Below are 113,985 nucleotides of genomic sequence, written 5' to 3' on the forward strand. Positions count from 1 at the left end.
AGGTCAGCGGCTGTTCCACCCCGGTGTTCCCTTCGGTCTGCGGCGGCGGGCTCCGCGACATCTCCCGCGGGTAGGCTTCGCCTGATCAGGCAAAGTCGGCGGGGACGGGGCATGGGCAGGGTCGAGAAGACGCGGGGTGGCGGGGCCGAGAGGGCGACCTCGCGGGATGTCGCCCGGCTTGCCGGGGTGTCGCACACGGCCGTGTCCTTCGTCTTCAACGGGCGTGCCCAGGGCAACCTCTCCGCCGAGACACAGGAGAAGATCCGCAAGGCGGCCGAACAGCTCGGCTACCGGCCGAACGCGGTCGCCCGTGGCCTGCGCCGGAGTCGTACCGCCGTGATCGGTCTGGTCACGGACGAGATCGCCACCTCGCCGTTCGCCGGGCTGCTGCTGCGCGGGGCCATGGACATGGCGTGGAGCAGTGAGCACCTGGTGCTCACCGTCGACTCCGGGCAGGACCCGGTCGCCGAGGACGCGGCCGTCGCCGAACTGCTCGACCGGAGGGTCGACGGGATCATCTACGCCGCGCTGTCCTTGCGCCGCGCCCGAGTCCCGGAAGGGCTGCACCGCACGTTCGCCGTGTTCGCCAACTGCCTCCCCGAGGACGGCTCCCTCCCGGCCGTCATCCCCGCCGAGCGGGCCGGCGGCCGCAGCGCCGCGCGCGTCCTTCTCGACGCGGGCCACCGCCGTGTCGCCCTGGTGGGCGGTCTGGACGACATCGCGACCGCGGAACGGCTGCGCGGCTTCCGGGACGCGCTGCGGACGGTGGGGCTGACGGCTGGGAAGGACTGGATCGTGCGGACGGGAGGGGAGATCTCCGCCGGGTACGAGGGAGCGTTGCGGCTGCTGGACGGTGTCCCCGCCCACCGGCGGCCCACGGGGATCGTCTGCTACAACGACCGGGTCGCCGCGGGCGTCCTCCACGCCGCCGCGCGCCTGGGCCTCGACGTGCCCGCCGACCTGTCCGTCGTCGGCTATGACGACCAAGAACACATGGCGGCTTTCCTCAGCCCGCCCCTCACCACGGTCGCTCTGCCCCATCGCGCGATGGGAGAGACGGCCGTCCGCCTGCTCCTGGACGCCATCGACAGCGGGACCGCGCCGCCGGTCACCACCCGGCGGCTGGAGTGCCCCGTCGTCACGCGGGGTTCGGTGGGACCAGCTCCCAGCCCGTGACCTCGACGTCCGTCCCCGTCACGGTCAGCTCCGCGATGTCGTCGCCGCGTCGGTACACCCGTTCCGTGGCCGTCGCCCGGTCACCCGCGAACAGTTCCAGCAGGGAGCCGTCCACGAGGATCCGTACGGTGAGGGTCTCGCCCGGCGAGGTCGGCAGGACCAGGGGGGCCGTGCCGTCCGGGCGGGAGCGTGGCCAGGCCGTGCGGTCCAGGGTCACCGTGCCGGACGCCGGGTCGAGTCGCACGGTCAGTTCGGCCCCGGACGTGGCCCGCAGCAGACTCACGGTCGCCGCCGAACGGGCGGTCACCAGCAGGTCGTACGCGAGGGGGAGTGGCCGGTGCGGTCCTGGTGCGGCCGTGAACGGGACGGCCGCTCGCAGGAGTTCGAGCTCCGGAGCCGGTACGACCCGTAGCGTGCCGTCCTCGTGGGTGTCCATCACCCGGGGTGCCGTGAGGACGCCGGACCAGCCCGCGCGGTCCACCTCCTTGGGTGGGCGTGACTCCCAGGACCAGCCCCAGAGCAGGGCGCGGCCGGCCTGCGTGTCCTGGAGGACGGAGGGGGCGTAGAAGTCGCGGCCGTGGTCCAGCGGGGCGCCGCCCGTACCGGCCGCGAACCTCGGTCCACCGTCCGCCCGCTCCACCAGACGGCCCGTGACATACGCGGTGCTCAGCGGGTCGCCGTCCCACAGGGCCACCGCCAGCACCCAGTCGCCCCCGGGGGTCGCCCACAACTGCGGGCACTCCCAGCCGATCGCCCGCTTGCCGAAGGCGCGGGCCGCCGCCGGGTCCCGGCCGTCCAGCAGGACCCCGGCGAACCGCCAGTCGTACAGGTCCTCACAGTCGTACACCAGGACGGACGGGGTGCCGTCGGCGTGGCCGGCGCCCATCAGCGCCCAGCGGCGTCCGGCGAAGCGGAAGACGAAAGGGTCCCGGAACATCGTCACGTCCAGGCCGGGTGGTGGGCCGGCGACCACCGGCACCGGCAGTTGCTTCCACTTCTGGAGGCCGTCGTCCTCGGTCACGGCGAGACAGATCGCGCTCAGGCCCTGGTGGTCGTGGTCGATCCCGGAGTACACCGCTGTCGGTACACCACCGTCGTCCACCACGCAGCCGGACCAGCAGCCCGCCTCGTCCGGGCCGTCGGGCGTGGGGCGCAGGGCGATCCCGTGGTCGTCCCAGTGGGCGAGGTCGGGGCTGGAGGCGTGGCCCCAGTGGACGTTCGTGTGCACGGGTGCGTCGGGATTGTGCTGGTAGAAGAGGTGGTATCGACCGCCCCAGCGGAACGGGCCGTTCGGGTCGTTCATCCAGTTGGCCGGCGGGCGGACCCGGAAACGCGGGCTGTTGGCGTCGGTCGACCGGCTGACGGGACTACCTGCGGCGGAACTCAACGATTGACTCCTGCGGATGTGATGCCCTCGCGCAGAGGGCGCTGGCCGACGACGAACACGGCGACGGCGGGGATCATGGAGAGGACGACTCCGGCGAGGACGACGGAGATCGAGCCGGTGCCGAGGTTGCCCTGGAGGGAGACCAGGCCCAGGGGCAGCGTGAGGTTCTCGGTGGAGGTTTCGAGGATCAGCGGCCGGAAGAACTCGTTCCAGTGGTAGTTGAAGGCCAGCACGCCGACGATGGCGAGACCGGGGGCCGCCAAGGGGGCGTACACCGACCGGAAGACGCGCCACGGACCCGCGCCGTCGATCATCGCCGCCTCGCCCAGGTCCTTCGGCATGCCCAGGAAGTACTGGCGCATCAGAAAGGTGCCGAAAGCCGTCGGGAAGGCCGGGACGATGAGGCCGAGCAGGGTGTCGGTCAGACCCATCGTCTTCAGTTCCAGGAAGACCGGGACCATCGTGACCTGCAACGGCACCATCATCGTGGCCAGGACCAGCGCGAACAGCGGCTTCTTGAAGCGGAATTCGAGGCGGGCGAAGGCATAGCCCGCCAGGCCCGCGGTGATCATCTGGCCGACCGCGATCAGCGCGGTCACCAGGGTGGAGTTCAGCGCGTACAGCCAGACGTCGATCTGGTCGAAGACCCCGCGGTAGGCGTCGACGGTGGGGTCCGTGGGGATGATCTTCGGCGGCAGGTCGAAGGACTCCGCCGGCGTGCGCAGTGACGTCGACACCGTCCAGACGACCGGGCCGAGCGTCAACAGGGCGCACAGTGCCAGGCCTGCGACCCGGCCCCAGGGCGCCAGGCCGTGCCGTACGCGTGACGCGGTGGGGCTCGTGCGGGGACCCGGCATCGAGCCCGATACCGAACCCGATACCGAACCCGATACCGAACCCGATACCGAACCCGATGTCGTACCCGAGAGGGAACTCGTACTCATCTGACTCACCCGGCTCACTGGTAGTGGACGTAACGCCGGCTGAGCCGGAACTGGAGTGCGGTGACCGCCATGATCAGGGCGAAGAGCAGGACGCCCACGGCGGACGCCTCGCCGAAGCGGAGCTGCTCGAAGGCCGTCTCGTAGATGACCATCACGACCGTGCGCGTCGAGTCGCCGGGACCGCCCGCCGTGAGGACGTACGGCTGCTCGAAGACCTGGAGGGCGTTGATGATGCCGACCACGGACGCCACCAGCAGCGTGGGCGACAGCAGCGGCAGGGTGATGGCGAGGTGTTTGCGCACCCCGCTCGCGCCGTCCAGCGCAGCCGCCTCGTGCACCTCTTTCGGGATGTTGTTCAGGCCGCCGACGAACAGCAGGAACGAGAAGCCGAACTGCTGCCAGACGTACGCCAGGACCACGGCCGCCATCGCCCCGTTCTCCGAGGTCAGCCAGGGGACCGAGGGAATTCCGACTGTGCCGAGGAGCCAGTTCACGGGGCCGAAGTCCTGGTTGAACAGGTACTTCATCACCACCGAGATGGACGCGGCGGACAGCACCAGCGGGAAGAAGAACGCCGAACGGAAAACGGACCGCAGCCACTTGGGCATCCGGCCGTTCACCGCGATCGCCAGCACGAGCGCGATCAGCAACTGGAGTGCGACCGCGAGCACCATGAAGACGAGCGTGTTGCGGAAGGAGACGAGGACCGTCGAATCGGTCAGGATCTCCCGGTAGTTGGCCGCTCCGGCCCACCGCGGGTCGTCGATCACGTCCCACTGGAAGAGGCTGAGGACGACCGAGCCGACGATCGGTACGACCGTGAAGACGACGATGCCGACGACGGTGGGCGCGAGGAACAGTACGGCGAGGAGGCGGGTGCCCCGGGTGCGGATGGTTGTGGCGGACGTGGACTCGGATGCCTTGCGGGTCTGACCGGTCCTGCGGCTCCCTCGGCTCTTGCGACTCTTGCGGGTGTGGGCGGGCTCCGGCCCTACGGGCCTGATCTCGGTGTTCGTCACACTTCACGCTCCATGGCCTTCTCCAGGTCCCCCTGCAGCCGGCGCAGCGCGGGACGCACCGCGCCGGGGCTCGCGAGGGCGGTTCCGGTGTGCTTGATCAGCAGCTGCTCGACCTCGTTGACCTGCGGCGGGGCCGGGATCGGGCCGGTGGTGGGGATCTTGTCGAGGGTGTCGTAGAAGACCTGCCAGTGGGCCGGGCCGGTCTCCCGGTAGCGGGCCTCGTCGACCATGGAGCGGCGGGCCGGAGTGGTCTGGTTGGCCGCGAAGAGCTGGGTCATCACGTCCTTGCGGGCGGTGTACTTGATGAACTCCCAGGCCTCGTCCCGCATCGTCGACGTGCGCAGCATCGCGTACCCGGCGGCGCCGAACTGGTGACGCCGGGTACGCCGGCGCGGGAAGTACCGCACGTCGTAGTCGGCCGGTTTCATGCCCGCCTCATGCAGGCCGCCCGCCCAGAAGCCGCCCGCGGGCGTGACACCGACGCGGCCGGTGGAGAAGACGCCGACGAGGTTGCGGCCGTCGCCGCCCTCCGGCCGGGTGCACAGGTCCTCCTGGACGAGGGAGGAGAGGTAGTCGTAGACCTCCGCGACGCGGTCGGAGTCGGCCAGGGGTGTCGTCCACCGGTAGCCGCCGCCCCGGCCGCGCCGCAGTGCCTCGGGATAGAAGGAGTTCCAGAGCCAGTCGCCGCCGGGGGCCTTGGACTCGGTGAGGAGGTTGGTGTCGTTGGCGAAGAGCCAGGGGACCACTCCGCCCCACAGCCGGTTGGTCCAGAAGTACGGGGTGAACCGGTCGCCGTTGCTGCGTTTCATCGCTCGCAGCAGCGTGGTGAAGTCGTCGTGGGTCCAGTCGTCGTCGGGCAGGTCGGCACCCGCGCGTTCGAGGACCCGGTTGTTGAGGTACATGTCGGCCGCGTTGAACTCGACCGGCAGCTGGTAGAGGCTCCCCTCGTACATCATCGACTCGACCAGCGAAGGATGGACGTCGGCGAAGTACGTGCGCAGCTCGGCCGCGTCCCGCTTCGCCCACCTGTCCAGCGGTACACCGAGCCGCTGGGCGAAGAGCTGCACGCCCTCGGTGGCGACGTACACGAGGTCGGGTGCCGTGCCCGCGGCGATCTGGGTGAGGATCTTGGAGAAGAAGTCCGACCAGTCATATGCCTGTACGGGGTTGATGCGGATCCTGATGTCGGGGTGGGCCTCGCGGAATCCGTCGCGCAGGGCGCGCTGCGCCTCGGGGTTGAAGGCGGAGCCCAGGGTGGCGATGACGAGCGAGCCGTCGTCGCGGCCGGGGATGTCGGCGGCGGTGAGGCGGTCCCAGCCGGCCGCGACACCGGCGAGAGCGGCGGCTCCGGCGCCGTACGCGCCGTAGCGCATCAGGGCCCGTCGGGAGAGGAGCGAGTCGGTCATCGGCATGCCTAACTCGTGTTAGCCGAAATTGATTTCATGATGATGAGAACCCGGCTGCGGCTCTGTCAAGGGATATGCGCGGATGGGAAGTTGGGGAACGGCCGGTGCGCGAGGGCTTGACCTTTAACGAGTTAGGTATACGGTTCCGGACCACATGAGCCGTGTCCCTACGACGACGTCGGGGAAGGGAGCCGCATGATGCCTGGCATGAAGAGGAGTTCGCTCGGCCAAAGGGAGACAGGGGAGACCCTGTCCAGGCGGTCGCTGCTGACGGCCTCGGCCGTCGGCGCCGCCGGTGTTCTGCTGCCGGACCTCGTGAGACCGGCGGCGGCGGCGGGCCGCGAGGCGACGGCCGCGTGCACGGGCAGCTACCGCGCCGAGTACCACTTCACGGTCCCCGACCAGTGGATGAACGACCCGCAGCGCCCGATCTGGATCGACGGCGAGTACCACTACTACTACCTCTACAACCCCGACTACTCGACGGGCGGCACGACGGCCGGCACCACCTGGCGCCTGGCCACCAGCACCGACCTCGTCTCCTTCACCGACCGGGGCATCGCCGTGCCGAAAAACACGACGCCCAATGGCGATGTCTGGTCCGGCTCCGCGGTGGTCGACACGGACGACACGGCGGGCTTCGGCGCGGGCGCGGTGATCGTCATCGCCACCATGGCGCCCGACGATGCCACCCAGGCCCAGTACCTGTACTACTCGACGGACGATGGCCGCACCTTCACGAACCACGGCACCGCCCCGGTCCTCCCCAACCCCGGCGTACGGGACTTCCGCGACCCCAAGGTGATCCGCGACGAGGAGCGCGGGCGGTGGGTGATGCTGCTCGCCGAGAACGACAAAGTGGGCTTCTACCACTCCGCCGACCTCAAGGCGTGGACGTACGTCGGCGGCTTCATCAAGGGCGGCATCGGCGTCCTGGAGTGCCCCGACCTGTTCCGGATCAGGGCGGACGACGGGACCTGGAAGTGGGTGCTGGGCGTCAGCGCCAACGGCAAGGGCTCCGGGCTGCCGAGCACGTTCGCGTACTGGACGGGTTCCTTCGACGGTACGACCTTCACCGCCGACGCGTCCGATCCCCAGTGGCTGGACCACGGCTGGGACTGGTACGCGGCGGTCACCTTCGACAAACGTGACGCGAGCGGGGTCCCGGACCCGGACGCACGGTATGCGATCGGCTGGATGAACCACTGGGACTACGCGAACACCACGCCCACCATCGAGTGCGACGGCTTCAACGGCACCGACTCGATCGTCCGCGAGGTACGACTGAAGCACGTGTCGGGTACGTACTACCTGGCGTCCCAGCCGGTGGCGGCCCTGGACGACCATGTGTCGCGCACGGTGGACCTCGGCGACATCGCGGTCGACGGCACCCGACCGGTCGACTACACGGGTACCGCGTACGAGCTGACCTGTGAGATCACCTGGGACCAACTGGTGGGCGCCGGCCTCCAGTTGCGGCGGTCGTCGGACGGTGGGCGGCACATCGACGCGGGGGTCTACGGCGACTACGCCTTCGTCAACCGCGGTTACACCGTGAGCCCCGACACCTCCGGCCGCTGGCAGGAGAGCCGCACGCCGTTCGACCCGTCCGCCGGCACGGTCCGCCTGCGGATCCTCGTCGACCGCACGTCCGTCGAGATGTTCGTCGGCGACGGCCGGTACGTGCACTCGACCGAGGCCTTCCCCGACCCGTCGGACACCGCACTGGCGCTGTTCGCGATCGACGGGCAGGCGGTGTTCCGGAACGTGGTGATCCGGGAGTTCACGGTCTGATCCGACGGGGAGGTGGCCGGGGCGGGCCGAGAGGCTGTCGACTACCGGCGCGCCAGGGCTCTCTATACCGAGGCAAGCTAGACATCGGCACCGCGGAAACGGGCACGAGATTCCACGCCCGCACATGTGGTGGAGCCTCGCCCGTCGGTAGGGGAATCCGACGCGGGCGAGTTCGAGAGGTCCTATCCAGCTGGCGAGATCACTCTCGACGCCGTCGGTCTTGCCCCTTGCGGCCTCCTTGAGGCCACAAGGACAGGAGTTGAGGCCACAAGGACAGGAACAGACCGACAAGTGTTGACGAGCACCGACACCACTCACCTCGCCTGACCTGCTGAAACGTCATGGATGAGCGCTGATCGGCAAGAGTCGCCAAGATCCCGAATGGACTCATAGTCCGTCGGCCGTGGGTTCGAGTCCCACCCGCCCCACCTGTGCAGGTCCTGACCTGCGGAAACGTTCATTTTCGGGTGTTCCGCTGTGCGTAGATTCCATCCTCTTGGCTGGCTAGGCCAGCCCGGTCCCACGTCTGCCGTTATAACACCAGTGGTGTATGCTGCCAGTGTAATAAATTGCCAGATGGGGGCGTATGCATGGCTTGGGAGATCGTCGTGGTCGAGCCGGCTCTTTCGTGGCTTCACGGACTGCGCCGCACTGACCGCGACACCCTGATTCAGGTCAGCCAGGCTGTTACTGCCCTTCAGGAGGAAGGACCCGCGCTGGGTCGGCCCCTGGTGGACACGATCAAGGGATCAGTGCTGCCGAACCTTAAGGAGCTCCGCCCCGGCTCGGCAGGGGCCACGGAAGTGCGGTTGCTGTTCGTGTTCGACCCGACCCGCCAGGCCGTGATTCTGGTCGGCGGTGACAAGGCCGGCAACTGGTCCGGCTGGTACCGCGTCGCGGTGCCCCAAGCGGAGCAGGCATACGCGGAGCATCTGAAGCGAATCGATGGAGAGGACGGGGCACGATGACTGATCACCTCAAGGACCCGCAGGCCGTCTCCTGGGGAGACCTGACCGAGGACTTCGCCTTCACCGATGCCGAAAAGGACCAGATCCAGAAGGGGGCGCAGGCCATGGTCCTGGCCTCCCGTGTGCACCGCCTCGCCGAGTTGCGGAAGCGGCAGCACACCACACAGGTCCAGGTTGCCGAAGCCATGGGCGTCACCCAGGCCCGCGTCTCACGCATCGAGAAGGGGCAACTGGAGCGCAGCGAGGTCGACACCCTCGCTGCCTACGTCAAGGCGCTCGGCGGCAAGCTGAAGATCGTCGCTGACTTCGGCGATGAGACCTACGTCCTCGGCTGACCCGATCGGCAAGCTGTGAACCTGGTTCATGCACAGGGGTGGAGCATCATCTCGTCGGTAAGGGACTCCGCTGTGCGTAGGTTCCATTCTCGTGGCTGAACTGGGCGGACGCGGCTGCTCCTGTGGTACGCATCTAACTCATCGACCCCCAGGGGCCATTGAGGGGCCACAAGGACAGGGACAGACCCACAAGCACTGCACGGGGCTGACACCGATCAGCATGTCTGACCTGGGGAAACGGCAAAGACGTACCGCGCCGCTCCCGAGGGCTGTGTGCGTATGCCTGCGGATGCTCGGTGTACGTCGCCTGCCAGTCGCGCAGGCGACGGTGCTCGCGGATGCCGGCGATGTGGAGTCGCCGGCGTCCTTCGCCCGCATGACGGCGCGGTCGCGGCCGGTTGGTGCCCGCGTCAGCAGATTCCAAGCGAGCGCCCGCGGGGGCTCTGCTACTTGAGATCGATCGCGCGTACCGGCTGCCCCGTCGTTCGGGCGATGGTGTCGAAGTCGCGGTCGTAGTGGAGCAGGGTGAGTCCTGCCTCTTCGGCGGTGGCGGCGACGAGGAGGTCGACCGGGCCGGCGCTGCGGTGTTCGCCTTTCGCGGTGAGCTGCTCCTGGATCACGCGGGAGCGGCGGTAGATGCCGTCGGGCATCGGACACCACGCGTAGTGGGCGTCGAGTGCCGCCTTCAGCCGTGCGCGGTCCTCGGTCGAGCGGGCGGAGTAGAGGACCTCGAGTTCCGTGATGTCGCAGATCGCGACGAGCCCACCGGTGATCCGATCCTCCCACTCGGTCGTGTTCTGGCCGAGCAGGACGCGGGCGAGGGCGGAGGTGTCGATGAGGTAGTCGGCGACTGTCACCGCCGGTACTGGCTCTTGTCCAGGAGGATGTCGATGTCCAGGGCGCCTTCGGTCACCAGCTGCCGGGCGTCGTCGAGCGCGCGCAAGCGCCGGTAACGGGCGGTGATCTCGCGCAGGGCGGTGTTGATCGTGTCTCGCTTGGTGGTGGTGCCGAGTTCCTTGGCGGCGGCTTCCAGTGCCTCGTCGTCTAGGTCGATGACAGTGCGGCTCAAGATGGCCTCCTCATGCACACGATGACGTATATCAATATACATGATCGATTGTATATCGCGGCCCGTGACTGCCGAGTGGCCTGCGCCGATATGAGTGGGGGTGTGTGCGGGTCCCGGCGTCCGCCTGGTGCGCGCAGGGCCCGCATGCCGAGGTGACCGGCAGTCACGTCAGCGCCCGGTCCGGCTGACGGCTCCGGAAGGAGCGAGCCCCGGGATCGAAGTGCCGCTGCTGTCCGTGCGGCTCGGCCTCGGCCACGACGAGGAGGCCCGCGGTTGAACGCGCCGTCAAGGCGCTCTGCGCGGAGCCTCTGTCGCTCGAACGGCGGTCTGCGGTCGAGGACATCGCCCGCCTCGTCCCACTGCTGGACGCCCTTGGCCTGGGCCGCTCGACCCAGGCGCTACTGGGGCACCTGACCTCACATCTCGTCCGCAATCCTCGCGCGTTGGCTGTGGACGAAGAGACTTCCAGCCGGCCAAGGGCGCCACCGGACTCGACCAGGGCCAGACGACCTGCTGGAACTCCTGGATGCGCTGGAGCCTGATCAGCACCCTGGCCACCGCTGTCCTGGCCGTCACCCACGCCCGCACCGCGACCACCACCTTGGCCGTCGGCCTCATCCCGGTCAGCGCACGCGAGCTGCTGACCATCCTGCGGGCAACCGCCCTGCCCCCGCTCCGCCACGACATCGGCCATGTCCTGCACTGGTCCGCCTGGCGACGCCGCCACCAAGCCATCGCGCAAGCCTGCCACCGGCGCTGGAACAACAGCACCGCCACCGCGGCCCCATGACACCACCATGACGACCGAGAACTACGGCTGCCGGGTCAGATCGGCCTCAACAAGGGGGAGTCAATCAAGCCTCGCAAGCCCTGGCACGACCTGGCCGACGTCGAACTCGCCACCGCGGAAGGAGTCGACTGGTTCAGCAATCAGCGCCTCCACACGCCGATCGGAGGCATCCCGCCCCACGAGCACGGAGACCACCTCGACGCTCAATACCAGCCCCGACCGGCGGCTCAGCCGGGGAGCTTGTTGCTCTTGCGGATCTGTCCGTCGAAGACCCCGGCGGGAAGGATACGGTGCGCCGCGCTGACGACCCGGGCTTGCCGGCCGGCGGTGTACCGCACCTTCGGCTTGGAGTCGGTGGCGGCCTCGACGATCGCCTTCGCGACGACGGAGGGCTCGTCGCCCTCCTCGTTGACCGCCAACGCCACCTGGTCGGCGATGCGCCGCTGCTCCGCGTAGATTTCCATGGGCATGTCGGGCGCGACGGTGTTCGCCTCGAACGCGGATTTGGTACCGCCCGGCTGGACGATCAGGGCCCGGACCCCGTGCTCGCGGATCTCGTGGTCCAGGGACTCGGTGTACCCCTCGAGCGCGTGCTTGGACGCCGAGTAGTTCGCCATGTAGGGCGCGGGGAGGAACCCGAGGACGGACGAGATGTTGATGATGCGCCCGCTTCCCTGGGCGCGCATGTGCGGGAGAACGGCCTTGGTCATGCGCATCACACCGAAGACGTTGATGTTGAAGAGGCGCTGGGCCTGCGCAACAGTGTTTTCCTCGTCGGCGCCCGAGGAGCCGATGCCCGCGTTGTTGACGAGAACGTCGATCCGCCCGAACCGCTCGATCACCTGCTCGACCGCGGCAGCGACCGAATCGTCGTCGCCCACGTCGAGGGCGAGGAACGTCACGCCGTCGCGAACGTCGGCTCCCGACACCTTCCGGCTCGTTCCCACCGTCTCGAAACCAGCTGCGACGAGCGCGAGGGCGGCCGCCTGTCCGATACCTGTGGACGCGCCTGTCACGAGTGCCACCGGTCGGTTTGTTGTAGTCATTGTGACCTCCAGGGTCCTTAGATTATGTTCATAATCTAAACGTGGGGGTGGGTGGTTGGCAAGTGGTCTTCGGTAGTGAGAGCAAATTGCATGGGGGAAGTGCAAGCGGGGGGCCTGGCTTCCGGTTTCGGTGATCGCGTCGCCATGTCGTCTCCCGCGGTGCGCGCGCGAGTGCGCTGACCGCGCCCGACTCTACGGACAGCGAGCTGCAAGCGAATCTGTCACCGTATCGGTCACTGAGATGGCGAAACCGCGGCCCGCCCGGCCGGAGCACCCGCTGGCAGGCCTCCAGGGTGCGGTGCACCCGCCGGTTGGCGACCTCGAGCCACGAGCTCAGCTGCGTGTTGAAGTCGCCCGGGGAGGCGAAAACCCTGCCGGGCAGGAACGACGTCTCCAGGTAGCCGTTGGCCCGCCGACCAGGCCCTTGGCCTCCGGACGCGGGGCCCTCGCGGCGGCGGCCGATGGCGGGAAGGACACAGGGCTTTGGCGGGGGCTCCTGGCGGGAGCGAGGCACCATCGAGATCGTCGACTCCGCCTCGTTCTCTTGCGTGAAGCTTGACGGATTCGACGACCAGTGACGTCGACCGGCCGGCCGACCGCCAGGGTCTGCCGGCGGAGGCCACCGACCACAAATGATCTTCACGTGGTGCTGAGCGGCGGGCTCCCGCACGCCCCACCGACGGGTAACTCGCCGTGGTCCGGTACGAACTGACTGAGAGTAGTTCTTGAACTTTCACGTATCCCCCTCAGTACCCTGCGGTAGTAGTCCAGGAGTGCGATAAACGGCGCTATAGGGTCATGATCGAAGCCGTGGACGCCTCAACTGTTGGGAGCGGGCCCGAGCTTGCACCCACCTCGGTGTCCGTGGCCTCACACCCCCCATGCACTCCTGAGATCGGACATTTCTCATGCGCTCCGTTTCCGCCCGTCGAGCCGTCGCGGCCGCGGCCCTCGCCCCGCTGCTCGCGCTCGCCGCCCCCGCCCTCGCCCACGCCGACGACGTGACCCCCTCCCCCTCGGGCAGTGTCTTCGTGCCGGCCGCCGCCAACGACGAGGCCGCCATCAAGGACGGCGACAGCCCCTACACGGACAACTGTGCCGCGGACGCCACGACCGCCAAGTCCAACGACATCAAAGTGGGCGATGCCACGGTCGGTCTGATCGAGATCCGGCACAGCGCGACCTGCGGTGTCGCCTGGGGCCGGATACAGCTCACCGAAGCGGGCAAGCAGTACGCCAACGACCAGACGACCGTGGCCATCACGCGCGAGGGCTCGGACGCGACCTACACCTGCACGCCCACCCTGGACAAGAGCGACTCCCTCGACGCGTACACCTGCTTCACGAACGTCGTGCTGCTGGACGGCGGCAGCGCTCACGCCTCCGCCGTCAACCCGGCCTTCGTCGCTTCGCCGGGTGCCGGGGAGCACGAGGTCGTCACCGAGAGCTTCGCGGAGTAGCCACCCCTCGCCCTGCGCACATCGCAGTCCGTGCGACGTAGTCCGCACCTTCGCCACACACTTGGAGCGTTCCGCATGAGTCGACACAAGTTCACCACCCGGCACAGACGCCTCATGGTCGTCGGCGCCGGTGCCACGGCACTCGCCGGGGCCATCGGCCTGGCGGCCACCGCCATGGCCAGCCAGTCGCCCGCCGAGCCGACGTCGTGGAAGCCGGTCGTCGTCAAGGTCAAGTTCGCCCCGGCGGGCGAGGCGGCCGAGGCTGACGCGGTGACGTACAACACCGAGCTGGTTCCCGAGGGAAGCCGCGTCCGGGTCAAGGAGTTTGGCTTCGGCGACGCCACCCGTATCGAACTGCGCGTGAAGGACCTCGCCGCCGACCGCACCTACGGCGCCCACGTCCACACCAAGCCGTGCGGTCAGCTCCCCACCGACGCGGGCCCGCACTACCAGAACGAGGTGGACCCGACCCAGCCGTCCGTCGACTCGAAGTACGCCAACCCGAAGAACGAGGTGTGGCTGGACCTCACCACGAACAGGGACGGCACGGGCCGCGCCACGGCCGGGGTCGACTGGCGGTTCCGTGAGGGCGGTGCCCGATCTGTCGTGATCCATGAGATGGCCACGGCCACGCACGACGGCCACGCCGGAACGGCGGGCGCGCGGCTCGCCTGCGTCAACGTGCCGTTCAAGTAGGCCATCGTCCACCGTCCTGGGGCGGACCCCGGCAGGGGCCTCCCCACCCGCCCCAGGACGGGTCCTCCCGCCGGCGCCGCGGTGATCGGCGACCGCGCCGGGCCGGAGGCATCGACCTGCGGACGAGGTCAGGACGTCAGGACCTTCTGCTTGGCGTGCTGGAATTCCGTCTCGGTGAGCTCACCCTTGTTCTTGAGCTCGGAGAGCTTGGTCAGCTCGTCCGCGTGGCTGGCCGTGCCGGCCTTTCCGGCGGCTCCTGCGAGGTACGCGTCCAGCGACTCCTGCCGTGCCCTGGCGGCCTGCTGTTCACGCTTGCCCATGTCACGGCCCCGGGCGATCAGGTACACGAAGATGCCGAGGAACGGCAGGACGAGCACGAAGAAGGTCCATCCCGTCTTCCCCCAGCCGCTCAGCGAGTCGTCGCGGAAGACATCGCCGATGACGCGGAACAGCAGGATGATCCACAGGATCCACAGGAAGATCCACATCATGGTCCAGAACGCGCCCAGGAGCGGATAGTCGTACGCCAGATACAGGTCGTCGTTGCTCATCGTCGTCCTCCTGCCTCTGCCGGGCCTCGCGGCGCGGCAGTCGTCTCGCGCCGCTGTTCCTCCAGCTCCAGCTGCCCGGCCCTCTCCCACCGTTCCACACGCCGCACTGACCAGCATCTCGGGCTGCGGCCTCTTCGGTAGCGAGCCGCGTGCTGGAAGAGGAGGCTGGATGGAGGGGCTACGTGTTGGAGACATCTCATGGTTCGAACCAGCCCAGACCAACAGCAGCACACGCCATTTCTGTCCCGCCCCGGAGTCCGCCGCCTCATACCGTTCGTTCTGATCACCGCGATCGCTCTGGTTTTCATCTTCGAGAACCACGAGGACGTCGAGATCCGCCTTCTCATCCCCACGGTGACCATGCCCCTGTGGGGTGCCCTTCTGATCGCCTGGGCCCTCGGCATGCTCGCCTGTGTCGTCACTGCGCGTAGACGCAGGAAGCGACATGCGAAACCACCGAATGTGTAATTCCCTGCGGTGAGTCGCCGCGTTATGCCGGTTCTGGGACGAAGCGATGTAGCTCGTCGGCTCCGGCATGTACGACGCCATAGCTGCTCTCGGGTACCTCGTTCCAGGCACCGGGCAGATCACCGAGGGGTTCGGACACGATGAGGCGGGTCTCGTCGGACACTTCCTCCAGGAACGTCATATCGGGGTGCAGCTTGCGCAGCGTGTCCACGCGGGTGCTGTAGAACAGCGACCGGGAAGTGCCCTGGCTCGAGTAACGGAAGGCCCACAGGCGTTCGCCGTCGGTCACGGCGATCGTCATCTGGAGCGGGAACTCCACACCGTGGTCGCGGCCGCTGCGCTCCACCGCTCCCACCATCCGGGCCACGGCGCCCGGCGGGTCCTGGTCCAGGCCGAACGTGAGCGCCAGGTAGAACATCGTCTCCGAGTCCGTCGTTCCCTCGATGTCGGAGTACATATCAGGGTCGACGAGCAGGGACAGATCGCGGCGCATGAGGTGGAAACCTGTGATGGCGCCGTTGTGCATCCACATCCAACGGCCGTGCCGGAACGGGTGGCAATTCGTCTGCTGCACCGCCGTGCCGGTGGACGCCCGTATGTGGGCGAAGAACAACGGGGAGCGGACGTGATCCGCGATCTCCCTCAGATTGCGGTTGTTCCAGGCGGGGCCGACGTCCCTGAGCAAGGCTGGGGTGTCGATGTTTTCCTGCGGATACCATCCGACGCCGAAACCGTCGCCGTTCGTCGTCTCGACACCCAGTCTGGAGTGGAGGCTCTGATCGATCAGTGAGTGAGCCGGCTTGTAGAGGATGGTGTCGAGCAGCAGGGGTGTTCCCGAGTAAGCGAGCCATCGGCACATGAGCGATCACCTGTCCTGCCTGCGCCTCCGGGAATACCTCCGGAAGCTTCATTGAGTTCGCCGGCATCTCATTTTCGTCTCCTTCACCTCGCCTCGCCATGCGGGCACGGTGATGTTGCCGGGTCAGGTTGAACGGCCGCCGGTGTCCGCCCGTACCCCTTGTCGTACGCCTGGCCGCAGGTGCGGGCAGGGCAGCCCGGACACGGAGAGGCACGTGCCACACCACCCCGAGCAGGCAGAGCAGGCAGAGCAGGCAGAGCAGTCACAGCGAGGGCGCTACGGCCGTACTCAGTCCGCTGCCCGCCTCATGCGCGGCGCCGCGCTGGCCGCGTGCCTGGCGTTTCTTCCCCTGGCCACGGCCTGCGGCGGGGGTGAGGACGACGTCGCCTCCGCGAGCGGCAAACCGTCGCAGATGTCCGCCGCCCCCGCGGCCGGTGTGGTGGCCCCGGCCAAGGTCGAGGTGATCGCCTCGCTGACCGGGTGCAAGGCCAAGATCCGCATCGAGGCGGACCAACTGCGCCAAGGCGTGTGCCACACGAAGAAGGTCGACTACCTCATCACCACCTTCCCCGAGGAGAAGTACAAAAAGACCTGGCTGGACTCCGCCGCGATCTACGGGGGTAAGTATCTGGTCGGCTCGCGGTGGGTCGTCAGCGCGAAGCCTGAGATGCTGGCGGGATTCCGGGCCAAGCTCGGCGGGACCATCGAGGAACTGGACGGCGTGGGCCCGAGTGCGGAGCCGAGCGGGTCATAGCGCCCCAGTCACCTCGCAAAGCCGTTCCACCTCGCAAACCCGTTCCACCTCGCAAACCCGTTCCACCTCCCAGCCCCGTTTGTGGGAGGGGTCCCGTGATGGGTGCGGACACTGGTCAGTACGTCATACGTCATACGCCTGGCGAGACGCTCTCCGATCCAGAAGCCCCCGACACGAGGAGACCAGCGATGTCCCTCTCCGCCAGTCTCGCGCGTGGTGTCGCGCCCGCCACGCCCGGGACTCTGCATGCCCGCACGGTCACCGGTGACCTCAGTGTGCCGCCCCGGCCGGGTCTGACGGTCCGTTTCGGGCGCGGTGAGAAGCCGGACGTGGACCTGGGGGTCGGCGTGGACGACCTTCGGGTGAGCCGGCGGCACGGTGAGCTGACGTACCGCCAGGGGCTGTGGTGGCTGCGCAACACCGGGCAGCAGCTGGTCCGTCTGCCCCGCGGCCGGATGATGCACCTCGCCACCGAGCCGATCCCGCTCGACGCCGGTTACACCCCGCTGTTCGTGAAGGGCTCCGGCTACCGAGAGCACTTGGTCGAGCTGTATGTGGCGGGCCACGACGACCAGGGCCCGGTGTCGCGGCGGCGCGCGGAGACCGTACGGCCCCAGACCTGGGCGCTCGACGACGACGAACGGCTGCTGCTGGTCGTCCTCGGCCAGCGGTACCTGCTCTACGAGGAGGACCCGCGGCCCCTGACGTACGCCATGACCGCCAAGCAGCTCGCCTGCCTCCGCCCGGAGGACAAATGGAACGAGCGCAGGATCGAGCACCGGATCGAGGCCGTACGCCGCCGCCTGGACCGCACCGGTTTCCGCTACCCGCTGATGCACGACAAGTCGCAGGGCCGCCCCACCGACAACAGCCTGCTGCACAACCTGCTCAAGGGACTGGTGGAGTCCACCACGCTGGTGCCCCCGGACCTGGAGCTGATGGAGGACGACATGGCCTGGCCGGACCCCGAAGCCTGACAGGCGGGCTCTCTCCCGGGGTCATCGTGCGCGCAGTTCGGCGGCGGCCGAGGACGCGAGGTCCGAGGCCATCCCGCAGAGCTCGTCCGTGGGCCGTTGACCGCCGACGTCCAGGCGCAGCATCTCGGCGGCCGTCACGGCGTCCTGGCCGCTGTACCTGCGGTACTCGACGAAGACCGTGCAACTGTCCCCGTCGTCGCCCGGTTCGACGACGGCGCGGTATCCGCTGAGGCTGAGGGCCTTGCCGTCCGGCGCGGACTTGGGCTGATCGCGGAAGAAGCCCACCTCCGCGTCCAGTTCGTCGACGTCACTCGACCACTCGCAGCTCCAGTTCGCCACTCCGACGTCCGGCACGTCGACCTTGAGGCCGGGAACGACGGACAGCGCCTTGGCGTCGAGCAGCTTGCAGGCGTTGTCCCAGGCCAACGACGCGCGCGGGTAGGACGGCGAACGGCGGGGGAGCGGACCCCGGTCGAGGACCTCGGCCGCGCTCCCGGCGGCCTTGTCGGCGACCGTGCACAGGGTCGCGTTGCCGCCGAACACGGAACCCTTGCCCATGTTGACGCGGACCCCGACCAGGGTGTCGCCGTTGTCGCCGTCGGCCGTCAGCAGCAGCCTGCACTCGTCGCTCTCCGCCCCCTCCTCCCGGATGCCGATCTTCCCGACGGTACGGGAGGGCTTCGACCCCTCGGGCGGCGAGCCGCGAAGGAGGCGGAACGACACGTCGATCCGGTTCTTGTCGTCGACGCTCACGAGCATGTCGCAGCGGTCGAAGTTGCCGTAGTCCACGTCCACTTCGGCGTCGCCGAACTGGTCGAGGGCGGCGGGGTCGGCCAGGTCGCACACGTCGGCCGTGTGCGGATCGCCGATCAGGGCCTGCGGTGCGCCGTTCGGGGCGTCTTCCTCCGGCCGGCTCTGGCCGGGCTGGGGAGTGGCCTTCCCGCCGTCGCCGTGGTCAGGGAGGGCGACGACCCCCAGGGCCAGTACCGTGCAGAGGCCGAGAGCTGCCGCGATCAGCGGCCGGCGCCACCGTCGGCGCCCGGTGGCGGTGGCGGTGGTGGCCGTGTCCCGAGGGGCTTTCGGCTCGGATCCGGCGATGTCCTCCAGGAGCCGCTTGACCTCGGCGGCGTCGGGGCGTTGCCGAGGATCGCGTTGAAGCATGGCGGAGAGCACCGGGTACAGCGGTCCGACGGCGGCGGCGTCCAGCCCGACGACGCCCTGCTCGGCCTTCCAGTGCCTCAGTCGCTCGGCGTCCTCCCCGTCGTCCCCCGTCCTGGCCGGGGCGGCGTTCTCCTCGGGTGTGTCCCCGCGCGGCGGCGCACCGGTGACCAGCGCGTAGAGGGTGGCGGCCAGGCAGAACACGTCCGAGGCCGGCCGGGGGACGTTGCCCCTGGCCAGTTCGGGGGCGGCGTAGTCCGGGGTGTAGCTGTACGGGCCGTTGACCGTGATGGTCTCGGTGCCGCCGACGCGGTACGCGGCGCCGAAGTCCAGCAGCTTCGCGGTCCCGTGCCGGGTGAGGCCGATGTTGGCGGGCTTGACGTCGCAGTGGACGATGCCCGCCTCGTGCAAGGCGGCCAGCGCGTCGGCGAGTTGGGCACCGATGCGGGCCGCCCGCACGGGAGAGACCGGCGGCTGCCGGTCCAGGCCGCCGCCGGGCACGTACTCCATGACGAACCAGTACGTCCGCGCCCCGTCGCCGTCCCCGCTCCCGTCCGTGTCCACGTCCCGCGGCACGGTCACGACGTCGAACAGGGTCACGACATGGGGATGATCCCGGAACTTGGCCATGGCGCGCGGCTCGCCCAGCAGCCGCCGCACCGCGGTCTCGCCCTCGTCCTCGATCCGCTCCGGTTTCAGCGCCACATCCTGGCCCACCACCTTGTCGTGGGCCAGCCACACCTCGCCGCCACGCCCCGCGCCGATGACCTCCTTGAGGACATAGCGGTCGGCGAACTCGTCCCCGGAACGCACGGATCTTCCCCCTTGGTCAAGTCCGGAACCCGCACGGCCCAGGGCCGCGCGCGCGTGGATCGAACTTACTGCGTACGGTGGGTCGCTCGCAGTGTCTACCCAGAGCCTTCATCAGTCGCACGCATACGTAGAACCTGCCGAGAACCGGCACCCCTGCCGACTGCGAAGGGCAGCTCTCCGGGAATGGTCGCGGGACCGGTCCCGGCAGCGGCGCCCTAGGGTACGCGTCGGCCCGTACCGAACACCCCCGAGAGGGAGGAAACCCTCCATGCCAAGCCCTCGGACCTACGTGCTGGCGGGCATCACCGCAGCCGTTTCGACCGCCGCGCTCACGCTGTCCGCGCACGCCGTCACTGAGGCCCCGCACGCGCGGGCGGTCGCCCGGTGCGCGTACCCGGCCGAGGTCCTCGACCTGACCGACTGGAAACTGACCCTGCCCACCGGCGAGGACGAGGACCCCACCGAGATCACCCAGCCCGAGCTGGCGACCTTCTCCGCCGATCCCTGGTTCCGGGCCGACGCCACCTGCGACGCGGTCAGGTTCCGGGCCGCCGTCAACGGCGTGACGACGGGAGGGTCCAGCTACCCGCGCGCCGAGCTGCGGGAGATGACCGACGGCGGCGAGGAGAAAGCCGAGTGGTCCACCACGGACGGCACCCACACCCTCGTCGTCAGGGAGGCGTTCATGGCACTGCCCGACGAACGGCCTTACCTGGTCGGCGCGCAGGTCCACGGCGGGGACGACGACGTCACCGTCTTCCGCCTCGAAGGCAGCAGCCTCTACATCACCGACGGGGACGACCGTCACCACCATCTCGTCACCGACGACTACGAACTGGGCACCGAGTTCGAGGCCAAGTTCGTGGCGAAGGACGGTGAGATCGACGCGTACTACAACGGTCGGCTGGAGACCACGATCTCCCACGACGGCGACACCAACTACTTCAAGGCAGGGGCCTACACACAGGCCAACTGCGACAACTCCGAGCCGTGCGACGACGACAACTACGGCGAGGTCCGCATCTCCCGCCTCAAGGTCACCCACTCCTGACCGGCGAACCGTCCGGAGCCGCCGCACAGGGGACGGCGGCTCCGGTCCGCGGGAGCGCCCCGCCAGGGCCGGTCCGGCCCTACCCCTGCCGCGGGTTCGGCTTGAGCACCGCGAAGACCGCACCCGCGGTGTCCGCCAGCCACGCGATCCTGCCGACCTCCGGCACGTCCGACGCCGGCATCAGCACCGAGCCGCCGTTCTCCTCCGTCTTCCGCGCGGTCTCGTCGGCGTCCGAGACCGCGAAGTACGGCACCCAGCTCGCCCCTTGGCCGCCCTCCTGAAGCGGGGCCGCCCCGCCGAAGGACGTGGCCTCCTGGTCGCCGTCCTTGAGGCTGAGCACCCGGTACGTCATCCCGGGCGCCTGCATCTCCGCCGAGCGCCAGCCGAAGAGGCCGCGGTAGAAGTCGATCCCGGCCACCGGGTCGGGGACGTGGAGCTCCACCCACACGAGGGTGTCGTCCTCGGACGCCTTCTCCAGCCCGCCCGGCCCGGTGCCCGGCTGCAATGCCGCGAACTGGGCCCCCTGCTGGTCGGTGAGCTGGGCCATCCGTCCCGCGTCCATGACGTCCATGGGGGCCACCCGCACCGTGCCGCCGCCCTGCTCGACGGCGTCGGCCGTGGCCTGGACGTCATCGGTCAGGAAGTACACCGTCCAGGCGCTGCTCGCGCCCTGTTCGGTGAGCGGGCCCAGTCCGGCAACGGTGGCGCCGTCCTTCTGGAACAAGCCGTACCCGCCGGCCTCGGGCCCCGCGGAGACCAACTGCCAGCCGAAGACGCCGCCGTAGAAGGCGGCCGCCCGCTCGGTGTCCGGACTGCCGAGATCGATCCAGCAGGGTGATCCATGGGTGAAATCTGTGCCGAGCACGTACGACCTCCAACGGTTCTGCGGGACCACCGCTGTGCAGCCCCGTACGGACCCCGCAACGATGCCCATGTCCGCCCGCCCCGCCCGCCGCCCCCGGCGCGACGGGCCGCCGGATTCACACTCCGGGGTGACACGCCTCTTCCCATCCGGCGCACAGCCGGACTGGCGCTCATGGGTGACGGGCCCGTCCGGTTGTGTGGATCTGCTCGGCCGTCGGTCCCAGCGGTCGACGCCGTCAACTCGACGCCGCACGATGGAGGTAGCGGCGTTCGTGCGCGGTGTGGCGTGCGGGGCCGCCGACAGAAGGAGGCCGGTCATGGCCGATGTCGGTTCCGCGGGAGTGCAGGGGGTTGCGGCGCGGGGGGCGGGTACAGACCTGGAGGTGGACCACACCCATGGGGAGACCCGGCCCTGGGAGATACGCATCGTCAAGCATCCGCCACGCTCCGAGTCCAGTCACTTCCGCGCCGCCAAGAAGGTGGCCAAGAAGATCCTCGAGGAGCTGAGTGCCGACGGGGCCGACGCGCCGTACGGGCCGGGCCCCTGGGAGATGCACCACGGCGGCAGTCTCTGGGTCATGACGGAGAGCGGCTGGCGGATGTACCGGGCCCGGGTCGGCATCGAGTGGAGCATGCAGTTCTGCGCCGACCCCGCGAAGGTCGAACGGCTCCGGCAGGAGGCCGCCGAGCTCGTGGCCGCGTTCCCGCTCACGCTTCCGGCCCTGGACGACCTCGGCTACCAGCGCGCCGATGACCTCCTGAACACCCCCATAACGGACGCCGACAGCGTCGAGGCCTGGACCGACGGGCTCTTCAACGCGTGCGTGCCGATGAGCAACCCCCACCACTCGGGGGTCCTGCCCAAGGCGGCCGGCGAACACCACTACCCCTGGCCGACCAAGTCCGCGGACTTCTTCAAGTTCGACGACTTCCAGCTCTGGGTCACCCTGCCCGACGACACCCACGTCGGTGTCGCTCCGGTGGGCCGCCGGGGTTCCGGTGACGGCCGTGTGCGCATCGTCCACGCCCGGCACGGCACGCCGGCCGGGGATGCCCTGGCTCAGGCGCAGCTGCGCCGCGAGATGGCGGTCGTCCCGCCGGACAGCCCCATCGCGCTGGCGGCGTTCGAGCAGCAGATCCCGCCCGGGGCGGACACCGCGGCCACCCCGCCCGCCGGTTAGGCGCGGAGCGATCATGTCGCGCAAGATCGTCATCTGCCTCGACGGATCGGGCAACCAGGTCGGCGCCCGCAACCCCACCAACGTGGTCAAGCTGTACGAGATGCTCAGGGACGACGACCCTGCCGCCCAGCTCCTCTACTACGACCCCGGCGTCGGCACCATGTCCTCGGCCACCGTGCGCGGACCGCTCGGCAGGCGGCTCTCCCGGCTCGGCGGCCTCGCCTTCGGGACGGGACTCAGGACCAACCTCGCCGAGGCCTACACGTACCTGATGCGGCACTGGGAGCCGGGCGACTCCGTGTACGTCTTCGGATTCAGCCGCGGCGCCTATACGGCCCGCGCGCTCGTCGGGATGCTCAACAAGCCGGGGCTCATGCGCCCCGGGGCGGAGAACCTCGTCCCCTACGCCGTGGCGAAGTACGCCTTCAACCAGGACATCGACCGGGCCCAGCAGGAGGTCGCGCGGTTCTCGCGCGCCTTCTGCCGGCACACCCACACGGACCCGCTGTGGGAGACGGTCAAGCGCAACGACCCGAAGCAGGTCTCGCGCTACGCCGTGCCGATCGCCTACCTGGGGCTCTGGGACACCGTGAAAGCGGCCGGCGTCCTGCGTCTGGGCAATCTGCGGTGGCCCTACACCCGGTCCCTGCCCAACGCCGCCCGCATCCGGCACGCCGTGTCCCTCGACGAGAAGCGCCGCCCCTACCGCGAGTACCTCGTCAAACCCCGGCCGGAGCAGGTCCGGGACACGCTCGAGGAGGTCTGGTTCGCCGGGGTGCACTCCGACGTCGGCGGCACGTTCGACCACGCGAAGGGCGACCCGCTGCTCTCCACGGTCACCCTCAAGTGGATCGTCGACGGCGTCCACGAGGACCTGCTCTTCCGGGCCGGCGCGTATGCCGAGGCGACGGCGCTGAACGAGGACTGCGTCGACGCCCCCGTCCACCGCAACGGCCCGCTCTGGTTCCTCGTGGGCAGGCGGCCCCGTGCCGTACCCGAGGACGCGGTGTTCCACGCGAGCGTCCGGCTCCGGCACCAGCAGGATCCGGCGTACCGCCGCGGCCTGCCCGACCCGGCCGACCTCGGCCGCTGGGCGGACCTCGACTGGACCCGATCGGTCGTCGGGTCGGCCCAGGACGCCTAGGACGCATAGACGCGGAGGGGGCGGGGCGGCGTTCAGCGTCCGAGGGAATCCAGCACGGCCTTCAGCTGGCGGAGCGGCTCGGGGCCGACGATGCGGAGGACGACCGTGTCCGCGCCCGCCGCGTTCAGCGCGCGGATGTCCTCGGCGGCCTCCGTCGGCCTGCCGGAGACGGTGAACACCTCCTCCTGCGGGCGGCCCAGCCAGGCGCCGTGGCCCTCGGTGTGCGGGTGCAGGGTCCGGGCCACCTGGTCGGGGTCCTCGCCGACGCAGCAGAAGGACAGCACCGTCAGCGTGTGGTCGGCGGTGGCCCCGCCCTTCGCCGTCAGCGCCCGGGTGTTCTCCAGGTCGCGCGGGCCGTGGCCCTCGGTGATCACCGTGCCGTCCGCGACGCGGCCGGACAGCTCCAGCGAGCGGGCACGGACCACGCCCGCGACCACGGGCGGCGGTTCGGCGGGCGGGTGCACGAGCTGGACGCCGTCGAGTCGCACCTCCCGGCCCTCCAGTTCGACCTTCTCCCCGCGCAGCAGCGCGCGCACGGAGGTGATCGTCTCCTCCAGCAGGGCCAGTGGTGAACGCGGCGCGACGCCCACCGACGCCATCCACCCGCGCACCCCGTGCCCGATCCCGGCCACGAGCCGTCCCGGGAACACCCGGGCCAGCGTCGCCAGCTCCATGGCCAGCAACGCGGGGCTGCGCAACGGGGCGGGGGTGATGCCGATACCCACCCGGAGGCGCTCCGTCGCGCCCAGCGCCACGGCCGCCGCCGACACCCCGCCGTTCCAGCCGAGGTCCTCGACCACCCACAGGTCGTCCACGCCGAGCGCCTCGGCCTGCCGTGCGAACCCGGGCAGCTCTTCCGGGGCCCAGTCGCGGTCGTACATCACGCCGATCCGAAGATTCGTCATGCCCTGGAACCTATGCTCCGGCCGAGGAATGGATCAATGCCGTATTCAGGGGCCCGCGCGGACTCTTCCTGATCTCGGTCACAGTAGTGACCACCAGCGCGGTTCCTGGTGTCCGCGCGGGATGATGGTCATCGGCGCGTCCGCGCCGTGACTGAGGTGGGAAAGGTGGGCCGGTGGCAGGGGATGCGCAGATCACGACGGCCGAGCAGGCGGCGAACGACGGGGTGGTGTTGGCCTTCGGCTGGTTGCAGGGGGCCGCGAACCGGCTGGAGTACATCCTGGGCCGGGCCATAGAGCAGGAGTGCGGGATCAGTCACCTGATGTTCGAGGTGCTGCTGATTCTGGGCCGGGCCGGCGGGCCGGGGATGTCGATGCGGGCCATCGGCCAGGAGCGGGTGCTGACCACGGGCGGGGTGACCCGGCTGGTGGACCGGATGGAGGCGGCGGGGCTGGTGGCCCGCGACGAGGATCCGGGTGATCGTCGGGGACGTCTGGTCAGGCTGACGCAGCTGGGGGAGGAGACCGTCGTACGGGCCGCCCGTCTGCATGTGGAGAACGTGCAGCGGCACTTTCTCGACGCGCTGCCGGCGGAGCGTCGTGAGCAGTTCACCCGCGACCTGCGGACACTGAGTCTGGCGGCGGGCGCGGCGCTGCCCCGGCTGCGCTGAAGGGCCCGCTGTAGCGCTGACCGAGCCGATTGAAGAAGGGGGCCCTGCGAGGAAATACCTGACGTGTCAGATACTGTTGTCTCAGGTGAATCCAGCACGGCCAGCCCGTCCCTCTCCCCCTCCTGGAAGGAATCACCATGAGCACCCTCGACTTCAAGGTCATCGACCTGGACTTCCCCGTCGGCGCCAAGAACAAGACCGCCACCCTGATCACCGGCGAGGAGCAGGCGTTCCTGATCGACGCCGGGTTCACCCGCGCCGACGGCCACCGCCTCGCCGCCGAGATCCTCGACTCCGGCAAGACACTGACCAAGGTCTTCATCAGCCACGCCGACCCCGACTTCTACTGGGGCGCCGAGGTGATCGCGGACGCCTTCCCCGAGGCGGAGATCGTCGCCACCGCGCTGGTGATCGAGCACATCCAGGCCGCCTACGAGGGCAAGCTCAAGGCCTGGGAGCCGGTCGGCGTCAACCGCCCTACCCGCCTGGTCGAGATGACCGAACTGACCGGTGACCTCACCTTCGAGGGCCACGTCTTCCAGCTCAAGGGCGGCCACCCCGGCCTGCCCGACCGCCACTACCTGTGGCAGGCCGAGCACCGGGCGATCGTCGCCGGCGTCCTGCTCTTCCACAACGAGCACGTCTGGGTCGCCGACACCGCCACGCCCGAGTCCCGCGCCGTGTGGACCGAGCTGCTGGACGAGATGACGGCCCTGGACCCCGCCTTCGCCGTCCCCGGCCACCGGCTGCCCACCATCACCCTCGACGCGAGCCCGATCGCCTACACCCGCGACTACCTCACCGCGTTCGAGGCCGAGTTGGAAAAGGCGGAGACCGGCGAGGCCCTCACCAAGGCGCTGGTCGCCCGCTACCCGGAGGCTGGCATGCTCATCGCGGCCCAGCTCGGCGCCAAGGTCGCCAAGGGCGAGATGACCTGGGGCTGATCCGTTCCGCCTCGCGTCGACTCGCTTCTCGTCGCCTCGGTCCGGTGCTGGGCACTCCCGGCACCGACCGACCGCCACACCGATCCCTCGCGCCCCTCACCGGAAAGACCACCGCCATGAACGAGACGACCGGCTTCCCCACCTCCACCGCCCCCGCCGACGTGGTGCGGCGCCAGTACCTCGCCTCCGCCCACGGTGATCTCGAAGCCCTGCGCGCCACGCTGGCGGACGACGTGGAGTGGACCGAGATGGCCGGCTTCCCGCTGGCCGGCACCTACCGCACCCCCGAGGGCGTCACCGCCAACGTCATGGAGCAGCTGGGCAAGGACTGGGACAACTGGACCGCCCATGACGACACCTATGTGGTCGACGGGGAGAACGTCGTGGTCCTGGCCCGGTACACCGCCACCAACAAGGCCACCGGCAAGGACATCGACGTCCGCGTCGCCCACCACTTCGTCGTACGCGGCGGCCGTATCGTCCGCTTCGAACAGTTCGTGGACACCGCGAAGGTCCGTGAGGCGATGACGGCCTGACACGTTCGGCTGGGGTGTGGGTGGTGCCGGCGTGCGTGACCGCGGACGTCACTCCGGTTCGCGCAGCGCGGTCCAGGTCTCGTGGCCCACGATGCCGTCGATGTTCAGGCCCTTGTCGCTCTGGAAGCCGCGCACCGCGGACTCCGTTCCGGAGCCGAATTCGCCGTCCACGCCGGAACTCCCCACGCCGTAGCCGCGCTTCGTCAGCATGCACTGCACCTGGAGCACGCGTTTGCCGCTGTCGCCCTGACGTGTGCGTCCGTTGCCCGCGTAGTGCGTGCAGTCGGAGATCCACGGCGGAGTCGCGGGCTCGGGGGGCGGCGGGCTGCTCGCGGACGCAGTGGTGTCGGCGGGGGCGCCGGGTTCGACACCCGGAGCGGAGGGCGAGCTGTGCCGGCCGTCGTCGGCGGCGTCGGAGACCTCAGGAACCTCAGGATCCGAGGCGCGGCCTTGGGTGTCGGCGGGGCCGCCGGCACCCTTGCCGGGCGCGCCCTCGGCGGACGGCCCGTCCGAGGGCCCGGGTGTCGGCGGGACGTCGGCATCACCGGGCACGGTGCCGACGGCGGTCCGCGCGCCGGCCCCCGGGGAAGAGGCGGCGGAGGGGGCGGTGGCGTCCGGACGAGTGGCCAGGAGGACCCCCGCGGCCACCACGCAGACGCTGATCACGGCGGCGACGGCCAGCAGCGGTTTCCTCCGCGCCCAGGCACCGGTTCCCGCCGGGCGTAACGGCTCCGGCGGTGCGACGGCGGCGGGGGCATCGGTGGCCGCGGAAGGACCTGTCGCCGCCGCCTCCGCCTCCGGCTGGTCGGCTGGGTGTTGGAGGCTGGCCCTCTGCTGGGCGGGCCGGTCGACGGAGGGCCGGAACGCAGTCCCCCGTTCGGCGGGCAGGGCGCCCGCGGGCCGGAACTCAGCATCCCGTTCGTCGGGCACGGAACCCGCAGATCGGAACCCGGCCTCTGGTTCGGCAGCCGGGGCATCCGCAGACCGGAACCTATCCCCCCGTTCGGCAGCCAGGGCGTCCGCGGACCGAAGGCGGCCCCCTTGTCCGTCGCGCCCGGCCCCCGCAGACCGAACCCCCACCCCCCGCCCCTCGCGCACGCCCCCCGCAGATCGAAAGCGAACCCCCCGTTCGGCAGGCAAGCGGTGCAGCGCCTCGTATGCTCGCTGTCGTGCCCGGACCTTGCCGTCCAGTGGCTCGGGCCAGCTCGGTGTGTCGGTGGAGTGTGCTCCGGCCGCGTCGATCAAGTCCTGTGCGGTGGGCCGTCGTTCGGGATCCTTGGTCAGGCAGGCGGACAGCAGGGAGCCGAGTGCGGTGTCCGTCGCCGAGATCGCACCGATCAGCTCCGCGTCCGGCTCTTCGAACGCCACCCGGTGCATGACGTCGACACCCGTGCCGTCGCCGAACGGAGCGCGCCCCGCCGCCGCGTAGACCAGCGTCCCGGCCAGCGCGAACACATCCGACGCCGCGTCGGACGTGCCTGTCCGCAGGTGCTCCGGCGACATGTAGGCCGGAGTTCCCACCCGGTTGCCCGTGCCGGTGATCGCGCTCGCGTCCGCGGCCTTCGAAATGCCGAAGTCGATCACATGCGCGCCCCGGACGGTCAGCAGCACATTGGACGGCTTCAGATCCCGGTGCACGATCCCCGCCTCGGCGAGGTCGGCCAGTGCCTGCCCCAGCTGCGCCATCAGCCGCCAGACCGCGGCCGTCTCCAGGGCACCGTCCTCCCGTACGGCCGCCGCCAGATCGAACCCAGGGAGGTACTCGGTGGCCATCCACAGCAGTTCGTCCCGGAAACCCGTGCCGCACAACCTCGGCGTGTGCGGCGTACGAAGCTTGGCGTGCACCGACGCCTCACGCTCGAACCGGCGCCGGAAACTGACGTCTTCCGCGTACTCCGGCCTGATCACCTTCACCGCGACCAGGCCGGGGCTGTCGTCTATGGGACGGGCCAGATAGACCCGTCCCATGCCGCCGCTGCCGAGCAGCGCCAGCGGCACATAGGGGCCGACCTGGCCCGGATCGACGGAGCGCAGGGGCGAGGCCCCGGTCTGCCGCAACGCGGCAGCCTCCCTCGTTGCCAAGTCCGGTGGCACCGGCCGCTGTTCTGACACGGATCCCTCGAAGTCAATTTCGCCGTACGCCAGTTCGGCTCGCAGAGAAGACGAGGCTAACCCAGTACCGGCGTACGTACAGGGTTTCCCTCACCTTCGTCGGCCGAGTCGCTCCGGGTCCGTCCACGGGCCTGCGGGGCTCCGCCCCGAGCTTCGGGGCGGAGCCCCGCGCCGCATGCGGAGGCGGGTCAGGGCTGGACGGGCTTGCCGCGGCCCCAGGCCCAGGCGAGGCGGTCGGCGCCGGACTGGTTGGTCGTGGCCAGCCAGGGGCGGGCGGGGTCGCCGGTCAGGGTCTGGAGTGAGTAGGTGTCGTCGGTGCGCAGACCGGGCCAGTAGACCGAGCCCATCTTGAGCTCGCGGAAGGTGTCGGTGACGGCCTGAAGGTAGTTGACGAAGTTGTTGGACGCGTCCGGCTTGTTGTAGTTGAGGCCGGTCGTCATCGGGGAACCGAACTCGTCCGCGACGGTCCGGTTCGCGCAGTCACCGATGCGCACCTTGAGGTCGGCCACCCACTGGTCGTAGGTCGCGTACTCCTTCCAGAACCCGTAGTGGTGCAGCGACAGGTAGGTGCCCTTCAGGCGCGGGTCGGCGCAGACCGAGGTGACGTGGTCGTTGTAGCCGGCGCCGCTGACGAACACGCGGTCGCGGGGGACCGAGGGATAGGTCGCCAGCCACTTCGCGGCTATGTCCGCCCACTCGGTGTCGGTGTAGCCGTGGGGCTCGTTCATCGGCTCGAAGTAGACCCGGCTGTCGTTCTTGTAGGCCTTGACCACGGTGTCCCACATGGGCCAGTAGGTGGCCTGGTCGTCGATGAAGCCGTCCTTCTGGGCGCCCGTGCCCTCCCAGTAGGAGACGATGACCTTGAAGCCCTTGGCCGACGCCGCGTCGATGACCCCGCGGTAGGACTTCCAGTAGGAGCCGTTGACCGTGTACGGGTTGATGGGCAGCCGGACGGTGTTGGCGCCCAGGTTCGCGCGGAACGCCGAGATGATCCGGCTCGCCTTGGTGTAGGTCTGCGCGTAGGTGTCGGAGAGCGACAGGCCCGACAGGACGACCGGGTCGTCGGCGAAGTTGTCGCGGGGGTCGGCCCAGTTCACGCCCTTGAACTGGGTCGTGTCCATGCGCGGCGCGGCGGCGGGGGCGGACGCGGAGGCGGGGCTGCCGGCGAGGGTCGTACCGCTGATCGCGGTGATCGCGACCGCGACGAAGGCGGCTCGCAGCCTGGGGGTGAGGCGGGTTCTGGCGGGGGACTTGCGCATCAGCTTGCCCTTTCAGGAGGTGGCGGCTCGACGCGGGGGAGCCGGGAGGGGGCCCGGGGCTTGGCGCGACCGCACCGGTGTTTGCGTAAACATTCATTCGAACAAGTGAGCGGTGTTTACGTAAACATCGCGGCGCCGGAATCGTGGCACCCGGCACACTGATCGTCAAGGTTTCCGGCGCGTAACATCGCGCGCCCGGTGAATCTTCACCAGCCCAGGTGGGTATGGCGGGGGCAACCGGTGGTCGCAACCGGTGGTCTGAGGAGGTCGTTATGAACCGTCAGATTCGTGTTCGCGTCAGCCGTCGGCCCGCGCCTGCGCGCGATGTGACGATCGACCGCAGGACGCCCTCCGGACGGCTGCTGCCGTACTGAACTGATGTCGGCGGAGGTGCAGGTCAACGCTCGTGATGCTGACGCGCCATCGCCGTACGCAGTGCCGTGCGGACTTCCTCCGGGGGCGGCGGGCCGTCGGCCTCCGTGCTGGCGGTGAGCGCCGAGGCGACCGTGCGCAGCTTGGTGTTCGAGAGCTGGGAGGCCTGCCTGAGGATGGTCCACGCCTCGTCGGAGGTGCAGGCCTGGGTGGCCATGAGGATGCCGCGTGCCTGGTCGATCACCGGGCGGGAGGCTATCGCCTGACGGAGCTGGTCGACCTCCTCCCGCAGCAGCTGGAGTTGCTCCGCTCGCTCCACGGCCACCGCGGAGGACGCGGCTGAACCGGGTTCCGGCGTCGGATCCCGCAGCGGGTCGGTGCTGTCCAGGCCCGCCAGCTCCAGGATCCGGCGCGGCTGGCCGTTCCAGTTCAGGGTCGTGACCGGTGTCCCGTACCGGTGGGCGTATTCGCCGAGGACCTCCAGGAACTGGAGGCCGGCCGTGTCCATGAAGACCACCTCGGTCATGTCCAGTTCGACCCGGCGGATACCGGCCGGCAGTTCGGCCAGCTTCTCGGCCAGGATGTTCGCGCAGCCGCGGACGAGTTCCCCGCGCAAAGCGAGCACCGCTCGGCCCGCGTCCCCCCGAACGTCGATGACCAGGGCGGCCGGCCGCCGCCCCGCTCGAGGTGTGTGTGCCGCTGAGGTCATGTCCCCGCCTTGTTGGTTCGGACAGTCTTCAGACGTTCGTCTCCGCCGGACTCCGGTCGTGAAGTCGCGCACTCGGTGGGTCAGTTGCGGGGGCCCGGCGGTGCTGACCATTCGCCTGCCCGCCGCACGGCGGACTACACACCGTCTCCAGGAATGTCAGGTGGCTCCCGGGGTATCCGCGCTCTCGTCCGGAAAGTCCGCAGAGGTTGGGGAGACTGGGGAGACGGTGTGGGTATCCGGTACCAGGAACCGCTCGGAGTCGTCGGCTCGGCGCCGGAGCTGAAGGTGTCCCCGCTCGCCGAGCCGAAGGGGCTGCGCGTGGCGGGAGAGGTCGGCCTGGCCACGCACGCGGTCTGGGAGCGCGCGCTGGAGCAGGCCGTGCGCGAGGACAGGGACGTGTATTACCTGGAGCTGTCGTCGGTGACGTTCGTGGACGTCGCGGGCGCCGGAGCACTCGCGGTGGCCGCCCAGCGGCTGGGGGACGGCCGGCGGATGGTGCTGCACCAGCCGCCGCCCGCCCTGCGACGCGTGCTGGAGATGTTCTGGCCCGACCTACCGTCGATCGAGGTGTCGATGTCATGAGTGCCGCGGCCGAACCGTTCAGGCCTTCCTGCCAGCGCGCTGAATCGTTCGAACCCCTTGAACCCCTCGAATCCCCTGAAACCCCTGAGACCCCTGAATCCCTTGAACCCTTTGTGCATCCGGCGCTGTTCTACGGGGACCAGCGGGAGTACCTCGCGGGCACCGTCTCCTTCGTGCGCGCCGGCCTCGTCGCGGGTGACCCCGTGGCGGTGGCCGTCCCCGGGGAGAACCTCGACGTCATCCGGGCCGGACTCGGCGCGGACGCCGACGCCGTACGGTTCCTGGACATGCGGGAGGCCGGGCGCAACCCCGGCCGGATCATCCCCGGCGTACTGCGCGCCTTCGCCGACGCCCAGCCCCCCGGCCGGCGGGTGCGGATCATCGGCGAGCCGATCTGGGCGGGCCGCAGCGACACCGAGTACCCCGCCTGTGTGCAGCACGAGGCACTGATCAACGCGGCCTTCCAGGGCCGTACGGTGAGCATCCTGTGTCCGTACGACACCCGGCACCTCGCACCGCGGGTCATCGACGACGCGTACGCCACCCACCCGACCGTCGTCCAGGCCGGCACCGGCCCGCAGGCGGACAACGGCGCCTACGCTCCCGACGCCGTCGTCGCCCGCTACAACGAGCCGCTGCCGTCCGTCCCGGACGTGCCGTCCTTCTCCTGCGACTTCGACGCGGACTCGCTCTCGCAGGCCCGGCACATCGCCACCGACGTCGCCGCGCGACTCGGCCTCACCGGCGTCCGACTTCAGGACCTGGCACTCGTCACGGCCGAGCTGACCACCAACAGCGTGGTGCACGGCGGTGGTTCGGGCGCGCTGCGGGTGTGGGCGGAGGAGGACCGGCACGTGGTGTGCGAGGTGCGCGACCAGGGACGGCTGACGGATCCGCTGGCGGGGCGCCGGCCCGCGCCCCGTGACCAGCGCGGCGGCCGGGGACTGCTCATGGTCAACCTGGTCGCGGACCTGGTGCGGGTGCACACGGCGGAGGAAGGGACAACCGTCCGCGTCTGGTTCGCTTGTTGATCGGGCCTCAGCTGGCCAGCGGGTCCAGCATCAGCGGCTCGATCTTGCCCTCCAGCATGTAGCCCAGGCCCTGGACGGCGCACACGTCGGGCCGTTCGGCGATGTGCACCGGCATGCCGGTCGCCTGCCGCAGCATCTGGTCGAGGCCGGGGAGCAGGGCGCTGCCGCCGACCATCATGATCCCGCGGTCGGCGAGGTCGGCCACCAGGTCGGGCGGGCAGTTGCGCAGCACCCTGCCGATGCCGTCGAGCACGGCGGTCAGCGGGGTCTCGATGGCATCGCGTACGGCGGCGGTGTCGACCTGCACGGAACGGGCGAGGCCGGTTGCCACGTCCCGTCCGTGGATCTCGGTGGAGGCCGGGCCCTGCGGGGTGAGGCCGTTGCCGGAGAGGGCGAGTTGCAGCGGCCGTACGGACTGGCTGGGCAGCATCAGTTCGTGCTCGTGGCGCAGGTGCTGCACGATCGCGTGGTCGACGGCCTCACCGCCGACCGGGATGCGCTCGGCGGTGACGATGGACCCGAGGGAGAGGACGGCGACCTGGGTGGCGGCGGCCCCGCACACCATGATCATGGTGGCCTCGGGCCGCTCGACGGGCAGCCCGCAGCCGACGGCCGCCGCGATCAGCGTGTCCACCAGCTCCACCCGGCGGGCGCCGAGCCCGACGAGCGTTTCGATCGCCGCGCGCTGGGCCAGCGGATCGGCGTCGTGCGGGGTGCAGGCGGCGGCGCGCAGGAAGGGCTTGCGGCGCAGGTTGCGGCGGATCTTGTCGCCGAGCAGATGCCGCAGCATGCGCTGGGCCATCTCGATGTCGACGACCGTCCCGCCCGACACGGGCCGGACGACCCGGATGTAGTCGGGCGTGCGCCCTGTCATCTTCTCGGCGAACTCGCCGACCGCGATCAGCGCGCCGGTACGGGTGTTCACGGCGGCGGCGGACGGCTGGTCGACGACGAGCCCGGCCCCCTTCACGTACACCCGCGTCCTCGCCGCCCCCAGGTCGACGGCGAAGTGGCAGCGGCGCAGCTGCTCCAGACTGGCGGTCATGGCAGGTCCTCCCGAGAGCACAGACCGTGCGGACCGCCGGGTGGCGGGCCTTACTGGCATGGTGCGGGGGCGGGGGAGGGGGCGCGTGTTGTGGTGGGCCGGGTGGGGTGCGGCTGAATGGGGGGTTTGCCTATGGTTGCCTGACGAGCAGTACCTCTCGTCAGGCCGAGTCGGTCCGGTGGACCAGGAGGTACCACCCTGTGCCGTCGTCGAACTGTACGAACCCGTCGGGGGCGCCGAAGACGCTGTAGTCCCAGAAGCTCGACAGGGCGATGATCGCCCGCGCTCCGGATGCGTCCAGCGCGGCGGTGACGAATCCGGTGTCCGCTCGGTCGCTCTGTTCCTCGGCTCCGTCGTACCCCGGCTCCGTCTGCGTGAAGAAGTCCACCCGGAGGCGTTGGAAACGGTTCAGGCGCGCCAGTCCGTCGTGCAGCCCTTCCACGGTGGCGCGGATCAGGCCGTCTGCGTCGTCGTATGGCCGGAGCACCACGGTGATGCCCTCGTCGTCCTCCGTCAGCCGCTGCACGTCAGGGCCGAGTCCGCTGTCCGCGAGCAGGCTCTCGACCAGCGCACGCAGTTCCTCCCGCGCGTCCTCGGGCTGCGGGCCGTCCGCGAACTCGAAGCGGGCGCAGTCGTGGTGGAAGATGTCCGGCACCGTCCAGCCGTCGTCCTCCTCCGCCGGCTCGTCGTACGCGTCCAGGGACTCCTGTGCCGACAGCGCGTCCTCCACCTCGAACAGGTCGTCCGGCTCGTCGTTCGCAGAGAGCGGGGTCTCCTCGGACGGCTCTTCGCGGGCGAAGCCGTACGCGGCGTCGATGTCGGTCTCGGTACCGGTGTCAGACCGCTCCTCATACCCGCTGTCGTCCGGCGCGTCCTCCGAGATGTCGCCGCCGAACTCCTCGCGCAGTTCCCGCCCCAGCACCAGCAGCTCGGGATTCTGGCCGCCGGACAGCTCGTACTCCTCGTAGGCCTCCAGGGCTTCCTCCACACGGCCCTGACGTCGGAGGGCGATCAGGTACAGGCGGCGGAAGTCCTCGCGGGCCGGGTGGGTGCGCAGGAGCTCCGCGAGGGCGGTCGCGGCGCGCTCGAACTCGCCGCGTTCCAGGTCGAGTTCGGCGCGGGCCCGGTGCAGGCCGAGGCGGAGTTGCTGGAGCCGGGTGCGGGCGGTGCGGGCGGCGGGGCCGGGGACGTCGGCGAGGGGGTCGCCGCTGCGCCAGAGGGCCAGGGCCCTGTCGTAGAAGGCGCGCTGCCGGGGCGTCAGTGCCACCAGTCGTTCGCACTCGATCAGGTCGACGAAGTCGGCGCTGGTGTGCAGGGCGTAGCCGTCGGGCAGGGTGGCGAGGGCGCCGCGGCCCAGGAGAGCGCGCAGTGCGGACGCTTGGCGGCCCAGTTCGGCCATGGTGTTGCGGGGCGCCTCGCCCGGGCCCCACACGCCCGCTGCCAGCTCGTCATTGGTCACCGTGCGGCCGTGCTTGAGCAGCAGCATGGCGAGCATCGGCCGGAGGTCCGCGGGGATGAGGAGGTCGCCGCTTCGGCCTTCCACGGTCAACGGGCCCAGGAGGTAGTAGAAACGCTGGTCGTAGGACTCCTGCGCCAGGCGCGCGGCCTCCAGGGCGATGAGCTGTTCCACGCCCTTCATCTGGGTGTTGAGGACCCCGGAGAGGAGTTTGCCGAGGGCCGTCGCGAACGGCGGCCTCACGGTGTCCGGCAGATGGACGAGGTCATCGGGGCGCACCGGCGGCACCAACCGCGAGGTGCCCGCCGCGAGTTGGAGCAGCAGCTCGGCCAGTGCCCGCAGGTCCTCCGCGCGTCCTTGGGCGCCCGAGGTGCGACCCGGCGCGAACTGGCTGAGCTTGACCGTGCCGTCCGGCAGGAGCACCACCCGCGACATCTCCAGGCCGCCGTGGGTGACGCCGGCCGTGTGGCAGGCCAGCAGAGCCCGCCCGAGTTGCTCCCCGATCGACAGCAGCAGTGGGGGAGGCAGGCGGTAACCGTTCGGCCCCGCCAGCGAGTTGAGGGGGATGCCGGTCAGGTACTCCATGACGACGTACGGCGTGTCGTCCTCGATGCCGAAGTCGTGGACGGTCACGACGCCGGGGTGTTCGACGCTCCCGAGGATCCGCGCGTCCCGTAGGAACGCCTCCCGTCGCTCCGGGTCGGTGATCGGCCGGTGCAGCCGCACCGCGACGGTCCGGTTCGCGTCCGTGTCCCGGGCCCGCCACAGCGCGCCATTCGGACTGAGCCGCTCCAGCAACCGGTAGTGACCTCCCACGCCCGGCGGAACGGACACCGGAGTCTCGACCGCCTCGACCTCCCCGCCCAGCTGCCGCACACTCTCCGCACTGACCGTCGCGAACGCCTCCTCGTCCAAAGCCGTACGCCGGCCGCCTCGCGCGGGAGTCGACGCCCGGAACTCGCCCGGTGCGGCCCCGGCCCGCTCGTCGATCAACCCGCCCACCCGGGCCAGCAGTTCGGTGGTGCGACCCCGGGCGGTGCGGGGCAGACCGCGCAGCAGCAGCTCGCGCACCCCCGGCCGGAAGGCGTACGAACCGGGCGGGCCGGCCGCACCCGTGAGCATGCCGCTGAGGATCACCTCGGCGAGATGCTGGGGGCGTGGGCGCGGTTCGAGGGCCGCGTGGATCAGGCGCATGACCGGCAGGTCGGGGCGCCCCAGCGCGAGATGGCCGGCCAGCCGGAACGCCTCCGGGGAGGCCGACGCGCGAAACCGCAGGACCAGATCCTCGGCGGACAGGCCGGTGACATCCCCGCGGTCACCCGGGTGTACGGGCAGCGACCGGCTCAACCGGGCCGCCGAGCCGGGAAGTTCCTGACCTCCGGGGGCCGCGATCAGCCTCGCCCAGTTCGCCAGCCAGCGCGGGCCCGGCTCGAGTACGGGCAGCGGCAGGAAGCCCTCGGGATCGTCCGGGCCGTCGTCCCGCTCGTACGGAGTGAAGGCGAGCGTCGCGGCCGGGGCCGCCGGATGCGGCGCCGACAGGCGGCCCGGTGTCGCCGGCAGGGCCGTGTCCCGCCACAGGTGTTCCGGGAGGGGCTGTACGACGGCCAGGGGCATCCGGTGTGCCCAGCGGCGCAGCGTGCCGTACCAGAGGGTGGCGGCGGGGCCCTGCCGCCACTGCGGGCCCATGCAGTCGCTGATCAGGAGGGTGGCCGTGCGGCCGTCGGCAGGGATGTGGGCACCGTGGTGGCGCACGGTGCCGTCCGGCTCGGCGCGGTGCAGGCTCACCGTGCGGAAGATGCCCGACTGGGCGAGCGCCGTGTGCAGTTCGCGGATCAGGGGGCGCCAGACCGGCATCGTGGGCCCGGCGTCGTACACCAGGTTCAGCCGCAGCCAGCGCTCCTGTGCGGGGCGCAGCACCGGCAGCCACCACTCGGGGGCCGCGCCCAGGCGGGCGATGCGGTCGGCGGTGGCGCGCTCGTCCAGTTCGAGGCGGTCGGGCGCGTCGGTACGGCGTTTGAGCGGGCGCAGGGAGCGCTGGAGGGCCAGCGGGTGGCGCAGCATCGGGGGCGCCGGGGCCAGGAGCGTGGCGTGCGGCGCGGTCGATGGGCGGGGCGTCCGGGCCGGGGCGGGCAGGTGCAGCGGGGCGCGGGGGGTTTCCGGGGGCGGGGAGGGGGCGTCGGCCGGCTGCTTGTGCGGGGGTGGTGGCGGTGTCCGCACGGGAGGTTCGGGAGGCCGTACGGCCTCGGCGGGGGGTTGTGGCGCGGGGTCGGACGGGGGCTCCATGTGGCGGGCCAGCCAGAGGAGTTCGGCCAGTTCGAGCGGGGTGGGGCGCGCCCCGCCGGCCGCCTCGGCCAGGACGTCGGCCAGGCGGACCAGAGGTGTCCTCCCGCGTCGTCCCGGGCGATCAGAAGGCATCGGTCTGCGGAGCCTCGCCCAGATAGGGCATCAGCTGCTCCGCCAGCTCGTCGAGGGACTCGGCGGCGAGGTCGGAGGAGCGGGCCAGGTAGATCGCGTTGAGGAGCTGGTCGGTGGCCAGGTCGCCACCGCCCACCCGGGACAGGAACCGGCTGATCAGGGTCTGCGCGTAGGTGTCGGGCTCCTCGTCGAAGTGGGCGCGGACGATGTCGGCGAGGTGGCTGTCGTCGGGCTGCCGCAGCCGCAGGGTGACGCAGCGGCGCAGGAAGGCGGGCGGGAACTCGCGCTCGCCGTTGCTGGTGAGGACGACGAAGGGGAAGGTCCGGCAGCGGACCCGGCCGCGCTCCACGGCGACCCGGCGGTCGGCGTCGTGGATCATCACCTCGGCCGTGGGTGTGTCGCGGGCGGTGCGGATCAGCTCAGGGATCTCGTACTGGCCCTCCTCCAGGACGTTCAGCAGGTCGTTGGGCAGGTCCAGGTCGCTCTTGTCGATCTCGTCGATGAGCAGCGCGCGGGGGCGGGCGTAGGGGAGGAGGGCGGTGCCGAGGGGGCCGAGGCGCAGGTGGTCCTCGATGCCGGCCTCGGCCGCGGGTGCGTTCCTTGCCGCGTACAGGCGCGAGAGCGGGTCGTACTGGTACAGGCCGTCGTGGAGGGTGCTGCGGCTGGTGATGTTCCAGCGCAGGACCGGGCCGAGACGCAGCTCGCGGGCGACCGCGTAGACGAGCGAGGACTTGCCGGTGCCGGGCGGGCCGGTCACCAGCAGCGGACGGCGCAGGTACAGGGCGGCGTTGACCAGCTGGACCGTCTGCGGGGTGGCCCGGTAGGTCTCGGCGCGGTGGGTGCGGTCCGGCGAGACGGCGGTCGCGTCCGGCGGGTCGATGACCGGTGCGCCGTCGAAGGCCCGCCAGGGCGGGGGCGGCGGCAGTTGGGTGATGCCGTCGTGCGGCTCGTTGGTGCCGGTGTAGACGGGCCACAGGGGCATGGATCTTCTCTCCGTGACGTGTATGGCCTGACGTGTATGGCGGCGGCTCAGGCGACGGGTGAGTGCAGGCCGGCGACGGGCTCGGGGAAGCAGCGGGGGTCGTCCCAGAGGAGTTGTACGTCCCTCGCCCAGTGCCGGTCCGGGTCGTCGTCCGCGGCGGCGGTCTCCCGCAACGCCATGACGTGGCGCGGGAGTTCGGCGGGCGGGACACCGGCGACGGTGGCGGCGAGCTCGTCGAGGAACGCGGCGCCGGAGCAGGGGCCGTCGTGCGCGGTGTCGGTGCAGCCCGTGCGCGGCCACAGCAGGACCGGCACCGGGGTGTTGAGGCCGACCTCGAAATGCGACCGCCCCGTGCCGGGCGGGAAGGAGAAACCGGCCAGGTCGGCATCGTCGTCGCGCAGCCGCTTGCGCAGGCTCGGCGGCCGTTCCCGGATGCCGCAGTCCACGCGGTGCAGCCGCGCCCCTGGACAGGCGTCCAGCTTCTGCCACTTCTTGGCCAGCTGGTGGCGCAGCCGGCCGCTGCGGTGCCGGGACCGGTCCACGACGACGAGGGGATAGGCGCAGCCCAGCGGTGTGGCGTCGTCGGCGCCGCACTCCCAGTGCGCCACCGGCTCGTTCAGCCACTCGCGGGGCAGCACGAACGTGAGCAGTTCCTCCGCGCCCGGGGCGAGCTGGGTGAACGCCTCGTCGATGCGCTCCTGGACATACGCCTCCACCGCGGTGCGGGGCAGGCGGTGCGAGCCCACGCGCCGGCGGTGTCCGTCGCGGTAGGCGGACACCTCGACGGTGAACTGGTCGGGGCCGGCGCCGCTGTGGTCGATCTCGACGAGGATCGGCGACCAGGCCGGGGTGGCCGGCCGCACGGGCGGCGCGTCCAGCAGTTCCCGCAGACGGTCCGCGAAGGCGGTCACCGCCTCGGTGCCGGGGACCTCCCACTGCACGTACCCGGCGGCGGCCCCCAGCGAGGCGAAGCCGCCCTCCGGCAGCGGCGGGCCGAAGGGTCCCACGGCGGCCACGTACAGCCGGTTCGGATCGCAGTCCACTCCCTCGGCCACCGCCCGCCGCACCAGGGTGTACAGCCGGCGCACCGCGTCCGGGCGGTGCTCGGAGGTGGGGACCAGTTCGCACAGCTCGGGCCAGTAGCGGACCATGACCTGGGTGGGCAGCATCCGGCCGACCCGTACGTCCCGCGCGCCCGCGACCGTCGACACCATGCCGACCACCCTGCCGTCCGCGAGGGTGGCCGCCGCGCCGCTGAACCCGGGTGCCAGGGGCTGCCCGTGGGCCGTCACGGCCTCCAGCTGCCGCCATTCGTCCGAGACCAGCGCGCCGGGCACGGCCTGGTAGCGGGCGAGCATGCCCTCGTCGTAGCCCTTGGGGAAGCCGTAGGCGACGAGGACGGGGGCGTCGAGTTCTGGTCCTGGGCCGCCCAACTCTTCGATAACTGAGCCGAGTTCGGTGTCCGGAGGCGCGAACTGCGCGGGTTCCAGCGGTACCTCGCGGTCCAGTTCGAGGACGGCCAGGTCGCCGGGGTCGGCGGCGTCGCCCGCCCAGCCGCCGTGGACGGCCACAGTGGCGGTCACCGGGCCGAGCTCCCTGCTGTTGGGGAAGGTCACCGTCACCGCCGACGTTCCGCTCCACCGGACGACGTGGGCGCAGGTGAGCACGCGGCGGGGGGAGACCAGGAAGCCCGCGCCGACCTCTTTCCCGCACACGATCCGGGCGTGCCAGGCAGCGCTGTTCATGACCGGTCGCCGGCCTCCGGGTCCGACGAGGACCGGCCGGGTGACCAGCTGAGTTTCACCACCAGGTGCCCCTCCGCCGACCCTTTGGCGATCACGGCCCCGCTCTCCGCGCTCAGCTTCACGCCGAATTCGAGTTCCACGGAGTCCGGCTTCAGCGCGCCGTCCCGGAAGACCCGCAGCGCCGACTCGGCCGCCGCCCGGACCCCGTCGAGCGCGCCCTCGAAGGTGCGGGCCGCCCGGTCCGGTCCGTCGCCGCGCGCGGCGAGACGGGCGCCCGTCTCGTCGTCGACGCCCTCCACGACGACCACGGCGCCGTCCTCCGTCTTGAACTCCGTCAACCCGTCCATGGCCCCGCTCGCTCCCCCGTGGTGTGTGTGGGCTTCTGCGAACTCCATTGTTACGGACGGTGCTTGGAATGTCGCGGGTTCCTCTCCGTACGCGGACGGCTCGCTCTCTCTCAGGCCTCAGTCCTCAGTCGTCGGACCGGATCACACCCAGTTCCGCCAAGTCCTGGGGGCGGATGCGGAGTTGGTCGGCCGTCGCCTCGACCTCCTCCGGCGGGCGCTTCAGTATGGCCGCGGCCAGCTCGGGGGCGATGACCGAGAAGTAACTGTCCGGTGTGGCCCAGGTGTTGCCGGGGGCGGCGAGGGCCAGTGCGCCCCCGGAGCCGCCCTCGCCGATCAGCAGGGTGGTGATCGGGGTGCGCGCGGCGGCCACCGCGTGGAACACGTCCGCGATGGCGGCCCCCGCGCCCTGCCGTTCGGCCTCGGCGTCGTTCGCGGCGCCGGGCGTGTCCACCAAGGTCAGCACCGGGATGCCGAGCCGGTCCGCGAGGCGGATCAGGCGGGCGGCGGTGCGGTAGCCGGCGGGGCGGGTCGCTGTACCGGTCTGGGCGGCGTAGGCCACGGTACGACCCTCGCGCTCGCCGAAGCCGCACAGCATGCCGTCGGGGTCGGTCCCGCCGCACCGGTCGCCGCTGATCGGGAGACGGTGAGTGAAGTAGGCGTCCAAGTAATGTTCGGCGCGCGGGCGTTGACGGGAGCGAGCGCGCTGCACGGCGGCCCAGCCGGTGGGCGGGAAGTCCGTCGCGCCCAGGGGTGGGGGGACCGGAGCGGGGTCGGTCGACGGAGCCGACAGCAGGCGGAGCCATCGGCCAAGTGTCGAGCGCAGTTCCTCCGGCCGTACCACCGCGTCCGCCGAGCCCGCCGCCACCTGCGCCTCGGCCGTGTACGCCGCCCGGTCCGCGTCCGGTGGCCGGACCCGGGAGCCCGCGAAGCCGACCTGGGCGCCGGGCAGCGCGAGGATCACATCGGCGCCGGCGCCGAGCGTGGCCCAGCCGCCGCCCGTCGTCGGGTCCCGCAGCACCGCGATCTGCGGTAGGCCCGCCGCGCGGGTGAGCGCAGACTGCCGGGCCACGCGCTGGAGTTGGGTGAGCGCGAGCATGCCCTCCTGCATCCGGCTGCCGCCGGTGGCGACCAACGGGACGACCGGCAGGCGGTGTTCGCGGGCGTAGGTGTACGCCGCCTCCAGCCGGTCGCCGGTGCGTTCGCCGAGCGAGCCGCCGAGGAAGCCGAACTCGAACGCGATCAGTACCGCCCGGGTGCCCTCGACGTGTGCGGTGCCGCAGACGACGGACTCCGTCTCGCCGGTGCGCTCGGCGGCGCGGGCGCGCGAGGCGTCGTAGCCCTGCCAGGCGAGGGGGCCGTCCGGCTTGGATTCCCTTGCGGGGTAAGGGAGTTCGGTGAAGTCGTCGGTGACGGTGGCGAGGGTCTCGCGGGCGGTGGGGCGGTCAGTCACGGGTCAGCGCCCGCTTCATGATCTTCCCCATGTCGTTGCGGGGGAGGGCCCCGAGGTAGTGGACGACTCGGGGGCGCTTGTGCGGGGCGAGGCGGCTCGCCACGTGATCCGCCAACTCCTCGACAGTCGGCGGTGCTTGGTGATCCGCCGGGACGATCCAGGCCACGATCCGCTCGCCCAGGTCGGCGTCCGGCTCCCCGGTGACCGCGGCCTCCCGCACCGCCGGGTGTTCGAGGAGCGCGTTCTCGATCTCGCCGGCCCCGATCTTGTAACCCCCGCTCTTGATCAGGTCGGTGGCCTTGCGGCCGACGATGCGGACGTAGCCGTCGGGGTCGCGCACCGCCATGTCCCCGGTCCGGAACCAGCCGTCGGCGGTGAAGGCGGCGGCCGTGGCGTCGGGCCGGTTGAGGTACTCGGTGAACAGGTTCGGTCCGCGCACCTGGATCTCGCCCACGGTTTCGCCGTCGTACGACGTGATCGGCGCCCCGTCCTCCTCCACGAGCCGCAGCTCGACCCCTGGGAGGGGAACGCCGACGGTTCCGGCGCGCGGTTCGCCGTCCGCCCGCACGCTGGTGTTCATCAGGGTCTCCGTCATGCCGTACCGCTCGATGACCCGCCGGCCGGTCGCGGCCGTGATGCGCTCGTGGTCGTGCACCGGCAGGGCGGCGGAGCCGGAGACGAGTACCCGGGCCCGGCCCAGTGCCTTGGCCAGGTCCGGGTCGTCGGGCAGGGTCTGGGCGATCCGGTGGTACATCGTCGGGACGCCGAACAGCATGGTCGCGCCGTCGTGCAGCTCGCGTGCCACGCCCTCCGTGCTGAACCGGCCCAGGTGGCGGACCGAACCGCCGCGCCGCAGCGGGCCCAGGATGCCCAGGACCAGGCCGTGGACGTGGAACAGCGGCAGCCCGTGCACGAGGACGTCGTCGCCGGTCCACTGCCAGGCGTCGGCGAGCGCGTCCAGGGTGGCGGCGACCGCGCGGCGGGGGATGACGGCGCCCTTGGGCGGGCCGGTGGTGCCGGAGGTGTAGACGACCAGGGCGGGATCGTCGTCCGCGGATGCCCTGTCGTGGTCGTGGGGGGCGGGTTCGGTGGCCTGGACCTCGACGTCGAGGCGCTCCAAGTCCCTGAGGGCAAGGGGGAGTTCGTCGCCGGGTGCGGCGAGCACGAGGGCGGGCGCGCTGTCGGTGAGGATGTGCCCGAGCTCCTTCTCCCCGGACTTCGGGTTGAGCGGCACGGCGGCGACGCCGGCCTCCAGCGCCGCCACCACGGCGACCGCGGTCTCCAGTGCCGGTGTCGCCCAGACGGCCACCCGGCCCGCCCCGCCGATCCGCGCCGCCAGGGCACCGGCGGCGGCGCCGAGCTCGCCGTACGTCAGGGACCGGTCGCCGAACCGGAGGGCGGGCCGGTCGGTACGGCTGCCGGTCAGGGCGGGGAAGAGAGAGGACACGCGTGTTGCTCCTTAGATGTCGCTTTGAGTGTCGCCGATTGCCGCTGTCTGTGGCTGTCTGTGGTTGTGCGCGGTGCCTACCCCCAGCCCGGCACGACCATCACCAGCCACGCCACCGCGGGTACCACCGCCACCACGATCCCTCCGTACACCATCAGCTGCCGGAAGAAACGCTCGCGGTCGACGTCCGGCGCCGCGGCCAGCACCAGCGCGCCGTTCGTCGAGAACGGGCTCACGTCCACCACCGTCGCCGACACCGCGAGCGCGGCCACCATGCCGACGGCCCCGATCTCGCCCTGTGCGAGGAACGGTACGGCGAGCGGGATCAACGCGCCCATGATCCCGACGGACGAGGCGAAGGCCGACACGATCGCGCCGATGTAGCAGAGCAGTACGGCCGCCAGCAGCGGGACGCCGATGTCGCTGACGCCCTTGCCGGCCCAGGTGATGGTGCCCATCTCGTCCAGGACGGCGACGTAGGTCAGGACACCGCAGATCAGCAGCACCGTCGACCAGGCGATCTGGCCGACCGCCTTGCGGCTGTCATCCGGCCAGCAGGTGCTCAGGACGACGGCGAGGGTGATCGCGGTCAGCCCGGCGTCGAGGTCGAAGGCGAGGACGGCGACGACGAGGGCGACCAGCGCGGTGAGGGTGGCGATGCGGGCGGGGGTGAGGCGGGTGGTGTCGGCGGCCGCGGGGCGGGCGGCCACTGCGGTGGCGGTTGCCGTGCCGCCCGTGTCGGTGGGCCGGGCGCCGGTGCCGCCCTCCGGAAGGCCGCCCTTGTCACCCTTGTCCTTCTCGGTGGCATCCCCGGAGATCTCGTCCGCCGCCACCGCCCCTTGCGCCCACAGCTTGCGCCCCCCGAAGAGGAGGAAGACGACCCCCGCGATGACGATATTGGCGACCAGCGAGGCGAGGAAGAGGGCGATCTCGTTGCCCGGCAGCTTCTCGCGCTCGACGATGCCGTTCACGATCGTGCCGTAGATGCTGATCGGCGAGAAGCCGCCGCCCTGCGCGCCGTGCACGACCATCGCGCCCATCAGCAGCGGGCTGATCCCGTAGCGGGCGGCGAAGCTCAGGGCGATCGGCGCGACGATCGCGACCGCGGCCGGACTGACCGCGCCGATCGCCGTGAGCGCGCCGGTGATGAAGAACATCACCCAGGGGATCAGCGCCACGCGGCCCCGGACGAGCCGGATGGACGCGTGCACCAGCCAGTCGGTGGTGCCGTTGGCCCGGGCGATGGCGAAGAGATAGGTGACGCCGACGAGGACGACGAACAGGTCGCCGGGGAAGCCGGCGAAGATGCCGTCCGCGTCGAGGTCGGCGACGAGTTCGCCGACCCCGAAGGCGGCGGCGAAGGAGAGCGCGCCCATGTTGACGGAACGCGTGGTGGCGATGACGAACACCACGACGAGGACGAGGATCGAGATGAGCTCGGGGGACATACGGGCTCCCGTCTTTGGGTCCCGGAGGAGTTGCGTGAGCGGGTTGCGTTATCGGTCGGTGGGTGCGAGTGGTCGAGTGGCTGAGCCAATTAGGTCGGTTGGCTGGATAGCGTGGGCGTGCGCCGGGGCGGCGTCAAGGGGTCGCGCACAAATTGGCTCAGCCACTCGGCCACCCGGGGCCCGGTGTTACTCTCCCGACGAGAGGGGGACCTTGTGACCGAACCAGTGACCGAACCAGTGACCGAACCAGTGACCGAACCAGTGACCGAACCAGTGACCGACCCCGCGACCGACGCCCTGCGCCCCATGGCGAAGCAGCGCCTCTACGAGCAGGTGCTCGGCCGGCTGCGCCAGTACGTCGCCGAGGGCGGCCTGAAGGCCGGCGACCGTCTCCCGCCGGAACGCGACCTGGCCCAGCGACTGGGCGTCAGCCGGGCCTCGGTCAAGCAGGCGATCGTGGTCCTGGAGGTCCAGGGCCTGGTGGAGGCGCGGCACGGCGGCGGTACGTATCTGGTCCGCGACAGCCTGGACGTCGAGCCCGTCGAGGAGATGGTCGAACGCCGCCGGCGCCTCCCGGACGTCCTGGAGGCCCGCGAGGCCCTGGAGACGAAACTCGCCGAACTGGCCGCCGAGCGCCGCACGGAGGAGGACCTGGCCGCGATGCGGGCCGCGCTCGCCCACATGGCCGAGGAGATCGAGCGGAGCGGTCACGGCACCGAGGGCGACCGCCTCTTCCACGCGGCGGTCACGGCGGCCGCCCACAGCAGCCTCCTCGCCGAGTTCATGCGCTCCATCGCCGACCAGATCGCCGAAAGCCGCACCGAGTCCCTGCGCCAGCCCGGCCGCCCCACCCGCTCCCTGGCGCAGCACCAGGCGATCCTCGACGCCATCGCCGCCCGCCGGCCACGACAGGCGGCGACGGCGATGCGCCGCCATGTCCGTACGGTGGCGAAGGTGCGGTTGCTGGACTGGGAGCCGGGCCAGGAGGCGCGCTAAACCGCCGCCGCCTCCACTACATCCGTTACATCCGCCTCCACCACATCCGCCACCACGCAGCTCACGTTGTCCGGCCCGCCGGCGTCGTTCGCCGCGTAGATCAGGGCGTGGACGGCGGCGTCCGGGGCCGGCGCGGAGGTGAGTTGGGCGCGGATGCGGTCGTCCGGGACGACGCTCGACAGGCCGTCGGAGCACAGGAGGTAGCGGTCGCCGGCTTGGACGTCGTTCAGCTGGAGGTCCGGGGGCGTGGGGGCACTGGTCGGCAGGGCCTTCAGGAGCATCGCGCGCTGGGGGTGGGCCGTGGCCTCCTCGGGGGTCAGGCGGCCCTCGTCGATCATCGACTGGACGAGCGTGTGGTCGTGGGTGATGCGGAAGAGGGCGCCGTCGCGCAGCAGGTAGGCGCGGGAGTCGCCGATGTGGACCAGGGCGAGGCGGGAGCCCGTCCACAGCAGGGCGGTCAGCGTGGTGCCGACGTCGTCCGCACTCCCGGCGATGTCCCGGACCGCCTCCGTCGCGCCCCGTACCGCGTCCTCCAGGAGGTTGAGGACGTTGCCCGCCGGCACCTCCTGAGTGTCCAGGAACCTCAGTGCCTCCACGGCCGCGCTGCTCGCGGGCGCGCCCGCCGGTCCGAAGCCGTCCGCTACCGCGAGCAGCCGGGTGCCCGCGTAGGCCGTGTCCTGGTTCTCGGGGCGGGTTCGCCCCCGGTCTGAGTGGGCGAAGTAGCGCAGTTCCAGCATGGTGGTGTCCTTCCTCGGTGCTGCCGTCAACTGGTCCACGAGGAACGCGGCGAGGTCACGCCGTACCGCCGTCTCCGTCTCCACCCGCGCCCAGTAGGCGCGGATCTCCCGGGCGGCGGCCGAAGGGTCGAGGGCGTACACCTCGCACACCTCACGGATCCGGGCCAGCGGCATCCCCAGCCGCCGCAGCCACGCCACCAGACGCGCCTGCTCCAACTGCTCGACCGCGTAGTACCGGTATCCGGTGTGCGGGTCGACCCGCGCGGGGCGCAGCAGCTCCAGCTCGTCGTAGAGCCGCAGCGCCTTGGGCGACAGCCGGCAGGCCTTCGCGAACGCGCCGATCGTCAGCAGGCCGTCGTCCATGCGTACCCCCGGAATCCTTCGTTCCCCGTCACCGACGATGCTGGGGCTTCACCGAAGGGGAAGGTCAAACGGGTTGTCGCGGTTGCGGCCCGCGTGACTAGCCTGCGAGCCGAGCCGTATGCGAAGAGCTGTATGAGAAAGGGAACCCGCCGTGCCCCGAATAGCCCTCGTCACCTACGACCCCCCGCCGACCAAAGTGGACCGCGACCTGCCCGTGCTGCTGGACGCCCTGCGCGCGTCCGGGGCCGGGGCGGATGCCGTGTTCTGGGACGACGCCGGGGTGGACTGGGGGGCGTACGACCTCGCCGTCATACGGTCCACCTGGGACTACAGCTGGCGGGTGGACGAGTTCGTGGCGTGGGCGCGGAAGTGCGGTGCGCTCACGCGGCTGGCGAATCCCGCCTCGGTCGTGCGGTGGAACACCGACAAGCGGTATCTCGGGGATCTGGCCGCGGCCGGTGTGCCCGTCGTCCCCACCCGGTATGCCGGGCCCGGCGATGCCGTCGACCTTCCCGACGACCACGAGTACGTCGTCAAGCCCACGTCCGGCGCGGGCGCCCGGTACGCCGCCCGCTACACGCCCGAGCGGCGCGAGACGGCCGTACGGCATCTCGCGCGCATGCACGAGGAGGGGCTGACGGCGATGGTGCAGCCGTACATGAAGGGCATCGACGCCCAGGGGGAGCGGGCGTTGCAGTTCTTCGGCGGGCGGCTGCTGCACGCCAGCCGCAAGCGGGCCGTCCTCGCCCCCGGTACGGCCTTCGACGCCGACAAGGTCTCCCATCCCGGCCTCGAGCCCTGGGCCCCGACCCCGGCCGAACTCGCCGTCGCCGAGCGCGCCTTGGCCGCCGTACCGGATGCCCCCCACCTGTTGTACGCCCGCGTCGACCTCGTGGACGGGGAGGACGGCCGGCCGCGGGTGATGGAGCTGGAGCTGGTCGAGCCGAATCTCTTTCTGTTCCTGCATCCGGATTCGGTGCCCGACGTCGTGACGGCGATTCTGGCGGCGGCGGCACGCTGATCAGGCCGGTACGTCGTCCCGCGTGGCCAGTGCCGTCGCGGCCAGCTCGTGGCCGTGGCGCAGTCCCTGGGCGGGCCCGCCGCCTTCGAGGACGGCCGTCGACAGGTAGCCGGCGGCGAAGGCGTCGCCCGCGCCGACCCGTTCGACGATCCGGGACGGGGGCGCGGCCACGAAGGTCTCCGCGCCGTCCTCCGTGTAGGCCGTCGCTCCGTGGTCGGCGTCCTTGACCACGACGACGCGGGCGGGGCGCAGCAGGTCCCGTACCTCTTCCGCCTTGCCGGTGCCCCAGAGGGTCTCGGCCTCGTCCCGGCCGACGAAGACGATGTCGGCGGCGCGGGCCAGACCCAGCAACACCTGCGCCGCGTCGGGGCGGTGCCGCCACAGGGCGGGGCGGTGGTTGACGTCGAAGGAGACGAGCGGGCCCGGGACGGCCCGCTGCACCAGCAGTACGTCCATCAGCTCGGCGCAACTGTCCGAGAGGGCAGGCGTGATGCCGGAGAGGTGCAGCAGCCGGGCCTCGTGGAGGAGGGGGAGGCGGGCCAAGGAGGGGCTCATGGCCGACGCCGCCGAGCCCCGGCGGTAGTAGTAGGTGCGGGTCATGTCCGGGGCCGGGTCCTTGAAGTACACGCCGGTGGGCCGCTCGGGGTCGCTCTCCACGGCGGAGACGTCGACCCCGCGGGCCGTGAGATCGTCCAGGACGCGGTGGCCGAGCGGATCGGCGCCGACGCGGCTCAGCCAGGCGACGCGGTGGCCGAGGGCGGCCAGCGAGCAGGCCACGTTGGACTCGGCGCCGCCCACGGTCAGCGCGAGCGTGCGCTGACCGGCGAGCGGCCCGGCGTCCGGCGGGCTGAGCACGGCCATGGTCTCGCCGACGCACACGACGTCCGGGCGGCCGGTGCCGCTCACGTGTCCAGGACCCGGTGCAGGAACTGCTGCGTGCGGACCTCCGCCGGACTGCCGAACACCTGCGCCGGCGGGCCCTGTTCGAGAACGACCCCGCCGTCCATGAAGACGACCCGGTCCGCGGTGTCCTTCGCGAAGCGCATCTCGTGGGTGACCACGACCATCGTCATGCCGTCCTCGGCGAGCGAGCGCATGACGCCGGTGACCTCGCCGACCAGCTCCGGGTCGAGCGCGGAGGTCGGCTCGTCGAAGAACATGATCGCCGGGTCCATGGCGAGCGCGCGGGCGATGGCGACCCGCTGCTGCTGTCCGCCGGAGAGCTGCGCGGGGTAGGAGCCGGCCTTGTCGGCGAGTCCGACCCGGGCCAGCGCGGCATGTCCGCGCTCCTCGGCCTCGGCCCGCGAGAGCTTCCTGACCTTGAGCAGGGCGAGGGTGACGTTGCCCAGCGCGGTCTTGTGCGGGAACAGGTTGAACTGCTGGAAGACCATGCCCACTTGGCCGAAGATCTCGGGGGCGCGCTTGCGGTCGTGCAGCGGTACGCCGTTGACCCAGACCTCGCCGTCGTCCGCGCGCTCCAGATCGCACATGATCCGCAGCAGCGTGCTCTTGCCGGAGCCGCTCGCGCCGATGAGCACGACGACCTCGCCCGGCTCGACGTCGACGTCGACGCCCTTGAGGACCTCCAGCGCGCCGAACCGCTTGTGCACGCCGGACAGGGCGATCCGGGCGACCGTCTTTTCCACGCTCGTGGTGTCGGTGGTCGTCATGCGATGACAGCCTTTCGTTCCATCCGTCGCACGACGAGCGACAGCGGGTAGCAGATGACGAAGTACAGGGCGGCCACGGCGAGATAGGTGGTGGCCGGATCGCCCGCGCGGTCGATGACCGCCTGGCCCTGGCGTACGAGTTCGACGTAGCCGATGACGACGGCGATCGAGGTGTCCTTGACCAGGGAGAGGTACTGGCCCACCAGCGGCGGCAGCACGATCGCCCGGGTCTGCGGCAGGATCACGCTGGCGAAGGTCTGCGTGCGGGTGATGCCGAGGACCCGCGCCGCCTCCCACTGCCCCCTGGGTACGGCCTCGATGCCCGCCCGGAAGATCTCCGCGATGTACGCGCCCTGGTACAGGGTCAGCGCGAGCAGGGCCGCGCCGAAGACGGTGATGCCCGCGAGGTTCAGATAGGCCGCGCCGAAGTAGAGGAACAGCATCTGGATCAGCAGCGGGGTACCGCGGAAGACCTCCAGATAGACCCGGGCGAGCTGGGCCAGCAGCGGGATGCGGCTGGTGCGTACGGCCGCGACGAGGAGCCCGGCGAGCGTGCCGGTGGCGATGGCCGCCAACGACAGCAGGACCGTGGCCCACAGTCCGTCGGTGAACAGCTCGCGGTTCGACCAGATGACCGACCAGTCCATCACGCCGCCCCCTTACGGACGTTGGGCACTGCTCGCGTGGGCAGCAGCCGTCGTACGGCGTCCAGCGGGCGCGGTCGTACGGCCGTCGGCAGCGGTGGTTTGAAGGCCACCCGGCCGATCAGCCCGGCCGCGAGCACCACCAGGTTGGTGAGGACGAGGTAGAGCACCGCGGCGATCCCGAAGACCTGGACGGTCAGCAGCGTGCGGGAGTTGATGACCATCGACTCGCCGGTGAGCTCGGGCACGGAGATGGCGGACAGCAGCGACGAGCCCAGGATGATCTGGACGAGCTGGTTCACCACCGCCGGGTAGACATTGCGCAGCGCCTGCGGGAGCACCACGTGCGCGAAGGCCCGGGCCGGGCTCAGCGCCAGCACGCGCGCCGCCTCCCGCTGGCCGCTCGGCACGGCCTGGATGCCGGCCCGGAAGATCTCCGTCAGGTACGCGCCCACGTTGACGCCGAGCGCGAGGACACCCGCCTGGACGGGGCTCAGCCGGATACCGGCGGACGGCAGCGCGAAGTACGCGACGAACATCTGCAACAGGACGGGGGTGTTGCGGATGACCTCGACGTACACGGCGGCCGGTGCGCGCAGCACGGCGTACCGGGATCTGCGGGCCAGGGCTCCGCCCAGGCCGAGGACGAAGGCCAGGGCGAAGGCGGCGAGCGAGAGCCTCAGCGAGAGCCAGGCCGCGCTCAGGTAGGTGGGCCAGTCCTGGAGTGCGTAGCTCCAGTCGGTGAGCATGGGGGTTCCTCCACACGTTCACGGGGGGCGACGATCCCGTGACCCGGGTGCCGCCGCCCGCCGGAACTCAGTAGGACGGGGTGAGCGGGAAGACGCGGTCGACGCCGAACCACTTCTTGTAGAGGGCGGCGGACTCGCCGGAGGTGTTGAACTCCCGCAGCCAGGTGTTGACCCACTGGAGCCAGGTGGCGTCGCCCAGCTGGACGCCGATGCCGTTGTACTCCAGCGGGACCACGGAGTCCTTGGTGACCTTGAGCGAGGGGTCCTGCTTCGCCTGGAAGTTGAGGAAGTTGGAGTCCTCGACCATGGCGTCGGCCTGGCCCTGCTTGACCGCGAGGACGGCGGCGGAGGAGGTGTCGTACTCCTGGATCTTGGCGGCGGGGTTGCCGGCCTTGACCGCGTCGCCGTTGGTGGAGCCCTTGGTGACGGCGACCGTCTTGCCGCTCAGGTCCTTGATCGTGGCGATGCCGCTGGACTTCTTCACCAGCAGGACCTCGCCCGCGACGATGTACGGGTCGCTGAAGGCGACCTGCTTGGCGCGCTCGGCGGTGGTGGTGAAGTTGCAGACCACCGCGTCGACCTTCTTGGTCTGAAGGTTGGGGATGCGGTTGGCGGAGGTCGTGTCGACGACCTTGACCTTGACGCCGAGCGCCTTGGCCATCGCGCCGGCGACGTCCACGTCGAAGCCCTGGGGCTTGTTGTCCTTGCTCAGCGAACCGAACGGCGGGAACGTCAGGCAGCTGGCGACGTTCAGCGTGCCGCGCTTGATGACCGTCTGGAGCGTCGAGGACTGGGCGCCGGAGGCGGAGGTGCCGGAGCTGGAACTACAGGCTGTGAGGGATGCGGCGGCGGTCACACCGGCGCAAACCATCATCAGGGGGCGGGTACGGTGACGAAGTCGCATCGCGGGGTCCCTTCGGGGATGAGGTTGTTCTGCAATGCAAAACTTCGTTTCGCAGAACGTTGGGCAGAAGCTAGCCCCGGCTGTTCGCGACCGTCAATGGGGGATTTCAATATGTAACACGATGTTTTGCAATGCAGCACGATAGGATGTGCGATGTGACCGACGCATCCGACACCCCTGAGCCGCCTCCGGCCCGCCGCAACGCCTCCTCCTCCCTGCGGCGCGCGCTGGGCATCCTCATGCACCTGGCCGAGGACAGAGGCCATCCGCACGGCGTCACGCTGACCGACCTCGCCGACGGGCTCGGGATGAGCAAGTCCACCGTGCTGCGCCTCGTCGCCCCGCTGCGGGAGGTGCGGCTGGTCGACCAGGACCCCGAGTCGGGCCGCTACCGCCTGGGCCCGCAGAACGCGCTGCTCGGCCAGGCCTACCTGGAGCGGCGCGACCCACGGCAGATCACCTCGCCGGTGCTGCACCGGCTCGCCGAGGACAGCGGCGAGACCGTCCACCTCGTGACCTTCGATCCCCCCGAGATCGTCTACATCGACAAGGTCGAGAGCACTCAGGCCGTCCGCATGCACTCCCGGATCGGCAGCCGCCAGCCCGCCTACTGCACCGCCACCGGCAAGATCTTCCTCGCCCACAGCGCCGACGACGTCGTCGACAAGGTGATCGCGGCCGGCCTGCCCGCCCGCACCCCGGCCACCCTCACCTCACCCGAGCGCCTGCGCGAGGAACTCACCCTCATCCGCCGGCGCGGCTACGCCGTCGACGACGTGGAGAACGAACTCGACATCCGCTGCGTGGCCGCCCCGGTCTACGACCACAGGGGCGACGTCACCACGGCCGTCAGCGTCTCCGGACCGGCCGCCCGGGTCACCCGCGAGCGGGTGCCGGAGCTGGGCGCCCTGCTCGTCGCCGCCACCGGGGCCATTACGGAGAACCTTGGGGGAGTGGGGCCGGGGGCGGAGGAGCTGGACTAGGGGCGGAGGGGCTGGACTAGGGGCGGAGGATCTGGAGTAGCGGTACGTCACCGATGCCCGTCCCCCACTGGTCGCAACGCTGGTCACCCCCGCTGCCGCGGGATCAACGCCGACGCGGGGGCCAGTGTCCGGCCGCCGTCCTGGCCGCGGTCCTGGTCGCCGGGGAGGGCCGCGTCGTGCACCGGCATGTCGTCCCGGATCAGGTTCTCGCGGATGAGGACGGCCGCCGTGGCCCCGCCGCTCGCCGAGGAGCGCAGTTCGACGCTCAGGCCCTGCCGGCCGGCGATGCGGCTGACCACGAAGAGCCCGATCTGCTTGGCGTCGAGCAGGTCGACGTTCTCGGACTGGATCTTGCGGTTGGCCTCGGCCATCGCCTCCTCGTCCATGCCGAAGCCGCTGTCCTCGATCTCGATGAGGAGGCCCTCGCGCAGCCGGGCGGCCCGCAGCTGGACATGGGCGCTGGGCGGTGAGAAGGAGGCCGCGTTCTCGACGAGTTCGGCGAGCAGGTGGATGACGTCGGCGACGGAGCCGCCGTGCAGGGAGACGCGCGGTACGGTCCAGATCTGGACCCGGCCCGGCTGCTCGATCTCCGCGACGGCGGCCCGCAGGACGTCCGTCAGCGGGATGGGGTCGCGCCAGCCGCGCCCGGGCGCGATGCCGGACAGGATGAGCAGGCTCTCGGAGTGGCGGCGCATCCGGGTGGCGAGATAGTCGACCTGGTACAGCTCCTGTACCTCGGCCGGGTCGCGCGGGCGCTGCTCCAACTGGTGAAGCAGGTCGAGCTGGCGGTGCAGCAGCACCTGGCTGCGGCGGGCGATGCTGACATACACCCCGGAGATGCCGCTTTGCAGTTCGGCGCGCTCGGAGGCGGCCTTGAGCGCGGCCCGCTGCACGGCGGTGAGCGCGGTGCCCACCTGGGCGAGTTCGTCGCCGACGAGGCGGCGCATCGGGGCCTCGGCGTCGATGTCCAGGTCGTGCCCGGCGTGCAGTCGGCGCATGGCCTGCGGCAGCCGGCGCCCGGCGACTTCGAGGGCGTTGTTGCGCAGGTCGAGCAGTTCGACGATGAGTCCGCGGCCGACGCCCACGGACACGAGGAGCGACAGCAGTACGCCCACCAGGCCGAGGATGACGGCGATGCCGGAGGCGCCCAGCGTGTCCCAGCCGAACGGGTTCGCCTTGGCCGTGGCCCCCGTGCCGGCGTCCGACTCGGCGGCGGCAAGCCCCTTCAGCACGGTGTCGGCGGCCTCGTCCCAGTCGTTCAGAAAGCCCGCCGAGATGACCGAGGCGCCGGGCCCGGCACCGCGCACCCGGTCCTCGCCGGCCACGAGCCCGTCGTAACTCCTGCTGTCCAGCACCGCGTCGTACGCCGCCTGGTGCGCCGGCTTCAGGTCGGCGACCGCGGGCTTCAGCAGCTCCCGCTGGGTGGCGACGGCGCCGGCGAACAGCGTGTACTGCTCCGTGGTGAGCTTCCCGGCCCCGCTCCCCGCGGCGAGGAGGGCCTGTTCCTGCGCCACGGCCTCACGGGCGCGGGCGAGTTCGAGGACGACCCGCGCCTCGGACGCGGCGTCGGTGCCGTTCTCGCCGGTGAGCGCGCCGGTGACGGCGAAGGCGTGCTCGATGACCGTCGAGTACGCCGTGAACGACGTCTGGGCGGGGTCCTTCCCGTCGGTCCCCGCTTCGGCCCGCGCGCGCAGCGCTGTGAGTCCGCGCGCGTCGGCCTCCAGGCGGTCGATGCGGGCGGGCAGCCCGGCGTCGAGGAGCTCGGCGTCCGCGGTGGCGGTGTTGGCGCCGTCGCGGAATGCGGTGGCGGCCTGGTCGGTGGCCTTGTGTGCCCCCTCGACGGTTTCGAGGCTGGCGGCGTCCGGGGCGGCGGCGTGGCGCGTGGCGGCGGTCCGCTCGGCCTGGAGCGCGGTGACGAACTCGGCGACCGGGGTGAGGAGTTCGGCGTTGACGTCCTTGACCCGCTCGGTGTCGCCGATGCTGGAGGCCGTGGTCACCGCGGCGAAGCCCCACAGCGCCATGAGGGACACGATGGGCAGCATGAGCAGGGCGACGATCTTGGCCCGGACCGATTTAGGGCGCAGCAGTTCCGCTGTAAGGGGGACACGCATGGGATACCTCTTCGAGGGTGTGTGCGGTGCGACTCTGCGGGCGTACGGCTCAGGCGGGGGGCGCGTACGGCTTGGGCGCACGCAGGGCTTGGGCGGGCGTACGGCTCAGGGCGTCGCGGGGCGGCCGGAGGCGGGCGTACGGCTCAGGCGGTCGCGGTGGTGGCGGAAGTGGGCGCGGTGGCGGTCGCGGTGGCGGTCGCGGTGGAGAGCTCGACCTCGCGCAGCAGTTCGGCGGCGACGGACTCGGCGCGCTTGCCGGTCGGGGAGAGCGCGACGTACGCGGAGGTGAGGAAGAGGAACGAGCCGAGCACGACGGCGAGCGGGAAGAGGAACTCGGTGGCCGTGGCCCCGGGCAGCTCCGAGCTGCTGGGCGCGAGGTTGACGCCGACGGCGTACATGGCGGTGTAGTGCATGCTGCTGACCGCGAGCCCCATGACGAGCGCGGCGACGGCGGCGAGGACGGGACCGCGCACGATGAGGGTGAGGGTGAGCGCGGCGGTCGCGGCGACGACGGCGATCACGACGGAGGCGGCGACGAGGAGCGGGTCGTAGTCGACGCTGCCGTGCAGGTTGAGCGCGGCCATGCCGGTGTAGTGCATGGCGGCGACGCCCAGTCCGGTGCCGAGCCCGCCGAGCGCCACCGACATGACGCGCGAGCGCCCGTACCCGGCGGTGAAGACGCCGGCGCTGACGACGGCGATGGCGATGACGAGGCTGAGGACGGTGAGCGGGACGTCGTAGCGGATGGGGGTGCCCTCGACGCCGAAGCCCATCATCGCGACGAAGTGCATGGTCCAGATGCCGGAGCCGATCGCGAACGAGGCCAGCAGCAGCCAGTTCCGTTTCGAGGTGCCGTCGGTCTCCAGGGCCCTGACGGTGCACCGCAGGCCGAGGGCCGAGCCGACGCAGGCCATGAGGTAGGAGAGGACGGGGGTGACCCATCCGGCGCTGAAGTGATCCATGTGTCCCACGGCGAAAACCCCTCTCGCCCGCCGGGCGGACAGCTCAGCGCGCACGTAAGTACCGCCGGAAACCAGAGACCCGGGGGAGCGAGATCGCGCCACTGATTGCCGGAGGACGGTGAGGATTAACGTACTGCGGTGTGGGTTACGGTCCCGTTTGCACGCAAGTGCTTCACACTCTCCTTACCTCGTCCGTACTTCCACTGCCGACGCGGCGCGGCTGCGCGGGCGGCCCGGGCGGTCACGTGACACGAGCGTCGGCAGGGCCGTACGCCCCTCCGGCGGCCCGCCGAACGCCGAACGGGGTGGCCGACCCGTAATGTGCCATGAGCTGCTTGAACTCCCTTGCGGGGTGGGCTGGTTGGGTCGCGTGGCGGGCCGTTCGAGAGCGTGTGGGACCACGACACACGCCGCCATGAGCGTGGCCGCCACCGCGATTCGCACCGGCGAGGGTGTCGTTGTGGGGGCGGTTTCGGGCTCGGGTGGCGGGGATTCGGGGGTGGGGGGCTCCGTACATCCAGGCGTGGCTGAAAAGGACCACAAGGAACCGGGCGCCGATCTCCTTCCGGGCCACGGCCGGCAGCGTGTCAGCAGGCTGTCGGCGGGCCGGCGGGGCTGTCGGTGATGTATAGGCGATGTGTCGGTGGCCGCTGAAACCGTGGGCGTGGAGCTGCCCGCTGGGCAGCCGCAGCCTTAGTCGCCTTCAACAGCGAGGGAGCCCCGCCACCATGTCGTCGCCCACGTCCTCCACCGTGCCCTGGGATGTTCAACGGCTGCCGCGTGCCGATGGCGGTGTCTTCCTGGTCACCGGCGGCAACGCCGGCATCGGGTACTTCGTCGCGGAGCAGTTGTCCGCGACCGGAGCCACTGTCGTACTGGGCAGCCGGAATCCCGCGAAGGCCGAAGTCGCCACCGCCTCGATCCGCTCGCGTGTGCCTGGCGCGCGGGTGCGGGCCGTACGGCTGGACCTCGCCGATCTGTCGTCGCTCGGCCCAGCGGTGGAATCACTGGGTGTGGATTGCCTCGACGCGGTGGTCCACAACGCCGGCGTCGCCCTCGACGACCCGCCGCGCCGGGAGACCGGGGACGGTCACGAGCTCATGTTCGGCACGAACCACCTCGGGCACTTCGCGCTGACCCACTGGCTGATGCCGCTGCTGTCGGCCGCACCGGCGGCCCGCATCGTGACCGTCGGCAGCTTCGCGGCGAAGTCCGAGCGGCTCGACCTCGACGACCTTCAGTCCCGGAAGGACTACCGCCCCCAGCGCACCTACGGACGCTCCAAGCTGGCGCAGATGTACTTCGGCCTCGAACTCGACCGCCACCTGCGGGCCGTAGGCAGCACGGTGGCGAGCCTGGTCGTCCATCCCGGCGGCGCGCTGGACGCCCTGACCCCGTCACGGCCGCCGGTCCATGTACGGACCACCGGCGCCCGACTGCGCGTGGCACCCGCCGCCCTCCTCGTCCAGGGCAAGCATGCCGGCGCCTGGCCCGCGGTCCGAGCGGTACTCGACCCGGCCGTGCGCGGAGGGCAGTTGTGGGGACCGCGCGTCTTCGGCCTGCGAGGCAAGCCCCAACGTGAACCGGTGTGGAAGCACCTCGCCGACACCTCCGTCGCGGCGCGGTTGTGGGACGCGAGCTGCGACCTGACCGGCGTCGACTTCGGCACCGTCCCCGGATAGCCCAGGTGGGTTCAACCAGACGACCGGATAGTTTGTGCGCATGGCGATAGGCGGAAACTCGGCGTATTCGGATGTCGGCGGGCTTGCACCGCTGGTGGATTCGGCGGTGGGGCTTGCGGCGAGCCTCGGCTTCGATCAATCGTGTGCCCCGGAGCAGGGGCAGCTGCTCTCGGTCCTGGCTCGCGGCTGGCGCGGTGGACGGATCGGTGAAACCGGAACGGGCTGCGGCGTCGGACTGGCGTGGATGGTCGAAGCGACCGACCCGAGCACGTCCTTCGTGAGTATCGAGCTCGACCATGGACGAGCCTCGGCGTCCGCCGAGCTCTTCGCGGACCACCCACATGTCCGCGTAGAGCAAGGCGACTGGCGGGGACTTGTCGAGTACGGCCCGTTCGACCTGCTCGTCCTGGACGGCGGAGGCAAGGGCAAAGACCCGTCGGTCGACTCGACCCTGGATCCCGCCGCGGGATGGCTGGCGGTTGGGGGGACCGTCGTGCTTGATGACTTCATTCCCGCCGGCGCCCCGGGTGCCGCGGAACATGACGCCGCGCGACGCCACTGGCTGGAGCATCCGCTGCTGCGCGCGACGGAGATCCGCCTGTCACCAACCTTGGCGACGATCGTCGCGGTACGCGTCCGGTAGCGCGGCGCCGAGCGTGCTGTCTCGACGGGTCGGCCTTGGCACGGCTGGAGGAGTATGCGGGCTCTGAGTGGGTGTTCTGCGAGCGTTCAGCGGTTCTCGTTGGCTTGAGGGTGGGTTGTCCGGTTCCGGGGCTTCACGGTCGGCCGGTGGTGCGGTCTGCCGGGAAGCGTGAGCGGGCGTCAGCCGTACCCGAGTGATCTGCCGGATGAGGCATGGGAGCTGATCCGGCCGGTCATCACAGCGTGAGCGTTGTAGCAGCGCCCCGAATGGCCCGTCCGTATCGTTCTCCATCGAGGCAACCAGCTCGCCGGGCCCGCCGGGCTCCTGGCCGTCGTCCAGCTGCCACAGTCGGGGTGTGGCCGTCATATACAGCCGCCGCAGGGCGGGGATGGGGCTGTTGTCGTGGACGACCGCGAGGGCCTTGCCGCCCCCGGTGTCGGTCCGGTCGGCATCGCCTGACCGTGATGCTTCCGGGTGCGCTGGCGTGACGGGCTGGTCATCGGGGCGTGGTCTTGGGTGGATGAGCTTGTGACTTGTGCGCGGGTGGTGCGCACCCCGGCGCGCGCCGAGTGAGGATCTTTATCCCTCACACAGGTGGATTCGCCCTGGTGGGGCTGGTCGGTTGGTGGCGCCGCGTGCCTAACTGGCTTGCAGGAGGCGGAAGTCCGCCTCCACGTAAACGGAGGTGATCACCGTGCAGGAGACGCTGCAGGGCTTCGAGACCACGGATGTGTACGAGCCGCCGATGCTGGCCGAGGCCGGGCAGTACGCCGAGCTGACCCAGGGCGAATTCGGGGACTGGCCTGACTTCCCGGTCGGCTTGTGGCTCTGATGAGCCCGACGGGTGCCGGTCCTGGCCGCAAGGGCCTGGGCCGGCACCCGGTGCCACGCCGCCACGCTGTCACTCGTCCCCACCCTGGAGATCGTCGATGGGCGCCACGCCGGCCCGCTGGTTCGTTGTCCTTCCCGACCGGGATCTCTCACCCGTTCTCCTCGATCGTCTGCGGAACCTCGCCGGTCCGGCCGCGCTCCGCATCGTGCCGCATGCGTCCGGCCGTCCGTGGCTGGTCGGCTGCTGGCCGGACGACGAGCTGACTGCCTGCGCCGTCGGTGACGTACGCCTGGCGGTCGCCGGGACGTGTTCCCTCAAGCCCGCCGAACTGGCCGCGCGGGCCCGGCAGATCAACGACACCGCGCACATCGAGCCGGTGCTGCTTGATGCCCACGGCTGCTTCCATGTCCTCGCGTCCGTCGCCGGACACACGTACGTGCGGGGCAGCTTCTCCGGGCAACGGCGGGCGTACTGGGCCGAGGCCGGCGGCGCCACGGTCTGCGCCGACCAGGCCCGCGTCCTCGCCCGGCTGACCGCCGCGGAGCTGGACACCGCGCAGCTGGCGCTGCGGCTCACCGGTGACACCGTTCCGCACCCGCTCGCCTGGGATGCGCTGTGGCGTGGCGTGCACGCCGTACTGCCCGGCACCGCCATGGAGCTGGCGCCCGGCGGCGAGGTGCGCACCCGGCGCTGGTGGCGGCCGGCGACGGCCGAACTGCCCCTGGATGAGGCCGCGGCCGGGCTGCGGAAGGCACTTGAGCAGGCGGTCGCGTTGCGGGTCCGACCGGACGAGGTGGTGGGCGCCGACCTGTCCGGCGGCATGGACTCGACCTCGCTGTGCTTCCTGGCCGCACAGGCGGGCGCCCGGCTGGTCACCGTCACGATGGACGCGGGCGCACCCACCAACGAAGACCGCCTCTACGCCACCCGGGCCGCCGGGCACCTGCCCCACATCGAGCATCTGGTGTTCGAGTCGGCAGATCTGCCCGCCCAGTTCAGCGGGCTGGACGAACGCGTGGATCTGGGCGACGAGCCGTCCGCGATCGTGCGTACGCGGGTGGAGCAGCGGTACCTGGCCGAGCAGATGCGTGCGCGCGGGGCCCGGCTGCGGTTGTCCGGCTTCGGCGGGGACCAGGTCATCCAGTCGCAACCCTCGTATGTGCACGGTCTGCTGCGGCGCTCACCCGCGGCCGGCCTGCGCCACGCGGCCGGGTGGCGCGCGCGACGCCGCCAGTCCCTCGGGGCGATCACCAGGGCGCTGCTCGACCGGGGCTCGTACGCCGCCTGGCTCACCGAGGCCGCCGGACTGCTGCACACGCCTGTGCAGGGAGACGACCTGCGCTGGGGACTGCGCCCCTATCTTCCGCCCTGGGCGAGCGAGCAGACCGTACAGCTGTGCGGTGAGCGGCTGCTCGGCGCGGCCCGGGACGCCAACGAGCCCCTGCACCGTGAACGCGGGCGGCACGCCTGGCTCGCCGCAGCGCAGCGTGGGGGCCGACTCGCCGGCAGCCTGGCCCACTGCGGGCAGCTCGACAGGCTGCCGTTTCACAGCCCGTTCTGCGACGACGCCGTGATCGCGGCCGCGCTCGCCGCCCGCCCGCACGAGGCCGCCGGCCCCTGGTCCTACAAGCCGCTCCTCGCCGCCGCCATGCACGGCCTGGTGCCAGAGACCATCCTGCGCCGCACCACCAAGGACCACTTCGGATACGAATGGCAGGACGGCCTGCGCCGCAACCGACACGTGCTCGCCGCCTGGGCCGAGGACTCCCGCCTGGTGGCCACCGGACTGGCCGACGAGGACGCACTGCGCCGCGCCCTGCTCTCGCCCCAACTACTGATCGGCGGGACCGCGGAATTCGAGACCACGCTGGGAGTGGAGGCGTGGCTGCGCGGCCTGGAACACCAGTACACCCCGGACGGCACGAGGGAGATGAACGGTGCACCGACTACGTGCTGATGTCACCGCCTGCGCCACGGACGACGGCATGGTCCTGCTCGACGAACGCGCCGGACGCTACTGGCAGTTGAACCACACCGGCGCCCTCGTCGTCCAGGCCCTGCTGGACGGCGTCACACCCGAACAGGCCGCCGAACGGCTCGCCGCCACCCGCCCGGTCACCCACGAACGCGTCACCGCCGACGTCACCGCGCTGGTCGCGCACCTTGTGAAGGAAAGGCTGGTGACTGACTCGTGAGCCAGATCCTGGACACCAGTGGTGTCCGGCCGGCCCCCGGATCCCGCCTTGCCGCCCACACCGCCGTTGCCATCGCCAGGCTCCTCGCCCGCCTGCCCCCACGCCGGATCCGTGCCGCACTCGGCGTCGCCCGGCGCGGGGCCCGGCCCGCCCGCTACGACGAAGCCCTGCGTGCCCGCCAGGAAGTCACGGCCGTCAGCACCCTGTGCGCGGGCCGCTACTGCCTCCAACGCTCCCTGGCCACCGCCCTGCTGTGCCGGATGCGCGGGCACTGGCCCCAGTGGTGCAGCGGGGTACGCACCTCACCGTTCGGAGCGCACGCCTGGGTGGAAGCCGAGGGCAGGCCCGTCGGCGAACCGAACGACACCGCCACCTACCGGGCGATGATCGCCGTACCGGCGCAGCCGCAGACCAGAGGCTGACATGTCGTTGAGTCACGGCGCTGGAGGCTGCGCGGCCCCTGAGCCGCCTTCCCAATGCTCCTGGTCACCGGCCTTGTCGGGCGTGGTCGGGGTCTGAGTGCGTGTTCTGCGGGCCTTCGTCTGATCTCAGTTTGAGTCGGTCTCTGGGGTGGTCAGTGCCGACAGGGTGAGGGTGAACAGGCCGGGTTCGGATTCGGTGAGGATGCCGCGGTTGGCCAGGCGTTTCAGCTTGGCGCGCATGCTTTCTGTGTGCCGCGGTTCGGTGCCGGTGCCGAGGGTGCGGCAGACCTCCCGGGCGCGCAGCCCGTCGCTGTTCTGCTCGAAGAGGGCCAGGATCTCGTGGTAGCCCGGCGGCAGCGGCTCGGGTGATGGGGCGCCGTCCTTCGTGGCCAGTTCCAGCACGGTCTCGCGGGTGGTCTCCAGCCGTTCCAAGCTGCGCTCGGCAGCGGCAAGTTGCCCGGTGAGTTGGGCGATCTGCTCGCGCAGCCGTTCGGCGGTCTCGCGGACCAGCCGCTGCCGGGTCTCGATCTTGTCCAGGAGCTCTCTCACCGTCCGCTCCCGCTTGCCTGGGATGCATCGCGCCAGGTCGGGGTGGCGGTGCGGGTGAGGCGGCGGAGCATGACGTCGGTCATGGACCAGTGGATCACCGCCACCGAGCTGGCCAGCCGGGTCTCGTAGTCCGCGCGAGTCTGCGGTGCAGCAGGAGGGTGCCGAACGTCTGCTCCACCACCCATCTCTGCCGTTCCGGTGTGAATCCTCTTGCCCCGGGATCACGTTGGACGATCTCCACGTCGATGCCGAGGCGGGCGCCGTGCTCGACCACGGCCTGCTTGAACCCGGCGTCCACCCAGCTCTTGGTCACCGTGGGTGCCGTGGCGGCGACCTTGTTCAGCAGAGCGATGCCGATCGCGTTGTCGTGCACGCTCGCGGCGACCACGACCACGGCGACGATCAAGCCGAGGACGTCGGTGGCGATGCCCCGCTTGCGGCCCGGGCTCCGCTTGCCAGGGTCCAGCCCGGTCGTGTCCTTCGGCGCGTTCACCGAGGCCCGTACCGTCTGCGAGTCCAGGACGACGGCGGTCGGATCCTCGTGCCGCTTGCGCATTTCGCGACCCAGGCAGCGCATCAGGTCGTGGATTGTCTCGGCGGTGCCGTCGTCGCGCCACCTGCCGAAGTAGTAATACACCGCGCTCTTGGGCGGCAGGTCGTGCGGGAGGTAGCGCCACTGGCAGCCGGTACGGGCCTGGTAGAGGATCGCGTTGACGATCTCCCGCATCGCGTACTGGCCCGCATGCCCGCTGACCGAGGGATGCCTCGCCTTCCAGGCCGTGATGACCGGCCGGATCAGCTCCCATGCCTCATCCGGCAGATCACCCGGGTACGGCTGACGCCCGCTCACGCTCCCCAGCAGACCGCACCACCGGCCGACCGTGAAGCCCCGGAACCGGACAACCCACCCTCTCGGCGGGGCGGCCCATGTGCCGGTACATGGCTCCCGCGTGGCTCCAGATGCGGAACTTGATCGCCTGATCGCCGGACATCTCCGCGAGGGCCTGGGCCTCACGCATGTGCGCCTTGGCGACGTCGTAGCGGCGGCCGTCGATGGCGGCCCACATCGCCGAGGAGCGGAACGCCGCTGCGGAGGCGTAGAGGCTGCTGCGCACGCGCTGGGTGGCGCTGCCCGCGTTCTGGAGATTCAGCGCCTCGTCGGCGAGCGCGGCGGCTCGCTGTTCGATGCCGAGTTGTCCGCCGTGGCGGTGGTCGCTGGCGATGATCTCAGCGAAGCGCGTCTGCAGACGGTCGACGTCGCTCATGCCGATACGGCGCGGCGATGCGGTGCCGGGGGCGGCGGCTGCTGCGGCGGCAGCTGCCGCAATGCCGCCGACGAGGGTACGGCGCTTCATGCCGGGGTCCTCCTGCTGCGGTGGGCTGGGGTGGACGGAGTCCTGCCCCGTGGCACGAACCCTAGAGCGGTGGCGGGCAGACCGGTGACGTCCTCAAGTGCCTTGCGGGTAGCCGATTTGGGCACGCCGACCCGTTTGGGCGGGCCTCCATCTGCAAGGTTGGCCGGGACCCGAACATCGACCTGATCGCGGAAGGCGTGGAAGGGCTGGCCCGACTCGGCGATATCGCTGAGTCCCTCATGCCGATGGCCAAGGTCTTCCAGGAGGCGAAGGCACCACTGGAAGTTACTGCCAACACGAAAGCAGGTGACCTCATGACAGCCGTACTGGTCGAGATCGGGCCCAGCCGGACCGCCATCAAGGAAGACCCGGAGGCCGTCGTACTCGTTGAGGACGTCGACGCCCTGACGGCCGACGCCCTGCCGGGCTGCAACGACGACAACCCGTACAACTGATCCGCAACCGCGGGGTGGGGCCCCACGCGAGTCCCCACCTCGCGGTATCGCACGACGATCTTCTTCTCCTGGAGCACATCCGTGGCTACGCACCGCCTCACCGAACTGCCCGCCGATGCACTGAAGATGATCGCGACGATCGCCGGGCCGGTGCACGACGTCGAAATGGTGTCGGCCGGCTACAACAGCGAGATCGCCGCTCGCCTGCACCTCGACAACGGCACGGTCTTCGTCAAGGGGTTGCGCCAGGACCACCCACGGGTGTGGACACAGCAGCGCGAGGCCGACATCAACGCCTTCACACAGGGGCTCGCCCCCGCGCTGCGCTGGGAGATCAGGAAAGGAGGGTGGGACCTGCTGGGGTTCGAAGACCTCGGAGGGCGGCACGCCGACTACTCTCCTGGCTCTCCTGACCTGGAACTCGTCCTTCAGGCCATGCGGTACCTCACCTCTGCCACGCCGCCCTCCGGCGTCGAACTGAAGACGATGCCTCAGCGCATGATCGCCCACGTCACGGACCCGGCAGACGTGCGGTTCTTCGAGGGCAGCACCCTGCTGCACACCGACTGGAAACCCGACAACGTCCTCATCGTGGACGGACAGGCCCGGCTCGTCGACTGGGCGTGGGCCTCCAGTGGAGCAGCCTGGATCGACCCCGCCCTATGGGTGATCTGGCTCATCGCCTCCGGCCACAGTGCCGCTGACGCCGAGAGCCTGGCCGCGCTGCATCCCGCCTGGGACATCACACCGGTGCGGCACATCGACGCATTTGCCTGTGCCCAACAACGGCTGTGGGAGTCGATCGCGCGCGCTGACCGGCCCGACGAGTGGACGCACAAGCTGCACGCCGCGACACAGGCCTGGGTGGAGCACCGGGGCTGACGAGGACCGGGCCGCAGTGCCCCGGTGCGGCGGCATCAGCCGCCTGTCCCCCCGTTGCTGCGCGCCGTCCGGGCGGGCCTGGGAGAGCGTTGACCGTCGGAGCCCACGGCCTGTGCCGTCCGAAAGGATCCGCGGCTGGGCAAGCGGGCACGCGAGCAGGCCGCCCGGTTCACCCGGCCGTGTCTGCCTGAGCTTCGGGGTGACCTCCGCCGTCGGCGGGGCGGCAAGCCAGGCCAGCCAATCGTAGGTAGCGAACCGAATCGCCAACGAGATCCCACCACTGCCACTACCGTCGGTGACCTCAGCCCAGCCCGACCCTCCAGGAAACATGAGCGGACAACCGGCACAGCCCGTCATCGACACACACGTCTTCGTCCGCGACGGAGACAAGATCCTCCTCTCACAGAGGGGCGGCCCCTACGGCCGCGGCCGATGGCACATGCCATCCGGCAAGCTCGACGAGGGTGAGCCCTTGACCGTCGGCGCGGCCCGCGAACTTCGCGAAGAGACGAGCATCGTCGTCGATCCCGATCACCTTCGCCTGGTCCAGGTCGTGCACCACCGGCAGGGGGAGGACGTCGAGCGGATCGGCTTCTTCTTCGAGGCCACGAGGTGGGAGGGCCGGCCCGTCAACACAGAGCCGGAGAAGTGCCTCGCACTCGAATGGTTCACCGTCCACGATTTGCCCGACGACATCATCGAGTACCCGGAAGCCGGCTTGCTCGGCTACCTGAGCGAGGCCGGCCCTCTCGTTGAGCACGGCTGGCCGGCACCGAGGTGAAGAAACGAAGACGTTCCCGCAACGCTCCCAGTGCCCCCTTTGACGGATTCCGTGCGAGTTGTGCCACGGTGGACGGACGGCCAAGGGTCATGGAAATGGTCCGAGTTGAGGAGAGGGAAGGAGTGTGCCGATGCCGGAGGTCGGAGAGACGCGCAAGCTGTCGGAGCTGGGGCTGGTCAGCCGTCGCGCCGTGCTCAAGGGTGGCGCGGCCGTGGCGGCCGGTGCGGGGCTGGCGGCCACCGTCGGGTCCAAGACGGCCCAGGCAGGGATCGGGCGACTCGCCCCGGCCAATGCGCGCCGGGTCGGTGACGGTCAGTTCACCGGGCCGGAGCACACCCAGGCCTGGTCGGTGCCGTACACGGACCTGTGCATTCCGGTCGGCCTGTCCGACGGCTCGCTGCTGCTGATCGGAGGCGACAGCTACAACGAGGGCACGCCGCGGTTGGGAAAGGACGCGGACTGGCGCGCGCCCATCGGACTGCGTTCGCACTCCGACCCGCTCGCCGGGAAGGTCGAGATCGACGGCGCCGTCCTGGACAACAAGGGGGTCGCCCACGTAAGCCGGACGCGGCGAATTCCGGCTGGGGGCCGAAATTCGCGTATCACGGGTGGGGCTTCGCCCATGGCCAGTGGGCGTGGGGGAACGAGCCGACCACGATCGTCGACCGGCGCAAGTGGGGCGAGATCTGCTCCACCTTCGACAACTTCAACATCACCGTCAGCAACTGGGACCCGAACGCCGATTACGGCCCGGACGATCACAACTACGTCGTCTCCCATTGGCGGACCCGCCTGAACCCCAATATCTGAGCAAGGCAACCTTCGTGGCCTCTCGCACATCAAAAGGTGCATGAGGTCCAAGTGCACGGTGTTCGGGGCGGTGCTGGCTACCGTGGCGCTCGCCCTGACGCCCAGTGCAGCAGCCGCAGCCGCAGCCGCTGCCGCTGTGGCCGCCGATCCGTCCGCGACACCGTCCCCCCTGCCGACGCGGGCATACGCGACGATCGAGGCGGAAAAACAGCTGAACGTGGCGTCGGCTGCGCAGTCGGCCGATGTGAGCTGGATGTTCTGGGACGGCGGAGCGCAGGTCCCCGTACCCACACACGACACGCTCGTCATCGACGCGCGTGACCTGGAGGGCGTCGCGAGCGTCGCGGTCGACGACCCCAGGTGCAAGGGCGGCGGGCAGGTCATCACCTGCGGCAACACGGATTCCGCGCAGAGCCGTTCGGTCGAGTTCACCCTGCGTGCGGACGCCGGCGCCGCCCCCGGCGCCACCGGCACGCTCGCATATACCGTCACCGCCGACCATGCCACCGGAACCACGGTGAACGCGAAGGTGGTCGTCGGCATCCCGAATCTGATCGTCGGCAGGCTGCCGGATGTGACGCACGCAAAGGTCGGGTCCCGGGTCGATGTTCCGCTCCGGCTCCGCAACACCGGGGATCTGGCCACTGACCGGCGCGTCATGCTGCGCTGGGAATCGGCGGGCGGTCTGGTCTTCGACCGCGAGTTCTCCAACTGCGCCTACGGCGAAGGTGATGAGCCCGGCGAGCCCGGCAGCCGGACATCCGTCACCTGCGTCTTCCCGGCCGGCCCGGACTCCGTGCCCGCGGGGGCCACCGTGGAGCTGAGCAGCCCCCTGACCGCCACCGTCGGCAAGCACGTCCTGACCGCTGTGACCGACTACTCGGCCGAGCTGCTGAAACCTGGCGTACAGCCCGGCGGCGGCAGCCACCAGGGCACCGGGCCGGCGCTCACCCTGGTGCGGGCGGCGGGAGCGGGAAGCGGATTCGAGAAGGGTGCCGAGGGCCGATTCACCGTCGCGGCCGACAACTCCGCGGATCTCGCGGCCGAGGCCACCACGAAGCCGGGCCGCAAGGCAGGCGAATGGACCCTGGACATCAACGCCCTGAACCACGGCCCGGCCTCCGCGTACGGGATCGACGACAAGTCTGTCGCCGTGGTCGATGTCGTCCTGCCCAAGGGTGCGCTCGCGACCGGCACCGCTCACTCGGAGGAGGAGGACGGCCCTTACGGCCCTTGCCTGCTGCGGGAGGGCGGCACCAGCACGGCACCTTTCGAGGCGGGCCACCGGCACTACCTGTGCACCGTGCCGCTCGGTGTCGCCGCCGGCCAGAGCCAGCGGTTCGAACTGTGGGGGAAGACGTCCAAGGCCTACGACGGTGCCAAGGGCACGGCGACCGTGCGTCCCGGCCCGGCCGGCATCCCCCTCCACGACCCGGACGCCTCAAACGACAGCGTCACCTTCGCCTTCGCCTTTGGCACGTCGGCCACACCGACCGCGGCGGTACCGTCCGGCGACACCCAGGACGCCACCGGCGCGGGCCGGACGACACTCCTCGCCACCGCGGCAGGCTGCGCCGCTCTGCTGGGCGGCGGCGCCGTCATCGCCGTCCGACGCCGCAGACGTTCTCACTGACGCGTTCTCGCTGACCTGTGGGGTGGCGCATGACTCGCGTGCTGGTGCGGCCCCCGGCAGCAGCCGGGTGGTGGCAGCCGAGCTGCGCCGCGGCCTCGGCGAGCGTCATCCTCCAAGCGTTGCCCTGCAGTTGGCGCGCCCGTACGACCCGTACGCCGTGGCCTGCTGGACCACCTTGCCGTGCAGGCTGACCGAGCAGGTCGCGTTGCCGCCGTCCTTGCCCAGGATGATGGAGACGACCGCCGGGGCGCCGCCGGCGGTCAGGTCGGCCCCGCCCCGCCAGGGAAGGTGGACGCTGACGGTGTGCAGCCTTCCGTCCGGCCCGGCGTAGCCGATCTGGCTGGTGCCGTGGCCGGTGACCTGGTAGGCCACGGGAACGGTGGAGCCGTGCTGCTTGGCGGCCGCGCTCTTGTCGCCGTTCCCGCTGTGGACGGCGAACAGGACGCCTGCGGTGGCGAGGGCGGCCGACACGAGCGCGCCGACGCCGAATACGAGCGCGCGGACGCGGCGCCGTGCGGCGGGCCCCGCGGCGATTTCATCGCTTTCGGGGGTCTCGGTGTCTGTCTCGGTGTCTGCTGCAGTCTGGGTTTCCATCGCCGACTTCCGTTCCGCATATGGGCGTGAACGCCCGGCTTCGAATTTCGTCGCAGTGTTCCCGTCGATTAGAGCCAATGCGACGGAAGCGTGCAAGTGCCGGTCCGGGGGCCCTGTTCGGGCCTGCTGGTCAAGATGCACGAACTGAAGGATCGTTGAAGCATCGGTAAATGGATGCCTGTATTCAGCAAAGTGCCGCCCATGAAGACAAAGCTGGCTCCAAGGTTGTGTTTTTCCTATGACCGAATTATGGCCAAATTATGACCGGCGAATCGGACGAACCTGATGAATCGGCTGGCAAGATGGCAGATTCGTCCCGATTTTTCTGGAACTGTGCTCTTGCTGGACCTGCTCACAATCGTCGTGTCACAGTCCGGCCGCTGATTCGGTGTCCCCCCGCACTGGTCGCATTACCGGCTTTGGAACCGCCATCGCCGGTTTAGTGCGGTCACGTCTACGTGCGTGATTTACGGTGCTGCGGGGGGCGTCAGTCATGCCCTTGGATATTCGCGCCCCGAAACTCATGAACTCACGCGCCCAGACGCGATCGCTCGTGCCTGTTTTTTCGAGCATGCGTGACGAGGAGTCTTCGTGGCGAGACGAAGAAGGATTGCCGCAACTATGGCGGCGGGAGCGTTGCTGGGTGCTGTCATACAAACCCCGGCGTTCGCATCCGCGCCGTCGTCGGGCCATGGCGGTCCCGGAATCATGGACACGGTCAAGGGCTGGTTCGGCGGCGGGCATTCCTCCCCCAAGCCGCCGGTCGGGCCGAAGGACGCGATAGCCGACCGGCAGAAACTGCCGCCGGGCAAGAGGGCGCCGAAGGCGCATCGGGTACGGGAGCTCACCTCCAGACGTACCCCGTCGGCGCGGTACTGGAAGATGTCGGACGGGACGACGCAGGCCGAGTTGTCGGCGGTGCCGCTGTCGTACAAGGCCCCTGGTGGCTGGAAGGCGATCGACACCAAGGCGGTCGGCACCAGCCGTTCGGGTTATGTCTTCGCCAACACCTCGAACCTGGCGCGTACCTACTTCGGCTCGCGCAGCAGCGATCTGCTGCGGTTCGAGGCGGATGCGAAGCACACGGTGACCCTGGGGCTGGCCGGTGCCGTCAAGGGTGTCAAGCCGGTGGCGAAGGACGACACGGTCACCTACCGGGACCTGGCCTCGGGTGCGGACTTCACGTATCGGGTGGGTCGCGGTGCGGTGAAGGAGGACATCGTCCTCAAGCAGGCGCCGGCGCATCCGGTGTCGTTCTCCTTCAGGCTGGATACGGACGGGTTGACGCCGCGGCAGGGCAAGGACGGGTCGATCGCGCTGTACGGCGGCAGTGAGACGGGCCGTCCGGTTGCGGTGATCCCCGCAGCCGTGATGTTCCAGGCTCCGAAGAGCGCCGGTTCAGCGGTGGTTGACCTCTCCCACGGCCGGGTGGCGCAGAAGCTCACGCGCTCGGGTTCGTCGTGGCGGGTCACGCTCACGCCGGATGCGCGGTGGCTGTCCGCGCCGGGTCGGCGTTTTCCGGTGGCGGTGGACCCGACGATCATGCTGGCCCCGACACCGTCGGCGTCTCAGGACGTGATGGTCGACTCCACTCAGGCGACGACGAACCTCGACGGCACCTGGCAGCTGGGTGTGGGCACCACCGCGACCGGGAAGCTGCGTTCCTTGCTGAAGTTCCCGTTGACGGGGATTCCGGCGAATACGCCGATCACGTCGGCGCAGTTGGGCGTGTACTACAACCAGGTTCACACCGCGAACAACAACGACGTCGTCATCGAGGCGCACCGGGCCACTGGCTCGTGGGATGCGACGACCGCGACATGGAACAACACCAGTGCTTTGTCGGGGGAGTTGTCCGGCACCACGGTGCAGTTGGATGACGGTGACGCGGGGACGGCGGCGAAGGGTTCGTGGCCGTACTCGGCGAACACCGCCTATACGCAGTACGCGGTGAACGGGGATTACGCGTACAACAAGGACACGGTGGCGGGTGATACGTACACCTGGCAGCCGACGGTGTCGAAGGCGGGCTCGTACCGGGTGGATGTGCACTCGATCCCGGCCTCGGACCGGGCGACGAACGCGCCGTACACGGTGACGTACAACGGTGGGACCTACAACGGCACAGTCGACCAGTCGGCTGGTACCGGTGGGGTGTGGCGGTCCTTGAACAACGGCAATCCGTTGCCGTTCGCGGCGGGTACGGCGGGCAAGGTCGTGCTGGGGGACGGTCCGGCGTCCGCGACCACGTCGGTGATCGCGGATGCGGTGCGGCTGGTGGAGCCGGGCACGACGATCACCAAGCCGGCCGGGTCGTACGACCAGTGGCACAACTTCGCGGTGACCGACACCGTGCAGAAGTGGGTCAACGGTACGGCGGCGAACAACGGGTTGGTGCTGCAGGCGGCCGACGAGTCGACGCTGGGCCAGGGCGGCCCGCTGTATGAGGCGTCGGAGTTCGGGTACGGCGGTGAGACCGCGACGTATCCGAAGCTGACAGTCGTCTACGGCACCCCGGGTGTGGCGGTGAACCCGCCGACGGTCATCCATGCCACTGGTGCGGAGCTGTCCTGGCCGGCGTACACGAACACGACCGGAGACCCGGCGAACGACCTGGCCGAATACCAGGTCCACCGCTCCGTCTTCCAGGGCTTCACCCCCTCCTCGGCGACCCTGGTGTCCCCGGTCGCGGCCGGCACGACGAGCTTCACCGATACCACCGCGGTGCCCACCCCCGCGGACTCGCCCGACGCCTTCCACGCGGTGTATTACGAGGTCGCGGTCAAGACCAAGGGCGGGCAGATCATCGGCGGCCCGGTGCAACTGACCGACCTGCCCAAGGCCGGCCAGACCACGCAGATCATCCAGTCGGGGCAGACCGACACCACCCTGTCCTCGGCCCAGGCGACCACCGCGCACGACACCATCTCCTCCGACGGCGTGAACCAGAAGTGGCTGGAGGTGGGCGACAACTCCGCCACCTACGGCACGACCCGTGGGGTGCTGAAGTTCCCGACCAGCTCGCTGCCGTCGACGGCCCGGGTGCTGGACGCCCAGGTGCAGGCGATGTCGACGATCACCACCAATTCCGGTGGCGGCTCGGCGACGTACGAACTGCACGGGCTGACGAAGGACTTCGACGAGGCCGCCGCCACCTGGAACAACGCCACCTCGACCACGGCGTGGACGACGGCGGGCGGTGACTACTCCTCGACCGTGTCCGACACCGTCGCCGGGGTGAGCAACGACCCGGTGCGGCACTGGTGGGACGCCACCTCGCTGACCCAGGGCTGGATCAACACTCCGTCCTCCAACCACGGTGTTCTGATCAAGCTGGCGAACGAGACGACCTCCGGTCCCCAGGAGCGTTCCACCTTCCTGTCCTCGGAGACGTCCGAGCCGCAGCTGCGGCCGCAGTTGGATGTCACCTACGTGGACGCCACGACGGACTCCACCTACTACGCGGCGGACACGCCGTCCCGGATGACGCCGGGCACCACCTACAACGTCGACGTCAATCTGACCAACACCACCAACGCCACCTGGACCGCGGCCGGTGAGGCGCTGTCCTACCGGTGGACCCTGCCAGACGGTACGGATGTCACCAACGGCGGCAACCAGATCCAGACCGCACTCCCGCAGGACATCTCCCCGGGCGAGACGGTGCTGGTGCACGCCCAGGTCAAGGCGCCCACCAACGCCGACTCCGGCAACCCGACCAACTCCCGCACCCAGTACTCGCTGACCTGGGACGCGTACAACAAGAGCAACAGCACCTGGAACTCGGCCACCGGCGGTGTGGCGGGCCTGGCGCAGAACATCGCCGTCGAGGACCCGACCTCCGACACGCTCGGCCTGGAGAAGTTCTACTCCTACACCGGCAAGAACACCGGCGCCGGCTCCACGGTGATGAACAACCTGGCCTCCGGCAACACCGTGTGGTCCTACAACGCGTTCACGAACCCGGGCCGCGGACTGACCACCTTCGCCCGCTTCTCCTACAACTCCCTCGACACCTCCGACACGGTCTCCGGCGCGGGCTGGTCGGCACAGCTGGCCGGGCCGATCCGGCTGGGGGCGCCGCTGGACTTCCACCCCAACCCCAACCCGACCGAGATCCGTCTCCCGGACGGCGACGGCACGACGCACGTCTTCACCCAGCAGGCGGACGGCAGTTGGAAGGCCCCGGCGGGCGTCCACTACCAGCTGACGATGAAGGCGGGCCTGGACTGCACCCCGGACAAGGATCCGGTCCCGGACGCCTGGAGCCTGCTGCGCCCGGACGGCACCCGCTTCCTGTTCGGCTGCGACGGCTACCTGACGTCGGCGGTCGACAAGAACGGCAACACGCAGACGTACACGTACGAGGAGCGCAGGTCCAACAACAAGCCGGTCAAGTTCCTCACGTACATCACCGACCCGGCGGGCCGTCAGTCCCTGACGGTCGACTACTACAAGAAGGGCGACGCGTCGTACGACTACATCGACGGCACGGGCGCCAAGGTCACAGGCTCGAACCTGACCAACTCCAAGATCTACGACCACGTCAAGTCCATCACAGACATCTCGGGCCGCAAGATCTCCTTCTACTACACCACCCAGGGCCTGCTCGGACAGTTCACCGACGGTGACGGCTCGTCCCAGCCGAAGGTGTTCAAGTTCACCTACGACGCCACGCAGGGCAACAAGAACGTCAAGCTGGTCACGGCCACCGACCCACGCGGCCACGACACCCAGCTGGCGTACTACGCCCCGCAGGCCGGTGACGACCCGACGTACCACTGGTGGACGAAGACCATCACCGACCGTGTGAACGGCACCACGAACTTCGCGTACGCGGTGGACGGCACCACTCCGGCGTTCACCGACACGACGGTCACGGACGCCGAATCGCACGGAACGAGTTATGTGACGGACGACTTCGGCCGCCCGGTCCAGACGACCGACGCCAAGTCCCAGACCACGAAGATGTCGTGGGACGCGGACAACAACGTCACGTACCTGGAGGAGGCCAACGGCGCGAAGACCGCGTACTGCTACGACCCCAAGACGGGCTATCCGCTGCGCCAGTGGGACGAGGAGACCACGAAGTCGTGGACGTCGTTCAACCCGACCGACTACTGCAACCCGTCCAGCTATCCGGCCAACGGCTCGGCGTACACGTACCAGACGCGCGTCGACGGCTACGCGGCCGACCTGTACACGAAGACGTCCCCTCAGGGCCGCGCCTGGCAGTTCGGGTACGACAACTTCGGCAATCTGACGTCGGTCACCGACCCCAAGGGTGTCGCCACCGCGACGGCGGGTGACTACACCACGACGTACGCCTACGACTCCTACGGTGAGCTGACCACGGGCACCGACGCCAACGGCAGCCCGACCACCTACAGCGGCTTCGGCCCGACCGGCTACCCGGCGACGATCAAGGACGCGCTGAACAAGTCCACGTCGTACGTGTACGACGAGCGCGGCCAGGTCACCTCCGTGACCGACGCCAACCAGAAGACAACCACGCAGACGTACGACACGTACGGGCGTCCGCTGGTCAACACGGTGCCCAAGGACCAAGCGTCGGGCGTGTACATCACGACTCCGGCGCCGGTGTACGACGCGAACGACAACGTGACCACGTCGACGGCGCCGAACGGTGCGGTGTCCACGGCGGTGTACGACCCGGCTGACGAGATCACCTCGGCCACCGCGCCCAAGGACACCTCCACGTCGGACGACCGGGTGACGGCCTACACGTACGACAGGGTCGGCAATCTCAAGACGACGACGCAGCCCAAGGGCACGCTGACGACGTCCGACAGCACGGACTACGTCACGACGAACAACTACGACGCGATCAACGAGCTCACGTCGGTCGTGAACTCCGCGAACGACACGATCAGCTATGCGTACGACAACGTCGGCAACGTCGTCACGGTCATCGACCCGATCAAGAACGCGACGACGGACACGACCGACTACACGTCCAAGACGGCCTACGACCTGGACCACCGGGTCACGCAGGTCACGGACGCGGCCGGCAAGACGACGAAGAAGTCCTACGACAAGGACGGTCTGGTCGTCTCCACGACGGACGCGGAGAACAACACCACGCTCATCACCTACGACGAACGCGGCAAGCAGATCGAGGTCCAGGTCCCGCACGCGGGCGCGTCACCGATCACGTATCGCACGACGAAGTACGAGTACGACCAGGTCGGCAACGTCACCAAGCTACTCACACCCCGCTCGGTCTCGGCCGGTTCGACGGACGCGTTCACCCAGCGCACGGACTACGACGCGCTGAACCGCCCGGTCAAGCAGTACCAGCCCTACGACCCGGCGGACGCCCGCTACAACGACCCGAACGTCTACACCCAGACCAGCTATGACGCGGCGGGCCGCGTGGCCTCGACGTCGCTGCCGCCATCCGAGGGCGAGACGGCCCGCAACACCACCAACTACAGCTACTTCGACAACGGCTGGGTGAAGTCCTCCACGGACCCGTGGGACATCGCCACCACCTACGACTACAGCGACCTGGGCCAGCAGACGGCCAGGACCCTGACGTCGGCGGGCGGTTCCTCCAACCGCACGATGAACTGGTCCTACTACCCCGACGGCAAGCTGAAGACGCGTTCCGACGACGGGGTTCCGATCGGCAAGGACGTGGTTCTGGTCGACAACTCCGACACCCAGAACACTTCCTCCACGGGAACGTGGCCGACAGGTGACACCAGCGGCGAGCAAGGCTACAACTACGCCACCCACACGGCGGGCACGGGCACGGACGCCTTCACCTGGACGCTGAACATCCCGACGGACGGCACGTACGAGGCGTTCGTGAAGTTCCCGGCGGTGTCGGGCGCGGCCACGACGGCGAAGTACACCGTGACCCATGACGGAGGCACGACCGACAAGACAATCGACCAGACCGCCGGCGCCGGCACCTGGGTGTCCTTGGGCTCGTACAGCTTCAAGCAGGGCAACGCGGCCAAGCTGCAGCTGTTCCAGAACAGCGGCGCCACCGTCGTCGCCGACGGTGTGAAGCTGGTCCGTGACAACTCGGCCGACACCGACAACGAGCAGAAGACGTTCGCCTATACCTACGACGTGAACGGCAACCTGAAGTCGATCGGCGACACCTCGTCCGGCGCGACGATCGACAACTACGGCATCGACTACACGGGCCTCAACCAGGTCCAGAAAGTGACCGAGTCCGCCGGCGGCGTGGTGAAGGACGCCACGTCGTATACCTACGACGTGGATGGACAGGTCGCGACGGTCGACCACCCCGACCAGTACTCCACGTACACGTACGACCTACGTGAACTGGTGAAAACGGTCTCGGTGGGCACCTCGTCGACGGACACCGACCCGAAGGTCACGTCGTACACGTACACCGACCGCGGCCAGAAGCTCCAGGAGACGAAGGCCAACGGCAACGCTGTCGACTACACCTACTACCTGGACGGTCTGGTGAACACCCAGACCGAGAAGAAGGCGAACGGCACGCTCGTCTCCCAGCACACCGTCACTTATGACCCCAACGGCAACAAGTCGCGGGATGTCAGCACGAAGATGAACGCGGACACCCCGTCGGCGTACATCAACCTCACGGCCGACTACACCTACGACCCGGCCGACCGGATCACCGAGGTGTCCAAGTCCGGTGCGAGCACATCGGCGGAGTCCTACGTCTACGACGACAACGCCAACATCATCAGCCAGCAGGTCAAGGGAGTGCCGACGACCTTCTCCTACGACCGCAACCGGCTCCTGGCGGCGACAGTCAGCGGTGCGGCTGCCTCCTACAACTACGACCCGTTCGGCCGGTTGGAGTCGATCACCGGTGGTGGAAAGGTCGTGAACAGCAACACCTACGACGGCTTCGACCACGTCGTCGAGCACTCCACGCTCCAGTCCGACGGCACCCAGTCGGTGACGAGCTACACCTTCGACCCGCTTGACCGCACGGCCGGCAAAACCGTGGCCGGCAAGACCACCGACTACAACTACCTCGGCCTGACGGACAAGGTGTTGAGTGAGGAGGTCGGTGGTTCGGTCACCGCGTCCTACCAGTACTCGCCGTGGGGCCAGTTGCTCTCCCAGACCAAGCTGTCCGGGGGCACCGAGGAACTCGGCGTGTACGGGTACAACACGCGTGGTGACGTCGAAGACATCACCACGTCGACGGGAGACACCAAGACGACGTACGGATACACCGCCTACGGATCCGACGACGGCACGGAGTTCAGCGGTGCCGACCATGCGGACGTCACCGATCCGACCCAGGAGCCCTATAACCCCTATCGCTTCAACGCCAAGCGGTGGGATGCCTCCTCCGGCACCTACGACATGGGCTTCCGGGACTACGACCCGAAACTGAACCGGTTCACGACGAGGGACATGTACAACAGCGCCCTCGCCGACATGAACCTCGGCACCGACCCCTACACAGGCAACCGCTACGCCTTCGCGGGCGGCAACCCGGTGAACCGGTTCGAACTGGACGGTCACATGCTGTGCAGCCAGCCGGGGCCCGAGTGCGGGTACTACCCCGACCCCGAGGAGGACACCAAGCCCACGTCGCCCGGCGACGACTACCACCTCAGCACCACGTATGCCCAGACCACCCCGGACGGCAAGACCGGATTCGAGGACAGCTCAAGTTCCGAGTCGAAGTCGATTCCGGCCTGGGAGAACTTCGTCGGGGGCATCCTGTACTACGGCACCCAGTCGGAGAACCCCATCGGCGGCTACCTGGGGTTTTCCAACACCTCGGCGATCTGCACGGGGGCCGACGCGGCTCTCGGGCTGGGCGGCACCGCCTCCGGTTGTCTCGCTGTCATGAAGACCCGCAACGGGTACGACATGGCCTGGATCGGGTCCAAGGGAGGTGAAGTCGGCTTCGGGTACTCGGGCTCGTTGGGTCTGATGTACAGCAATGCCGACGACTGGAACCAACTGCGGGGCTCCGGCGTGGACGTCGGAGTCTCCGGAGGTGCCCCCGTGGGGGTCTACGGCGACGTCGGGCTCTCCGTGAACAGCACCTCGTCGTCGTGCAAGGTGGGCGCGCCGATTATTAGTGCGGGCACGAACAGCGACGGTGTGCCTGTGGGGACCATCGGGTTCGGCATCACCACACCGGGCCTCGCCGCGTCGGGTTCCTACACCTGCACGGGCATCACGGGCTAGTCCAGGGCGGCGGGAAGCCTGACAGGCTTCCCGCCGCCGTGTTCGTCCTCTTGTCGACCGCGGCAAGAGAAATGCAAGAATGCGATAAGGGCTCCGAAGGCCCGGATGCAGGAAAGGAGCCCGAACCGAATGTTTCTCATCGGAGCCTGGTTTTCCATCTTTGGTCTGGTATTCACCTTCAATCCCAAGAGGATCGGCGAGAAGCTCATCCGGCTCAATTTTCGCGCGGGCGGCATGCGCCTGATGGTGAGCGAACGCTACCTGGCACGCAGGCTGGGAATCATGTTCCTCGTCGGGGGTGCCGGGCTCCTGGCAGCTCAGCTGCTGCTGACCCTGGGGGTGGACAAGAGTGTGCTCAAGACCTTGCTGCCCATAGCAGGCTTGGGCCTCTTCGTCCTCGTCGGCTCAACCATCTACGCGGTCTACAGGGCTTCCAGCCGAGACGGTTCGTAGGCCTACTCACCGCCAGTTGCCCGATCACCCACCGCCACCCTCTGCAACAACCCCCACGTGAACTCCGCGACGCACTTCCACCGCACCCCCTGACCATCCGGCGCCGTGAACGCCAGCCCCCAGCGGGTCGGGGCCGTGCCCTCCAGAGGGCGGGCGGGGGCGAAGGCCCGGGCCGCCTCGTCGACCGTGCAGGACCAGGGAGTGAGGTCGTCGAGAGTTGTCAGGGAAGGGCCCTCCGCCCCCGGCGCGCGGATCAGCCACTCGTTCCACACCGCTCCGTTCGGGGCCAGGAGCACCTCGAAGCGCAGGTCGGGCCAGAGGGGGAGGGGCCAGAGCCACGCCTCGCACTCCAGGTCGCCGACCTTGCGGGTGATGACCGACTCCGGTGTGCCCAGGACCGAGCGGTAGCGGGAGGCGGCGGCGCGGGCCCGCGGGGAGCGGATCATCGCCTGCCAGCGCTTGTTGGCCTCGCGCATGTCGGCGATCGAGGCGCCCAGGGTGTGGCGGGCGTCCTCGACCAGGTCCGGGTTGTGGTCGGCCATGCGGCGCAGGAGGACCAGTTGGAAGTCGCGCGGGGTGAAGGGGCTACTCGGACTGTTTCCTGAGGGCATGGTGTTCATCGTCGCGCACCCTCCGTTCGCCCGGGCGGCGGCCGTCCGGGAGGAAGAGGACCGAGTTGACGTACCGGGGCCGGTCACGGAAGGGCAGGACACGGCGCAGCAGGCCGTGTGCGACGACGTAGGAGGCCGCCGACTGGTGGGCCTCCAGCGGGAACGCGGACAGCGGCACCCAACTGTCGCCGGGCAGCACCCAGCCGTCGTAGCCGAGCAGGGACAGGTACGTCACCACCGGCGCGATCGGCTGGATACGGGACTCCAGCTCGACGAAGAGGGCCGGCCGGTCGCGCGTCAGGATCGCCTTCGCCCCGCGCAGCACCGCCAGCTCGTTGCCGTCCACGTCGATCTTGATGAAGCCGACCTCGCGCAGGCCCAGGTCGTCCAGGGCCACGCAGCGGACGTCGAGGGCGTGGCCGTGGATGTCCCGGCGGACCAGGGACGACACGCCCCGGTCGCCCGCGTCGTCCGGCGGCAGCCACAGGCGGGCCGTGCCCGGGCGGTCCGAGGCGGCGGCCTGGATCACGCGGACGTTCGCCGGGGCCGCCGAGGTCAGCAGCCGCGCCAGGTGGGGCACCGGTTCGACGGTCACCACCTTGCGCGCCCGCCCGGACAGGCGCCGCGTCCAGGGGCCGTACCAGCCGCCGACGTCCACGGCCGTATCGCAGCCGGACGGGCACAGGTCCGCGAGCCGGGCCAGCTCCGGTTCGAAGCGCGGGTACACCGCTCGGGCGGCCGCGGCGACCAGCCGGGTGGGGAGGAGGGGGGCAAGGCGAGCCGCCCAGGTGCGCGCCGGGCCCGTCATGGAGTCATCCCCATCCGCTTCAGCAGGTTCTCGTGCTCGTCGTCCGTGACCTGCTCCCCGGAGGCCGGCAGCAGCTGCGGAATGCCGTCGACGATCGGGTAGCGGCGGTGCAGACGCGGGTTGTAGAGGACCTCCATTTTCGCCGGCCCGTCCGGTACGACGAGGTGCAGCGGCCCCTTGTCGAGCGGGCACGCCAGGATCTTCAACAGCGGGTCGTCGGGGTTCATGGTGTCAACTCCTTGGCACCGAGGGAGGGTTGAGGCGACGGCGCCTTGTCGTGCTTGGGCATGCCCAGCAGTACGGCGATGGCGAGCGCGGTGCCCGCCAGGCGCAGCGCGAGCCTGAGCGGGTCCTGGGGCAGCGCCTCGCCGAACGAGAGCGTGCCGAGCACCGCCGTGAACAGACACGTCACCGTCGTGCACACCGGCACGATCAGCGAGGCCCGGCACCGCTGGAGCGCCGCCTGCGACAGGACCAGGCCGAACGCACCGGTGAACAACAGGAGATAGGGGTACGGGGAGCGGAGCAGGTCGAGCAGGGCCCCGCCGAGGCCGTCCCCCGTCAGGTAGCTCGACACGCCCTTGATCGCGAGTGAGCTGACGCCGTACAGCAGGCCCACGGCCACGCCGTACTCCACGCCCGTGGTCGGTGCGCGGTGCCGGTGGCGGGCGCGGCGCTCGGCGGAGTTGTACAGCCACACGCCCGCCGCCAGCGATGGCACGCACACCAGCAGGATCAGCGGATAGGGGGCCTCCTGGCTCACCTTGTCCGAGTCCTCCCGCAGCGACAGCACGACCATGAGCAGCGCGGCGAGGATCGCCCCCAGCGCGTAGCGCTCGCGGCCGGTGGTCTCCTCGCCCAGCAGCCGGGCGGACAGCAGCACGAGCAGCACCAGGCCGGAGACGAAGATGCCCTGCGCGGCGGCGATCGGCAGCGTGCGGTAGACGGCGAGCTGCGCCCCGAACCCGGCGGCGAGCGAGAGCGACCCGCCGATCCACAGCGGGCTGCGCAGCACCAGCCCGAGCAGCCGGACCGGGCGGCGGACCGTCACCGTGGGCAGGGCGGCCAACGCCCGTTTCTCCAGGACGAATCCGGTGCTGTAGAGGACGTTCGCCACCAGGGCCGCTGCCACTCCCCACCACATGGTCTACGTCCTTCGGGCGTGCAGCAGCAGGATCGACGCGAGGGACGGTCTGGCACACGCCAGCCGGTCCAGTGGCCGCAGCGGACGCGGTACGCCGTGGAAGGGGGCCCCTGCCAGCCGTACGACCTCGAAGCCGGCCGCGGCGACGAACTCCCGCAGCGCGCGGGCGGTGTACAGCCGCAGATGCCCTACGACCTCCCGCCCCGGCCGGCCGTGAATGGCCCGCAGGCTGACCTCGGAGAACACGGGCTGGACGCCGGCCAGCAGCAGGGCGCGGTTGTACCAGGCGGCCAGGTTCGGGGTGGACAGCATGAGGTGGCCTCCCGGGCGCAGCACCCGGCGGATCTCGTCGAGCGCGGCGTCCGGGTCGACGAGGTGCTCGATCACCTCGCTGAACAGCACGGCGTCGGCGGACCCGGCGGCGAACGGCAGCCCGGCGCCGGTGAGTTCGCCGCGGATGGGGTACGTCAGATGGGCGCGGGCGCGTTTCAGGGCGTCCTGGGACCAGTCGACGCCGATGACGCGGTGGCCGGTGAGGAGGGGGGCCGCGGTGGCGGCAGCGGTGCCGTCGCCGCAGCCGATGTCGAGGATCGTCTGCGCCCTTCCTGCGGCCGAACTCCCAGTGCCGGAACTGCCGGTGGCGGGACTCCCGGTGGCGGGACCGAGGGCGGCGGCCAGCATGCGCGCCTGGCGGAGGGAACGACGGGTGCCGGAGGCGACGGGCACGGCGGGGTTCTCGTAGAAGTCGCGGAGGTCTTTGGGGAGTTGGGTGGTGCTGGTCATGCGCTCACCTCCGTCGTGTGCAGGTAGTGCTCGAAGAGGTCCCGCAGGTGGGCGCCGTCGCCGTGCCCGAGCAGCGAGCGCGACCAGCGCAGGGCCAGGTGGAGGCGGCCCGCGGTGGAGGCGGTGGTGACGGTGAGGCCGCGGGGCATGCGGGCGGGGGCGGAGAACCAGACGGCGTGCGCGCGGCCGGCTTCCTCGCCGAAGTCCAGCGGGTACGGGATACGGCCGATGTTGCTGAGGAGGGTCGTCGACGTCCAGGGCGCTGCTGCCCTGCGCAGGCCTCGGGTGAGGGCGGCCCGCCAGGCGACCGGGGTGACCGGGGCGGTCAGGAGGGCGGCGCCGTGGCCCAGCTGGGGGCGGGGCAGGGACTTGAGGGCGCGGGTGCGGATCGCCGTACGGCGCAACAGGTCGGGCAGGTCCGGGTGGTCCAATTCGCCCGGCGCGAACGGGACTTCGACCAGGCGGGTGCCGTTGCCGATGGGCATGGTGGTGTCCCGGGGGCGGTCGTCGACGGGCATGGTGATGCGCAGGGGGCGGGGACGGGCGCCGTGTTCCCGGTTCCAGTGGGCGATGGTGAGGGCCGTGGAGACCATGAGCTGGTCGTTCACGGTGTAGGGGGAGCCCTTGGGGCGGTGCGGGAGGGAGAGTTCGGTGACGAGGAGGCCGTTGCCGGCGGAAGGTTCGGGGGCGCCGGGGGCGACTCGGGCGGGCCTGGACCAGTTGGAGAGGGTGTCCGGGGGGCCCTGCGGGGGTTCGGGGGTGCGGACGGGGGCTGCGGCGGGGGCGTTGTCCCGGCCGCCGTACAACTCCGCGGCGGTGGCCAGGACGCGGAGGCAGGCCGGGCCGTCGAGAGCGGTGTGGTTCATGGTCAGGAGCAGGACCGTCCCTTGGGAGCCCGCGCCATCAAGATGAGGACCCACCACCTCCAACCGCACCGGCGGCGACACCGACAGCGGCGGCGCCTCGACCAGCGCCCGCGTCCGCGCGTCCCGCAGTGCGTTCGGCCCCGGCGCCGGAAAGCTCACCACCTCCGCATCCGGCTCGGCCGTCAGCTCCCACTCGTAGCGGCGCCGGTACCAGCGCCCCGGCGCCTCCCGCATCAGAATCCGCGGATGCCGATGCAGGGCCTCCGTGAACGCCTTGCGCAGGCGCCCCGGATCCAACTGCCCCGGCAGATGCACCTCGATGTGGACCGTCTCCGGCTCCTCCTCCTGGAGACAGTGCCGGGCCACCTCGTCCACGACCGGGAACGGGATGCGCGTGGGTACCATCACCTGGGCTCGCCCCCCTCGACCGGCGGCAGTTGCTGAGTCGGCGCCTCCGATGCCGGAGGCCGCTGCTCCCGCGCACTCACCAACCCGGCGAACAACCCGATCAACGCCAGCAGTTGGGCCGTCGGCCCGAACGCCCCCTCCTCGGTCCCCACCGGCTCCCCGGCCCCGGTCGCCGCCGCGATCCCCGCGCCCGCGAGGGCCACGAACGCGATCGGCACGAGCAGCCGGTGCCGCCGGTACGCGACCAGGGCCAGCGCCGGAACCAGCAGCGCGAACCACCCGGCGATCACCGCGCCCACCAGCGTGAGCGCCACTGTGCCCAGCCACAGGCCGGGCGGCGGCGGGAGTGGCTGCGGGTCGTCCGGGTTGGGGGAGCGCCGCCGCCACAGGACCAGGCCCACCAGCGCGGCCAGCCCCGCCCCGCTGCCGATCAGGCCGCCGTCGTACGTGGTCGCGGGCTCGTACGACAGCTTGATCGTGCCGCCCGCCCCCGCCGGGATCCGCCAGCCCTGCTGCCAGCCGTCCAGCCGCACCGGCGACAGTTCGCGGCCGTTCAGCTCGGCCCGCCAGCCGTCGTTGAAGTTCTCGTACGTCGTGACATAGGAGGCGGCTCCCGAGCCGACCGTCACCTCGCGCTCGTCGCCCAGCCAGTCCCGTATCCGCAGATCACGGTCGAGGGGGGTGGGCGTGGTGACCGTGCCGCGCGTCAGCGTCACGTCGGTGAGGGCGAGCGGGCCCGCGTCCCCGCCCTCGACCCGGTGAGAGCCCGCCGTCAGCTCCAACTCACCGTCGCTGCGCCCCTCCTGGCAGAGCGTCACATCGACTGCCCGGCGCTCGGTCAGGTCCCGTACCTTCCCCCGCACGCTCGTCTGGTACAGCTCCCCGTCCACCGCCAGCACCGGCCCCTGCCCGCACGGCAGGGAGAAGTTCCGGTTCGGCTTCGGCTGGGGCGTGCGGTACTGGTCGAGGGCCGGGAGGTACGCCTCCGTGAGACCCACCGGCAGTTGCAGGTCCTCGTCGGCGACCGGGTTGTGCAGGGTCATCGGGGCCGTCTTGGTGATCGTGATGTCGAGACGGTCCGTGGTGATCGCCGGGAAGCGGGCCGCGCCGTTCTCGTCCACGCCGGCGATCGCCGCGCCGTCGGGGGAGCTGATGTCCACCTCGGTGGGCCGGGCGGACAGGCCGCCCGCCGGGGCCAGGACCACCTCGCTGATCGGCTGCTTGCCGGTCCAGCGCAGGTGGAGGGTCGGGCGGTCGCCCGCTATCCACGCCGTCGTCAGGTCGCCGTCGGTGAGGTTGCGCGCCGACAGGCCGGCGCCGAGGTTCGCCGTGGAGTCGGCGGTCGCCGTGATGCGGTCCTGCTGGTCGGGCGCGATCTCGTACAGCATCCGGTCGAGTTCCTCACCCGCCACCGGCACCGCGCTCGCCTTCACCTCGTACGTCCCCGCCGTCGCCGTCGAAAAGCTGCGGTGCAGGCCCGCCTCCGTGCCCGTCGGGGAGAACCCGGCCGGGTCAGCGGCGCGGTGCAGGGAGACGAGCTCGGCGGCGGCGTCCGTGGTCCGCGCGTCCGTGGGAAGCCGCAGCAGGCGGGTCACCTGGACGTCCGGCAGGTCGATCTCGGAGAAGCCCGCCCCCGCGAGTCCGGCCCGGCGGGCCACCGAGTCGACGATCGTCAGCTTCATCCAACTCGTCGCACCCGCAGGGGCCTTGACGCTCTGCGTCGAGCCGTCCGGACGGAGATAGCTGGTCACCGACCCCTTGTCCGTCTCCACCCGCACCCGTGTCGCCGCCGACCGCACGCTCTCCTGCGGCAACGGCGTGACCTTGAACGACGACGGCATGTCGTACGCGTCGTCGGAGAAGCCGACCCGCAGCCACTGACCGTTCGGCGAGCCGGCCACGCCCTCCGTCCACGCCGTCTCCGGGTTGCCGTCGAAGGCGTTCACCGGGTCGAACTGCGGAAGGTGGAAGAGCCAGTTGCCGTACGAGGATGCCGTGACCGTGCGGGCGCCGCGCAGTTCGGCGACCGTCTGGTGGTCGAGGCCCGCGGTCGGCAGGATCTGGTGCGGCTCTTCGCCGGGGTCCTGGGCGGCGCCGGACGCGTTGCGTTCGTCGCGGGTGTACGTGTACGACGTATTCGCGTTGACCAGCCCGAACCGGGTGTCCGCGCGGCGCAGCCCGTCGCCGACCACCTGGAGCGGCGGAGTCCCGAGCCCGGGGTGGTTGTCGCCGGTCAGCACGGTCGCCCGGCCGCGCAACTGCGACGCCAGCGGCAGCAGCGCCTCCGGGCCGCCGGAGACGACGGCCGTGTCGGCGACCGGCATCAGCCCGGCCTGCCCGGGCCGGGCGACGTCCTCGCTCGCCGGCCGGTAGATCTCCACCGCCCGCTGCCTCGGATACAGCCCCTCGACCTGGAGCGGGGTGTCGTCCGCGATCCGGCCGCCGGTCATGACCGGGCCGAGGCCCGTCACCCGCTGGTAGCCGGACTGTTCCAGGGCCCGCTTCACGGTCGTGGTCGGAGTGGCGCCGATCTGGTCGGGGTCGAGATCGTTGCGGACGACGACGTAATAGACGCCCGCGCGGCTCAAGTAGTCGGCCAGGCCGGGGACTTCGCCGCCCGTCAGCAGGGCCTCCTCCACCGCGTCCATGGCACGCCGATTGCCGGGGGTGCCGAAGGGGACGTAATCGCGTTGCGCCCAGCGGGAGTCGGCGAGCACGTCGAGGGGCTGGTCGATGGGGGAGCCCCAGGTGTAGATGCCGTGCGCGGTCGCCGGGACGACCAGGGCGCGCGAGTCGGGGGAGTACTTCTCCAGCCAGTCGGACGTGGCCTGCCAGTACTTGGGCAGCTCCTGGAAGGAACCCGGGTTCAGGATCGAGCCGTTGAGGTACGGCCACATCAGCCCGGGCAGGATCAGGACCGCCGCGACCAGCGGCGCGAAACGGCGGCCACGCACCCGGCGGGCGCCACGCGCCTCGGCGGCCACGCCCACCAGGTGGGCCACCCCCAGCACCAGAGCCAGAGCCAGGCCCGCCTGGAACTTGTAGATGTTGCGGAAGGGCGCCAGCCAGCCGTCCAGCCAGCCCTGCACGGTCTCGTGGAAGGGTGCGCCGAACGCCCCGCCGTACCCGGCGAGGAGCACCAGTACGGCCGTCAGCACGGTCAGCACCAGCCAGCGCCGCTCCGGCATGTCACGCCGGGCCAGGCCCGCGAGCCCCAGCCCGGCCGCGAACGCCGAGCAGAGGATCACGACCACGGCGGACGCCACCGTCCAGCCCGCCGGCAGCCAGGCCTCCACCAGATGCAGATAGGCGACCCAGTTGCCGCCACCGCGCAGCGCCTCGGTGGCCGACATGGTCTCCGTCGTCGTCTGCGAACTCTCCACGTACGGCAGGAAGTTCTCGCCGTAGGTGCCCAGCAGCAGGAGCGGGATCCACCACCAGGCCGTCGCCAGGATCACGCCCGGCACCCACCAGGCGATCAGCTTGCGCTGTCTGGGCCCGGGCGGGCGGGAGAGCAGGTAGAGGCCGGCCGGCAGCAGGGCCGCCAGGGTCGAGGCCGCGTTGACGCCGCCCATGAACGGGACGATCAGCGCCGAACGCAGGGCGGCGATCCGGGCGCTGTAGCGCTCGTCGGCCAGCGGCAGCAGCACCCAGGGCAGGAACGCGCCGGGCAGCGCCGCCGCCGACGTCGACCCGACGACCACGGTGAACACCGGCCACAGCGCGTACGCCACCGCGGCCAGCAGCCGGGACGCCCCGTTGCCCACGCGCAGCCGCTCGACCAGCCGCAGCGCACCCCAGAAGGCGACCGACACGACCAGCGACAGCCACAGCCGCTCGATCAGCCACACCGGCAACTGCACGGCGTGGCCCAGCCAGTAGAACGGCAGCATCGGCCACAGGTAGCCGACGTACTGGTCCTGGATCCCGCCGAACGAGCCCTGGTCGTGCCACAACTGGCCGAGATCCGAAAGGAACCTGCCCGGATCGACGGTGACGCCGAGCTTGGTGTCAAAGGTCTGCCGGCCCGGGTGGACCGCCAGGAACAGCACGAACACCACGGCCCAGAACCCCAGCAGCCAGCGCCGCGACCGCGGGCCCTGCGGCGGTCCCGCCATGATCGCGGTGCTCGGGACAGCTGCCGGAGGAGGGGCCTGGACCGTGGACGTCGTCATGGTGGACACCGCCGGAGGATGAGGAGGAGGTTCCAGGTGGCGACCTCGCGGATCCCGGGCACTTTCACCACGGTCTCCGCGAGGAAGGGCCAGTAGCGGGAGCGCGCCGAGACGACCTGGACGTCGTCGCGGGCGCGCACCTGCCGCAGGGTCGGGCCGATGTGCACGGCGAACAGGTTCTCGCCGAGCGTGTGCTTGGCGGCCCTTCCGGTACGGCGCCGGTAGCGGGCCCGTGCCCGCTCGGCACCCAGGTAGTGCCAGGGCGCCCACTCGTGACCGCCCCACGGGGACAGCCAGTTGGTGAACGACAGGTAGATCAGCCCCCCGGGCCGGGTCACCCGCGCCAGCTCGCTGAGGAAGGTCTGCGGATCGGCCACATGCTCGAGCACGTTGGAGGAGAAGGTGACGTCCGCGACCCCGTCGCGCAGCGGCAGCAGATAGCCGTCGGCGATCACCGTCCCGTCGGGCGGCTTCGGCCCCAACTCCCGTACGTCCGGCTCGAAGAGATGAGCATCGGCGCCGCGCCTGCGGAACTCCTCGGTGAAGTGACCACTGCCGCCCCCGACGTCCACGACGATGCGACCGGCCACGGGACCGTCGTAGGCCTCGACCTGGTCGACGGCGTCCCGGGCAAGCAGCGAGTAACAGCCGTCCGGATCCTCCTGCTCACGCAGGAAGGCCCGGAAAAGGGCAAGAGAGCGCCGAAAGGAGGGGTCCTTCAGCGCGCCCCCGTAGGGGCGCGGGGAACTGCGCGACCAGCCACGAACAACCGGCACTCGCGAGACGGATTTGCCGCCACGGCGCATAGGCGTCAAGGCACCCAGCCCCTCACCGCCTCCGAGGCCACCGCACGAAACTGCCTCACCGTACGGTCCCACCGATACCGAGCCGCCCGATCACGCGCAGCCTTCCCCATCAGCTCACGGCGGTGATGGGACAAAGCGAGGGTGCACCAGGCCGCCGCGAACGACGACTCCCCCTGCGCGAGAACACCCGTCTCACCATCCACGACGGAATCACGCAGCCCAGGTACGTCGAACGCGATGGAAGGCGTCTCGCGGGCGGCGGCCTCGGTAACCACCAGCCCCCACCCCTCCACAGCCGACGGATGCAGCAACAACCAGGCCGAACACAGCAACCGATGCTTCTCGGCCTCGGAAACATGCCCGGTGAATTCGACCCCCGCCCCAGCCAGCGCAGCGAGCCTCTCCCGCTCGGGCCCGTCGCCGACGATCACCAGCCGGCCGCCGGTGACCGGCCGCACCCGTTCCCACAGCCGCAGCAGCAGATCGATGCGCTTGTACTCGACGAGTCTGCCCACCGCCACGAACAGCGGTTCCGGTGAGCGGTCGGCGCGCGGGCCCGGCTCCTCCACGCCGTTGTGCACGACCCGGATGCGGTCGCGTTCGACGCCGATCGCGCGCAGCGCGTGGGCCGTGGAGGGGGAGACGGCGACCAGCAGATTGCGGTGCTGGGCGGCACCGGCCAGCGCCCAGTGCTCGAGTCTTCGGCCGATCCGCGCGGCCGGGGTCAGCGGCCCGCCGAACCGCATCTTCCACAGGTCGGTGTGGACATGGTTGACCAGGCACAGGGTGGGGCCGTGGTGCCACAGGGGCGCCAGGTACGGCATCCCGTTGCAGACCTCGACCAGCAGGTCGCAGTCGCCGATCTGGCGGGTGAAGGCGGAGCGGGCGCGCAGGTAGTGGCCGAACTCGCCGCCCGCCGACACGACCCGGTAGTCCCGGTAGGAGGCGGGCCCGCCGCACAGCAGGGTCACCTGGTGGCCGAGCCGGGTCAGTCCGTCGGCGAGGCGGTCGACCAGCAGCTCGGAGCCGCCGGCGGCCGGGTTGTCCAGATCTCGATGGGCGAGGAAGACGATTCGGCGCGGTGGGGGGAGCGCCGAAGGGTGCTGCGACGCCCGGGGAGACGCGGCATGCAGCGAGGAAGGCACGTGCTGGGGCATTGGTGCTCCAACTCGTCTCAGGGTGCGGAACTCAGCGTGGGGGAAGAGGGTTTGCGTATCTGTGGGGGATCTGCGTACTTCTTGCGAGGTGGGTGTGGGCGGGCTGTGTGCGGGTGGGGTGGACAGTTTTCGCCCAGCCGTTCCCCACGGCTACTCACGGAGGTGACAATTTCCGGCTTTGTTGGAGCTGACGCCACGTCACATCGTGAGTGGGACCCGGGGCATATCGGGAGTTTCCTCCGCATCGGGACGCCGACGTCCCCGCACCACCAAAACGCCCCCCACGACCGCCAGCACGAACCCGGCCACAGCCGCACCGATCGGCAACGTCTCGCCCACCGCTCGCAGTTGACCGCTGTCCTTCTTCGCCTGCCGCACCGCTTCCTGCTGCGTCCCGGTGGTGAAGGCGAGCTTCCGGCTGTCCAGCAGCACCTGCGCGTCCTTCTTCGCCCCGGGCGCCCGCAGCGTCCGCTTCGGGCCCACCTGCGCGTAGATCACCCGGCCGGTGGCCTGGTCGACGATCAGCTCGATGCCGTGGTTGGAGTACCACTCCTCGGCCAGCACCTGCGGCCGGCCCGGCTGGTCGACGATGCTGCCCGGCACCAGCCGGGTGCCGACCTTCGAGGGCGGGACCGTGCCGGTGAACCGGTAACCGGTGTACCCCTGGACCTTTTCGGTACCCCGGTAGCTCAAGGTGACCGTAGAGCCGAGGGAGTTGTCCCACCAGCGGTAGGAGCGCTTCTGCACGTCGAACGGGAACTTCAGATAGGCCTCGCCCTCGATGTACGGGGTCTCCTCGCAGCAGTGCACCGGCCTGGTCGTCCTGCGGTCCATGACCCATCGGTGCGGGATGAACTCCAGCGCGTCGTGCGGATCGGCGGCGGGCAGCGACTTGTCCGTGTCGGCCGTGGTCGTCACGTCCCAGACGGCGGCGCCGCTGCGCTCGCTGTCCTCGACGTCGCCCCGCACCCGCTGGGTGATGGTGATCGCTTGGCCGGGCACGGTCTCCAGCTCCTCGGTGTCGAAGACGCTGCCCGTGCCGCGGTAGACGGCGGTGGTGTCGATGTCGATGGGATTCACGGCGGCCCGCGGTTCCACGTACCAGGCGAGCAAGGGCGCCAGTACCAGCAGAAACGTGCCGAGTCCCAGCAGAATCAGGGAAATTGGTGAGGTTGTACGGCGCATCCGGATACTCCAGGGCGTGTGGTGGAGGAGTTCGGGCCGCTCTTTGAGGCGGGAACGGTAAGCGCCCCTTGACGGAGTGTCAATGCTTGTCGACACTGGGCCGACAGGCAGGGGTGGGACACCGGGCTGGCACGACCTCCGTACAGATCCGTACAGAGAGGCTGACCCTGCGATGCCCAGACTGCTCGCCGCCGCACTCACCGTCGTACTCGGCGCCGCCCTCGCGGTGGGCGCCGCGCTCGGTCTCGTCGCGGTGCTCGAAGCGACGCCCGACCAGCCCAACACTCCCTTGATCACGTACGAGCAAGCAGGCCAGGGGAGTTGACCCGTGCCCGCCCGCTCTCCGGCCGTCACCACCCGCTCGGCCTGGCAGGACGTACCCCGCATCCAGGTCCGCCGGTTCGCGGCGACCTCCATGGCCGAGGCGCCCGCGCTCGCCGAGGAGATCCTGCGCGAGATCCGCCGCGAGTACCCCCATCTGCCCGAAGTCCTCGACGAGTCGGGCGAGCCCATGGCGCTGATCGGCATCCGCCGTGCCATCGAGGTCTTCGTCCAGCACCTGGAGAACGCCGACTTCTCGACGGGCCGCCCGACCGTACCGCCCGGCGTCTTCCAGGAGTTCGGCCGGGGCGAGGGCCTGGGCGGGCGCAGCCTCGACTCGCTCCAGGCGATCTACCGCATGGGCGTACGGCTGGCCTGGCGCCGTTTCGCCGACATCGGCCAGCGCGTCGACATCCCGCCGCCGGCGATGTACGAGCTGGTGGACGCGGGCTACGAGTATCTGGACGGCCTGGTCGACCAGTCCGTACGCGGCTACGCGGAGGCGGCGGCGCGGCAGGCCGGGGAGCGGCTCAGGTTGCAGCGCCGCCTGATGGAACTCCTCCTCGCCGAACACCACCGGGGCGACCCGGCCGACGCACTCACCGAGCGGGCCGCCCGGATCGGCTGGGCCCTGCCGGAGAAGGTCGCGGTGGGAGTGCTGCTGCGCCCGGCGCGGGAGGCGGTGGCGCCCGCGGTGGGGGAGGGGGTGCTGCTCGACATGGAGTACGAGCAGCCCCGCATGGTCGTGCCGGAACCGGCCGCCGCCGGCCGCCCGGAACTGCTGCACCGGGCGCTGACGGGCTGGGCGGGAGCGATCGGCCCGCCGGTGCCCCTGGCCGACGCGGCAAAGTCACTGCGCTGGGCGGAAGCGGCCGTAGACCTGATGGAGCGGGGCCTGCTGCCGGCCGGGGAAGTCCTGTACTGCACCGAGCACACGGAGGCGCTGGTCCTGCTCCAGCCCGAGGAACTGATCGACGACCTCGCCCTGCGCTGCCTGGCCCCCCTCACCCACTGCGGCCCCACCCATGCCCGACGCCTCGCGGAAACGCTGCTGGCGTGGCTGGAGACCCGGGGCGGGGCGCCGGAGGTGGCGGCGCGGCTGGGCGTCCATCCTCAGACGGTCAGGTACCGGCTGCGCCAGATCCGCGAGCTCTGGGGCGCCGAGATCGACGACCCGGACCGCCGCTTCGAGCTCGAACTGGTGCTGCGGGCACAGCGGTTGCGGGGGACGCTGGGGGAGGGGCGGCGCGGCTGAACTTGGGACGACCGGGGTGCGGGGCGCCCTGCGAGCGCCCCGCACCCCGGTCGGCAGATCAACCGGCGTCAGGAGATCAGCGGCGGTTCTGCGAACGCACCCGCAGGCGGGGCGAGAAACGGACCGCTGCGACACCCAGTGCGGCGAGGGCAGCCGCCGCGCCGGCCATCAGGCCGATGCCGCCCGCACCGGTGCTGGCCAGGCCGCCACCGGTGGGCTGCGGCGAGTTGCCGGAGCCGTTGTCGTCCCCGGTGCCACCTGTGCCGCCGGTGCCACCCGTGCCGTTGCCGGCGGAGCCGGTCGGGCTGGGGGTGGGGGTGGGACTGGGCGACGCGGACGGGTCGGTCCCGGCCTTCTCGACGACCTCGACGGTGAAGGTGGCGGACGCGCCGCCGCCGACCGTCGCGGTGACGGTGTACGTGCCGAGCTCCGCACCGGCGACCAGCTCCGGCGCCGTGACCTTGCCCTCGGCGTCGGCCGTCTCCCGGACGCCGGAGGACTCGCCCTCGAACTCGGGCAGACCCGAGCCGTCGCCCTCGACGCGGAAGTCCACCTTCGCGCCGACGGCCGGCTTGCCCTCGTCGGTCACCAGGGCCTGGAGCGCCTCGGCGAAGGGCTGACCGGGCTCGGCCCGCTGCTTGTCGCCCGCGAGGACCTTCACCTCGTTCGCCAGGTTCTTCATATGCACGAGGAAGTCCGTCGAGAGGCCGCCCGGCGCCGTCGCGCGGATGGTGAAGTCGCCCTTCTTGCTGCTGCTGGTGTAGATGGGCGGTGTCTCCACGTGGCCCTGGTCGTCGGTGGCCACCACCACGGACGTGTCTTCGCGCTGGCCGAAGGTCATGCCCAGCTTCGCCGGGTCGTCGATCGCGAACTTCACCGAGACGCCCTCGACCGGGTCGCCGTCCTTGTCCCGGACCACCGCGGCCGTCGGCGGGACCTCGTCACCCGGCTCCACGGACTGCTCCGTGGCGGAGGCCGGGCTCAGTTCCGCGGGTGCGGCGGCACCCTTCCACTGGACCACCACTCGGCCGTCGCCGCCGGGCGTGCTGGTGATACCGCCCTCGCCGATCCCCATGGTCACCGGGTCGGAGTTGGGCGACCAGAACGGGTCGTCCTTCGCGGCCGGCTTCGTCCTGTCGCCGCCCAGCAGCCGTACGTCGCTCACCCGGGCCGGGTCGGCGTAGCTGGAGCCGCCCCCGCCGCTGCCGAACTCGTCGGAGCCACTCGCCCCGGCGCCACCGCCGCCGCCCGCGTAGCCGGCACCGCCGCCGCCACCGCCGTCCGGCCCGCCGGCACCGCCGCGGCCGCCCGCGGACAGGTCGCCGCCCGAGCTGCCGTTGCCGCCGCCCGCGCCGGCGGTGTCCTTGTTCGCGCCCTTGCCGCCGGCCGCCTCGAATCCGTCCTGGCCCTTCTCGCCGCCGGCCGCGCCGCCGTAGCCCTGGCTGGACACGGTGCGGCCGTTGGCCGCGCCGCCACCGCCGCCGGCGATGATCAGCGCCTTTCCGCCGCTCGTGCGGACGGCGCTGCTGGCGCCGCCCCGGCCGCCGCTGTTGCCGCCGCCGGCACCGCCGAGCGCGTCGCCGAAGTCGCGGAGGCCGGCCACCGCCACGGACAGCTTCTCGCCGGGCGCGACCTTCAGCGTTCCGGCGGTGTACCCGCCGGCGCCGCCGAAGGCCAGGGCGGTGCCGTCCCCGCCCCCGCCCCAGGCCCGCACGTCCAGCGAGGCCACGCCGGACGGGACCTTGAAGTTCTCCCTGGCCCCGGTCGCGTCGAACTGCCGGCAGCCGGTGAAGCCCGCCGTCGGCTCGCACACGCTGCCCGCGACCGCGCTCCCGGCCGCCGCGGCCGGCACCGCGGCCCAGCCGCCCCCGGCGCCCAGCGCCACCAGGGCGACCGTCGCCGCGCCACGTCTGAGGCGGGCACGGCGCAGCTCAAGGGAATCCCGCTTCATTAACCACTCCATAGCTCGACAACCACTCCCTGGCTCGACAAGCTCCCCCCAAGGAGCTCCAAAAGGTGACTAAAGGATCATCACCATATCTCCACGAGTAAGACCAGGGAGCGGAGAAAAGGTTGTACAGGTGAGGTGGAAGTGACGGCGCCCGCCCATTGCCCGGGCAAACGCTCTATGACTAGCCTGTGTTCGTCATGCCGATCGTCTGTTGAAATTTCGAACACAGGCGCCTTAGAAACAAGAGAGGGGGCCGGTCGTGGGACGCCTTGTACCTGCCGTGACCCGAGCTCTCGACATTCTTGAGCTCTTCCTCGACGGTGACGGGACGCTCTCCGCCCCCGACATCGTGCGCAGGCTCCAGCTGCCGCGCACCACCGTGCACGAGCTGGTCACCACGCTCGCCGCCCGGTCGTACATCGTCCAGGTGCCCGGCCAGCCCGGACGCTACCGGCTCGGCGTACGCCCCTACCAGCTGGGCAGCCGGTACGCCGAGCAGCTCGACCTCGCCGCCGAGGGCCAGCAGGTCGCCCGCTCGGTCGCCGAGACCTGCGACGAGACCGTGCACGTGGCCATCCTGGAGGGCACCGACGTCATCTACATCGCCAAGGTCGACTCCACGCACGCCGTGCGCATGGTGTCGGCGGCCGGCCGCAGGCTGCCCGCCCACTGCACCTCCGTAGGAAAGATGCTGCTGGCCTCCCTCCCCGATCACGAACTCACCGCGCGCATCCCACAGGACGCCGACCTGGTCGCGATGACGCCCAACAGCATCACCGACCCGGGCGCCCTGCGCGAGGCCCTCGCCGAGATCCGTGAGCGCGGCCTCGCCGTGGAGAGCCGCGAGTCCAACCCCGACGTCTCCTGCGTGGCCGCCCCGGTGCAGGACCGCACCGGCAGGGTCGTCGCCGCGCTGTCCATTTCGGTGCCCATGATCCGCTGGAGCGACGAGCGCCGCACCGAACTGGAGCAGCTCGCCGTCAAGGGCGCCGCCGAACTGTCCGAGCGACTTGGTTACCGGAGCGTGGCATGACGAAGGAAAACACGACGTACCCGACGACGTACGAGGTCGCGGTCAGCGCGGAGGCGGCCCTCGGCGAGGGCCCGACCTGGGACGCTCAGGCCGGCCGGCTCCTGTGGATAGACATCCTGGGCTCCCGGATCAACACCTACGACCCCGCCTCCGGCCGCCGTACGGTCCGCACGACCGAGCAGCACGTCGGCGCGGTCAAGCCGCGCGCGGGCGGCGGGCTCGTCCTCAACCTGCGGGACGGCGTGGGGCTGCTCGACGCGGAGGGCGAGTTCAGCTGGCTGCGCCACGAGCCCGTCCCCGGCCGCCGCGCCAACGACGCCGCCGTCGCACCCGACGGCTCCCTGTGGGCCGGCACCATGCGCTACGACGAGGCGACCGGCGGCGGCACGCTGTCCCGGATCACCGGTGACGGCTCGGCCGAGGTCGTCCTCGACGACGTGACGGTCAGCAACGGCACGGGCTGGAGCCCCGACGGACGCCTGATGTACTACATCGACACGCCGACCCGCCGCGTCGACGTCTTCGACTTCCAGGACGGCCGGGCGCTGAACCGGCGACCTCTGGTGGAGATCGAGGACGGCGCGGGCTTCCCCGACGGACTCACGGTCGACGCCGACGGCTGCGTATGGGTGGCCCTGTGGGACGGCTCGGCAGTACGCCGCTACACGCCGTCCGGCGCCTTGGACCGCGTGATCGAACTCCCGGTACCCCGCGTGACAGCCTGCGCCTTCGGCGGCCCCGACCTGACGGACCTGTACATCACGACGGCCCGCACAGGACTCACGGCACCGCATCCGGTGGCGGGTTCGCTGCTGGTGGTACCGGGAGCGGGGAAGGGCTTGGCACAGCCGCCCTTTGCCGGCTGAGAGACGGTTTCGGCAGCGCCCCAAAGGGGCGCGGGGAACTGCGCGGCGCGAGAACCCCGACGGCGCCGCAGACGAACGACGGCCAACAACGCCCAGGCTCAAACGCCGCTCCCGTCCAGCTTCCGCAGGATCTCCCGTTCCTGAGTAGTCAACGGCGGCCCCTCCAGCCGCGGCAGCAACGCCCCGTTCAGCACAGCCAGCACGGTCGCGGGATGCAACAGCCGCCCCGGCCCCGCGACCATGCTGGTCACGTCCCACAGCGCGGCGGCCGCCCGGTACGACCCCGTCGCCGCCTTCGTCAGGCGCCGCGAGTACCGCGTGACCAGCCGATCCGCCGCGTTCGGCTGCCCGCCCCGCGTCTGCGGATACCAGACGTCCTGCCCCACCGCCAACGCCCAGGCCGCGTCGACCGACCGCGCGGCCCCGCGCTGCACCCGCCGGGCCAGCCCGGGCGCGCCCAGGCCCGCCTGCCGCACCTCGTCGCCCAGGAACCGCGCGCCGATCGCGGCCACCGCCATGCCCTGCCCGTACGCCGGGTTGAACGTGGCCAGCGCGTCGCCGAGGACGACGAAGCCCTCGGGCCACTCCCGCGCCTTCTCCAGGTACCGCCGGGCGTTGCTGGTGCTGCGGCTGATGTGCACGTCGGTCAGGGGCTCGGCGCCGGAGACGAGCTTGCCGACGATGGGGTGCGGCAGGTCGAGGATGTAGCGCAGGAAACCCTCCGGGTCGGCGGGGGGTTCGCCGCCGCGGGTGCCGGCCAGGCTGACCATCCACCGGCCGCCCTCGATGGGCAGCACCATCCCGCTGCGGCCCGGCCGGTTCACGTACGGATCGGCCTGGACCATGGTCAGGGGGAACCGCTCGGCGCCCTCGGGCACGCGGTAGACGCGGGTGGCGTTGACGAGACCGGAGTCGACGGTCCGCTCCCGGATGCCGCTCACGCCGAGGCTCTCCAGCCAGTGGGTGACACGCGAGCCGCGGCCACTGGCGTCGACGACGAACTCGGCGTCAAGTGCCGTATCGCCTTCGGGAGTTGACAGACGCACACCGGTAACCCGCCCGCTGTCACCGGTGAGTTCGAGAACCTGTGCCTTGCGGATCTCGACCTTGGTGTGGGCCAGTACCGCCGCGCGTACCGCCCAGTCCAGCAACGCCCGGCTACAGGCGAGCACGTGGGGCCCGTCATGGCGCCAGCGCCGGAACCAGCCCTCCGGGGTGAGCGCCAGCATGCCCGAGCCGAGGGGTATCTCATGGGCCCCGGCGGCGAGCAGGTGCCGGCGCATGCTCACGCCCGGCACCAGGTCCTCCATGGCGTTCAGGCCCCCCGCCATCAGTAGATGCGCGTGGCGGCCCTGCGGGAGCCCCTTGCGGTGGTCGGGTCCGTCGGGCAGGTCGTCGCGCTCCAGGACGATCACTTCGTCCACGGCGCCGGACAGCGCGGCCGCGGCCAGCAGGCCGGCCAGACCGGCACCGATGACGACAGCTCTCCGCGTCATGAGGCTCCTCGTGTTCAGCCAGAGGTGGCCCTCACCGTACTCCCCGGTACGGCGTCGACGCGGGCCGAACCCGTGATCGCCTGCGCCAACTCCAGGAGCCCACCGGTGCCGCAGCCCTCGGTGGCGTGGAGGCGGTACGTACTCGCCGTGGCCTGGGGCGCCTCCCGGTCGGCGGCGCGGCGGGCGGCGTCGGCCACCATCGCCGCCTCGGCCGCGACCCGGGCCTCGTGCGCGGAGCGGCCCTCGCGGCGGGCGGCTTCCAGGGCCCGCTCGCGGACCCGGTCGTCGAAGTACGGGGCGAGCGCCAACAGGGCGTCGTGGATGGACACTTCGCGCCAGCGCAGCCGCGCCCGGGGCGGCTGCCACCAGACGCTGGGCGGCTTGGGCGCGATGGACGCGAACCGCACCCGGGACCACAACTCGCCCAGCCTGCGGTGGTCTTCGAGGCTGTGCCAGTGGACGAGGACAGCGGGCAGCAGCCTTGGCACGACGAAGCCGGCCGACCAGATCAGCGCGCCGAGCGCGGCCATGGGCGGGGCCACGCCGGTGGACAGGACGTCGAGGTCGTGGCCGGTCCAACGTGCCACGACCGCCACGTACTTGGTGAACTGGAAGCCCACCACGTCCAGCAGACAGCCGATCAGGATCAGCCGCAGCCCCGTCCTTAACAGGCCGGTGACCTCGCGGCCCCACTTGACGCACACCGCGCATATCGCCAGCGTCGCCGCGCTGTGCCCGAGCAGGTAGAGCACGATCATCTCGCGCATGAACGGCGTGTTCGCGTAGTACGTGTCGAGGTCGGAGAGCCGTTCGACGTCCGCGTCCGCCAGCGTGAACAGCACGACGATGGCGACGATCAGCACGGCGTAGGCGGCGACTGCGCGCAGCACCAGGCGCCGGATCCGCTCGGCGGAACCGCCCCGCCAGTTGATCAGCAGGATGAGTAACGAACAGCTGTACGCGGAGAGCATGCCGTAGGTGAGGGGGGCGCCGAAGTTCGCGACGCCGGTGAGGTCGTTGACGGCGGCCAGGGTCAGCGGCGCCGCGCAGACGAGGGCGAGGGAGCCGAGGACGATCGCCACGCAGGTGGACACGGTCAGCGGGTTGCGTACGGGGGTGCGCGGCCTGCTGCGGAACAGCACGACACCGACCGATCCGAAGACCGCGGCGGCCAGATACACGACGAGGCTCATGCCCGGGAACTCCGTTCGGACGATCGTGCGGCAGTGGGGGGAGGTGGGGGAGGTGGGGGAGGTGGGGGAAGCGAGGGTGGTGGCGTGGGCGCCGGGCTCACGCCGTGCCCGTCGTGGCCGTACGGTCGCGGACGCGGGCGGCGGCGATGCGGGGGGAGGTGGCCAGCGCGTCGGCGATGCCCCCGAGGGCTGCGGAAGAGGGTGCTCTCTCCGGGCAGTCCGCGGGCTCACCGGAGGGCACCAGGGGTCTGTCCCCGCCGCGTTCCTCCGCGGCGCCCGCGGCGATGACCACGGCCCACGCGGTGGCCTCGGCCCGCTCCGCGTCGCCACTCGCCCGCGCCTCGGCCTCCAGGGTCCGCTCGTACAGATCCCGGTCGAAGAAGGCGTCCAGGCTGCCGAGCGCGTTGTGGATGCTGGTCTGCCGCCACACCAGCCGGGTGGCGGGGGAGGCCCAGCGCGGCCGGGGCAGGCGCAGCGCCCGGCGGGTGAGCAGGTCGTCCAGTTCGCGCTCCAGCGGTTCCAGGCGCGTGTACGCCCGCCGCGCCCGCTGAGCCTGAGTCAGCCGGGGTCCCACCAGCGGGATCAGCACACCCGTGACGGTCATCAGGGCGGCCAGGCCGGCGGCGGCCGGCGAGACCGTCGTACTCAGTCCGGACCAGTCGTTTCCGTACCAGCGGGCGACGACGGCGGCGAGCTTGGACACGCTGTACCCGGCGTTGCACAGCGCTCCGAGGCCCAGCACCACCAGGCCCGTGCGCAGCCAGCCGTGCACCTCGCGGGCCCAGCGCAGCGCGGAGACCGTGGTGACACTGGCGGCGGCGAGGTGACCGGACAGGTACAGCACGATCATCTCGGCGATGAACGGCGTCGTCGCGTAGTAGGTGTCCAGATCGGTGCGGCGCTCCACGGGGGCGTCGCCCAGGACGAAGGTGGTGGCGATGCCGAGCAGCACGAACGCGTACGCCACCATCCAGCGGCGGGAGGTGCGGTGCACCCGCGGTCCGCCGCGCCAGTAGACGATCAGGATCTGCGAGGCGGCGCTGTACGCGGTGATCGACGCGTAGGTCAGCGGTGCGGCGAGGTTGGGGATGCCGCTGAGGTGGTTGACGGCCGCGACCGTCGGCTCGGCGCCGAGGAAGAAGCAGACGCCGGCGAGGCCCAGGACGGCGCAGATCGCCCGCAGGTAGGGGTCGCACCGGTGGCGGATCAGGTCGGGGGCCTTGAGCAGGAGGCCCAGCCACAGCAGGCCGCAGCTGAGGTAGTTGATCAGGCCGTTCATCGCTGGGTCCCGCGGTAGTTGAGCGCGGCTCCGATGCGCCCGGCGAGGTCCTGGGCGCCGTCGCCCGGCGCGGAGCCCGCCGTGGCCTCCAGCCAGGGGCGCAGCCGTCCGGCCATGAGCATGCCGAACCGGTCGGCCTCCTGCTCGTCGTCCAGGCTGAAGTCGGTGCGCGCGGCGACGGGTCTGGGACGGCCGTCGTCGGCCGCCGCGACGGGCGCGTCCGTGCCCTGCTGGTGCATGTGCCATACCTCGTGACAGAAGATCACCATCTGATGCCATACGGCGGCCCGCCGGTCCACGACGACGATGTCGTGGGCGTCACCCTCCAGCCACAGTCCGCTGGCGGTGTGCGGCGGGAAGACCTCCTTGCGCACGACGACCTCACGCCCGCGCCACCGGCTGACGGAGTCGACGAGCGCGTCGAACAGCGCCTCGGGGTCCTCGGGGAGCGGCACCCGCAGGGGGCCGATGAGCACGTCGGCGAGCCGACGCATCTCCTTCTTCCTGCGCACCGTCACGAGTTGCCGGGCCATCCGTTCCTTCAGTTACCTCACCTCCGGCGCGACAGCGGCCGGACCGGCCGCCCGGGCCGTGACGGCCGCCCTGGCCCGCACCGCGCCGATGACCGCAGGCCGGCGCAGGGCCCGGGAGACCGCGCCGATCTCCCGCAGCAGATCCGTGGTATCGGGGTCGCCCATCGCCTCCCGCCGCGGACCGCGGCCCTCCTCGCGGCCCCCCTCCCGGCTCTCCGCGTCGACGGCGTCGAGGATCGCCACAGCGGCGGCCAGCGCCTTCGCCCGGTCCGGGGCGAAGCCGAGGCCGAGGGCGGCGTCGTAGGAGCGGGCGCGCAGGTCCTCGTCGAGGTGCCGGGCCAGCGGGAGCAGCATGTCGCGGATGAACGTCTCGCGGCGGGTCAGGCGCAGTTCGGGGGTGGCACGCAGCAGGAAGGGCACACCGTGGCCGTTGACGGTCCGGGTCAGCACGTACAGCGGCCGCAGTTCGCGGTAGGCCAGCCGCAGGCGCCGGCGTTCGTGCAGGTACTGGCCGGCGTGCGGCAGGATGAAGCCGACCGCGATCAGGATGGCCGACAGACAGGCCACGGGCGGGGCGAGGACGGTGCTCAGCCGGTCCAGGTCGTGACCGGTCCAACGGGCCGCCACGGCGGTGAGTTTGGCGGCGTCGAAGACCAGCTGGCTCGCGTAGCCCAGGCCCAGGAACTTCAGCCCCCAGCGCAGCCAGGCGTCGAGTCCGTCGGTGCGGACCCAGTTCCAGATCAGCCGCGACGTGATCACGGTGGCCACGGTGTGCGCGAGCAGGTAGAGCAGGATCACCTCGCGCATGTACGGGGTGTTGGCGTAGTACGTGTCCAGGTCCCGCAGCCGCTCCACGGGCACGTCCGCGAACGCGAACAGCACCCACAGCGCCACGATCACCCCGGAGTAGACGGTGATCACCCAGCGCATCGCGCGGCGGGTCTGGGCCGAGCGGTCGGACAGGCCGTTGCGCCAGGCGATGATCAGCAGCAGACAGGAGCCGCAGAACGCGGTGAGGAGCGAATAGACCCAGGGCGCCGAGATGTTGGGCACGCCGGTGACCCGGTTGGTCCAGGCGATCGTCGACGGCGTGACGAACACGAACACGCAGCAGGCGATCAGCAGCAGCCCGCCGACCGCGCGCAGCAGCGGATCCTTCCACAGCCGGACGATCGTGGGCAGCTTGATCGCCAGTGCGGCGATCAGGACCCCGGTCGGGATGTAGAAGGAGACGGAGTACGCACTGAGGTCGAGGGCGTACGTCACCGCAGCTCTCCTCCTCGCCGTCCGTCGGCCGCTTTTTCGAGGTTACGCGCCCCCAACTGCCCGCGGGTCGTGGGCGGCTCATTTTTGTCCGGCTCATTTTTGTCCGACCCGTTGACGCGCAAGCGCTTCGACTCTACGGTCCGTTCGAAGTTACGAGCACGATTCGATATATCGAACAGTTAGGGCAGGGTATGGGACTACCTGACCTGAATCGCAGGCAACTGCTGGCCGCGGCGGGCGGTTTGGCGGTCGCGGGCAGTTTCGGCTTCGCCGCGCTCGGCACGGGCGCCGACGCCCTCGCCTCTGGCGCGAGCACGCGGGTGCGGTACTGGAATCTCTTCAGCGGCGGCGACGGCTACAACATGATCGCGATGCTGGACTCCTTCCGTAAGGAGTATCCCGGCATCGACGTGAAGGACTCCACTCTCCAGTGGGGCAGCCCCTTCTACACCAAGCTGGCCATGGCGGCGGCGGGCAACCGCGCACCGGACCTCGGCGTCATGCACCTGGGCCGGGTCACCGGCTTCTCGCCCGGCCGCCTCCTGGACCCCTGGGACGTCGACCTGCTCACCCAGTACGGCGTGCGGGAAGCGGACTTCAACCCGGCGCTGTGGAAGCGCGCGGTCATCGACGGCAAGCTCTACGCCCTCCCGCTCGACATCCACGTCCAGCTCTGCTTCTACCGCAAGGACGTGCTGAAGAAGGCGGGCCTGCTCGGCGACGACGGCCGCATCGTCCCGGTGACGTCCACCGACGAGTGGTTCGACGTGCTGAAGAAGGCGAAGAAGGCCACGAAGAAAGGGTTGCAGACCATCGGCCTGTGGCACAACGACCAGAACTTCCAGTGGTGGTTCTTCGTCGCCTTCTACACCCAACTCGGCGGTACCTGGTTCAACGACGCCGACACCGAGGTCACCTTCGACACCGACAAGGCCGTCCAGGTCCTGGAGTTCCTGCGGCGGCACATCACCGACGGGTACGCCAACCCGGGCTTCGGGGGCACCGCCGGCGCCGAACAGTTCATCAACGGCGCCCCCTTCGCCTGGGAGGGCAACTGGTCGGTGCCGGTGTTCGACAGCGCGAAACTCGACTACGGCGCGACCCCCCTGCCGCCCGTCTTCGGCAAGCAGGCCACGCACGCCGAGTCGCACTCCTTCGTACTGCCGCACCAGTCCGACCGCGGCGGCGCCGCCAACGAGGGCGCCCACCGGCTCGCCGCCTACGTCGTCCGGCATGCCCGGCAGTGGGCGGCCGGCGGCCACATCCCCGCCTACACGCCGACCCTGTCCACGGCCGCCTACAAGAAGCTGAGCCCGCAGAACGAGTACGTATCGGCGATGGACCACCAGGCCACCGAGCCCAAGGTGTGGTTCGCGGGCTCCACCGGCATCCTCGCCCAGCGCGTCGGCCCGATCGTCGTCTCCTCGACGATGGGCTCCGCAAGGCCGGAGGCCGCCGCCCGCCGGATGAAGAGCACGCTCACCCAACTGCTCGCCATGAAGAACCCCATGGACGGCAAGACCGCCGCGCAAGGAGGTGCGACCGCATGATGGCGACCAGCGCCCAGACCGTGATCGCGCCGACGCGCGCGAAGGTCACCGCGCGGAGTGCCACCCTCCGCCGCAAACAGGGCTTCCAGCACGGCGGCTGGTTCGTCGCCCCGTTCCTGGCACTGTTCGCGCTGTTCGTGATCTGGCCGCTGCTGCGCGGCCTCTACCTCAGTTTCACGGACGCCAACATCTCCGGCGACAGCGCGAACTTCATCGGCCTCGACAACTACCGCGAGGCCCTGAAGGACCCGCTGATGTGGGACTCGCTCGGCCACAGCGCATACTTCACGCTCCTGGTCGTGCCCTGCATCACGGTCCTCGCCTTCCTTCTGGCGATGCTCGCCCACCACATCGAGCGCGGCACATGGCTGTGGCGGCTGTGCTTCTTCGTCCCGTTCCTGCTGCCCTCCACCGTCGCGGGCAACCTCTGGCAGTGGCTGTTCAACCCCGGTACCGGCATGGTCAACCACGTCTTCGGCATCGACACGCCGTGGCTGACCGACAAGTCGTACGCCATGCTCGCCGTCGTCATCACCACCCTGTGGTGGACGGTCGGCTTCAGCTTCCTGCTCTACCTCGCCGCCCTCCAGGGCATCCCCGCGCACCTCTACGAGGCCGCCAAGCTGGACGGCGCGAACGCCTGGCACCGCATGGTCCACATCACGCTGCCGATGCTGCGCCACATCACCGGCCTCGTCATCGCCCTCCAGATCCTCGCCTCGCTCCAGGTCTTCGACCAGGCCGTCGTGATGATGGACTTCACCCCGGGGCCCGAGGACTCGACCCGCACCTTCGTCCAGTACACCCTCGAACAGGGATTCACCAGCTACCGCGTGGGCTACGCCTCCGCGATCTCCATCATCTTCTTCGTGATCATCGCGGCCGTCGCCCTCGCGCGGATGTGGCTGCTGCGCAACCGTGAGGAGGGCGGCCGATGACCACCGCCGCACCGATACGCGTCAAGCCCCGCAAGGTCTGGACGCCCAGCCAGATCGTGCTCACCCTCCTGGGCGCCGCCGTCTCCGCGGTGTTCCTCGCGCCGCTGGCCTGGGCCCTGTTCACCTCCCTCAAGTCCGAGACCGAGGCCGTCGAAGTGCCGCCGCACTGGCTGCCGAAGGTGTGGACGGGGCAGGCCTGGAAGGCCATTTTCGAGACCGGCAACATCACCAACTGGTTCGTGAACTCGCTGGTGGTCTCGGTGTGCGTGACGTCCGTCGTGCTGCTGGTGAGCGCGCTCGCCGGATACGGCTTCGCCCGCACCGAGTTCCGTGGCAAGGGCGCCCTGATGGGCCTCGTCATGACCGGCCTGATGGTCTCGCCGGCGGTCCTCGGCGTCCCCCTCTTCACCACCGTCCAGCAGATGGGGATGGTGGACACCTACTGGGGCATGATCCTGCCGCAGTGCGCGCCCGCCGCGATGGTCTACATCCTGTACAAGTTCTTCCAGGGGATCCCGCGTGAACTGGAGGAGGCGGCGTTCATCGACGGCGCCGGCCGCTGGCGGGTCTTCTTCACCATCGTGCTCCCGCTGTCGCGCCCCTCCCTCGCGGCGGTGGGCATCTTCACCTTCATCGCCTCGTGGAACAATTTTCTGTGGCCATACATGGTGACCAACAACCCCGACCTGATGACCATGCCGAACGGCATCGCGACCGTCATGAACTCCTACGGCATCCAGTGGGCCCAGCTCATGGCAGGCGGTCTCATGGCGAGCCTGCCGCTGATCGTCGTCTTCGTCTTCTTCCAGCGCCAGATCGTGGCGGGCGTCGCGCACACCGGCCTGGCGGGCCAGTAACGGCAACTGGTCTCTTTTAGGGGCGCGGGGCTGCATCAATTTGCGGCTCCGCCGCGTGGGCGCGACCAGCCACAGACCACTTGCAGCCGCGAACGAACAAGAACCCCCACCTCGAAAGGCGAACATGCGCACCGCCCGCTTCACCATCGACCCCAACTTCACCATCGGCAAAGTCAACCCCCGCCTCTTCGGCTCCTTCGTCGAACACCTCGGCCGCTGCGTCTACACCGGCATCTACGAACCAACCCACCCCACAGCCGACGCCGAAGGCATCCGCACCGACGTCCTGGACCTCGTCCGCGAACTAGGCGCAACAACCATCCGCTACCCCGGCGGCAACTTCGTCTCCGGCTACAAGTGGGAGGACTCCGTCGGCCCGGCCGAAGACCGCCCCCGCCGCCTGGACCTCGCCTGGCACTCCACCGAGACCAACCGCTTCGGCCTCTCCGAGTACATCGCCTTCCTCAAGAAGGTGGGCCCCCAGGCCGAGCCCATGATGGCGGTCAACCTCGGCACCCGAGGTGTCGCCGAGGCCCTGGAACTCCAGGAGTACGCCAACCACACCGAGGGCACGGCGCTGTCCGACCTCCGCGCGGCCCACGGCGACAAGGACCCCTTCGGCATCAAACTGTGGTGCCTCGGCAACGAGATGGACGGCCCCTGGCAGACCGGCCACAAGACGGCCGAGGAATACGGCCGTATCGCCGCCGAGACGGCCCGCGCCATGCGCCAGCTCGACCCGGGCGTCGAACTCGTCGCCTGCGGCTCCTCCTCCCAGAGCATGCCCACCTTCGCCGAGTGGGAGGCGACGGTCCTCAAGGAGACGTACGACCTCGTCGACTACGTCTCCCTGCACGCCTACTACGAGCCGCACGACGGTGACGTCGACTCCTTCCTCGCCTCCGCCGTCGACATGGAGTCCTTCATCGAGAACGTGGTCGCCACCTGCGACCACATCGGCGCCCGGCTGAAGTCCAAGAAGAAGATCAACCTCTCCTTCGACGAGTGGAACGTCTGGTACCTCTCCCGCTGGGAGGAGCACGCCAAGACGTTCGAACAGGACGAGTGGCCCGAGGCCCCGCGCCTGCTGGAGGACAACTACAGCGTCATGGACGCGGTCGTCTTCGGCTCGCTGCTGATCGCCCTGCTCCGGCACGCCGACCGCGTCACCGTCGCCTGCCTCGCCCAGCTGGTCAACGTCATCGCCCCGATCATGACCGAGCCGGGCGGCCCGGCCTGGCGCCAGACCACGTTCTTCCCCTTCGCGCAGGCCTCGAAGTACGGCCGCGGCGAGGTCCTCGACGTCCGGGTCGACTCCCCGACGTACGAGACGCGGAAGTACGGCGAGACCGACCTGCTGCACGCCACCGCCGTACGCGCCGAGGACGGCACGGTCACCGTCTTCGCCGTCAACCGCAGCCGCACCGAGTCGCTCCCGCTCGAAGTCGGCCTCAACGGCCTCGACCTGACCTCCGTCGTCGAGCACAGCGCCCTCGCGGACGCCGACCCCGACGCCCGCAACACCCTCGACGAGCCCGAGCGGGTCGCCCCGCACCCGGTCGAGGGCACGGCCCTGACGGACGGCACGCTGACCGCCGTACTGGAGCCGCTGTCCTGGAACGTGATCCGGCTGGCGTAAGAGGGCGTTTTCCTCACCGGACATGACGATTTCTCGGTCATCCGGCTCTCCCGTGATCACGACGTGAATGATCTGGCTGCTGTGCCGTATGGATGCGGTCATGACAGGCGTCGCAGGCCACGACGGTCTTGCGGCGCCGGTCGAGCATGACGCGCGTCCAGTCGAACGGCTGGTGGCCGACGTTCAGTTACGACGCTACTTTAAATATAGTGTGCTATATCTGCTAGTGTGTCAAAGGTGGGTGCTGCTCAAGATCGACAGGAAGCTCAGGCAGGCTCTTCGGGCTCGCCGCAGCGGCGTCAGTACCGAGGCACGCTGCGTGACGAGCGTGCGGCCGACACCCGTGAGCGCATCGTCGCAGCGGCCCGCGAGCTGTTCGCATCGCGCGGGTTCACCGGGACCACCGTGGCAGTCATCGCCAAGCACGCCGGGGTGGCCACACCGACGGTGTATGCCGTGTTCAACAGCAAAAGCGAGATCATGCGCGAGCTGGTGAGCCGCCTCGAAGTCGAGGCCGACAGCCAGCGGTGGCACGCCCGCGTCGAGGCTGAGATCGACCCCCGGCGCAAGCTCGAGTGGTACGCAGCCTGGCATCGCACCCTATTCGCCACAGGCAGGGACGTGCTGGCCGCCGCACTCGACGCCGGTGGCGACCCGGTCGTCCTGGACCTGCGCGAACAGGGTGACCGCAAGGCGCAGGCCTGGTTGGAACCCATCATCGCCGCGCTGGCCGCTGCCGGCGTACTCGCGCCGGGCCTGACTCAGCAGCAGGCCCTCGACCGTGGGTTGATGCTGAGCAGCGTGGAACTCTACTTCCGTGCCACCAAGGGGCGAGGGTGGTCCGACGAGGACTACCAGCAATGGCTCACGGAACTGCTCCACCACCAGTTGGTGGCCTCCCCTGACGAGTCGGACGACGACAACTAGCAGGAGCGCACCTCGCCGGCCGCCAGCGCCGTGGCCCTTCCTCCCGGCGATTGCCTCGAAGACCGAGCCGGCCTCGGCCCGGCCTGAGGCACAGTCGCCGCCGCGGCAGCAGCTTCCTCGCCGAGGTGACTGCGCTACCCCTTGCGGGCCTTGATCTTGTCTTGAGCTGCGGCACGACCTGGAAGAGGTCGCCGACCATGCCGTCTGCATACCGGTACGGTGCTGGATCGCGCCGGTGATGCCGGAGGCGAGGTAGAGCTGCGGCGAGACCGACTTACCGGTCTGGCCGACCTGGCTGGAGTGCGGGTACCAGCCCGCGTCCACCGCGGCACGCGACGCACCGACCGCCGCACCGAGCGAGTCGGCCAGCGCCTCAATGATCCGTGTGGCCGTCGCCAGCCCGGTCGCACTCGGCCGGAGCGCCGTTCACCAGCATGTGCTCAGCGTCCGGCTCGCGCAGGGCGCAGGTCAGACGTCAGGTCGGGGGCGCGGCGAGCGAGCAGGTTGGTGATGGAACGGACGTAGGCGCATCCCAAACGAGGCCTTTGAGACCGCCGATCCGCTGCGTTTGACGCGGCTGTTCGGTGTCACCGGGCAGACTGCCAAGCGCTGTGTCGCCACCGCGAGCCCAGGACACACCACGAAACGGCTGGGTGAGCCCTTTCCCGGAGGTCCGGCACGGCGGGGTCGCTGCCCTCGGCTTCGAGGCGACTGACCGGTGCCCAGACCGCTTTGCCTGTCCATGTCGCCCTCGATTCTCTCCCTTGACGCGCCTAACGAATAAAGCGGACTATATTGAAAGTAGACGCGTAAAGAAGGTTTGATGCGGACCGCGTGCGTACGACGTGCCGGCCGCCCGGACCGACCCCAAGCATTTGAATCAGAAGGAAACTGGATCGTGAAACTGTCCGTTGCCCTGTCCGCCGCTCTGGTGGCCGTGACGCTGACCACCGGGTCGAGCGCCTATGCGGCCGAGTCGTCCCCCGTTCCCGCGGGGAAGCTGCCCGCGGCGACCGCCACTGCCCCGACGCGGTGGCCCACTACCCTGCCGCTGCCCGCTGGGGAACGGCCCGAAGGCTTTACGATCTCGGGCACCACCGGCTACGCCGCCTCCTTCACGGACGGCAGCATCTGGCGCGTCAACCTGCGCACCGGGAAGTGGCAGCTGCTCACCCCGGCCACGGGAGTCGGCGGAGCGGTCGGCATCAGGGTCGACAGCCATGGACACCTCTTCGTCGCCGGCGGCTACGCCGGAAACCTCCGGGTGATCGACTCCTACACCGGCAAGGTGCTGGCCACCTACCAGCTCGCCAAGGACGCCCACACCATCGTCAACGACATGACAGTCCTCGACGGGGCCCTGTACGTCACCGACTCCTTCTCCCCGTATCTCTACAAGCTGCCCCTGGGCAAGGGAGGCGGGCTGCCCGAGCAGAGTGAGGTGCAGGCCATCCCTCTCAAGGGCATGCCCTACACCGATGACAACGGGGGTTGGAACGCCAACGGCATCACCACCACCCCCGACGGCAAGGCACTCCTGGTCATCCAGACCAACACCGGCGTGCTGTACCGAGTGGACCAAGCCACTGGCCACGCCACGCCGGTCGATGTCGGTGGCGCGGACCTGACCTGGGGCGACGGCATGCGCCTGGAGGGCACCACCCTCTACATCACGCGCAACGTAGCCAACAAGCTCGCCGTCCTGCAGCTCAACAAGGCGGGCACGAAGGGCCGGCTCACCACCGAGGTGACCGATCCGCGGTTCGACAACCCCACCTCCGTCACCCGCCTCGGCAACAAGCTCTACATAACCAACGGCCGCTTCTCCGCCGCCGACCCCGCGAACACCACTTACTCCATCGACGCGATCCCGAACCCGGCCTGACAGCCCCGCGGCGGCCGGGGGCACCTCCTGGCCGCCGCGGCCCGCGCGTCGGCCAGCCAACTGCAGAGCGGCCTGCCGCCGAGAGTCCTGCCCCGTCTGCCCGCTGCTGGCGCCGCCGCCCGCTACCTCAGCGGCCGGGGGAGGCCACCGGTGTCACCGGAACTCCTCCGGCCGCCGCACCCAGCAGCGTCAGCCGTACCTCGCCCGGTCCCGCGGGTGTGGTGCCGTCGGACAGGACGGCCAGGGCGAGTGTGTTGGCGCCACGTGTGCGCAGGATCCCGTTCGGCAGGACGAAGGTGTGCTGCGGGCCCACGTCGTTGATGTACTGGCCCAGGTTCCAGCCGTTGAGGAAGATCTGGACGCGGTAGGCGCGGGCCGGGTCGTCGTCGAGGACGAGCCCGATCGAGGCGTCGGTCCCGGCCTCGACGGCCAGTCGGAAGGCGGTTCGGTACCAGGTCACCCCTTGCCGCCGGTCCGCGCGCGGCAGGTCGGTCGGCTCCCAGTCCCCGTCGCTCCCGTCCGCGAGGTCCGGCAGATGCCAGCCCTCCCGCTCCCCGTACAGCCCGCCGTTGTTCTGCGGCCCGCGCACGGGATCGAGACCGGCCGCGCCCTGCAACCGCCAACTCACCTTCGGCGAGGCGCCTGACGAGGCGTCTGACGACGCGCCTTTGAAGGTGACCGCCGTCAGCCCGCGTGCCGCCTTGTGCGTGTCGAGTGCCTCGCCGTCCTGGTCGTGCTGCATCCGCCGGACGAGGACGGACAGCACGTGCGAGCCGCCCGTACGCAGCTGCTGGGGCACCGGGAGAGTGGCCGTGGCCCTCCAACTGCCCTGCCGCACCGTGCTGCTGTCCGGCACCGGCATCCGGTGCGTGCCCAGCGGCTCCCCGTCCAGCCAGGCCATCAGCAGCCCCTGTGTGCCCGTGCTGTAGGCGAGGGATACCGACTCCAGGCCGGCCGCGTCCGTGAGGCGGCCCCGGTACCAGACGTCGCCGTAGTGGAAGCCATAGTCGTCCGCGAACAGCACGGGCTGCCCCTCGGGCACGGGCGTGACGCTGTACGACGACTTCTTGTCGGCGGCCTTCCACGCCGAGTCGTCGAAGCCGGGATCCGACTCCGGGTTCTCCGTCCGCCGCCGCCAGCCGCCGTCGAGCGCGGGCAGGGCCACCGGGCGCACACCGGGCAGCGGCTGCTCCGCCAGCAGACTCTCGGTACCGCTGATCCTCGTGCGCAACAGGCTCCCGTTCCAGGTGACCTGGCCGATGCCGCGCGGGCCCCACACCTCGAGACCGGTCTCGCCGATCGTGTCGCCGGTGAGGTGCACGGTCGAGTCCCGCAGCACGACCCCACGCACCAGCGCGGGCCCGTAGACCAGCGCCGTGCCCGACGGGGTGTCGTACGGCCACAGCCGGACGGCGTTCGCGTCGTCGGCGAAGATCAGCAGCATGGTCCGGTCGTGGCCGCCGCCCTCGACCTTCACCCGGGTCAGCCCGCCGACGCCGAGCGGAGCGGTCACCCGCAGCAGGCCGCGGTCGTACACCCAGGCGCCCTCGGCGTCCAGCCGGGTGGTCGTCGGCTCCTCCGGGCAGTCCAGCACGACCTGTGCCATCTCGCCGTACGGCCCCGCGAACACGGCGATGTCCTGCCGTCCGGCGGTGACGCACAGCATGGGCTGCACGGTGGAGTACCTCAACTTCCGCTGCCCGATGGCCAGTCCGGTCGCCAGCAGACGGGCGTCCCGGGCCGGGACGGTGACCGGCACGTCGAAGGCGGTGCCGGGCAGGGTCGAGGAGACCTTCTCGGCGCTGTCGTTGCGCAGGACGTACACCTCGGCGTCGGTGTCCGGGTTGGCCAGGTGGTACACCCTGAGCCGGTCGTCCGACGCCTTCACCTTCGCCGCCCGGTCCAGCTTCGCGAAGTCCGGCTGGCGTTGCAGCAGATGCCCGATCTGGTGCATCGGGGCCACCTTGGCGGTGGCGTTGCGTCCCTCGTCGAAGGCCGCCCCGTAGTCGTACGACGTGTAGACGACCGGCGCGGGCAGCCAGCCCCAGGAGGTGCCGCCGAAGGTCATGTAGGCGTTGTGCAGCGTGACGCCGTCCGCGAGGTCGGTGAGGTAGGAGCGCCGCTCGTACGCCGCGTCCTGGGCCCGCCGCGCCTGCGCGTACCCCTTGCCGCCCCAGGGGTCGGACGATCCCGCACCGAACTCCGTCACGAATCCGGGGAACCTCGAGGCGGCTTTCGCCGCGCCGGCCCCGAAGTGCCCCCTGCCCTGGTCGCTGTGGAACAGGGGTACGTCGATGCCGTCGGCCCGTACCTTCTTGTACAGGTGGGGCTCGTTCTCGATCTGGTAGAGCAGGACCGTGCCCGCGCCCTTGGTGAACAGGTGCCGGGCGGCGATCGCGTTCACCTCGGTCAGCCACTCGTCGGCGTACGAGAGATATTTGGGGTGGGCCCGGCCCTCGGTGGCCGTCAGCCAGCCCGGGAGGCCGCCGGCGTCGACGTCCGCGCCGAGGTACGGGCCCGGGCGCAGGATGACGTACAGGCCGGTCTGGGCGGCCGTCCGCAGGAACAGGTCGAGGTCGCGGACGCCCGTGAAGTCGTACGAGCCCGGCGCGGGGCAGTGGTAGTTCCACGACACGGCGACACTGACCGCGTTGTAGCCGTGCGCGCGCATCTTCTCCAGCACGTCCCGCCACAGCGACGGGCTCGGCAGCCGGAAGGGATGCATCTCGCCGGACCACAGGACCAGCCGCTTGCCGTCGACCAGCAGCGAGTACCGGTCGAAGCCGACCGTGTGCCCGCGCCCGTCGGTGGCGGGCGGCCCGGGCGCGGGGCCGGTGGGCACGGGGGGAGGCGAGGAGGCGTTCGTCGAACTCCCGCCGCTGCCGCCGCCCAGCACGAAGCCGAGCGCCGTGGTGCCGGCGAGAGCGCTGAAAGTACGTCTGCTGAGCCCCAAGGGAGCGCCTCCTGTTGTGCCTGACCGTTCGCGACCGCCGGTGTCGGGTCATTGTGTACGGGCGGACGCCGCACAATTGTCGTATGAGGATCTCTGCGCGAGCGGATTACGCGGTACGGGCGGTGCTGGAGCTCGCCGTACGGCAGGACGACGGACCGGTGAAAGCGGAGACCATCGCCGCCGTCCAGGTCATTCCGCACAAGTTCCTGGAGGGGATCCTCGGCGATCTGCGGCGCGGCGGAATCGTCGACAGCCGACGCGGCGGGGGCGGCGGCTACCGGCTGGCCCGCGAGGCCTCGGCGATCACCATCGCGGACGTTATCAGAGCCGTCGACGGGCCGATCGTGTCGGTACGCGGCGAGCGGCCCACCGGACTGGAGTACACCGGCTCGGCCAAGCCGCTGCTGCCGCTGTGGATCGCGCTGCGGGCCAACGTCCGCCGGATCCTGGAGGGCGTCACGGTCGCCGACATCGCGGCGGACGCCCTGCCCGAGCCCGTACAGCGGCTGGCGGCGGAGCCGGCGGCGTGGGAGAACCCGTAAGGCGTTCTTGGGCTGCTGAGTTGCTTTTGGGCTGCACTTTTAGGCGGCGCTCAGATTGACCGCCTAGGGTGACGTCCCGTCAATCCCTACCCACCCGGTAGGAAACCTAGGGAAGACGGGACGGAGACGGACCCATGCGCACGCTGATACTGCTCGCCCTCGCGGGCCTCGGCGCCCAGCTCGTGGACGGCAGCCTCGGCATGGCCTACGGCGTGACCTCCACCACCCTGCTGCTGGCCATGGGCACCAACCCGGCCGCCGCCTCGGCCACCGTCCACCTCGCCGAGATCGGCACCACGCTGATGTCGGGCGCCTCGCACTGGCGCTTCGGAAACGTCGACTGGAAGGTCGTGGCGAAGATCGGCGTGCCGGGAGCGGTCGGCTCCTTCCTCGGCGCGACGGTCCTCTCCAAACTCTCGACAGAGGCCGCCGAGCCGGTGATGTCCCTGATCCTGCTCGCCCTCGGCCTCTACGTCATGTCCCGCTTCACCTTCCGCGGCCTGCCCAAGGGCAACCTCGGCAAGCCCCTGCGCCGCCGCTTCCTCGCCCCGCTCGGCCTGGTCGCCGGATTCCTCGACGC

The 113,985-nt window shown here is 70.5% G+C and carries 98 protein-coding genes and 4 pseudogenes (1 of these 102 running past the window's edge); 47 read left to right on the forward strand and 55 right to left on the reverse strand.

The window, feature by feature from the left end:
• The first annotated feature begins 111 nt into the window (after nucleotides 1-111).
• Complete coding sequence (locus tag AB0I77_RS02535) at nucleotides 112-1,176, forward strand: LacI family DNA-binding transcriptional regulator (protein WP_363280412.1); 1,065 nt, start codon at nucleotides 112-114, stop codon at nucleotides 1,174-1,176.
• On the opposite strand, the gene AB0I77_RS02540 is transcribed toward AB0I77_RS02535, so the two are convergent.
• The 4 genes from AB0I77_RS02540 to AB0I77_RS02555 form a co-directional block, all read right to left on the reverse strand.
• Nucleotides 1,139-2,563 carry a glycoside hydrolase family 32 protein gene (locus AB0I77_RS02540; protein WP_363280413.1) on the reverse strand — a complete coding sequence of 475 codons (1,425 nt, stop codon included), beginning with the start codon at nucleotides 2,561-2,563 and terminating at the stop codon, nucleotides 1,139-1,141. The two genes, AB0I77_RS02535 and AB0I77_RS02540, sit on opposite strands and share 38 nt — an antisense overlap.
• Entirely contained in the window at nucleotides 2,560-3,420 is an 861-nt protein-coding gene (locus AB0I77_RS02545; protein WP_363280414.1) for a carbohydrate ABC transporter permease, read from the reverse strand. The genes AB0I77_RS02540 and AB0I77_RS02545 overlap by 4 nt, the downstream gene beginning before the upstream one ends.
• A gap of 101 nt (nucleotides 3,421-3,521) precedes the next feature.
• On the reverse strand, nucleotides 3,522-4,526 hold the full coding sequence (locus AB0I77_RS02550; RefSeq protein ID WP_363280415.1) for a sugar ABC transporter permease: 1,005 nt from the start codon (nucleotides 4,524-4,526) through the stop codon (nucleotides 3,522-3,524).
• Nucleotides 4,523-5,932 (reverse strand): extracellular solute-binding protein, encoded by a 1,410-nt coding sequence (locus tag AB0I77_RS02555; RefSeq protein WP_363280565.1) that lies wholly within the window; start codon nucleotides 5,930-5,932, stop codon nucleotides 4,523-4,525. The genes AB0I77_RS02550 and AB0I77_RS02555 overlap by 4 nt, the downstream gene beginning before the upstream one ends.
• 207 nt (nucleotides 5,933-6,139) lie before the next feature.
• On the opposite strand from AB0I77_RS02555, the gene AB0I77_RS02560 reads away from it, so the two are divergent.
• The 3 genes from AB0I77_RS02560 (at nucleotide 6,140) to AB0I77_RS02570 (ending at nucleotide 9,029) form a co-directional block, all read left to right on the forward strand.
• Complete coding sequence (locus tag AB0I77_RS02560; protein WP_363280416.1) at nucleotides 6,140-7,726, forward strand: glycoside hydrolase family 32 protein; 1,587 nt, start codon at nucleotides 6,140-6,142, stop codon at nucleotides 7,724-7,726.
• Nucleotides 7,727-8,316: 590 nt separating this feature from the next.
• A complete protein-coding gene (locus AB0I77_RS02565; protein WP_363280417.1) occupies nucleotides 8,317-8,694 on the forward strand; it encodes a type II toxin-antitoxin system RelE/ParE family toxin in 378 nt (125 codons plus the stop codon).
• Nucleotides 8,691-9,029 carry an XRE family transcriptional regulator gene (locus AB0I77_RS02570; RefSeq protein ID WP_363280418.1) on the forward strand — a complete coding sequence of 113 codons (339 nt, stop codon included), beginning with the start codon at nucleotides 8,691-8,693 and terminating at the stop codon, nucleotides 9,027-9,029. Before AB0I77_RS02565 ends, AB0I77_RS02570 begins: the two co-directional genes overlap by 4 nt.
• A gap of 446 nt (nucleotides 9,030-9,475) precedes the next feature.
• Here the strand turns inward: AB0I77_RS02570 and AB0I77_RS02575 are convergent, their stop codons facing one another.
• A complete protein-coding gene (locus AB0I77_RS02575) occupies nucleotides 9,476-9,886 on the reverse strand; it encodes a PIN domain nuclease (RefSeq protein ID WP_363280419.1) in 411 nt (136 codons plus the stop codon).
• Entirely contained in the window at nucleotides 9,883-10,098 is a 216-nt protein-coding gene (locus AB0I77_RS02580) for a type II toxin-antitoxin system VapB family antitoxin (RefSeq protein WP_363280420.1), read from the reverse strand. Before AB0I77_RS02580 ends, AB0I77_RS02575 begins: the two co-directional genes overlap by 4 nt.
• Before the next feature lie 526 nt (nucleotides 10,099-10,624).
• Between AB0I77_RS02580 and AB0I77_RS02585 the strand changes: the two genes are divergently transcribed.
• Entirely contained in the window at nucleotides 10,625-10,888 is a 264-nt protein-coding gene (locus AB0I77_RS02585) for a hypothetical protein (RefSeq protein WP_363280421.1), read from the forward strand.
• A 227-nt stretch (nucleotides 10,889-11,115) separates the two neighbouring features.
• On the opposite strand, the gene AB0I77_RS02590 is transcribed toward AB0I77_RS02585, so the two are convergent.
• A complete protein-coding gene (locus tag AB0I77_RS02590; protein ID WP_363280422.1) occupies nucleotides 11,116-11,934 on the reverse strand; it encodes an oxidoreductase in 819 nt (272 codons plus the stop codon).
• A 304-nt stretch (nucleotides 11,935-12,238) separates the two neighbouring features.
• Nucleotides 12,239-12,369: pseudogene (locus AB0I77_RS02595) on the reverse strand (IS21 family transposase); the annotation flags it as partial.
• A gap of 473 nt (nucleotides 12,370-12,842) precedes the next feature.
• On the opposite strand from AB0I77_RS02595, the gene AB0I77_RS02600 reads away from it, so the two are divergent.
• Together AB0I77_RS02600 and AB0I77_RS02605 are read left to right on the forward strand one after the other, a co-directional pair.
• A complete protein-coding gene (locus AB0I77_RS02600) occupies nucleotides 12,843-13,394 on the forward strand; it encodes a DUF2690 domain-containing protein (RefSeq protein ID WP_363280424.1) in 552 nt (183 codons plus the stop codon).
• Between the two features lie 75 nt (nucleotides 13,395-13,469).
• The gene (locus tag AB0I77_RS02605) at nucleotides 13,470-14,090 is read left to right on the forward strand and encodes a superoxide dismutase family protein (protein WP_363280425.1); all 621 of its coding nucleotides are present in this window, start codon (nucleotides 13,470-13,472) and stop codon (nucleotides 14,088-14,090) included.
• Nucleotides 14,091-14,218: 128 nt separating this feature from the next.
• On the opposite strand, the gene AB0I77_RS02610 is transcribed toward AB0I77_RS02605, so the two are convergent.
• Nucleotides 14,219-14,641: an SHOCT domain-containing protein gene (locus tag AB0I77_RS02610; protein ID WP_363280426.1), complete on the reverse strand. Its 423-nt coding sequence runs from the start codon at nucleotides 14,639-14,641 to the stop codon at nucleotides 14,219-14,221.
• 198 nt (nucleotides 14,642-14,839) lie between these two features.
• On the opposite strand from AB0I77_RS02610, the gene AB0I77_RS02615 reads away from it, so the two are divergent.
• Nucleotides 14,840-15,109: a hypothetical protein gene (locus AB0I77_RS02615; RefSeq protein ID WP_363280427.1), complete on the forward strand. Its 270-nt coding sequence runs from the start codon at nucleotides 14,840-14,842 to the stop codon at nucleotides 15,107-15,109.
• Nucleotides 15,110-15,131: 22 nt separating this feature from the next.
• On the opposite strand, the gene AB0I77_RS02620 is transcribed toward AB0I77_RS02615, so the two are convergent.
• Nucleotides 15,132-15,968 carry a class II glutamine amidotransferase gene (locus tag AB0I77_RS02620; protein ID WP_363280428.1) on the reverse strand — a complete coding sequence of 279 codons (837 nt, stop codon included), beginning with the start codon at nucleotides 15,966-15,968 and terminating at the stop codon, nucleotides 15,132-15,134.
• Between the two features lie 307 nt (nucleotides 15,969-16,275).
• On the opposite strand from AB0I77_RS02620, the gene AB0I77_RS02625 reads away from it, so the two are divergent.
• Nucleotides 16,276-16,722 (forward strand): hypothetical protein, encoded by a 447-nt coding sequence (locus AB0I77_RS02625; RefSeq protein WP_363280566.1) that lies wholly within the window; start codon nucleotides 16,276-16,278, stop codon nucleotides 16,720-16,722.
• A gap of 188 nt (nucleotides 16,723-16,910) precedes the next feature.
• Nucleotides 16,911-17,699, forward strand: coding sequence for an FHA domain-containing protein (locus AB0I77_RS02630; RefSeq protein WP_363280429.1), 789 nt, complete (start codon nucleotides 16,911-16,913; stop codon nucleotides 17,697-17,699).
• Between the two features lie 21 nt (nucleotides 17,700-17,720).
• Here AB0I77_RS02630 and AB0I77_RS02635 read toward each other — a convergent pair whose 3' ends face one another.
• Nucleotides 17,721-19,670 (reverse strand): serine/threonine-protein kinase, encoded by a 1,950-nt coding sequence (locus AB0I77_RS02635; protein WP_363280430.1) that lies wholly within the window; start codon nucleotides 19,668-19,670, stop codon nucleotides 17,721-17,723.
• 268 nt (nucleotides 19,671-19,938) lie between these two features.
• Here AB0I77_RS02635 and AB0I77_RS02640 point away from each other — a divergent pair, with 268 nt between their 5' ends.
• Entirely contained in the window at nucleotides 19,939-20,721 is a 783-nt protein-coding gene (locus AB0I77_RS02640) for a polysaccharide lyase family 7 protein (RefSeq protein ID WP_363280431.1), read from the forward strand.
• A 79-nt stretch (nucleotides 20,722-20,800) separates the two neighbouring features.
• Here AB0I77_RS02640 and AB0I77_RS02645 read toward each other — a convergent pair whose 3' ends face one another.
• The gene (locus AB0I77_RS02645) at nucleotides 20,801-21,586 is read right to left on the reverse strand and encodes a VOC family protein (RefSeq protein ID WP_363280432.1); all 786 of its coding nucleotides are present in this window, start codon (nucleotides 21,584-21,586) and stop codon (nucleotides 20,801-20,803) included.
• Between the two features lie 316 nt (nucleotides 21,587-21,902).
• Between AB0I77_RS02645 and AB0I77_RS02650 the strand changes: the two genes are divergently transcribed.
• Complete coding sequence (locus AB0I77_RS02650; RefSeq protein WP_363280433.1) at nucleotides 21,903-22,766, forward strand: DUF6424 family protein; 864 nt, start codon at nucleotides 21,903-21,905, stop codon at nucleotides 22,764-22,766.
• Nucleotides 22,767-22,779: 13 nt separating this feature from the next.
• Nucleotides 22,780-23,910, forward strand: coding sequence for a DUF2235 domain-containing protein (locus AB0I77_RS02655; protein WP_363280434.1), 1,131 nt, complete (start codon nucleotides 22,780-22,782; stop codon nucleotides 23,908-23,910).
• Between the two features lie 32 nt (nucleotides 23,911-23,942).
• On the opposite strand, the gene AB0I77_RS02660 is transcribed toward AB0I77_RS02655, so the two are convergent.
• Entirely contained in the window at nucleotides 23,943-24,815 is an 873-nt protein-coding gene (locus AB0I77_RS02660) for an LLM class flavin-dependent oxidoreductase (RefSeq protein WP_363280435.1), read from the reverse strand.
• Nucleotides 24,816-24,988: 173 nt separating this feature from the next.
• Here AB0I77_RS02660 and AB0I77_RS02665 point away from each other — a divergent pair, with 173 nt between their 5' ends.
• From AB0I77_RS02665 to AB0I77_RS02675, 3 genes are all read left to right on the forward strand, one after another.
• Nucleotides 24,989-25,483 carry a MarR family winged helix-turn-helix transcriptional regulator gene (locus AB0I77_RS02665; RefSeq protein ID WP_363280436.1) on the forward strand — a complete coding sequence of 165 codons (495 nt, stop codon included), beginning with the start codon at nucleotides 24,989-24,991 and terminating at the stop codon, nucleotides 25,481-25,483.
• 137 nt (nucleotides 25,484-25,620) lie between these two features.
• Entirely contained in the window at nucleotides 25,621-26,427 is an 807-nt protein-coding gene (locus AB0I77_RS02670) for an MBL fold metallo-hydrolase (protein ID WP_363280437.1), read from the forward strand.
• 116 nt (nucleotides 26,428-26,543) lie between these two features.
• Entirely contained in the window at nucleotides 26,544-26,963 is a 420-nt protein-coding gene (locus tag AB0I77_RS02675; protein WP_363280438.1) for a nuclear transport factor 2 family protein, read from the forward strand.
• 48 nt (nucleotides 26,964-27,011) lie between these two features.
• On the opposite strand, the gene AB0I77_RS02680 is transcribed toward AB0I77_RS02675, so the two are convergent.
• The 3 genes from AB0I77_RS02680 to AB0I77_RS02690 all read right to left on the reverse strand — a co-directional run bounded on the left by AB0I77_RS02680 (nucleotide 27,012) and on the right by AB0I77_RS02690 (nucleotide 31,415).
• Nucleotides 27,012-29,021 carry a protein kinase gene (locus tag AB0I77_RS02680; RefSeq protein WP_363280439.1) on the reverse strand — a complete coding sequence of 670 codons (2,010 nt, stop codon included), beginning with the start codon at nucleotides 29,019-29,021 and terminating at the stop codon, nucleotides 27,012-27,014.
• Nucleotides 29,022-29,263: 242 nt separating this feature from the next.
• The gene (locus AB0I77_RS02685; RefSeq protein WP_363280440.1) at nucleotides 29,264-30,334 is read right to left on the reverse strand and encodes a cellulase family glycosylhydrolase; all 1,071 of its coding nucleotides are present in this window, start codon (nucleotides 30,332-30,334) and stop codon (nucleotides 29,264-29,266) included.
• A 397-nt stretch (nucleotides 30,335-30,731) separates the two neighbouring features.
• Nucleotides 30,732-31,415 (reverse strand): ANTAR domain-containing protein, encoded by a 684-nt coding sequence (locus tag AB0I77_RS02690; RefSeq protein ID WP_363280441.1) that lies wholly within the window; start codon nucleotides 31,413-31,415, stop codon nucleotides 30,732-30,734.
• A 228-nt stretch (nucleotides 31,416-31,643) separates the two neighbouring features.
• Between AB0I77_RS02690 and AB0I77_RS02695 the strand changes: the two genes are divergently transcribed.
• Nucleotides 31,644-31,997 (forward strand): STAS domain-containing protein, encoded by a 354-nt coding sequence (locus AB0I77_RS02695; protein WP_363280442.1) that lies wholly within the window; start codon nucleotides 31,644-31,646, stop codon nucleotides 31,995-31,997.
• 113 nt (nucleotides 31,998-32,110) lie between these two features.
• Entirely contained in the window at nucleotides 32,111-33,028 is a 918-nt protein-coding gene (locus AB0I77_RS02700) for a sensor histidine kinase (protein ID WP_363280443.1), read from the forward strand.
• A 7-nt stretch (nucleotides 33,029-33,035) separates the two neighbouring features.
• Here the strand turns inward: AB0I77_RS02700 and AB0I77_RS02705 are convergent, their stop codons facing one another.
• From AB0I77_RS02705 to AB0I77_RS02740, 8 genes are all read right to left on the reverse strand, one after another.
• Nucleotides 33,036-34,073: a rod shape-determining protein gene (locus AB0I77_RS02705; protein WP_363280444.1), complete on the reverse strand. Its 1,038-nt coding sequence runs from the start codon at nucleotides 34,071-34,073 to the stop codon at nucleotides 33,036-33,038.
• Between the two features lie 160 nt (nucleotides 34,074-34,233).
• On the reverse strand, nucleotides 34,234-37,944 hold the full coding sequence (locus tag AB0I77_RS02710) for an SAV_2336 N-terminal domain-related protein (protein ID WP_363280445.1): 3,711 nt from the start codon (nucleotides 37,942-37,944) through the stop codon (nucleotides 34,234-34,236).
• Complete coding sequence (locus AB0I77_RS02715; protein WP_363280446.1) at nucleotides 37,934-38,926, reverse strand: MoxR family ATPase; 993 nt, start codon at nucleotides 38,924-38,926, stop codon at nucleotides 37,934-37,936. Before AB0I77_RS02715 ends, AB0I77_RS02710 begins: the two co-directional genes overlap by 11 nt.
• Before the next feature lie 47 nt (nucleotides 38,927-38,973).
• The gene (locus AB0I77_RS02720; protein ID WP_363280448.1) at nucleotides 38,974-40,671 is read right to left on the reverse strand and encodes a trypsin-like peptidase domain-containing protein; all 1,698 of its coding nucleotides are present in this window, start codon (nucleotides 40,669-40,671) and stop codon (nucleotides 38,974-38,976) included.
• A complete protein-coding gene (locus AB0I77_RS02725; protein ID WP_363280449.1) occupies nucleotides 40,668-41,018 on the reverse strand; it encodes a CU044_2847 family protein in 351 nt (116 codons plus the stop codon). Before AB0I77_RS02725 ends, AB0I77_RS02720 begins: the two co-directional genes overlap by 4 nt.
• A gap of 124 nt (nucleotides 41,019-41,142) precedes the next feature.
• Complete coding sequence (locus AB0I77_RS02730) at nucleotides 41,143-42,468, reverse strand: carboxyl transferase domain-containing protein (protein ID WP_363280450.1); 1,326 nt, start codon at nucleotides 42,466-42,468, stop codon at nucleotides 41,143-41,145.
• Nucleotides 42,461-43,915, reverse strand: coding sequence for an acyl-CoA synthetase (locus AB0I77_RS02735; protein ID WP_363280451.1), 1,455 nt, complete (start codon nucleotides 43,913-43,915; stop codon nucleotides 42,461-42,463). The genes AB0I77_RS02730 and AB0I77_RS02735 overlap by 8 nt, the downstream gene beginning before the upstream one ends.
• A gap of 77 nt (nucleotides 43,916-43,992) precedes the next feature.
• The gene (locus AB0I77_RS02740; RefSeq protein ID WP_363280452.1) at nucleotides 43,993-45,363 is read right to left on the reverse strand and encodes an SLC13 family permease; all 1,371 of its coding nucleotides are present in this window, start codon (nucleotides 45,361-45,363) and stop codon (nucleotides 43,993-43,995) included.
• Between the two features lie 306 nt (nucleotides 45,364-45,669).
• On the opposite strand from AB0I77_RS02740, the gene AB0I77_RS02745 reads away from it, so the two are divergent.
• Nucleotides 45,670-46,359, forward strand: coding sequence for a FadR/GntR family transcriptional regulator (locus tag AB0I77_RS02745; protein WP_363280567.1), 690 nt, complete (start codon nucleotides 45,670-45,672; stop codon nucleotides 46,357-46,359).
• On the opposite strand, the gene AB0I77_RS02750 is transcribed toward AB0I77_RS02745, so the two are convergent.
• Entirely contained in the window at nucleotides 46,356-47,459 is a 1,104-nt protein-coding gene (locus tag AB0I77_RS02750) for a MerR family transcriptional regulator (RefSeq protein WP_363280453.1), read from the reverse strand. The genes AB0I77_RS02745 and AB0I77_RS02750 overlap by 4 nt on opposite strands.
• Nucleotides 47,460-47,610: 151 nt before the next feature.
• Here AB0I77_RS02750 and AB0I77_RS02755 point away from each other — a divergent pair, with 151 nt between their 5' ends.
• Nucleotides 47,611-48,480 carry a hypothetical protein gene (locus tag AB0I77_RS02755; protein ID WP_363280454.1) on the forward strand — a complete coding sequence of 290 codons (870 nt, stop codon included), beginning with the start codon at nucleotides 47,611-47,613 and terminating at the stop codon, nucleotides 48,478-48,480.
• On the opposite strand, the gene AB0I77_RS02760 is transcribed toward AB0I77_RS02755, so the two are convergent.
• From AB0I77_RS02760 to AB0I77_RS02780, 5 genes are all read right to left on the reverse strand, one after another.
• A complete protein-coding gene (locus tag AB0I77_RS02760; protein WP_363280455.1) occupies nucleotides 48,481-49,386 on the reverse strand; it encodes a sugar kinase in 906 nt (301 codons plus the stop codon).
• Nucleotides 49,383-50,150: an amino acid ABC transporter ATP-binding protein gene (locus tag AB0I77_RS02765; protein WP_363280456.1), complete on the reverse strand. Its 768-nt coding sequence runs from the start codon at nucleotides 50,148-50,150 to the stop codon at nucleotides 49,383-49,385. The genes AB0I77_RS02760 and AB0I77_RS02765 overlap by 4 nt, the downstream gene beginning before the upstream one ends.
• Nucleotides 50,147-50,797: an amino acid ABC transporter permease gene (locus tag AB0I77_RS02770; RefSeq protein ID WP_363280457.1), complete on the reverse strand. Its 651-nt coding sequence runs from the start codon at nucleotides 50,795-50,797 to the stop codon at nucleotides 50,147-50,149. The genes AB0I77_RS02765 and AB0I77_RS02770 overlap by 4 nt, the downstream gene beginning before the upstream one ends.
• Nucleotides 50,797-51,543, reverse strand: a complete 747-nt coding sequence (locus AB0I77_RS02775) for an amino acid ABC transporter permease (protein WP_363280458.1) — start codon at nucleotides 51,541-51,543, stop codon at nucleotides 50,797-50,799. Before AB0I77_RS02775 ends, AB0I77_RS02770 begins: the two co-directional genes overlap by 1 nt.
• Before the next feature lie 67 nt (nucleotides 51,544-51,610).
• Complete coding sequence (locus AB0I77_RS02780; RefSeq protein WP_363280459.1) at nucleotides 51,611-52,447, reverse strand: transporter substrate-binding domain-containing protein; 837 nt, start codon at nucleotides 52,445-52,447, stop codon at nucleotides 51,611-51,613.
• Between the two features lie 146 nt (nucleotides 52,448-52,593).
• Here AB0I77_RS02780 and AB0I77_RS02785 point away from each other — a divergent pair, with 146 nt between their 5' ends.
• Nucleotides 52,594-53,430, forward strand: coding sequence for an IclR family transcriptional regulator (locus AB0I77_RS02785; protein ID WP_363280568.1), 837 nt, complete (start codon nucleotides 52,594-52,596; stop codon nucleotides 53,428-53,430).
• An 83-nt stretch (nucleotides 53,431-53,513) separates the two neighbouring features.
• Here the strand turns inward: AB0I77_RS02785 and AB0I77_RS02790 are convergent, their stop codons facing one another.
• Nucleotides 53,514-55,541, reverse strand: a complete 2,028-nt coding sequence (locus AB0I77_RS02790; protein ID WP_363280460.1) for a nitrate- and nitrite sensing domain-containing protein — start codon at nucleotides 55,539-55,541, stop codon at nucleotides 53,514-53,516.
• A gap of 143 nt (nucleotides 55,542-55,684) precedes the next feature.
• Nucleotides 55,685-56,512, reverse strand: a complete 828-nt coding sequence (locus tag AB0I77_RS02795) for an MHYT domain-containing protein (RefSeq protein ID WP_363280461.1) — start codon at nucleotides 56,510-56,512, stop codon at nucleotides 55,685-55,687.
• A gap of 719 nt (nucleotides 56,513-57,231) precedes the next feature.
• Between AB0I77_RS02795 and AB0I77_RS02800 the strand changes: the two genes are divergently transcribed.
• From AB0I77_RS02800 to AB0I77_RS02825, 6 genes are all read left to right on the forward strand, one after another.
• A complete protein-coding gene (locus tag AB0I77_RS02800; protein WP_363280462.1) occupies nucleotides 57,232-58,185 on the forward strand; it encodes an SDR family NAD(P)-dependent oxidoreductase in 954 nt (317 codons plus the stop codon).
• Between the two features lie 40 nt (nucleotides 58,186-58,225).
• Entirely contained in the window at nucleotides 58,226-58,828 is a 603-nt protein-coding gene (locus AB0I77_RS02805) for a class I SAM-dependent methyltransferase (protein WP_363280463.1), read from the forward strand.
• 694 nt (nucleotides 58,829-59,522) lie between these two features.
• Nucleotides 59,523-59,660, forward strand: coding sequence for a lasso RiPP family leader peptide-containing protein (locus AB0I77_RS02810; protein WP_363280464.1), 138 nt, complete (start codon nucleotides 59,523-59,525; stop codon nucleotides 59,658-59,660).
• Between the two features lie 97 nt (nucleotides 59,661-59,757).
• Nucleotides 59,758-61,617, forward strand: coding sequence for an asparagine synthase-related protein (locus AB0I77_RS02815; protein WP_363280465.1), 1,860 nt, complete (start codon nucleotides 59,758-59,760; stop codon nucleotides 61,615-61,617).
• Between the two features lie 28 nt (nucleotides 61,618-61,645).
• Complete coding sequence (locus AB0I77_RS02820; protein ID WP_363280569.1) at nucleotides 61,646-61,855, forward strand: lasso peptide biosynthesis PqqD family chaperone; 210 nt, start codon at nucleotides 61,646-61,648, stop codon at nucleotides 61,853-61,855.
• Nucleotides 61,852-62,277 (forward strand): lasso peptide biosynthesis B2 protein, encoded by a 426-nt coding sequence (locus AB0I77_RS02825; protein WP_363280466.1) that lies wholly within the window; start codon nucleotides 61,852-61,854, stop codon nucleotides 62,275-62,277. Before AB0I77_RS02820 ends, AB0I77_RS02825 begins: the two co-directional genes overlap by 4 nt.
• A 126-nt stretch (nucleotides 62,278-62,403) precedes the next feature.
• Here the strand turns inward: AB0I77_RS02825 and AB0I77_RS02830 are convergent, their stop codons facing one another.
• The 3 genes and pseudogenes from AB0I77_RS02830 to AB0I77_RS02840 form a co-directional block, all read right to left on the reverse strand.
• The gene (locus AB0I77_RS02830) at nucleotides 62,404-62,826 is read right to left on the reverse strand and encodes a hypothetical protein (protein ID WP_363280467.1); all 423 of its coding nucleotides are present in this window, start codon (nucleotides 62,824-62,826) and stop codon (nucleotides 62,404-62,406) included.
• Nucleotides 62,823-63,676 (reverse strand): annotated as a pseudogene (locus tag AB0I77_RS02835) (IS5 family transposase). The gene AB0I77_RS02830 and the pseudogene AB0I77_RS02835 overlap by 4 nt, the downstream one beginning before the upstream one ends.
• Nucleotides 63,648-64,181, reverse strand: coding sequence for a hypothetical protein (locus AB0I77_RS02840; protein WP_363280468.1), 534 nt, complete (start codon nucleotides 64,179-64,181; stop codon nucleotides 63,648-63,650). Before AB0I77_RS02840 ends, AB0I77_RS02835 begins: the two are co-directional and overlap by 29 nt.
• A gap of 98 nt (nucleotides 64,182-64,279) precedes the next feature.
• Here AB0I77_RS02840 and AB0I77_RS02845 point away from each other — a divergent pair.
• The 6 genes and pseudogenes from AB0I77_RS02845 to AB0I77_RS02870 form a co-directional block, all read left to right on the forward strand.
• Nucleotides 64,280-64,491: pseudogene (locus AB0I77_RS02845) on the forward strand (radical SAM protein); the annotation flags it as partial.
• Nucleotides 64,492-64,495: 4 nt separating this feature from the next.
• Nucleotides 64,496-64,636, forward strand: a complete 141-nt coding sequence (locus AB0I77_RS02850) for a hypothetical protein (RefSeq protein ID WP_363280469.1) — start codon at nucleotides 64,496-64,498, stop codon at nucleotides 64,634-64,636.
• Nucleotides 64,637-64,717: 81 nt separating this feature from the next.
• Complete coding sequence (locus AB0I77_RS02855) at nucleotides 64,718-65,518, forward strand: aminoglycoside phosphotransferase (RefSeq protein WP_363280470.1); 801 nt, start codon at nucleotides 64,718-64,720, stop codon at nucleotides 65,516-65,518.
• Nucleotides 65,519-65,846: 328 nt separating this feature from the next.
• Nucleotides 65,847-66,299, forward strand: coding sequence for an NUDIX domain-containing protein (locus AB0I77_RS02860; protein ID WP_363280471.1), 453 nt, complete (start codon nucleotides 65,847-65,849; stop codon nucleotides 66,297-66,299).
• Nucleotides 66,300-66,429: 130 nt separating this feature from the next.
• Nucleotides 66,430-67,095, forward strand: a complete 666-nt coding sequence (locus AB0I77_RS02865) for a hypothetical protein (protein ID WP_363280472.1) — start codon at nucleotides 66,430-66,432, stop codon at nucleotides 67,093-67,095.
• 54 nt (nucleotides 67,096-67,149) lie between these two features.
• A complete protein-coding gene (locus AB0I77_RS02870) occupies nucleotides 67,150-68,742 on the forward strand; it encodes a hypothetical protein (RefSeq protein ID WP_363280473.1) in 1,593 nt (530 codons plus the stop codon).
• 105 nt (nucleotides 68,743-68,847) lie between these two features.
• Here AB0I77_RS02870 and AB0I77_RS02875 read toward each other — a convergent pair whose 3' ends face one another.
• Complete coding sequence (locus AB0I77_RS02875; protein ID WP_363280474.1) at nucleotides 68,848-69,336, reverse strand: hypothetical protein; 489 nt, start codon at nucleotides 69,334-69,336, stop codon at nucleotides 68,848-68,850.
• Nucleotides 69,337-70,044: 708 nt separating this feature from the next.
• On the opposite strand from AB0I77_RS02875, the gene AB0I77_RS02880 reads away from it, so the two are divergent.
• Nucleotides 70,045-78,525, forward strand: coding sequence for a DNRLRE domain-containing protein (locus tag AB0I77_RS02880; protein ID WP_363280475.1), 8,481 nt, complete (start codon nucleotides 70,045-70,047; stop codon nucleotides 78,523-78,525).
• Between the two features lie 129 nt (nucleotides 78,526-78,654).
• Nucleotides 78,655-78,978 (forward strand): hypothetical protein, encoded by a 324-nt coding sequence (locus AB0I77_RS02885; protein WP_363280476.1) that lies wholly within the window; start codon nucleotides 78,655-78,657, stop codon nucleotides 78,976-78,978.
• Between the two features lie 2 nt (nucleotides 78,979-78,980).
• On the opposite strand, the gene AB0I77_RS02890 is transcribed toward AB0I77_RS02885, so the two are convergent.
• The 10 genes from AB0I77_RS02890 to AB0I77_RS02935 form a co-directional block, all read right to left on the reverse strand.
• A complete protein-coding gene (locus AB0I77_RS02890) occupies nucleotides 78,981-79,589 on the reverse strand; it encodes a hypothetical protein (RefSeq protein WP_363280477.1) in 609 nt (202 codons plus the stop codon).
• Nucleotides 79,564-80,397: an FkbM family methyltransferase gene (locus tag AB0I77_RS02895; protein WP_363280478.1), complete on the reverse strand. Its 834-nt coding sequence runs from the start codon at nucleotides 80,395-80,397 to the stop codon at nucleotides 79,564-79,566. Before AB0I77_RS02895 ends, AB0I77_RS02890 begins: the two co-directional genes overlap by 26 nt.
• Nucleotides 80,394-80,624, reverse strand: coding sequence for a Trm112 family protein (locus AB0I77_RS02900; RefSeq protein WP_363280479.1), 231 nt, complete (start codon nucleotides 80,622-80,624; stop codon nucleotides 80,394-80,396). The genes AB0I77_RS02895 and AB0I77_RS02900 overlap by 4 nt, the downstream gene beginning before the upstream one ends.
• A complete protein-coding gene (locus AB0I77_RS02905; RefSeq protein WP_363280571.1) occupies nucleotides 80,621-81,529 on the reverse strand; it encodes a hypothetical protein in 909 nt (302 codons plus the stop codon). The genes AB0I77_RS02900 and AB0I77_RS02905 overlap by 4 nt, the downstream gene beginning before the upstream one ends.
• Before the next feature lie 15 nt (nucleotides 81,530-81,544).
• Nucleotides 81,545-82,324, reverse strand: a complete 780-nt coding sequence (locus tag AB0I77_RS02910) for a class I SAM-dependent methyltransferase (RefSeq protein WP_363280480.1) — start codon at nucleotides 82,322-82,324, stop codon at nucleotides 81,545-81,547.
• Nucleotides 82,321-83,595, reverse strand: coding sequence for a condensation protein (locus AB0I77_RS02915; protein ID WP_363280572.1), 1,275 nt, complete (start codon nucleotides 83,593-83,595; stop codon nucleotides 82,321-82,323). Before AB0I77_RS02915 ends, AB0I77_RS02910 begins: the two co-directional genes overlap by 4 nt.
• Nucleotides 83,595-87,773 (reverse strand): DUF3367 domain-containing protein, encoded by a 4,179-nt coding sequence (locus tag AB0I77_RS02920; RefSeq protein ID WP_363280573.1) that lies wholly within the window; start codon nucleotides 87,771-87,773, stop codon nucleotides 83,595-83,597. Before AB0I77_RS02920 ends, AB0I77_RS02915 begins: the two co-directional genes overlap by 1 nt.
• The gene (locus AB0I77_RS02925) at nucleotides 87,770-88,495 is read right to left on the reverse strand and encodes a class I SAM-dependent methyltransferase (protein ID WP_363280574.1); all 726 of its coding nucleotides are present in this window, start codon (nucleotides 88,493-88,495) and stop codon (nucleotides 87,770-87,772) included. Before AB0I77_RS02925 ends, AB0I77_RS02920 begins: the two co-directional genes overlap by 4 nt.
• An 89-nt stretch (nucleotides 88,496-88,584) precedes the next feature.
• Nucleotides 88,585-89,736, reverse strand: coding sequence for a glycosyltransferase family 4 protein (locus AB0I77_RS02930; protein WP_363280481.1), 1,152 nt, complete (start codon nucleotides 89,734-89,736; stop codon nucleotides 88,585-88,587).
• 198 nt (nucleotides 89,737-89,934) lie between these two features.
• On the reverse strand, nucleotides 89,935-90,921 hold the full coding sequence (locus AB0I77_RS02935) for a DUF3068 domain-containing protein (RefSeq protein ID WP_363280482.1): 987 nt from the start codon (nucleotides 90,919-90,921) through the stop codon (nucleotides 89,935-89,937).
• 172 nt (nucleotides 90,922-91,093) lie between these two features.
• Here AB0I77_RS02935 and AB0I77_RS02940 point away from each other — a divergent pair, with 172 nt between their 5' ends.
• Entirely contained in the window at nucleotides 91,094-91,246 is a 153-nt protein-coding gene (locus AB0I77_RS02940; RefSeq protein ID WP_363280483.1) for a hypothetical protein, read from the forward strand.
• Nucleotides 91,247-91,249: 3 nt separating this feature from the next.
• Nucleotides 91,250-92,497, forward strand: coding sequence for a helix-turn-helix domain-containing protein (locus tag AB0I77_RS02945; RefSeq protein WP_363280484.1), 1,248 nt, complete (start codon nucleotides 91,250-91,252; stop codon nucleotides 92,495-92,497).
• Nucleotides 92,498-92,573: 76 nt separating this feature from the next.
• On the opposite strand, the gene AB0I77_RS02950 is transcribed toward AB0I77_RS02945, so the two are convergent.
• Entirely contained in the window at nucleotides 92,574-94,448 is a 1,875-nt protein-coding gene (locus tag AB0I77_RS02950; protein ID WP_363280485.1) for a hypothetical protein, read from the reverse strand.
• A 259-nt stretch (nucleotides 94,449-94,707) separates the two neighbouring features.
• Here AB0I77_RS02950 and AB0I77_RS02955 point away from each other — a divergent pair, with 259 nt between their 5' ends.
• Complete coding sequence (locus AB0I77_RS02955; RefSeq protein ID WP_363280486.1) at nucleotides 94,708-95,481, forward strand: IclR family transcriptional regulator; 774 nt, start codon at nucleotides 94,708-94,710, stop codon at nucleotides 95,479-95,481.
• Complete coding sequence (locus AB0I77_RS02960; protein ID WP_363280487.1) at nucleotides 95,478-96,347, forward strand: SMP-30/gluconolactonase/LRE family protein; 870 nt, start codon at nucleotides 95,478-95,480, stop codon at nucleotides 96,345-96,347. Before AB0I77_RS02955 ends, AB0I77_RS02960 begins: the two co-directional genes overlap by 4 nt.
• A 98-nt stretch (nucleotides 96,348-96,445) precedes the next feature.
• On the opposite strand, the gene AB0I77_RS02965 is transcribed toward AB0I77_RS02960, so the two are convergent.
• From AB0I77_RS02965 to AB0I77_RS02985, 5 genes are all read right to left on the reverse strand, one after another.
• Nucleotides 96,446-97,843 (reverse strand): FAD-dependent monooxygenase, encoded by a 1,398-nt coding sequence (locus AB0I77_RS02965; RefSeq protein WP_363280488.1) that lies wholly within the window; start codon nucleotides 97,841-97,843, stop codon nucleotides 96,446-96,448.
• Nucleotides 97,844-97,857: 14 nt separating this feature from the next.
• Nucleotides 97,858-99,036 (reverse strand): MAB_1171c family putative transporter, encoded by a 1,179-nt coding sequence (locus AB0I77_RS02970; protein ID WP_363280489.1) that lies wholly within the window; start codon nucleotides 99,034-99,036, stop codon nucleotides 97,858-97,860.
• Between the two features lie 97 nt (nucleotides 99,037-99,133).
• The gene (locus AB0I77_RS02975; RefSeq protein ID WP_363280490.1) at nucleotides 99,134-100,315 is read right to left on the reverse strand and encodes an MAB_1171c family putative transporter; all 1,182 of its coding nucleotides are present in this window, start codon (nucleotides 100,313-100,315) and stop codon (nucleotides 99,134-99,136) included.
• A complete protein-coding gene (locus tag AB0I77_RS02980; protein WP_363280575.1) occupies nucleotides 100,312-100,809 on the reverse strand; it encodes a toxin in 498 nt (165 codons plus the stop codon). The genes AB0I77_RS02975 and AB0I77_RS02980 overlap by 4 nt, the downstream gene beginning before the upstream one ends.
• 51 nt (nucleotides 100,810-100,860) lie before the next feature.
• A complete protein-coding gene (locus AB0I77_RS02985; protein WP_363280491.1) occupies nucleotides 100,861-102,114 on the reverse strand; it encodes an MAB_1171c family putative transporter in 1,254 nt (417 codons plus the stop codon).
• A 191-nt stretch (nucleotides 102,115-102,305) separates the two neighbouring features.
• Here AB0I77_RS02985 and AB0I77_RS02990 point away from each other — a divergent pair, with 191 nt between their 5' ends.
• The 4 genes from AB0I77_RS02990 to AB0I77_RS03005 all read left to right on the forward strand — a co-directional run bounded on the left by AB0I77_RS02990 (nucleotide 102,306) and on the right by AB0I77_RS03005 (nucleotide 107,098).
• Nucleotides 102,306-103,664, forward strand: coding sequence for an extracellular solute-binding protein (locus AB0I77_RS02990; RefSeq protein WP_363280492.1), 1,359 nt, complete (start codon nucleotides 102,306-102,308; stop codon nucleotides 103,662-103,664).
• Complete coding sequence (locus AB0I77_RS02995; RefSeq protein WP_363280493.1) at nucleotides 103,661-104,602, forward strand: sugar ABC transporter permease; 942 nt, start codon at nucleotides 103,661-103,663, stop codon at nucleotides 104,600-104,602. The genes AB0I77_RS02990 and AB0I77_RS02995 overlap by 4 nt, the downstream gene beginning before the upstream one ends.
• Complete coding sequence (locus tag AB0I77_RS03000) at nucleotides 104,599-105,459, forward strand: carbohydrate ABC transporter permease (protein ID WP_363280494.1); 861 nt, start codon at nucleotides 104,599-104,601, stop codon at nucleotides 105,457-105,459. The genes AB0I77_RS02995 and AB0I77_RS03000 overlap by 4 nt, the downstream gene beginning before the upstream one ends.
• 124 nt (nucleotides 105,460-105,583) lie before the next feature.
• Nucleotides 105,584-107,098, forward strand: a complete 1,515-nt coding sequence (locus AB0I77_RS03005) for an alpha-N-arabinofuranosidase (RefSeq protein ID WP_363280495.1) — start codon at nucleotides 105,584-105,586, stop codon at nucleotides 107,096-107,098.
• A 37-nt stretch (nucleotides 107,099-107,135) separates the two neighbouring features.
• Here AB0I77_RS03005 and AB0I77_RS03010 read toward each other — a convergent pair whose 3' ends face one another.
• On the reverse strand, nucleotides 107,136-107,285 hold the full coding sequence (locus AB0I77_RS03010; protein ID WP_363280576.1) for a hypothetical protein: 150 nt from the start codon (nucleotides 107,283-107,285) through the stop codon (nucleotides 107,136-107,138).
• Between the two features lie 50 nt (nucleotides 107,286-107,335).
• Here AB0I77_RS03010 and AB0I77_RS03015 point away from each other — a divergent pair, with 50 nt between their 5' ends.
• Nucleotides 107,336-108,025, forward strand: a complete 690-nt coding sequence (locus tag AB0I77_RS03015) for a TetR/AcrR family transcriptional regulator (protein ID WP_363280496.1) — start codon at nucleotides 107,336-107,338, stop codon at nucleotides 108,023-108,025.
• A 204-nt stretch (nucleotides 108,026-108,229) separates the two neighbouring features.
• On the opposite strand, the pseudogene AB0I77_RS03020 reads toward AB0I77_RS03015, so the two are convergent.
• Nucleotides 108,230-108,406: pseudogene (locus AB0I77_RS03020) on the reverse strand (FAD-binding protein); the annotation flags it as partial.
• Nucleotides 108,407-108,923: 517 nt separating this feature from the next.
• Here AB0I77_RS03020 and AB0I77_RS03025 point away from each other — a divergent pair.
• Nucleotides 108,924-109,910: a superoxide dismutase gene (locus AB0I77_RS03025; RefSeq protein ID WP_363280497.1), complete on the forward strand. Its 987-nt coding sequence runs from the start codon at nucleotides 108,924-108,926 to the stop codon at nucleotides 109,908-109,910.
• Between the two features lie 127 nt (nucleotides 109,911-110,037).
• On the opposite strand, the gene AB0I77_RS03030 is transcribed toward AB0I77_RS03025, so the two are convergent.
• Nucleotides 110,038-112,863: a beta-galactosidase gene (locus AB0I77_RS03030; RefSeq protein ID WP_363280500.1), complete on the reverse strand. Its 2,826-nt coding sequence runs from the start codon at nucleotides 112,861-112,863 to the stop codon at nucleotides 110,038-110,040.
• Nucleotides 112,864-112,946: 83 nt separating this feature from the next.
• Here AB0I77_RS03030 and AB0I77_RS03035 point away from each other — a divergent pair, with 83 nt between their 5' ends.
• Both AB0I77_RS03035 and AB0I77_RS03040 read left to right on the forward strand, forming a co-directional pair.
• Nucleotides 112,947-113,405, forward strand: coding sequence for an Rrf2 family transcriptional regulator (locus AB0I77_RS03035; RefSeq protein ID WP_363280502.1), 459 nt, complete (start codon nucleotides 112,947-112,949; stop codon nucleotides 113,403-113,405).
• Nucleotides 113,406-113,539: 134 nt separating this feature from the next.
• Nucleotides 113,540-113,985, forward strand: the start of a protein-coding gene (locus AB0I77_RS03040) for a sulfite exporter TauE/SafE family protein (protein WP_363280503.1). 466 nt of this gene lie beyond the right edge of the window; 446 of the gene's 912 nt are visible here — the first part of the coding sequence; the start codon lies at nucleotides 113,540-113,542; its stop codon lies off the right edge, out of view.

Source organism: Streptomyces sp. NPDC050619 (assembly GCF_040654815.1).
In the GTDB taxonomy this organism is placed as follows: domain Bacteria; phylum Actinomycetota; class Actinomycetes; order Streptomycetales; family Streptomycetaceae; genus Streptomyces.

Bases quoted from the DNA above. Each gene is read 5' to 3' on its own strand.
- AB0I77_RS02535 (WP_363280412.1), top strand. From the start codon at position 112: ATGGGCAGGGTCGAGAAGACGCGGGGTGGCGGGGCCGAGAGGGCGACC.
- AB0I77_RS02545 (WP_363280414.1), bottom strand. From the start codon at position 3,420: ATGCCGGGTCCCCGCACGAGCCCCACCGCGTCACGCGTACGGCACGGC.
- AB0I77_RS02555 (WP_363280565.1), bottom strand. From the start codon at position 5,932: ATGACCGACTCGCTCCTCTCCCGACGGGCCCTGATGCGCTACGGCGCG.
- AB0I77_RS02560 (WP_363280416.1), top strand. From the start codon at position 6,140: ATGAAGAGGAGTTCGCTCGGCCAAAGGGAGACAGGGGAGACCCTGTCC.
- AB0I77_RS02565 (WP_363280417.1), top strand. From the start codon at position 8,317: ATGGCTTGGGAGATCGTCGTGGTCGAGCCGGCTCTTTCGTGGCTTCAC.
- AB0I77_RS02570 (WP_363280418.1), top strand. From the start codon at position 8,691: ATGACTGATCACCTCAAGGACCCGCAGGCCGTCTCCTGGGGAGACCTG.
- AB0I77_RS02585 (WP_363280421.1), top strand. From the start codon at position 10,625: ATGCGCTGGAGCCTGATCAGCACCCTGGCCACCGCTGTCCTGGCCGTC.
- AB0I77_RS02590 (WP_363280422.1), bottom strand. From the start codon at position 11,934: ATGACTACAACAAACCGACCGGTGGCACTCGTGACAGGCGCGTCCACA.
- AB0I77_RS02600 (WP_363280424.1), top strand. From the start codon at position 12,843: ATGCGCTCCGTTTCCGCCCGTCGAGCCGTCGCGGCCGCGGCCCTCGCC.
- AB0I77_RS02605 (WP_363280425.1), top strand. From the start codon at position 13,470: ATGAGTCGACACAAGTTCACCACCCGGCACAGACGCCTCATGGTCGTC.
- AB0I77_RS02610 (WP_363280426.1), bottom strand. From the start codon at position 14,641: ATGAGCAACGACGACCTGTATCTGGCGTACGACTATCCGCTCCTGGGC.
- AB0I77_RS02615 (WP_363280427.1), top strand. From the start codon at position 14,840: ATGGTTCGAACCAGCCCAGACCAACAGCAGCACACGCCATTTCTGTCC.
- AB0I77_RS02620 (WP_363280428.1), bottom strand. From the start codon at position 15,968: ATGTGCCGATGGCTCGCTTACTCGGGAACACCCCTGCTGCTCGACACC.
- AB0I77_RS02625 (WP_363280566.1), top strand. From the start codon at position 16,276: ATGCGCGGCGCCGCGCTGGCCGCGTGCCTGGCGTTTCTTCCCCTGGCC.
- AB0I77_RS02630 (WP_363280429.1), top strand. From the start codon at position 16,911: ATGTCCCTCTCCGCCAGTCTCGCGCGTGGTGTCGCGCCCGCCACGCCC.
- AB0I77_RS02640 (WP_363280431.1), top strand. From the start codon at position 19,939: ATGCCAAGCCCTCGGACCTACGTGCTGGCGGGCATCACCGCAGCCGTT.
- AB0I77_RS02650 (WP_363280433.1), top strand. From the start codon at position 21,903: ATGGCCGATGTCGGTTCCGCGGGAGTGCAGGGGGTTGCGGCGCGGGGG.
- AB0I77_RS02655 (WP_363280434.1), top strand. From the start codon at position 22,780: ATGTCGCGCAAGATCGTCATCTGCCTCGACGGATCGGGCAACCAGGTC.
- AB0I77_RS02660 (WP_363280435.1), bottom strand. From the start codon at position 24,815: ATGACGAATCTTCGGATCGGCGTGATGTACGACCGCGACTGGGCCCCG.
- AB0I77_RS02670 (WP_363280437.1), top strand. From the start codon at position 25,621: ATGAGCACCCTCGACTTCAAGGTCATCGACCTGGACTTCCCCGTCGGC.
- AB0I77_RS02675 (WP_363280438.1), top strand. From the start codon at position 26,544: ATGAACGAGACGACCGGCTTCCCCACCTCCACCGCCCCCGCCGACGTG.
- AB0I77_RS02685 (WP_363280440.1), bottom strand. From the start codon at position 30,334: ATGCGCAAGTCCCCCGCCAGAACCCGCCTCACCCCCAGGCTGCGAGCC.
- AB0I77_RS02690 (WP_363280441.1), bottom strand. From the start codon at position 31,415: ATGACCTCAGCGGCACACACACCTCGAGCGGGGCGGCGGCCGGCCGCC.
- AB0I77_RS02705 (WP_363280444.1), bottom strand. From the start codon at position 34,073: ATGACCGCCAGTCTGGAGCAGCTGCGCCGCTGCCACTTCGCCGTCGAC.
- AB0I77_RS02710 (WP_363280445.1), bottom strand. From the start codon at position 37,944: ATGCCTTCTGATCGCCCGGGACGACGCGGGAGGACACCTCTGGTCCGC.
- AB0I77_RS02715 (WP_363280446.1), bottom strand. From the start codon at position 38,926: ATGCCCCTGTGGCCCGTCTACACCGGCACCAACGAGCCGCACGACGGC.
- AB0I77_RS02720 (WP_363280448.1), bottom strand. From the start codon at position 40,671: ATGAACAGCGCTGCCTGGCACGCCCGGATCGTGTGCGGGAAAGAGGTC.
- AB0I77_RS02725 (WP_363280449.1), bottom strand. From the start codon at position 41,018: ATGGACGGGTTGACGGAGTTCAAGACGGAGGACGGCGCCGTGGTCGTC.
- AB0I77_RS02740 (WP_363280452.1), bottom strand. From the start codon at position 45,363: ATGTCCCCCGAGCTCATCTCGATCCTCGTCCTCGTCGTGGTGTTCGTC.
- AB0I77_RS02745 (WP_363280567.1), top strand. From the start codon at position 45,670: ATGGCGAAGCAGCGCCTCTACGAGCAGGTGCTCGGCCGGCTGCGCCAG.
- AB0I77_RS02750 (WP_363280453.1), bottom strand. From the start codon at position 47,459: ATGGACGACGGCCTGCTGACGATCGGCGCGTTCGCGAAGGCCTGCCGG.
- AB0I77_RS02765 (WP_363280456.1), bottom strand. From the start codon at position 50,150: ATGACGACCACCGACACCACGAGCGTGGAAAAGACGGTCGCCCGGATC.
- AB0I77_RS02770 (WP_363280457.1), bottom strand. From the start codon at position 50,797: ATGGACTGGTCGGTCATCTGGTCGAACCGCGAGCTGTTCACCGACGGA.
- AB0I77_RS02775 (WP_363280458.1), bottom strand. From the start codon at position 51,543: ATGCTCACCGACTGGAGCTACGCACTCCAGGACTGGCCCACCTACCTG.
- AB0I77_RS02780 (WP_363280459.1), bottom strand. From the start codon at position 52,447: ATGCGACTTCGTCACCGTACCCGCCCCCTGATGATGGTTTGCGCCGGT.
- AB0I77_RS02785 (WP_363280568.1), top strand. From the start codon at position 52,594: ATGTGCGATGTGACCGACGCATCCGACACCCCTGAGCCGCCTCCGGCC.
- AB0I77_RS02790 (WP_363280460.1), bottom strand. From the start codon at position 55,541: ATGCGTGTCCCCCTTACAGCGGAACTGCTGCGCCCTAAATCGGTCCGG.
- AB0I77_RS02800 (WP_363280462.1), top strand. From the start codon at position 57,232: ATGTCGTCGCCCACGTCCTCCACCGTGCCCTGGGATGTTCAACGGCTG.
- AB0I77_RS02805 (WP_363280463.1), top strand. From the start codon at position 58,226: ATGGCGATAGGCGGAAACTCGGCGTATTCGGATGTCGGCGGGCTTGCA.
- AB0I77_RS02815 (WP_363280465.1), top strand. From the start codon at position 59,758: ATGGGCGCCACGCCGGCCCGCTGGTTCGTTGTCCTTCCCGACCGGGAT.
- AB0I77_RS02820 (WP_363280569.1), top strand. From the start codon at position 61,646: ATGGTCCTGCTCGACGAACGCGCCGGACGCTACTGGCAGTTGAACCAC.
- AB0I77_RS02840 (WP_363280468.1), bottom strand. From the start codon at position 64,181: ATGAAGCGCCGTACCCTCGTCGGCGGCATTGCGGCAGCTGCCGCCGCA.
- AB0I77_RS02850 (WP_363280469.1), top strand. From the start codon at position 64,496: ATGACAGCCGTACTGGTCGAGATCGGGCCCAGCCGGACCGCCATCAAG.
- AB0I77_RS02860 (WP_363280471.1), top strand. From the start codon at position 65,847: ATGAGCGGACAACCGGCACAGCCCGTCATCGACACACACGTCTTCGTC.
- AB0I77_RS02865 (WP_363280472.1), top strand. From the start codon at position 66,430: ATGCCGGAGGTCGGAGAGACGCGCAAGCTGTCGGAGCTGGGGCTGGTC.
- AB0I77_RS02870 (WP_363280473.1), top strand. From the start codon at position 67,150: ATGAGGTCCAAGTGCACGGTGTTCGGGGCGGTGCTGGCTACCGTGGCG.
- AB0I77_RS02875 (WP_363280474.1), bottom strand. From the start codon at position 69,336: ATGGAAACCCAGACTGCAGCAGACACCGAGACAGACACCGAGACCCCC.
- AB0I77_RS02880 (WP_363280475.1), top strand. From the start codon at position 70,045: ATGGACACGGTCAAGGGCTGGTTCGGCGGCGGGCATTCCTCCCCCAAG.
- AB0I77_RS02885 (WP_363280476.1), top strand. From the start codon at position 78,655: ATGTTTCTCATCGGAGCCTGGTTTTCCATCTTTGGTCTGGTATTCACC.
- AB0I77_RS02890 (WP_363280477.1), bottom strand. From the start codon at position 79,589: ATGCCCTCAGGAAACAGTCCGAGTAGCCCCTTCACCCCGCGCGACTTC.
- AB0I77_RS02895 (WP_363280478.1), bottom strand. From the start codon at position 80,397: ATGACGGGCCCGGCGCGCACCTGGGCGGCTCGCCTTGCCCCCCTCCTC.
- AB0I77_RS02900 (WP_363280479.1), bottom strand. From the start codon at position 80,624: ATGAACCCCGACGACCCGCTGTTGAAGATCCTGGCGTGCCCGCTCGAC.
- AB0I77_RS02910 (WP_363280480.1), bottom strand. From the start codon at position 82,324: ATGACCAGCACCACCCAACTCCCCAAAGACCTCCGCGACTTCTACGAG.
- AB0I77_RS02915 (WP_363280572.1), bottom strand. From the start codon at position 83,595: ATGGTACCCACGCGCATCCCGTTCCCGGTCGTGGACGAGGTGGCCCGG.
- AB0I77_RS02920 (WP_363280573.1), bottom strand. From the start codon at position 87,773: ATGACGACGTCCACGGTCCAGGCCCCTCCTCCGGCAGCTGTCCCGAGC.
- AB0I77_RS02930 (WP_363280481.1), bottom strand. From the start codon at position 89,736: ATGCCCCAGCACGTGCCTTCCTCGCTGCATGCCGCGTCTCCCCGGGCG.
- AB0I77_RS02935 (WP_363280482.1), bottom strand. From the start codon at position 90,921: ATGCGCCGTACAACCTCACCAATTTCCCTGATTCTGCTGGGACTCGGC.
- AB0I77_RS02940 (WP_363280483.1), top strand. From the start codon at position 91,094: ATGCCCAGACTGCTCGCCGCCGCACTCACCGTCGTACTCGGCGCCGCC.
- AB0I77_RS02950 (WP_363280485.1), bottom strand. From the start codon at position 94,448: ATGAAGCGGGATTCCCTTGAGCTGCGCCGTGCCCGCCTCAGACGTGGC.
- AB0I77_RS02960 (WP_363280487.1), top strand. From the start codon at position 95,478: ATGACGAAGGAAAACACGACGTACCCGACGACGTACGAGGTCGCGGTC.
- AB0I77_RS02965 (WP_363280488.1), bottom strand. From the start codon at position 97,843: ATGACGCGGAGAGCTGTCGTCATCGGTGCCGGTCTGGCCGGCCTGCTG.
- AB0I77_RS02970 (WP_363280489.1), bottom strand. From the start codon at position 99,036: ATGAGCCTCGTCGTGTATCTGGCCGCCGCGGTCTTCGGATCGGTCGGT.
- AB0I77_RS02975 (WP_363280490.1), bottom strand. From the start codon at position 100,315: ATGAACGGCCTGATCAACTACCTCAGCTGCGGCCTGCTGTGGCTGGGC.
- AB0I77_RS02980 (WP_363280575.1), bottom strand. From the start codon at position 100,809: ATGCGTCGGCTCGCCGACGTGCTCATCGGCCCCCTGCGGGTGCCGCTC.
- AB0I77_RS02990 (WP_363280492.1), top strand. From the start codon at position 102,306: ATGGGACTACCTGACCTGAATCGCAGGCAACTGCTGGCCGCGGCGGGC.
- AB0I77_RS02995 (WP_363280493.1), top strand. From the start codon at position 103,661: ATGATGGCGACCAGCGCCCAGACCGTGATCGCGCCGACGCGCGCGAAG.
- AB0I77_RS03000 (WP_363280494.1), top strand. From the start codon at position 104,599: ATGACCACCGCCGCACCGATACGCGTCAAGCCCCGCAAGGTCTGGACG.
- AB0I77_RS03005 (WP_363280495.1), top strand. From the start codon at position 105,584: ATGCGCACCGCCCGCTTCACCATCGACCCCAACTTCACCATCGGCAAA.
- AB0I77_RS03035 (WP_363280502.1), top strand. From the start codon at position 112,947: ATGAGGATCTCTGCGCGAGCGGATTACGCGGTACGGGCGGTGCTGGAG.